103 protein-coding genes, 1 riboswitch and 2 other annotated features (2 of these 106 running past the window's edge) are annotated in these 115343 nt (G+C 34.2%); of the genes, 20 read left to right on the top strand and 83 right to left on the bottom strand.

All coding sequences use genetic code 11. The features are described from left to right. The 8 genes from MHI00_RS03920 to MHI00_RS03885 all read right to left on the bottom strand — a co-directional run. A protein-coding gene (locus MHI00_RS03920; RefSeq protein ID WP_015077255.1) for a class A sortase crosses the window boundary here: on the bottom strand, window positions 1–241 show its 5' end (the start). It extends 626 nt beyond the left edge of the window; 241 of the gene's 867 nt are visible here — the first part of the coding sequence; its start codon is at window positions 239–241; the stop codon falls past the left edge of the window. A gap of 18 nt (window positions 242–259) precedes the next feature. After that, the gene (locus tag MHI00_RS03915; protein ID WP_341111249.1) at window positions 260–1348 is read right to left on the bottom strand and encodes a DUF916 and DUF3324 domain-containing protein; all 1089 of its coding nucleotides are present in this window, start codon (window positions 1346–1348) and stop codon (window positions 260–262) included. A gap of 136 nt (window positions 1349–1484) precedes the next feature. Further along, window positions 1485–2222 carry a WxL domain-containing protein gene (locus MHI00_RS03910; protein ID WP_010051459.1) on the bottom strand — a complete coding sequence of 246 codons (738 nt, stop codon included), beginning with the start codon at window positions 2220–2222 and terminating at the stop codon, window positions 1485–1487. Between the two features lie 58 nt (window positions 2223–2280). Continuing rightward, window positions 2281–3033 (bottom strand): WxL domain-containing protein, encoded by a 753-nt coding sequence (locus MHI00_RS03905; RefSeq protein ID WP_341111243.1) that lies wholly within the window; start codon window positions 3031–3033, stop codon window positions 2281–2283. Next, complete coding sequence (locus tag MHI00_RS03900) at window positions 3030–3389, bottom strand: hypothetical protein (protein WP_016356592.1); 360 nt, start codon at window positions 3387–3389, stop codon at window positions 3030–3032. Before MHI00_RS03900 ends, MHI00_RS03905 begins: the two co-directional genes overlap by 4 nt. 11 nt (window positions 3390–3400) lie before the next feature. Beyond that, window positions 3401–7504, bottom strand: a complete 4104-nt coding sequence (locus MHI00_RS03895; RefSeq protein WP_341111242.1) for a pectate lyase-like adhesive domain-containing protein — start codon at window positions 7502–7504, stop codon at window positions 3401–3403. Window positions 7505–7895: 391 nt separating this feature from the next. Next, window positions 7896–11828 carry an isopeptide-forming domain-containing fimbrial protein gene (locus MHI00_RS03890; protein WP_341111240.1) on the bottom strand — a complete coding sequence of 1311 codons (3933 nt, stop codon included), beginning with the start codon at window positions 11826–11828 and terminating at the stop codon, window positions 7896–7898. A gap of 431 nt (window positions 11829–12259) precedes the next feature. Next, complete coding sequence (locus tag MHI00_RS03885; protein WP_056999325.1) at window positions 12260–12586, bottom strand: PTS lactose/cellobiose transporter subunit IIA; 327 nt, start codon at window positions 12584–12586, stop codon at window positions 12260–12262. A 407-nt stretch (window positions 12587–12993) separates the two neighbouring features. On the opposite strand from MHI00_RS03885, the gene MHI00_RS03880 reads away from it, so the two are divergent. Then, window positions 12994–13365: a helix-turn-helix domain-containing protein gene (locus MHI00_RS03880; RefSeq protein WP_015077262.1), complete on the top strand. Its 372-nt coding sequence runs from the start codon at window positions 12994–12996 to the stop codon at window positions 13363–13365. Window positions 13366–13599: 234 nt separating this feature from the next. On the opposite strand, the gene MHI00_RS03875 is transcribed toward MHI00_RS03880, so the two are convergent. The 3 genes from MHI00_RS03875 to nox form a co-directional block, all read right to left on the bottom strand. Continuing rightward, the gene (locus tag MHI00_RS03875; protein WP_341111236.1) at window positions 13600–16539 is read right to left on the bottom strand and encodes a DEAD/DEAH box helicase; all 2940 of its coding nucleotides are present in this window, start codon (window positions 16537–16539) and stop codon (window positions 13600–13602) included. 11 nt (window positions 16540–16550) lie between these two features. After that, a complete protein-coding gene (locus MHI00_RS03870) occupies window positions 16551–16943 on the bottom strand; it encodes a (deoxy)nucleoside triphosphate pyrophosphohydrolase (protein WP_015077265.1) in 393 nt (130 codons plus the stop codon). A gap of 273 nt (window positions 16944–17216) precedes the next feature. Next, a complete protein-coding gene (gene nox / locus MHI00_RS03865) occupies window positions 17217–18548 on the bottom strand; it encodes a H2O-forming NADH oxidase (protein WP_341111233.1) in 1332 nt (443 codons plus the stop codon). 328 nt (window positions 18549–18876) lie between these two features. Between nox and MHI00_RS03860 the strand changes: the two genes are divergently transcribed. Then, on the top strand, window positions 18877–19257 hold the full coding sequence (locus MHI00_RS03860) for a DUF1761 domain-containing protein (RefSeq protein WP_056999331.1): 381 nt from the start codon (window positions 18877–18879) through the stop codon (window positions 19255–19257). Window positions 19258–19277: 20 nt separating this feature from the next. Here the strand turns inward: MHI00_RS03860 and MHI00_RS03855 are convergent, their stop codons facing one another. Then, window positions 19278–20171 carry an Rgg/GadR/MutR family transcriptional regulator gene (locus MHI00_RS03855; protein ID WP_015077269.1) on the bottom strand — a complete coding sequence of 298 codons (894 nt, stop codon included), beginning with the start codon at window positions 20169–20171 and terminating at the stop codon, window positions 19278–19280. Between the two features lie 223 nt (window positions 20172–20394). On the opposite strand from MHI00_RS03855, the gene MHI00_RS03850 reads away from it, so the two are divergent. Further along, window positions 20395–21120, top strand: a complete 726-nt coding sequence (locus MHI00_RS03850) for a CPBP family intramembrane glutamic endopeptidase (RefSeq protein ID WP_341111228.1) — start codon at window positions 20395–20397, stop codon at window positions 21118–21120. A 69-nt stretch (window positions 21121–21189) separates the two neighbouring features. Here MHI00_RS03850 and MHI00_RS03845 read toward each other — a convergent pair whose 3' ends face one another. The 3 genes from MHI00_RS03845 to MHI00_RS03835 all read right to left on the bottom strand — a co-directional run bounded on the left by MHI00_RS03845 (window position 21190) and on the right by MHI00_RS03835 (window position 23914). Beyond that, window positions 21190–22116 carry an osmoprotectant ABC transporter substrate-binding protein gene (locus tag MHI00_RS03845; RefSeq protein ID WP_341111226.1) on the bottom strand — a complete coding sequence of 309 codons (927 nt, stop codon included), beginning with the start codon at window positions 22114–22116 and terminating at the stop codon, window positions 21190–21192. 199 nt (window positions 22117–22315) lie between these two features. After that, the gene (locus MHI00_RS03840) at window positions 22316–22780 is read right to left on the bottom strand and encodes a GNAT family N-acetyltransferase (RefSeq protein ID WP_341111224.1); all 465 of its coding nucleotides are present in this window, start codon (window positions 22778–22780) and stop codon (window positions 22316–22318) included. Between the two features lie 252 nt (window positions 22781–23032). Continuing rightward, window positions 23033–23914: a helix-turn-helix transcriptional regulator gene (locus MHI00_RS03835; RefSeq protein ID WP_015077273.1), complete on the bottom strand. Its 882-nt coding sequence runs from the start codon at window positions 23912–23914 to the stop codon at window positions 23033–23035. 348 nt (window positions 23915–24262) lie between these two features. Between MHI00_RS03835 and MHI00_RS03830 the strand changes: the two genes are divergently transcribed. Next, window positions 24263–24664 carry a hypothetical protein gene (locus MHI00_RS03830; protein ID WP_015077274.1) on the top strand — a complete coding sequence of 134 codons (402 nt, stop codon included), beginning with the start codon at window positions 24263–24265 and terminating at the stop codon, window positions 24662–24664. Between the two features lie 111 nt (window positions 24665–24775). Here MHI00_RS03830 and MHI00_RS03825 read toward each other — a convergent pair whose 3' ends face one another. Both MHI00_RS03825 and MHI00_RS03820 read right to left on the bottom strand, forming a co-directional pair. Then, window positions 24776–25612, bottom strand: coding sequence for a YwqG family protein (locus tag MHI00_RS03825; protein ID WP_341111218.1), 837 nt, complete (start codon window positions 25610–25612; stop codon window positions 24776–24778). Window positions 25613–26064: 452 nt separating this feature from the next. After that, window positions 26065–26547 (bottom strand): hypothetical protein, encoded by a 483-nt coding sequence (locus MHI00_RS03820; protein WP_341111215.1) that lies wholly within the window; start codon window positions 26545–26547, stop codon window positions 26065–26067. A gap of 435 nt (window positions 26548–26982) precedes the next feature. Between MHI00_RS03820 and MHI00_RS03815 the strand changes: the two genes are divergently transcribed. After that, window positions 26983–27600, top strand: a complete 618-nt coding sequence (locus tag MHI00_RS03815) for an MBL fold metallo-hydrolase (RefSeq protein ID WP_010051454.1) — start codon at window positions 26983–26985, stop codon at window positions 27598–27600. A gap of 127 nt (window positions 27601–27727) precedes the next feature. On the opposite strand, the gene MHI00_RS03810 is transcribed toward MHI00_RS03815, so the two are convergent. The 16 genes from MHI00_RS03810 to MHI00_RS03735 all read right to left on the bottom strand — a co-directional run bounded on the left by MHI00_RS03810 (window position 27728) and on the right by MHI00_RS03735 (window position 44667). Further along, window positions 27728–28621, bottom strand: coding sequence for a helix-turn-helix domain-containing protein (locus MHI00_RS03810; RefSeq protein ID WP_015077278.1), 894 nt, complete (start codon window positions 28619–28621; stop codon window positions 27728–27730). Window positions 28622–29096: 475 nt separating this feature from the next. Beyond that, window positions 29097–29915 carry a purine-nucleoside phosphorylase gene (locus MHI00_RS03805; protein ID WP_015077279.1) on the bottom strand — a complete coding sequence of 273 codons (819 nt, stop codon included), beginning with the start codon at window positions 29913–29915 and terminating at the stop codon, window positions 29097–29099. A 24-nt stretch (window positions 29916–29939) separates the two neighbouring features. Beyond that, window positions 29940–31103: a phosphopentomutase gene (deoB, locus tag MHI00_RS03800; protein ID WP_010051448.1), complete on the bottom strand. Its 1164-nt coding sequence runs from the start codon at window positions 31101–31103 to the stop codon at window positions 29940–29942. An 18-nt stretch (window positions 31104–31121) separates the two neighbouring features. Continuing rightward, window positions 31122–32084, bottom strand: coding sequence for an ABC transporter permease (locus MHI00_RS03795; protein WP_010051446.1), 963 nt, complete (start codon window positions 32082–32084; stop codon window positions 31122–31124). A gap of 1 nt (window position 32085) precedes the next feature. Beyond that, window positions 32086–33180 (bottom strand): ABC transporter permease, encoded by a 1095-nt coding sequence (locus MHI00_RS03790; protein WP_201731775.1) that lies wholly within the window; start codon window positions 33178–33180, stop codon window positions 32086–32088. Further along, entirely contained in the window at window positions 33170–34753 is a 1584-nt protein-coding gene (locus MHI00_RS03785; RefSeq protein ID WP_010051443.1) for an ABC transporter ATP-binding protein, read from the bottom strand. Before MHI00_RS03785 ends, MHI00_RS03790 begins: the two co-directional genes overlap by 11 nt. A gap of 15 nt (window positions 34754–34768) precedes the next feature. Next, entirely contained in the window at window positions 34769–35833 is a 1065-nt protein-coding gene (locus MHI00_RS03780) for a BMP family lipoprotein (RefSeq protein ID WP_015077281.1), read from the bottom strand. A gap of 270 nt (window positions 35834–36103) precedes the next feature. Continuing rightward, complete coding sequence (locus MHI00_RS03775) at window positions 36104–36496, bottom strand: cytidine deaminase (RefSeq protein WP_010051438.1); 393 nt, start codon at window positions 36494–36496, stop codon at window positions 36104–36106. Window positions 36497–36514: 18 nt separating this feature from the next. Continuing rightward, window positions 36515–37798, bottom strand: coding sequence for an NCS2 family permease (locus tag MHI00_RS03770; RefSeq protein ID WP_015077282.1), 1284 nt, complete (start codon window positions 37796–37798; stop codon window positions 36515–36517). Window positions 37799–37825: 27 nt separating this feature from the next. Further along, window positions 37826–38476 (bottom strand): deoxyribose-phosphate aldolase, encoded by a 651-nt coding sequence (gene deoC, locus MHI00_RS03765; protein WP_317914292.1) that lies wholly within the window; start codon window positions 38474–38476, stop codon window positions 37826–37828. Window positions 38477–38511: 35 nt separating this feature from the next. Continuing rightward, a complete protein-coding gene (locus MHI00_RS03760) occupies window positions 38512–39813 on the bottom strand; it encodes a pyrimidine-nucleoside phosphorylase (RefSeq protein ID WP_010051433.1) in 1302 nt (433 codons plus the stop codon). 262 nt (window positions 39814–40075) lie between these two features. Further along, window positions 40076–41083: a LacI family DNA-binding transcriptional regulator gene (locus MHI00_RS03755; protein ID WP_010051432.1), complete on the bottom strand. Its 1008-nt coding sequence runs from the start codon at window positions 41081–41083 to the stop codon at window positions 40076–40078. Window positions 41084–41739: 656 nt separating this feature from the next. Next, window positions 41740–42108 carry a DUF1304 domain-containing protein gene (locus MHI00_RS03750; RefSeq protein ID WP_010051431.1) on the bottom strand — a complete coding sequence of 123 codons (369 nt, stop codon included), beginning with the start codon at window positions 42106–42108 and terminating at the stop codon, window positions 41740–41742. Between the two features lie 18 nt (window positions 42109–42126). Next, a complete protein-coding gene (locus MHI00_RS03745; protein ID WP_010051429.1) occupies window positions 42127–43065 on the bottom strand; it encodes an NADP-dependent oxidoreductase in 939 nt (312 codons plus the stop codon). Between the two features lie 39 nt (window positions 43066–43104). Further along, on the bottom strand, window positions 43105–43536 hold the full coding sequence (locus MHI00_RS03740; RefSeq protein WP_010051427.1) for a MarR family winged helix-turn-helix transcriptional regulator: 432 nt from the start codon (window positions 43534–43536) through the stop codon (window positions 43105–43107). Between the two features lie 159 nt (window positions 43537–43695). Continuing rightward, the gene (locus MHI00_RS03735; RefSeq protein ID WP_015077288.1) at window positions 43696–44667 is read right to left on the bottom strand and encodes an NAD-dependent epimerase/dehydratase family protein; all 972 of its coding nucleotides are present in this window, start codon (window positions 44665–44667) and stop codon (window positions 43696–43698) included. A 128-nt stretch (window positions 44668–44795) separates the two neighbouring features. Here MHI00_RS03735 and MHI00_RS03730 point away from each other — a divergent pair, with 128 nt between their 5' ends. Both MHI00_RS03730 and MHI00_RS03725 read left to right on the top strand, forming a co-directional pair. Continuing rightward, window positions 44796–45968: an AraC family transcriptional regulator gene (locus MHI00_RS03730; RefSeq protein ID WP_341111188.1), complete on the top strand. Its 1173-nt coding sequence runs from the start codon at window positions 44796–44798 to the stop codon at window positions 45966–45968. Window positions 45969–46321: 353 nt separating this feature from the next. Then, window positions 46322–46885 (top strand): LOG family protein, encoded by a 564-nt coding sequence (locus tag MHI00_RS03725; protein ID WP_010051421.1) that lies wholly within the window; start codon window positions 46322–46324, stop codon window positions 46883–46885. A gap of 65 nt (window positions 46886–46950) precedes the next feature. Here MHI00_RS03725 and gorA read toward each other — a convergent pair whose 3' ends face one another. The 5 genes from gorA to MHI00_RS03700 all read right to left on the bottom strand — a co-directional run bounded on the left by gorA (window position 46951) and on the right by MHI00_RS03700 (window position 50923). After that, window positions 46951–48303, bottom strand: coding sequence for a glutathione-disulfide reductase (gorA, locus tag MHI00_RS03720; protein WP_010051419.1), 1353 nt, complete (start codon window positions 48301–48303; stop codon window positions 46951–46953). Between the two features lie 154 nt (window positions 48304–48457). Continuing rightward, window positions 48458–48838 carry a VOC family protein gene (locus MHI00_RS03715; protein WP_010051418.1) on the bottom strand — a complete coding sequence of 127 codons (381 nt, stop codon included), beginning with the start codon at window positions 48836–48838 and terminating at the stop codon, window positions 48458–48460. Between the two features lie 140 nt (window positions 48839–48978). Further along, window positions 48979–49350 (bottom strand): MmcQ/YjbR family DNA-binding protein, encoded by a 372-nt coding sequence (locus MHI00_RS03710; RefSeq protein WP_015077292.1) that lies wholly within the window; start codon window positions 49348–49350, stop codon window positions 48979–48981. A gap of 217 nt (window positions 49351–49567) precedes the next feature. Next, window positions 49568–49954, bottom strand: a complete 387-nt coding sequence (locus MHI00_RS03705) for a GyrI-like domain-containing protein (RefSeq protein WP_119906820.1) — start codon at window positions 49952–49954, stop codon at window positions 49568–49570. A 57-nt stretch (window positions 49955–50011) separates the two neighbouring features. After that, window positions 50012–50923: a helix-turn-helix transcriptional regulator gene (locus MHI00_RS03700; protein ID WP_341111177.1), complete on the bottom strand. Its 912-nt coding sequence runs from the start codon at window positions 50921–50923 to the stop codon at window positions 50012–50014. A gap of 194 nt (window positions 50924–51117) precedes the next feature. On the opposite strand from MHI00_RS03700, the gene MHI00_RS03695 reads away from it, so the two are divergent. Next, on the top strand, window positions 51118–51600 hold the full coding sequence (locus MHI00_RS03695; protein ID WP_010051414.1) for a siphovirus Gp157 family protein: 483 nt from the start codon (window positions 51118–51120) through the stop codon (window positions 51598–51600). A gap of 91 nt (window positions 51601–51691) precedes the next feature. Here MHI00_RS03695 and MHI00_RS03690 read toward each other — a convergent pair whose 3' ends face one another. Next, on the bottom strand, window positions 51692–52174 hold the full coding sequence (locus MHI00_RS03690) for a tetratricopeptide repeat protein (RefSeq protein ID WP_015077295.1): 483 nt from the start codon (window positions 52172–52174) through the stop codon (window positions 51692–51694). Next, window positions 52175–53266: a D-alanine--D-alanine ligase family protein gene (locus tag MHI00_RS03685; RefSeq protein WP_135056535.1), complete on the bottom strand. Its 1092-nt coding sequence runs from the start codon at window positions 53264–53266 to the stop codon at window positions 52175–52177. A gap of 175 nt (window positions 53267–53441) precedes the next feature. Between MHI00_RS03685 and MHI00_RS03680 the strand changes: the two genes are divergently transcribed. Continuing rightward, window positions 53442–54848: a polysaccharide deacetylase family protein gene (locus MHI00_RS03680; protein WP_332489791.1), complete on the top strand. Its 1407-nt coding sequence runs from the start codon at window positions 53442–53444 to the stop codon at window positions 54846–54848. A gap of 120 nt (window positions 54849–54968) precedes the next feature. Beyond that, window positions 54969–55286: a hypothetical protein gene (locus MHI00_RS03675; RefSeq protein ID WP_010051406.1), complete on the top strand. Its 318-nt coding sequence runs from the start codon at window positions 54969–54971 to the stop codon at window positions 55284–55286. A gap of 163 nt (window positions 55287–55449) precedes the next feature. Here MHI00_RS03675 and MHI00_RS03670 read toward each other — a convergent pair whose 3' ends face one another. After that, window positions 55450–55719, bottom strand: coding sequence for a hypothetical protein (locus MHI00_RS03670; protein WP_010051405.1), 270 nt, complete (start codon window positions 55717–55719; stop codon window positions 55450–55452). Between the two features lie 185 nt (window positions 55720–55904). On the opposite strand from MHI00_RS03670, the gene MHI00_RS03665 reads away from it, so the two are divergent. Beyond that, window positions 55905–56867 (top strand): exonuclease domain-containing protein, encoded by a 963-nt coding sequence (locus MHI00_RS03665; RefSeq protein WP_341111164.1) that lies wholly within the window; start codon window positions 55905–55907, stop codon window positions 56865–56867. Between the two features lie 104 nt (window positions 56868–56971). On the opposite strand, the gene MHI00_RS03660 is transcribed toward MHI00_RS03665, so the two are convergent. From MHI00_RS03660 to MHI00_RS03620, 9 genes are all read right to left on the bottom strand, one after another. Further along, window positions 56972–57235, bottom strand: a complete 264-nt coding sequence (locus MHI00_RS03660) for a type B 50S ribosomal protein L31 (protein ID WP_010051403.1) — start codon at window positions 57233–57235, stop codon at window positions 56972–56974. A gap of 138 nt (window positions 57236–57373) precedes the next feature. Further along, on the bottom strand, window positions 57374–58669 hold the full coding sequence (gene rho, locus MHI00_RS03655; protein WP_010051402.1) for a transcription termination factor Rho: 1296 nt from the start codon (window positions 58667–58669) through the stop codon (window positions 57374–57376). A 15-nt stretch (window positions 58670–58684) separates the two neighbouring features. Next, the gene (locus MHI00_RS03650) at window positions 58685–59953 is read right to left on the bottom strand and encodes a UDP-N-acetylglucosamine 1-carboxyvinyltransferase (RefSeq protein ID WP_015077303.1); all 1269 of its coding nucleotides are present in this window, start codon (window positions 59951–59953) and stop codon (window positions 58685–58687) included. 258 nt (window positions 59954–60211) lie between these two features. Further along, window positions 60212–61807, bottom strand: a complete 1596-nt coding sequence (locus tag MHI00_RS03645; RefSeq protein ID WP_010051399.1) for a CTP synthase — start codon at window positions 61805–61807, stop codon at window positions 60212–60214. A gap of 347 nt (window positions 61808–62154) precedes the next feature. Beyond that, window positions 62155–62769, bottom strand: coding sequence for a DNA-directed RNA polymerase subunit delta (gene rpoE, locus MHI00_RS03640; RefSeq protein WP_010051396.1), 615 nt, complete (start codon window positions 62767–62769; stop codon window positions 62155–62157). Window positions 62770–62813: 44 nt separating this feature from the next. Next, window positions 62814–63245, bottom strand: coding sequence for a DUF1934 domain-containing protein (locus MHI00_RS03635; RefSeq protein ID WP_010051394.1), 432 nt, complete (start codon window positions 63243–63245; stop codon window positions 62814–62816). Next, window positions 63246–64220, bottom strand: a complete 975-nt coding sequence (locus MHI00_RS03630; RefSeq protein ID WP_332489795.1) for a sugar-binding transcriptional regulator — start codon at window positions 64218–64220, stop codon at window positions 63246–63248. A 480-nt stretch (window positions 64221–64700) separates the two neighbouring features. After that, window positions 64701–65699 carry an alpha-ketoacid dehydrogenase subunit beta gene (locus MHI00_RS03625; protein WP_229252228.1) on the bottom strand — a complete coding sequence of 333 codons (999 nt, stop codon included), beginning with the start codon at window positions 65697–65699 and terminating at the stop codon, window positions 64701–64703. A gap of 12 nt (window positions 65700–65711) precedes the next feature. Next, on the bottom strand, window positions 65712–66701 hold the full coding sequence (locus tag MHI00_RS03620; RefSeq protein ID WP_057001289.1) for a thiamine pyrophosphate-dependent dehydrogenase E1 component subunit alpha: 990 nt from the start codon (window positions 66699–66701) through the stop codon (window positions 65712–65714). 264 nt (window positions 66702–66965) lie between these two features. On the opposite strand from MHI00_RS03620, the gene MHI00_RS03615 reads away from it, so the two are divergent. Genes MHI00_RS03615 through yidA form a run of 3 tightly spaced genes read left to right on the top strand, consistent with a single transcriptional unit; the run spans window position 66966 to window position 70037 of the window. Next, window positions 66966–67838, top strand: a complete 873-nt coding sequence (locus tag MHI00_RS03615) for a lipoate--protein ligase family protein (protein ID WP_187958575.1) — start codon at window positions 66966–66968, stop codon at window positions 67836–67838. Continuing rightward, window positions 67835–69220 carry an HD domain-containing protein gene (locus MHI00_RS03610; RefSeq protein ID WP_015077311.1) on the top strand — a complete coding sequence of 462 codons (1386 nt, stop codon included), beginning with the start codon at window positions 67835–67837 and terminating at the stop codon, window positions 69218–69220. The genes MHI00_RS03615 and MHI00_RS03610 overlap by 4 nt, the downstream gene beginning before the upstream one ends. 7 nt (window positions 69221–69227) lie before the next feature. Beyond that, on the top strand, window positions 69228–70037 hold the full coding sequence (yidA, locus tag MHI00_RS03605) for a sugar-phosphatase (protein WP_341111151.1): 810 nt from the start codon (window positions 69228–69230) through the stop codon (window positions 70035–70037). A gap of 114 nt (window positions 70038–70151) precedes the next feature. Here the strand turns inward: yidA and MHI00_RS03600 are convergent, their stop codons facing one another. Next, complete coding sequence (locus tag MHI00_RS03600; RefSeq protein ID WP_010051384.1) at window positions 70152–70331, bottom strand: 2-hydroxymuconate tautomerase; 180 nt, start codon at window positions 70329–70331, stop codon at window positions 70152–70154. Between the two features lie 253 nt (window positions 70332–70584). Here MHI00_RS03600 and MHI00_RS03595 point away from each other — a divergent pair, with 253 nt between their 5' ends. Then, on the top strand, window positions 70585–71022 hold the full coding sequence (locus MHI00_RS03595) for an organic hydroperoxide resistance protein (protein WP_010051383.1): 438 nt from the start codon (window positions 70585–70587) through the stop codon (window positions 71020–71022). A 38-nt stretch (window positions 71023–71060) separates the two neighbouring features. Here MHI00_RS03595 and MHI00_RS03590 read toward each other — a convergent pair whose 3' ends face one another. Beyond that, window positions 71061–71507: an NUDIX hydrolase gene (locus tag MHI00_RS03590; RefSeq protein WP_015077312.1), complete on the bottom strand. Its 447-nt coding sequence runs from the start codon at window positions 71505–71507 to the stop codon at window positions 71061–71063. Between the two features lie 157 nt (window positions 71508–71664). Between MHI00_RS03590 and MHI00_RS03585 the strand changes: the two genes are divergently transcribed. After that, a complete protein-coding gene (locus MHI00_RS03585; RefSeq protein ID WP_341111147.1) occupies window positions 71665–72708 on the top strand; it encodes a YdcF family protein in 1044 nt (347 codons plus the stop codon). 50 nt (window positions 72709–72758) lie between these two features. On the opposite strand, the gene MHI00_RS03580 is transcribed toward MHI00_RS03585, so the two are convergent. The 15 genes from MHI00_RS03580 to MHI00_RS03510 all read right to left on the bottom strand — a co-directional run bounded on the left by MHI00_RS03580 (window position 72759) and on the right by MHI00_RS03510 (window position 88567). Next, a complete protein-coding gene (locus MHI00_RS03580; protein WP_341111145.1) occupies window positions 72759–74066 on the bottom strand; it encodes a Sapep family Mn(2+)-dependent dipeptidase in 1308 nt (435 codons plus the stop codon). Between the two features lie 27 nt (window positions 74067–74093). Continuing rightward, window positions 74094–74612 carry a GrdB-related putative oxidoreductase gene (locus MHI00_RS03575; protein WP_010051379.1) on the bottom strand — a complete coding sequence of 173 codons (519 nt, stop codon included), beginning with the start codon at window positions 74610–74612 and terminating at the stop codon, window positions 74094–74096. Between the two features lie 12 nt (window positions 74613–74624). Continuing rightward, window positions 74625–75983 carry a PTS cellobiose transporter subunit IIC gene (celB, locus tag MHI00_RS03570; protein WP_010051377.1) on the bottom strand — a complete coding sequence of 453 codons (1359 nt, stop codon included), beginning with the start codon at window positions 75981–75983 and terminating at the stop codon, window positions 74625–74627. Between the two features lie 22 nt (window positions 75984–76005). Then, entirely contained in the window at window positions 76006–76335 is a 330-nt protein-coding gene (locus tag MHI00_RS03565; RefSeq protein WP_010051373.1) for a PTS sugar transporter subunit IIB, read from the bottom strand. Between the two features lie 84 nt (window positions 76336–76419). Then, the gene (locus MHI00_RS03560) at window positions 76420–77145 is read right to left on the bottom strand and encodes a GntR family transcriptional regulator, LSA1692 subfamily (protein ID WP_287429326.1); all 726 of its coding nucleotides are present in this window, start codon (window positions 77143–77145) and stop codon (window positions 76420–76422) included. A 38-nt stretch (window positions 77146–77183) separates the two neighbouring features. After that, entirely contained in the window at window positions 77184–78137 is a 954-nt protein-coding gene (locus MHI00_RS03555) for a N(4)-(beta-N-acetylglucosaminyl)-L-asparaginase (protein ID WP_229252226.1), read from the bottom strand. Between the two features lie 189 nt (window positions 78138–78326). Continuing rightward, window positions 78327–78515, bottom strand: coding sequence for a hypothetical protein (locus MHI00_RS03550; RefSeq protein ID WP_010051370.1), 189 nt, complete (start codon window positions 78513–78515; stop codon window positions 78327–78329). A 132-nt stretch (window positions 78516–78647) separates the two neighbouring features. Then, a complete protein-coding gene (locus tag MHI00_RS03545) occupies window positions 78648–79226 on the bottom strand; it encodes a YdeI/OmpD-associated family protein (RefSeq protein ID WP_010051367.1) in 579 nt (192 codons plus the stop codon). A 130-nt stretch (window positions 79227–79356) separates the two neighbouring features. Next, on the bottom strand, window positions 79357–80460 hold the full coding sequence (locus MHI00_RS03540; protein ID WP_010051364.1) for a TcaA second domain-containing protein: 1104 nt from the start codon (window positions 80458–80460) through the stop codon (window positions 79357–79359). A 74-nt stretch (window positions 80461–80534) separates the two neighbouring features. Continuing rightward, window positions 80535–81599 carry a DUF5105 domain-containing protein gene (locus MHI00_RS03535; RefSeq protein WP_010051363.1) on the bottom strand — a complete coding sequence of 355 codons (1065 nt, stop codon included), beginning with the start codon at window positions 81597–81599 and terminating at the stop codon, window positions 80535–80537. 265 nt (window positions 81600–81864) lie between these two features. Then, complete coding sequence (gene nhaC / locus MHI00_RS03530; RefSeq protein ID WP_341111137.1) at window positions 81865–83262, bottom strand: Na+/H+ antiporter NhaC; 1398 nt, start codon at window positions 83260–83262, stop codon at window positions 81865–81867. Between the two features lie 87 nt (window positions 83263–83349). After that, on the bottom strand, window positions 83350–85206 hold the full coding sequence (gene tdc, locus MHI00_RS03525; protein ID WP_057001283.1) for a tyrosine decarboxylase: 1857 nt from the start codon (window positions 85204–85206) through the stop codon (window positions 83350–83352). 67 nt (window positions 85207–85273) lie between these two features. Next, the gene (gene tyrP / locus MHI00_RS03520; protein WP_015077320.1) at window positions 85274–86695 is read right to left on the bottom strand and encodes a tyrosine-tyramine antiporter; all 1422 of its coding nucleotides are present in this window, start codon (window positions 86693–86695) and stop codon (window positions 85274–85276) included. Window positions 86696–87523: 828 nt separating this feature from the next. Beyond that, complete coding sequence (locus MHI00_RS03515; RefSeq protein WP_010051357.1) at window positions 87524–87844, bottom strand: YerC/YecD family TrpR-related protein; 321 nt, start codon at window positions 87842–87844, stop codon at window positions 87524–87526. 204 nt (window positions 87845–88048) lie between these two features. Then, the gene (locus tag MHI00_RS03510) at window positions 88049–88567 is read right to left on the bottom strand and encodes a folate family ECF transporter S component (RefSeq protein ID WP_010051355.1); all 519 of its coding nucleotides are present in this window, start codon (window positions 88565–88567) and stop codon (window positions 88049–88051) included. 43 nt (window positions 88568–88610) lie between these two features. Next, window positions 88611–88716, bottom strand: a riboswitch (THF riboswitch). 193 nt (window positions 88717–88909) lie between these two features. Beyond that, window positions 88910–89173, top strand: a binding site (T-box leader). 78 nt (window positions 89174–89251) lie between these two features. Continuing rightward, window positions 89252–89513, top strand: a binding site (T-box leader). A gap of 68 nt (window positions 89514–89581) precedes the next feature. On the opposite strand from MHI00_RS03510, the gene MHI00_RS03505 reads away from it, so the two are divergent. The 3 genes from MHI00_RS03505 to MHI00_RS03495 all read left to right on the top strand — a co-directional run bounded on the left by MHI00_RS03505 (window position 89582) and on the right by MHI00_RS03495 (window position 92265). Then, a complete protein-coding gene (locus MHI00_RS03505; protein WP_010051353.1) occupies window positions 89582–90658 on the top strand; it encodes a methionine ABC transporter ATP-binding protein in 1077 nt (358 codons plus the stop codon). A gap of 22 nt (window positions 90659–90680) precedes the next feature. Then, complete coding sequence (locus MHI00_RS03500) at window positions 90681–91361, top strand: methionine ABC transporter permease (RefSeq protein WP_010051351.1); 681 nt, start codon at window positions 90681–90683, stop codon at window positions 91359–91361. Window positions 91362–91422: 61 nt separating this feature from the next. Then, on the top strand, window positions 91423–92265 hold the full coding sequence (locus tag MHI00_RS03495; RefSeq protein WP_187958511.1) for a MetQ/NlpA family ABC transporter substrate-binding protein: 843 nt from the start codon (window positions 91423–91425) through the stop codon (window positions 92263–92265). A 438-nt stretch (window positions 92266–92703) separates the two neighbouring features. Here MHI00_RS03495 and MHI00_RS03490 read toward each other — a convergent pair whose 3' ends face one another. The 16 genes from MHI00_RS03490 to MHI00_RS03415 all read right to left on the bottom strand — a co-directional run bounded on the left by MHI00_RS03490 (window position 92704) and on the right by MHI00_RS03415 (window position 113840). Beyond that, window positions 92704–93585, bottom strand: a complete 882-nt coding sequence (locus MHI00_RS03490) for an ABC transporter ATP-binding protein (RefSeq protein ID WP_341111126.1) — start codon at window positions 93583–93585, stop codon at window positions 92704–92706. A 12-nt stretch (window positions 93586–93597) separates the two neighbouring features. Then, a complete protein-coding gene (locus MHI00_RS03485) occupies window positions 93598–94407 on the bottom strand; it encodes an ABC transporter permease (RefSeq protein WP_341111125.1) in 810 nt (269 codons plus the stop codon). Then, window positions 94391–95470 (bottom strand): hypothetical protein, encoded by a 1080-nt coding sequence (locus tag MHI00_RS03480; RefSeq protein ID WP_341111124.1) that lies wholly within the window; start codon window positions 95468–95470, stop codon window positions 94391–94393. Before MHI00_RS03480 ends, MHI00_RS03485 begins: the two co-directional genes overlap by 17 nt. A 48-nt stretch (window positions 95471–95518) precedes the next feature. Beyond that, window positions 95519–97666, bottom strand: a complete 2148-nt coding sequence (locus MHI00_RS03475; protein WP_341111122.1) for a glycosyltransferase — start codon at window positions 97664–97666, stop codon at window positions 95519–95521. A gap of 14 nt (window positions 97667–97680) precedes the next feature. Beyond that, window positions 97681–99834, bottom strand: a complete 2154-nt coding sequence (locus MHI00_RS03470; protein WP_341111119.1) for a CgeB family protein — start codon at window positions 99832–99834, stop codon at window positions 97681–97683. Window positions 99835–99854: 20 nt separating this feature from the next. Continuing rightward, window positions 99855–100247, bottom strand: a complete 393-nt coding sequence (locus MHI00_RS03465) for a hypothetical protein (protein WP_341111117.1) — start codon at window positions 100245–100247, stop codon at window positions 99855–99857. Between the two features lie 13 nt (window positions 100248–100260). Further along, window positions 100261–101499, bottom strand: coding sequence for a glycosyltransferase (locus tag MHI00_RS03460; RefSeq protein ID WP_341111115.1), 1239 nt, complete (start codon window positions 101497–101499; stop codon window positions 100261–100263). Continuing rightward, window positions 101496–102674: a glycosyltransferase family 4 protein gene (locus MHI00_RS03455; protein ID WP_341111113.1), complete on the bottom strand. Its 1179-nt coding sequence runs from the start codon at window positions 102672–102674 to the stop codon at window positions 101496–101498. The genes MHI00_RS03460 and MHI00_RS03455 overlap by 4 nt, the downstream gene beginning before the upstream one ends. 32 nt (window positions 102675–102706) lie before the next feature. Further along, window positions 102707–103966, bottom strand: a complete 1260-nt coding sequence (locus tag MHI00_RS03450; RefSeq protein WP_341111111.1) for a nucleotide sugar dehydrogenase — start codon at window positions 103964–103966, stop codon at window positions 102707–102709. Window positions 103967–104003: 37 nt separating this feature from the next. Beyond that, entirely contained in the window at window positions 104004–104468 is a 465-nt protein-coding gene (locus MHI00_RS03445; protein WP_341111109.1) for a DUF4352 domain-containing protein, read from the bottom strand. Window positions 104469–105104: 636 nt separating this feature from the next. Next, window positions 105105–108056 carry a toxin Cry1Ac domain D-VI-related protein gene (locus MHI00_RS03440; protein WP_341111107.1) on the bottom strand — a complete coding sequence of 984 codons (2952 nt, stop codon included), beginning with the start codon at window positions 108054–108056 and terminating at the stop codon, window positions 105105–105107. A 410-nt stretch (window positions 108057–108466) separates the two neighbouring features. Next, window positions 108467–108763: a hypothetical protein gene (locus tag MHI00_RS03435; RefSeq protein ID WP_341111105.1), complete on the bottom strand. Its 297-nt coding sequence runs from the start codon at window positions 108761–108763 to the stop codon at window positions 108467–108469. A gap of 808 nt (window positions 108764–109571) precedes the next feature. Continuing rightward, window positions 109572–110390 carry a sensor histidine kinase gene (locus tag MHI00_RS03430; protein WP_341111104.1) on the bottom strand — a complete coding sequence of 273 codons (819 nt, stop codon included), beginning with the start codon at window positions 110388–110390 and terminating at the stop codon, window positions 109572–109574. Between the two features lie 441 nt (window positions 110391–110831). Beyond that, entirely contained in the window at window positions 110832–111356 is a 525-nt protein-coding gene (locus MHI00_RS03425; RefSeq protein WP_341111102.1) for a LytR/AlgR family response regulator transcription factor, read from the bottom strand. Between the two features lie 781 nt (window positions 111357–112137). Beyond that, on the bottom strand, window positions 112138–112353 hold the full coding sequence (locus tag MHI00_RS03420) for a hypothetical protein (RefSeq protein ID WP_341111100.1): 216 nt from the start codon (window positions 112351–112353) through the stop codon (window positions 112138–112140). A 17-nt stretch (window positions 112354–112370) separates the two neighbouring features. Beyond that, complete coding sequence (locus MHI00_RS03415) at window positions 112371–113840, bottom strand: helix-turn-helix domain-containing protein (protein WP_341111098.1); 1470 nt, start codon at window positions 113838–113840, stop codon at window positions 112371–112373. 616 nt (window positions 113841–114456) lie between these two features. On the opposite strand from MHI00_RS03415, the gene MHI00_RS03410 reads away from it, so the two are divergent. Then, window positions 114457–115343, top strand: partial view of a helix-turn-helix domain-containing protein gene (locus MHI00_RS03410; RefSeq protein WP_341111096.1) — the 5' portion only. 586 nt of this gene lie beyond the right edge of the window; 887 of the gene's 1473 nt are visible here — the first part of the coding sequence; the start codon lies at window positions 114457–114459; its stop codon lies beyond the right edge, outside the window.

Below are 115343 nucleotides of genomic sequence, written 5' to 3'. Positions count from 1 at the left end.
CAGCTAGAACATCGACTAAGCTTGGTGGCACCACAGCAGCATAATCAAATTCACCTAGTGTTGACTGGTTTTCTTGTATCTTACTACTAGTGATTGTCTCTCTTGTATAATCATAAGAGTAGTTGGAAATTAAAGCACTTTTAATCCATGGTCCACTTACTAAAGTTAGACCTGCAATTAATAATAAGATACTGCTGATGACGAGAATAATTTCTTGCCATCGCGTTCTTTTCTTCTTCACTTCAATTTTCAACTCCTATTATTTCGGTTTACTTTGAGCTTTTCTTTTACGGCGTTTACGATTTGCTGCTTTTCTTCTAGCTTCAGCTTCTTTTTTCTTTTTGCGTCGGTACATAATAATGAAAATAAGCACGATTGCTAATAAGATTAGACCTACTCCAATTAAAATATAAAGCCAAGTGTTATCTTCTTCAATTGTCACATCTTGTGCATTGAATTTTTTAGCGGTATCTGCATCTATTTCAAAATCTTTTTCAAACTCCCATTTTTCACCTTTTGATTCTGCTGTTAATTTGACTGTATACTTGCCAGCTTCCATTTTCTTCCCACTTAAGGCAATTGGATAATCAAAATTAGAATTGGGTGCCATTTGCATATTTTCTTTTTTTGAAGAAAATAGAACATCTTTGCTGCCTTGACGTGTCACTTGAGCCGATACTTTTAATTTATTAATAAACATCGCTGTTGGATTTTGAAGATTAGCATTAACTACATTTCGTGCATTAACTTGTGCAGGTGCAACTTTTGTTAACAACATATCTGGTTGAATTTCAGCTGGATCAACACGTAAAACAATCCCTACAATGTATGCATATTTATTTTGGATAGCAATACCTTCGCCATCAGCCTCTTGTTTTTCACCTGTGTCTTTTTCTTTAAAGCTAATTCCACCTGCTAAAATTCCCGAAAAGCTTTCTTTTGGCATTTTTATTTTTAAAGGTAATGTCACTCCACCTTGTGCTGGAATCGTTACTTCAGAATCAACTTCTACTAAATCAGCTAAATTATATTTTAAGGTACTATCTTGCTTCACTTTTGTTTTACCATATTCGACTACACCGTTTAAGTTTGTCGTAGCTGAATTTACTTGTGTTTCAACTATTACATCCTTATCCGTATCATTTCGTAATTGGACTTCCACCGTTTGTTCCTTTTCAGGTTCCATTAATAAATCAAAAAACGTTTTGGTTTTATCGACTTGATTCTCTGGAATTGTTGGTGTAACGGCAAAGTTTAATTCTGCAGCATTTGCTGTAATTCCGCCCAGACTAAAAAAGCTCATTGTAACAACTGTCAGAATGGCTACTAGATTTAGATATTTTTTCATAATGACCTCCTATATGGTTATGCTAAAATTAAGAGACTGGGATTTTCCCCTTAGTCTCTTAATCTGAATTCTATTTTTTTAGCACAGACAGATTGAGAACGAATTCCCAATCTGTTGCTTCGTTCGTTTACTGTTTTTACTCTGCGCCTGGTACGTCAGTTAATGTCCAAGTTAGAGAAGTTGTATAAGTGTCTTGATACTTAATTGTTTTACCTGGTACAGATAAGCTGATACTACTTGCTTTAGTTGCGTCATCTCCAGCACGATAGATTTGAGTACCGGCACCTTCACCAGCTTTAGCTGCCATAACAACTTGTGCAGCACCTGTTCCATCTGGAACTAAGCTAAAACCAGTTGTTAAGATTGATGGAATTGCAGAGGCAGAACCTGTAATAGCTTCACCATTTGCAAAAGTAATTGAAGCTCCAACTAATTCGTTGTCATCAGCTGTTGCAAATTGACCATCTTGTTTGACTTGTAAAGTCCATCCTTGTTCACCACCACGTTTATCTGTTACTTGCACGTAGTTAGGACGAGTTGTTGAATCTGATAATGGTTGAGCATCTGCTGTATAAACTTTATCAACAGTTGAGATTTTTTGTTCGCCAAAGTATAACGGTGAAGCAAAATCAATACTTAATGGTCCGGCAGTACCTGGATCAACTGGTTTTTCTGGATCAACTGGGTCAACTGGAGTAACTGGTTTTTCTGGATCTAATGGATCAACTGGATTTGTGATATCTGTATCTGTAATAAATTTAACTGTTCCGTTTGTTGCTTTTGTTCCTGCAGTTGCTGCTGAAACTGTTGCACTTCCTAAAGCGATTACGCTGATTAATACTGCTCCTGATGTTACTAATTTTGTCATTTTCATTTTTAATTTCCTCTTTTCATTTTTTATGTTTTTATTTTTTTGTTGTCTTAACCCTTAATTAAACGTTACCTGGTGTATCTGATAAAGTCCAAGTTAATTCAGTTTTGTATTGGACTGCATCCTTAGGTGTGCTACCTGGTACATCTAAGGTAATAGCTTTATTTTTTTGGACAACTTCGTCTTCGGCAATCGTTTCTTCAGTTACACCACCAAAGTAGTTTAACCATGTTCCCCAACCTGAACCTGCTGTTGCGCTCATTACTGTTGATGATGCTCCTGATGGATCTAATGTAATTGTTGGCGCTGCAACTGCTGCTGGTGAAGTTGAGCTACTAGAAACCGCACCGTTAGCTAATTTAATCACTGAACCTGTTAATACTTTATTAGCAGCTGTAGCATTAGTAAATTGTCCTTCTTGTTGAACCGTTAATGTCCAACCTAAGTTACCTGAACGTGTATCTGTAACTTGAACATAGTTAGGTACAAAACGGCCATCTTTTAATTCTTGAGCATCTGCAAAGTACGTTTGGTTTGCATTTGAAATTTTATTTTTACCAAAAACAACGCTTGAAGCAAAATCAATACTTAGAGGACCAGCTGTTCCTGGGTTTGGACCTTCTGGATCTGTTGGGTCAATTGGGTCAACCGGTACTGTTGGGTCTGTTGGATCAACTGGATTTGTTGGATCAGTGTTTTCAATAAATTCAACAGATCCATTTGATTTGTATTCTGCAGCTAATGCTGCTGATGAGCTTCCTACCAATGTTGCTAAAACAATTGCTGATGTTGTTACTAATTTAGTTAATTTCATGTTATTTTTCCTCCGTGTGCTATGTTATTTTTTTTAGTTAAATAATAAACGACTTGTCCTGCTAATCCTATCAAGCAAATACCTAGAACAAGATTGAAAACTTCAAACCGATCTCCAGCTTGTGGAAGTGTCTGCTGAGGTGTTTTCCCTGTATCGGGTAGATTGCTAGTTCCATTCCCACTAATTGGTGGTTTTTCTTTATCCGGTTCTGAAGGATAAATATATTCACCATAGAATGAAACTTCTCCATTTGACTTATATTGATTCTCACTTTCAGCTCCAAACACCTGTGTAACAGGTACGAGGGTTAAGAGAAAAACAAGTATCATCCCGAAAGTCATTACTCTTTTTTTCATTTTTTCCCCTCCTACTCGTTTTCTGGTGTGTCTTGTAAAGCCCATTCGATTTGCCCTTGATAATTTTCTGGGTAAACTTTACCAACTTGAGTTCGTAAACTTAGCCCTTCTTGTGTATTCCAACTATCTGAAATTGTTAAGGGGTCTTCGTTTGTACTTGTGTGCTGATAAACTAGAATTGAATCTGTTCCTAAAACATTATCCGTTCCTTTATAAGTGTAATAAACCGCATTTGGTAATGTTTTTCCAGATGGACTTTCTAATACAGCAGACATTCTAGCTGTAACTGTCCAACTTGATTTCACTGCCCGTGAGTCTTGAACGGTTAGTCCACCACTCATATCCGCAACTGGATAAATTTCATTTTTTGCTGATACCTTCAAATTTTCTCCAAAAGAAATATCGGTTGGAGCTGAAACTAGTTCTAATACTCCAAAGACGTTTCCGCCTGGATTAGGAATTTCATTTGAAACTGCTTGATACGTTTGTTTTTCAGCTGTTGGATTTTCTGGTCCTAGTTCAAATGGTTCTACTTCTCTTGGTGAATTTCCAATCGCTGTAGCTTTATTTAAAATAGTTCGGTCAATCCCAGCAGAGTTTACTCGTGCATCAAAAGTAAGTCGAGCATCTTCTTGTGTCGTTAAATTTCCAACTTTCACTTTCAATCGTCTTGTTGCTTCATCAAATTGAATATCACTTGCTGGAATCGACGTGCCATTTAAAGTAAATGAATTTAAATCTGGATCTAATCCTTCATCAAGCTGATCTTCAATCGTAACAGCTGCCCAATTTGTTGAAATTGCTGCAGCTTTATTATTTGCGACATCAATTGTATACGTTAAGATGGAACCAACTTGTGTAACGTTTTTATCATTGTCAACAACGACCGATTTAACGGCAGTATTGGTATCTGGTAAAATATCTGCCACCGTCACACTAGGTGCTGCCAAGAAAATAGTGTCGTGGAAAGGTAAATCAGTCGTTGGATTGATATTTCCCACTTCATTATTGGTACTAGGCGGATTATCTACACCCGCTGCGCTCGCTGAACCTGCATGATCACGTAACTTAACTTGAACAACATCTCCTTTTTCAAGGTAATGAGGCAAGTTGAAAGTAAAGGTTCCATCAGCTGCTACGATTGCTGTTACGTTTAATGCTACACCGTTGACAGAGATTTCAACTTCACTACCAGGTTCATCTGAGGTTCCCATAATTTGTTTTGTGGCATTATCTACCACTCGACTATTGGTAATCACAGCTGGAGTTGGTGGTGTAATCTTAAAGGTTGTTCGATTTGGTGCAATCAAATCTTCTGGTAAACTGACATGAACTCGATTCGAGTTAGGATCTGCGCTACCACGCCAAGCTTTGACGACTTCTAGCTTATCGCCAGTCTCTAGGAAAACATTATTCGGTACTGGAATTTTGAACATTCCGGCACGAGATTCTTCTCCATAGACACTTAAACCTGGACTATTGTTGTTTTTACCAACTGTACTTCCGGTTAATTCTTGCGAACTTCCATCTGCTTTTGTTAATTTAACGACAACATAAGCTTCATCTGTCCAAGCGTCACGACCATCTTCTCCACCAACTGGAATCGTCACATGGCCAAAGATTGATTTATCCGCATTCGTTGGAACACGAAGTTCATCAACAACGGCACGCGCATTATTCCCACTCATACGAGCATAGGCAGATGCACCTGTTGTACCGTACGAATCAGCACCAGTATTAAACTCTGCTGGTACGTTAGTTGAATCAATACGAACGAAATTGGCTCCACTTAGTTGATAATCAAATAGTGACCAGTTTTTAACAGGATCTCCATCTAAATTATCTCCACGAGCCCAAACACTTAAATCAGATTGAATCGATTTAAAGGTTGATCCATTATTTACATTAAAGACGTATCCACCAGCTGGTCGATCATTTCTAAAATCAAAGAATAATGGACGATCTACGGTAATTGTCGTTACAGCAGTATTAAAAATACCACCAGTTTGACCATTGGTATTGCCGCGCATTTTGAAGATAGTTCCTTCGCCAGCGGTAATTTCTGAGCTACCTGTTGAGCGTAAAGCCGGACCAAAATCGGCACGTACATCCACGCTACTGCCAGCATCTTCTAAATTAAAGACCGCACGATTTCCGTTAGTATAAAGTAAGCCTTGGTTTCCGGCATCTCCACCGCCGTCATTTCGCGTTCCATTTCCATAATTGCGAACATTGACTTTTCCACCAGTATTTACATTAATAACATTATCGTCTCCATACATCCGAACGGCTGGAGTAGGACCGGCAAATTTCGTAATATTTACCTCTGAATCACCAGTAACATTAAAGGTTTGAATGCCACGAATTCTAAAACGTAACGTCGCTCCTAATGTATACCGATTATCATTGTCTTGCGTTAAAATCAATTTAGCTTTGTTTTTCACATTAAATTGCGAACCTTGGGATTGAATTTGTAAAGCTGAACCGTTTTTAGCGTGACCGTTAAATTCTGCTCCATCTGAAATATTAAAAATACTTCCATCACCTTGGACACGCATTGCTGCACCGTAGTTGGCTGTTTGGGTACTATTCGTCGATACTTTAAAACTCGTTCCGGCTCCACTAATATTAATTGTCGCTGGAACTCCGACTCCGTCACCGAAATCTTGCGCTAAAACAACCGTTGAAGTCGTATTCCCAATGGCTTCAAATTTGGCTCCACCAGTCATAGTGAAATTATTTTGAATCGTTGTCCGGTAACCATAAATATTAGCAGTCGTTAAAACTTCTGATTTAGGTTCCATTGTGAAATCTGAAATACTTCCGGCAATCGCACTTGAACTTGAAATTGACTGCGCAGCATTCCCAGCTGTATTTCCAGAAGTTCCAACATTGTTAATTGTGACTTTCGCATTCTCTTTGACTAAAACTGTTCCGTTTGTAATGCCAATGGCACTGGACGAATTCGTCGCTTTCGACTCACTCTTAAAAATTGAATTTTCTTCAAAAATGACATGTCGAACATTTAAGTGAGAAGCTGATGCGTTTAAGCTTAAATTATTGGTTCCTTGTAGATTAACCGTTGCATTAACTGCTCCAACAAGCCCCGATGCATTGGCATCAGTTGTCGTTGTGTTAGAAACATTAATAACCCAATTGGTACCTAAACCTGTTGCCCCAGTAACCGCATTAAAAATCGGTGTTGTTGGCGTCTGGGTTTTAACAAGCTGAACATTATCTAAAGTTAATTGCGTCCCTACCGGAGCAATTCCTAATAGAATTCCGTTGCTTGTTGTTCCACCACTTCCAAAATTAATTGTGAAATTATTTCCGTGAATGGTTAAGCTTCGGGTTAATGTTCCTGGATTATTCGCCGCAGTAGTTGCTGTCCGAGTAATATCACTGGTTAAGTTAATCTCACTAACACTAGTATCTGCGATAGCTGCGATAAACTCTGCCCAAGTTCCGACATCAGTGCCAGCTGCTCTTGCACTCATTTTTGGAAGAACTGGTTCAACTACATCTGCTTCAGAAGCTGCTGCAATTGGTTTTTCTAGTTCAGCACTCGTTTCTACAACTGGTTTTTCGGACGTTTCTGCTACGTCAAAGCTCAATTGATTAGAAGATAATGGATCTTCTTGATAAACTGTTTTAGCTTCTAATAAAAACTCTCCAGCTTTTTCCACCTGTAGCGCGATCGGAATTGTTAATTGTTCCGTTTCATCGGTTACTTCAGGTTCTATAGCTGAATCACTTTCTGCTAATTTTGCTTCAATTAGAGTCGGCTGAATGGTAATTATGCTACTAGCTGAGTCATAGCTGATTTGATAATCTGGACTCTCAATCTGTTCTGGATTGAATGTAAGGCCAGCAGGCAATGGTAACTCAATTGCTTTAGTCACATTTGGACTAACAAAAACATTCAAGTTAAATTCACTGCCGACTTCTAAATTTTCTGAATCAGTAGCTAATTCAATTAAGCTGTTTTTACTGTTGCTTTCTAAGGCTTTCAATTTTTGATTTGTTGAAATCCCTGATAGTTGCAAAGCAAACACAAACATCCCAATACAAATTAGTGCAAAACTAGTTAACCAAATCCCTTTCTTTTTCTTCACATTTTCATCTCCTTTCTCTCGTACTGTACCTAAATATTATCACGCGAAATTTTTCGATTTATTTTTTTTTTTTATTCTGAAGCACAAAAAAAAAATAGAAACCCCTTTATTCCTTATAACACAAAGAATTGGCGCCTATTTTTTTATTTTAAAAATTACTTAATTATCACAATCATTGGATTAAATCCTCTTCTGTATCCTCAGTTTTTACTGCGAATAAAAAAGGTTTTCCTAAATGGTATGGAATTGCATACCTAGGAAAACCTTTTATTTAGATGATAATCTGACTATTTTCTTTTTTAATGAAGCAATTAGTTCATTTGCAAATAAATCGTAGTCATTCTCAGCACCAGTTAACACTTTCCACATCAACTAAGACTGCCTTGGCTCCTTACTTAGTTTCTGGAGTATCCTGTAAAGTCCATTCAATGGTTCCTCGATAACGTCCTGGATAGACTCTTCCAGCTGGGATTTGTAAATTCAATCCTTCTTGCACATTCCAACTATCTGAAATTGATAAAGGGTCCTCATTTGTACTTGTATGCTGATAAACTACTATTGAATCTGTTCCTAAAATTTGATCTATGCCATTGTAAGTATAGTGCATTGCATTAGGTAATTTTTTGCCTTCCGCACTTTCTAATATGCTTGTCATTCTAGCTGTAATACTCCAACTGGCCTTAACCGCTCGTGAATCTTGAACTGTTAACCCACCGCTCATTTCCGTAACTGGATAGCGTTGCTTCGTTGGAGCGATTTTCAAATCCTCTCCAAAAGAAATAGTCGTCGGTGTTGAAACTAATTCTAGAACGCCAAAAACCGGGCCACCTGGATTGGCAATTTTATTTGAGCTGGTTTGAATTTTCTGTTTGGCCGCTGTTGGATTTTCTGGACCAACTTTAAAAGGCTCGACTTCTCTTGGTGAATTTCCTATGATAGTTGCTTTATTGAAAATAGTACGATTAATCCCCGTTTTATTTACTCGAGTATTAAATGTTAATTTTGCTTTCTTGTTTGAGCCTAAATCTCCGACTTTAACCCTCAACAGTCTGGTTTCTTCATTAAATTCAACCTTAGTTGCTGGAATGAGGATACCATTTAAAGCAAATGAGTTTAAATCTGGATCTAAAGCTTTATCAAGCTGATCTTCAATTGTAACAGCTTTCCAATTTGTTGCAATGGCTGCAGGTTTATTATTTTCTACATCAATAGTATAAGTTAAGATTGAACCAATTTGTGTGGCATTTTTACTATTGTCAACCACCACTGATTTTACTGCCTTGTTTGTATCTGGTAAAACATCCTTTACTATTATGCTTGGAGCGGCCATAAAAACCTGATCATGGAAAGTTAAATTTGTTGTTGGATTACCATTACCAACAGCGTTATTTGTACTAGGTGGGTGATCCACACCAACGGTACTAGCTAATCCCGCATGGTCACGTAGCTTCACTTGAACCAGATCGTCTTTTTCAAGGTAATGAGGCAAGTTAAAAACAAAAGTTCCATTTGGTTGAACCGTTGTAGTTGTTGCTAAGTCGACACCATTTACGCTAATTTCCACTTCACTACCAGGTTCATTGGCTTTTCCGCTAATTTGTTTCGTCGCGTTGTCTACTACTCTACTATTAGTAATAACCGCTGGATTAGGTGGTGTAATATCAAAAGTTGTTCGATTTGGTGCGACTAAATCCTCTGGTAAACTATGATGAACTCTATTTGAGTTTGAATCAGCTCCACCACGCCAAGCCCTGACTACTTCAATTTTATCACCTGTCTCTAAAAAGACATCATTCGGGACTGGAATTTTGAACATTCCACCCCGACTAGCTTCGCCATAGACACTTAATCCTAGATTATTATTATTTTTCCCAATCGTCCGACCTGTTAGCTCTTGTGATTTGCCGTTGGCTTTCGTTAACTTCACCACAACAAAAGCTTCATCGGTAAAAGCATCCCGACCATTTTCACCATCTAGCGGAATTGTCACATGACCAAAAATGGATTTATCCGCATTTGTTGGAACACGAAGCTCATCTACAACCGCACGCACCTTACCTCCAGTCATTCGACTATAAGCTGATGCACCTGTTGAACCAAAAGAATTGGCACCTGTATTAAATTCATTCGGTACGTTGGTTGAATCAATTTTAGTAAAATTAGCTCCACTTAATTTGTAATCAAATAATGACCAGTTTTTAGCTGGACTTGCATTTAAATTAGTCTCATGTGGCCAAACACTTAAGTCCGATTGAATTGAGGTGAACGTTGATCCAGCCGTTGCATTAAAAATAGATCCTTTTGCACCGTCATATTGATCATTTCTAAAGTCAAAAAATAATGGACGATCAACAGTAATTTCAGATGTAGTGGTATTAAAAAGAGCACCAGCTTTACTCTTTGTCCTACCGCGCATTTTAAAAATAGTCCCTTCTCCAGCTGTAATTTTAGAACTCCCAGTTGAAACTAGTGCTGGACCATAATTAGCTCGTATCTCAGCACTGCTACCAGCATCTTTTAAATTAAAGACCGCTCCATTTCCACCAGTAAAAAGCAATCCTTGATTTCCAGAACTACCAAGACCATCATTTGGTCCATCACTCCCAGTATTATGTAGAATAAATTTTCCACCAGTATTTATATTGATATGATTATCCTTTCCATCCATCCTGACTACTGGAGCACTTCCTTTTAATTTTGAGTAACTTATTCTTTTAGTAACATTTACTTCTGCATCATCTGTGACATTAAAGACACTTCCATCACCTTGTATACGTATCACTGCCCCATCCTCCGAAGAGCCTATTCTATGTGACGATAGTATAAAACTCGTTCTGGCTCCACTAATATTAATCGTAGCTGGAACTCCGGCTCCCTTGCCAACGTTTTCAGCTGAGACAAATATTGAATTAGCAGTTCCGATCGCTTCAAATTTAGCTCCACCAGTCATAGTGAAATTATTTTTAATTGTTGTGCGATAGCTATAAATATTAGCTTCCGTTAAAACTTCTGAATCAGATTCCATTGTAAAATTTGAAATACTACCAGCAATAGCACTTGAGCTTGACTGAACTGGCTTTCCAGCCTTCTCTTTCGACTTTCCATCGTTGATAATCGAGACTTTAGCATTTTTTTTGACTAAAATTGTGCCATTTGTAATTGCAATTGCACTTAAAGTAGTAGGCTGGATTCCATTAGCTAATCTTGAACGACTTTTGAAAATTGAATTTTCTTCAAAAATAAGCTTTTGAACATTTAATTGGGATGTTGCTGCCCTTAAATGCAAGTTATTTGTTTCTCTTAAAATAACAGTTGCATTAACTGCTCCAATAAGCCCCGATTCATTTTCCTCATCTGTCAGTACATTTGAGATATTAATGACCCAATTAGTACCTGAACCTGATGCTCCAGTAACTGCATTAAAAATTGGAATATGCGCACTTACAGTTTTATTAATCTTAACATTATCTACAGTTAATTGCGTCTCTACAGGAACAATGCCTAACTGAATTCCTTTAGATTCCAAGTCAAGCCTAAAATTATTCCCGTTAATTGTTAGGCTACGAGTTAAAATATTCAACTTAGTCAAGTTCCAGGATTGCTGATAAATATTAGCAGTTAAGTTGATTTCACTAACACTAGGATCATTAATTGCTGCACCAAATTCATCCCATGTCCCAACGTTTGCAACAGCTGACTTTGGACTTCTTAAAAGTGTCGGTGCATTCTCATCAACTGTTGGTGCGTCTATAATTGGTTCTTCTAATTCCTCATCGGTTTCCAACTCTAACTTTTCTTGGGTCTCTGTTACAGAAAAAGTTACTTGGTTAGAGGATAAAGAATTTTCTTGGTAAACGGTTTTCGCTTCTAATGTATATTCCCCGGTATTTTCAACCTTAAATGCTAAAGGAATCACTAATGGTTTCCTTTCAGCTTTATTTTGCACAAGAGCTTCTGTAGCAGAATTATTTTCTGATTCTACCTCTTCAATAGGACTAAGTTCAATCGTCATTAACCGACTAGTAGAGTCATAAGTCACTTGGTAATCTTCGCTTTCCATTTGTTCCGTCATAAAAGTAAGATCTTCAGGTATGGGCAATACAATGTCTTTAGTTACATCTGGACTAACCAAAACAGTCAAATTAAACTCATTATCTTTTAGCAACTCTTCTGAATCCATCACTAACTCAATTAAGGGATTTTTATCCTCGTTGGTTTCAAGCGCTTTAAGCCTTTGATTCGCTGAAAATTGTACTGCTAGAACGAACAATCCTATACAAATAAGTACAAAACTACTAAACCCAATTTTTTTCTTTTTGCTCACGTTATCCTCTCCTTCTTTGGTACTTTCACAAAGCTATCTAGCCGGAAAGCTTCAATTTCACATACCTCTTAATAAGTATATTTTTGGTTTTATTTCTATGTTACTAGCATAAAAGGGCATATGAATGAATAGCCTGATTCTTTATAACAATTACGTTCATTTTCTTCCTGATCGCCTAATTTTCACGAAATAATTCCCTTTACCCTTAATAAGAGTAACATACGTTTTAAAAATATGTCAATATTCCATAAAATCAAATTACATATAATAATATTGATTAAAACTAGAGAAATTCATTTGATTAACAACCGATTGCTACGAACCTTACTATTTATTTACAACTAACGAATTCAACTCTTCTCTTTAAAAGCCAACAAAAAAAGCTTCAAAAGATTAATAACCTCTTGAATTCTCAAATTTAATCCCATATCCTATGTATCCTCTTTATTAACTAGAACAGCTATGTGGGTTGCCATAGTCCATTCACTAGTTGCCGTCATTAGAATATCTTGGGCATGGGCAAATAAATGTAGATGAGGTACTTTTTGACCGTTAGTTTCCATTTGAATGACATCCATCTGAGTCCCTCTAGCAATTCTCAAACTTTCCTGGGCTTGATCCAACTTTTTTTCGGCCTGCATACTTTCACCATTTTCTAGATGTTTTAATGCTTCTTTGGTTAATAGTTTGCCATCACCTGCGTGTAAAATGATCTTTAATGCTTGTTCTGTTAAATTTAAGGTTCGTTCATCTCTCATCTTATTTTCCACCTTTCAACACTGACTTTTAGTGACTCCTTTCCAAACTAAATTAACTCCATCATAAACAAATTCAAGCGCTACCAATTAGCCCTAGCAAAGCCAATAGCGCTTGAACTATCTAGTAAAAACAAAGCAAGCTTTAGTAATCCGCCGATACTAATCCTTCACTTGTCTATGTTTCCAGCCAAAACTGTCCTTTAATCCGACATCATCAGTTTAAATGATTTACCTAAACGATTAATCGTTTTAAATGATACTAAAGACAATATATCATATTTACCTATTTTACACAACAAACAATCGCAGTTAATGCTATTATTTATTTGAATAGTATTAGATAGACTTAAGGTAGCCCTATTCTGAGGTTACCCTGTAATAGGATAAATTGAAGGAGTGACCAAACCATGACTCTTGGAGAAAAAATTAAGATGTTACGCCAAAAGAAAGGCTTAACTCAAGCACAGTTGGCAGATTTATTATTTTTAAAGCAGAATGCAATTAGTGCTTATGAAAAAGATGTCAATCAACCGTCCTTAGAGATGATTAAGAAAATGGCTACAATCTTTAACGTTTCTGCAGATTACCTACTTGGTATTGATGAAGCCAATAAAAACTCTTCGTTGGAAAAGACTTTCCAACATATTTTAGAGGAAGTTATCTATGAAGAAAGTTACGCGTATATTAAAGATGGCGATGTGACAGACGAAACCGCTGAAATCTTGAAATTGATGATAAAAAAAGATTTTAAATTACTGGACGATATTTATAAAAATTAGACCCTTTGGGGAAATAAGTGCCTCGCTGATTTTGCGAGGTACTTTTTTGGTTTGGGATTAGGCTGACTAAAATAAAAATAGAAATTAACTAAGAATAAACTAACTATAATTTTGTTATTGAACAAACTACTGTCATTTCATATGGAAATGATTTAGGTATCATAGAAGACATTTTGAGGACGTAAAAAAGAAAGCCTCTCAAACTAAATACTTTGAAAGGCTTTCTCTTAATTCTTATTCTGTCTTTAAATAACTATATATTTTGGCATCTAACGTATTTTCCATAACCATATCCATATGGACTACGCTTAATAATTCGCCTTCTTTTCCCTTCATTTGACCTTCTTCAACCGAGTCATTATTAACTTTAGCTTCACCTAAATAATAGAAGTCAGTTCCTTCATCATTATCTTTTTTCACAAAAATATGAATTTTAACTCTATTTTTTTCTGCATTAATAATTTTTTTAACATCTTTTGACTCTAATGTTCTTCTACTTTTAGTAAACCACCTTAATACATCCGGATTTAAAAATTCATCCCCATAATTAATGCTTGATTCAACCTCATCTGATTTATGATAGGTAATAAAAATAGGGCAAGTATCATGTTTAACGAGATAGCCATACATTGTTGACTGTTCATCTTTCTCCCAATTTAATAATCTACATACATCTTTTCGAGTATATTTTTTATACAATGTCAGAGGACTATTAGCTACATAATCTTCATTTTTCTTAAAACCTACCGATAATATATCTTTGAAAAGATTTCTAAAATAGTTATTATTTTCAAGTGATTTTTCCACTTGATCTGTAAATACTAATGTATTTCCATCAGTTAACCTAATTAGCGGTTGGCTGCCATACTTAGATTTTGTTCCATCTTTAAAAAATGAAAGATTCAAAATATTAACTGCTGACTGAATTGTTGCTTCATCAGAGATATACTCTTTATTATCTAGTAATTCTTTATATTCGAGCATAGAAATTTTCTTATTTTGCTCCAACTTATTTAATAATATGAGTTCATGCACTCTTTTTCCATTTAATATTTCTATTGAAAGCATTGTTAAAACTTGATTCTCATATTCTGTAAGAGTTGACGGATTTTCTTTTAATTTACTTAGAAATAAATGATAATTAGTATGACTGCTATTTATTAATACTAATGGATCAACGGAAAAATTCTTTATATAATCAATTAAATATGGAACTCTACCAATTCTTTTTTTTAAAGCTTCATAAGAATCCTTCAATTTTTTTAAATTAGTTAAATTACTATCACTAATAGAATCAAATATGCGTTTTTTAGCAACTGTTTCAAAGTTGATTGTTGAAATTCCTTTAATGTAGTTCATATCAAGCATATCACGTCTAATATTATCTTTATTAAATGAATTATCACCAGATAAAGCAATTGGAATTAAGTAGTTAGTTTTATAATTTCCAATAAAATCTATAATTGTTACAAATTCTTTACTTTCATCTTTACGTAATCCCCGACCAAGCTGTTGAATAAATATAATACTAGATTTAGTTTGTCGCAACATTATAACTTGATTAACGCTTGGTATGTCAATGCCTTCGTTAAAAATATCTACAGTAATAATATAGTCTAATTGACCACTCTCTAATTCTGTAATTTTTTCTTCCCTATGTTCTGGCAAGTCAGCCCCAATTAATGATGTTGTCCTAAAACCACGCTCATTCAACAAACTAGAAAGCTCTACAGCTTCACTTGTCCTACTACAAAAAATTAGTCCGCGAACTTTATCTCCGGAGAAACCATAATAAGCTATTTTTTCAATAATGTGATTTACATGTTCTTCCGGTGCAATTTTAGACAATACACTAGTATCATCATCCTTTTTCCCTTCGTAAACATAATCTGTTACTCCAAAATAATGAAAAGGGCACAGCATATCCTCTTCTAATGCTTCTTGTAATCTAATCTCATAAGCAATATTATAGTTAAACAGATCATAAATATTAAAATTATCTGTTCTTTCTGGCGTTGCGGTCATACCCAATAAAAAATTTGGTGTAAAATAGTCTAAAACTTTCAAATAAGAGTTAGCACCAGATTTATGCACTTCATCAATCAATATATAATCAAATGTTTCCGCAGAAAATTCTTTTAATGTAGAATCTTTTGAAATAGTATGAATTGTTGCAAATAAATACTTTGCACTGGTATTTTTAGAGTTCCCAGACAATATCCCGAAATCTTCTTCCGATCCACCAATAATTTTCTGAAAGTCTGACTTGGCTTTTCTTAAAATTTGCTCTCTATGAACTATAAAAAGCATGCGCTTTGGCTTAAAATCACGAACATCAAAAGCCGACAAATAAGTTTTTCCAGTACCAGTTGCTGAAATAACTAAGGCTTTATTTTCACCATTATTCCGAACCTCTTCTATTGATTTTAAAGCTTTTTTTTGCATTTTATTTGGTTTTATAAAGTATTCTTTATCTGAAATCGAATATTCACTACACTCTTCTTCTTCCAATTCAGCTAATTCTTTATAAGTTATTTTCTTTGGTTGATAATTTAATTGGTCAACTTTTTTAGTATTTACAATTGGTGTATACATTAATTCATACTTGCTTATCCACTCTTCTGTTAGCTCAATAGACTCTTCCCATAATGTACTTATTTGTTGATTCAAACTTTTTACAATCTCTCCATTTTCATGAGAAGTTAACTTTATATTCCATTCGTAATTTACTTTTAGTGCATTCATGGTCAAATTTGAACTTCCTATGATAACTGAAGAGTACTCTCCATTATCAAAAAGATAACCTTTTGCGTGGAATCCTGGAGAATCTGTCAGCCGTACTTCGACATTATCAAGTTTCATCAGTTCTTTAAATACTTTAGGATTATTGAAACTTAAATAATAAGAGGTTAAAATGCGTCCTGATATACCTTTACTTTTAAGATTTAATAAATGGGCCTTTAAAGATGCTAATCCACTTTCTGTAATAAAAGCCACAGAAAATATAAATGTGTTACAGTTTTCTAATTCATCTAACAATGTTGCTAAAACCGTTTCATTTTTTTCTCTATTATTTATAAGTAATTCAGGTTTGTATGTTTCTAACATAGTAGCACTACTATCTATAAAACCTTTGTGGAGTGATTCTTTTAACTGTCCAATAAAATTATCCATTATTTTTCTCCTTAAAAGTCCTTCATAATTTTATTTACTGCTGGAATATCAGCAGGTGCCCATTCTAACTTTTCTAACTCATTAGGCTTTAGCCACTCGATAGCAATATGTTCAGTTAAAGTTGGTCGTCCTTTTAACAACTTACAATAAAATGTAGTTAAGTGGACAACTCCAAAATCATACTCATAAACAGTTTCTTCTATCAAGTCACCAATTTCAACTGTACAAAGCATTTCCTCTTCAATTTCTCGCCTTAATGCCCCTTGTGGAGTTTCACCTTCTTCAATTTTCCCGCCTGGAAACTCCCACATATTACCAAGTGATTTAGTCATTCCTCTTTGAGCACAAAGTATTTTTCCATTTTCTAGTATAACTGCACCAACTACATAAATATCTTTCTTCATAAATCCTCCAAGTACTGTATTTTCTTCTTCCTATTATACCCTAAATTGGTGTTTAATAATAAGGAAAAATAAATAGCTTAATTCAACCGTTGTTAAATTAAGCCAATAAGATTCAGATTCTATTCATAAAAAGTAATCCTTTTATAAAGGTGGATTACATGCTATTTCTTATTCATAATTCTTAAACGTAGTCTATTAAATTCTTTTCCTATATATTTTTATATTCAGTTCAATGGCAGTTATTTTTTGATTTTATTTCTTTATCAATTTCAGTTATTTCGCTCCCAAAGCTGCCATCGTAATATAGTTATACGGTTGGTTGAAGTGCGGTAAAAAGAATATATCGGTGAGTTTCAATTTATCAATCGTCACTTTTTCTTCAATTGCTAAGGAAAAGAAATGAATCCCCATGGAAATATCGTGATACGAAGCCAATTGAGCACCTAAAATACGTCTTGTGTTTTTGTCATAAACAATCCGAACCTTAACGGAATGATTTTCCTCCATAAAAACAGGTTTCTGTAAGTCTTCAAATTCCGTATATAAAACGTCAAACCGCGCTTTTTTTGCTTCGCTTAAATTTAAACCAGTCGCAACCATATTATAACCAAAAATCGAAATCCCTGTTGTTCCTTGAGTACCTGTTGACTCCAAATCGATACCTGAAATATTTGAACCGGCGATCATTCCACTTCGAACCGCATTTGTTGCTCGTGGAATATAAGTATCTTTTTCTAGTGCATTGCTATAAATGGTCGCGCAATCCCCAATTGCATATACGCTTGGTAGATTGGTTTCCTGTTTCAAATTGACTTTAAATGCACCCTGTTCAGATAGTCGAATTTTATTCTTTCCTAATCCAGTATTTGGTTGAAATCCTATCGCAATTAAAACTAAATCGGCTTGATAAACAGCTTTATTCGTGACAACTTGTTCAACAAACTCTTTCCCTTGAAATGCTAAAACCTCTTCCGAATAATGTAAATGAATGTCATTATCCATTAAGCAAGCGTCCATATCTTCACTAAACCAGGGATCAAAATAATTACTCATGCAAGTCGCTTTTTTCTCAATTAAATCAACGCTTTTCCCTCTGCGCTTAACAGCTTCTGCCATCTCAATTCCAGTTGCTCCAGCCCCAATAACCACAATATTTTGAATGGCTTCGTCTTCTAAAAGTTGATCTACAACTTGGCAATCTTGAAATATTTTTACAGTGTGAATATTTTTCAAGTCTCTACCTTCAAGATTTAATTCAATCGGGTTCGCCCCAGTTGCTAAAATTAATTCATCGTATTCAGTTTTAATTTCAACCTTTTCTTGATTTTCAGCGTAAACGACTTTCTCTATAAAATCTATTTTATTTATTTCAGTATTTATGTGAATTTTTGAACTTTTAGTTTCATACGCATCCTTTGAGGTATAGAATAGATTATTAACGGATTTTACTTGTTTTCCAACAAATAATGACGTTCCACAACCTAAATAACTTAAATTTGAGTTTTTATCAAAAACGACTAACTCCGCTTCTATGCCCGAATTCACAATAACATTGATTGCTGCCAGGCCAGCGTGGTTAGACCCTATGATAACTATTTTTTTCATTTATTATTTCCCTCCTAATTTTACCTTTCTTTTATTATATACTAATTACCTCAAAAACTAAATCTAATTTATTCAAATAATTACCAAATAAAATGACCAAACAAGACTTTTAATCATTGAAAAAACAGCATTAACAAGAATAACCAAAATAATACAAATATATACAATTTGATTATATATACAATTAAATAAAATGAAATGATAGTTGTACATTTTATTTTCTTTTCAAATTTAGCTGTTTAAGTGAGCTTTTTTCATAAAAATAACATATACTATCAACACGGGTCGCTAATTTTTTGACTCATAAAAAATAAAGGAGAAAAATGTAATGAATTTACTACTAACACTTGGTGCCGGTATTCTTGCCTTTTTTATTGGAGCACTTTGGTACACTGTCTTTTTTGGAAAAAGCTGGATAGTTGAATCTGGTATGACCGAGGAAAAAATTAAGGAGCAAGGCGGAGCTGGAATTTCAATGGTTTCTACTTTAGTTATGGAAATTCTAGTTGCTTTCTTAGTAACCTATTTAATTAGACAAACAAATCTGCCAATTATGACCAGTGGACTTTTAATTACGGGTATCGCTATTTTATCTTCTTTAAAGAATTATGTTTTTGAAAAGAAATCGATTAAACTTATTTTGATTAATGAAAGTTATAAGGCTGTTTGCATCTTAATCATGTCTGCTAGCGTCTTCTTTTTTAATTAAAAATAGAATAAAAGCACTCACTAACATTCGTGAGCTGCTTTTATTTTTTCGCTAAAATCCGTTGCGATTACTTCAAATAATTTGGCTTGATGATTTTGATCCAGCGCTAAGAGAATTCCAATAGCTTCTTGAGTCATAGCTTGGCCTTTTTCCTTATTTAATTGTCCGATAAAAATTAATCCTTGATAAAATTTAGCTACTATCTTAAAGAAAATTTCAGTAAGTTGTGTACTAAGGGAATGAAGTTCGTTTACTAAATGTTCAGCTAATAAAAGTTCATTGTCTTGGATTAGTTCATAAATGACGTTTGTTAAGAATCCGCATAAAATCTGTTTTCCACGATCATAGTTCCGGTATTTCTCAAATGATGGAGTTAACGCTTTAAAATAGGCGGCTTTTTGTTGATAGTCAATAAAATCTAGGGTATTAGCAAAGAGCTGAATTTCATGCAGTGTCCATGATTCTAAATTTGATAAATACTGCTGAATTATCAACTGATCTTCAGCTAAAATCGCACTTTTTTTATAATGTCTCTCTTGGTTGAATTCATTTAATTGCCTAATACGAGAGCGAATTTCTGCGGATCGTATCTCACTTAACGAATCTTTTCGATGTTCGTATTCTTTAAGTAAAGAGTATAGACCAGTTAGATTATTGGAGTTGCCATACTCTGCATATCGTGCACTAAACCATTCCTTTTCGGACAAAGAGTACCCTCGATAAATAAATAAAAATTCATCTAATGGGACGATTAATTGGTCTAAAATCTGTTCAATCCGTTTTAAAGAAATTTCATGCTTCCCTTTTTCAAATTCAATTGCATATGATTTAGATAAAATTCCAGTATAAAGTGCTTTCTGACTAATCCCTTTATCTAAACGAATCTTACGAATTGTTTCCCCATATGATGACATCCCTTCACTTCCTATCTATGATGATAAACTGTTTTCCGAGACCAATCTAGCTTTAATATTGGTCTTAAATATCAGACTTTCTGAACTATTTTTATCTTTTTATACTATACTAACAAATGAAAAAAGACAATAATTTAGTTATTTAATTCGTATTTCTACCTTATTTCTTTATTTTATTGTATACTTTTTTTAAATAGATTTTTTTATTGGAAGGATGTTAATTATGACAACGAAAAAAAACTTTCTGGAACGAGGAAATGATGATTTCCCCTTTTACCAAGATGCTTCATCTCCGCTAAATTTTAAAGGTATGTTGATTATTATTCTGTCATCATTAATTGGTTTTATGCTTTTCACAACAGCTAATATCCCTTTTATTGCACCATTTTTAAATGTTATTTTTCCGCTAGGTGCATTCATTTTTGTTACTAAAAATCAATGGACGAAAATTTTCCGAAAACTAGTTCCAAATGATGGTTTAGTTATCATTGGAACACTAGTTGCAAACATCGTCATTACTTTTATGATTGGCCTACTTGTGACAACTATAACGGGAACTGGTGATGCTAATCCAGCATCTACACAATTTGATGGGAATTTCTCTCATGCTGTACCTTTTTTCTTGAAAACAATCCCGATGCTCTTCGGTGAAGAATTACTGACAATCCTGCCATTTTTAATTATCTTAAAGTTAGGTGTTCAACAATTTAATCTTAGTCGAAAATCTAGTCTACTTTTAGCTTGGTTATTAACCTCTCTAATATTTGCATCTTTACATTTTCCAACTTATAATTGGAACATTCTTCAAACTGTATTGACTATTGGAACAGCTCGCTTAATTTTAACTTTCTCTTATATCAAAACAAAAAATATTTGGGTTTCGTTTATTGTTCATCTTTTAAATGATTGGGTTCTATTTGGGTTAGCTTTTCTAGCCAGCACTCGTTAATGATTATCGTTTAATTCTAAAAAAGCAAGCCCCACAATTAACTAATAGTTGTGGGGCTTGCTTTTTTTATTACTCTTCAAAATAATTTTGCTCTTCTAAATATTTTTTTGCTACAATGCTTGGTTCTAACAAATTGTTATCGACTTGATAATTTAATTTCTGCATCGTTTCAGTAGTAATTTTGCCATCTAATCTTTCTAATACGGGTGTTAATTTTGGATATTTTTCTAGTATTTCTTTGGTTGCAACTAAGCTCGCATCATAGGGCGGGAAAAATTGGCGATTATCTTCTAAGATTTGCAGATTGTAACTTCCAATCCGACCATCTGTTGAATAACCTAGAACTACATCCATTTTCCCAGCAGCTAAGGCATCATATACAAGTCCAATCTGCATTGGATAAACTCGTTTGAAATCAAATCCATAGGCTTTAACAAAGTCTGGATACCCATCGCCTTCTCTTTTGGCCCAAGTTGTATCGACACCAGCTTCAAGTTTATTGGCAACAGCAGCTAAATCACTAATGGTTTTCAACTTGTATTTTTCAGCAGTTTCCTTGGTCACCATGAAAGCAAACGTATTTGCAAAACCGTAAGAGGGAAAATACACATGATTGTAGCGCTTTGCGAACTCTTTTTTGACGATATCATAAGCTTTTTTAGGATCTTTTTCAGCAGGGAGTTGCAGTAATGTTGTCAGATCTGTACCACTATAGCGAGCAGCAGCTATATCTGCATCGCCTCCTAATAAAGCTTGGTGATTAATGTTTGCGGAAGCAAGGTTATTAATAATCTCAACAGGTTGATTTAAATCATGTTCGATCATTCCACCAACTAGACTGGCTAAAATTTGCGATTCTGAAGTTACTCCACCTGTGACGCGAATCACTTCCTCACTGCTTTTTCCGTTGCCAAGCCCTGGTAATGTACAGGAACTTGTAAGTAACAAAACAAAAAATAGTGACAAAATTAATTTCAATTTTTTATTTACCTTCACTTGTTTATCTACTCCTTTCTTTACGACTTTTTCTATTTTTTCTAACAAAAAATAATCCTTTATCAACTTTTTTCAGCAAGATAAACGATTATAAAATTGCTATTTAATTGTTGCCTCAATCTATTTATTTCTACGACATGAGGATTGCCCTACTTAGTGTACATCATCTGCCACGATTAATCTAGCAAACAGCTAAATACTAACGGCTAAACTCTTTTTTCATGCAGACACACACTTCATCATTGACAAATTCGCCATAATTAGGAATTAAACAGTACCCTTGTTTTTCATAAAATTTAATCGTACCTAGCATATCTGCGCCTGTCTCTAAAACAGCTTCATGATATCCTTCAGCCGCAATTGATTCTTCCAATTTTTGTAATAACTTAGCCGCTATGCCTAAACCACGATATTCTTCTTTGACATACATCCGTTTAATTTCACCAGTTAAAGAATCTTCTGTTAATAATTTCCAACAGCCGCATCCAACTGGTTTTCCATCAACATATGCCACAATCGCTTGCTTCATTTTAGCTAAATTATGATGCTCTTGATAGTTTGCTGCAATGTCTCCCCATTGTTGATCAAAAAAAGCATTTAATTCAGTCACTAATTCTTCAAAATCAGGATTTGTTACTTCCACAATCTTTAATTCTATTTTCATAAAATCCCCCTCTTACACACAATGCCTTTCAGTTAACGAACTAAAACTGGCCCTGTTGCTCTACATTTAGTCTAACACATTTTTGCTTTTTCAGTAAAATAAAATGTATTGTAGACAAAATTAACGCAACAAGAATTTAGTCTACAGAAACTATTCTTGTTGCGCTCTGGCGAATACAATGACTTTTTTGTTCACCTTATGGATATGAGCTTGCCTGAGTTAGATTAACCCTAACTATAGAAATTTTTTAAGTTAAAAGAATTGAGTTGCCTGAATCCCATAATTCTTTGCATCTTGTTCAATTGTTTCAAGTAAGAGAGCATTAGAATTAATTAAACTGAATGAATAAGCAAGTGTATAAAGTTTTCTGACTTCTTCTGAGACTTTATTTTCTAGTAGATACAAATTAACGCCTTTTTCATATAAAATGAATTCCAGTAAATAATAGTTTGAATAGGTTCTAGATAGTTGAATTCCTTTTTCTAAAAACTCAATAGCTGTTGAGTAACGTTGATAATTTTTATAAAATTTAGCCGTATTAAAATATAAAGAAATCAGCTCCACTAAAATCGTATCTACTGGAACTTTAAGTTTGGAAATATCCAGTATCGATTTATCAAAGTAAATACGAGCTTTTTCATATTCTTTTTTGATTTCATAGACCCTTCCAATTCCATTTGTTAGTAATAAATCGATCACCGTTAACTCCTTCGACTGCAATGTCAAACCTAAATTAAAATAAAAAAGAGCCTCATCATCGTTGGCTAAACCAAAAAGATACGTAAGGCCTAAAAAGTAATAATATTTCTTTTTGTTACTATTACTTTTTAATTCGTGAATCTTTATTGATTTAGTTAAACGCTCATGGGCTTCAATAAATTTATATTGTTTACATAGCAGAGAAACTTCTAAAAAAATAGTGTGATTTATTTCAGAATCATCATCAGAAGTAATTTCTGCTTGCGAAATTTCTAATCGTTTACAAATATCAACAAAAATACTCATTGTTGGTACCTTATTATGATTTTCCATCTGACTAATTGTTGCTTGTGTACATATACCTTCAGCTAGTTCTTTTTGTGACAATCCTTTGGCTATCCTTGCATTTTTCAGCTTAGCACCTAAAATTATCATTTTGCAACCACTCCTTGATCTCTTATTCAACTAAATTTTTCAAATGTTAAACACTGTTATCTGTTACGCTTAACTAATTTTCATTAAAAAAATAAAAACAATTTAATCATTGAGAAAATAATCGTCCTAATCGCCAGTAGTTAAAATTAATCTATCATCAGTACTAATATCACAAGGGTCAAGCTACTGAGTAAAACGTCTCAGTTCTATTATTATATACTCTTTAATAGTAAAAATACATCTATTTCGGGGTAATAGTTGTTTCCTATTCTCCATATTAGTGATATAATGGATTTGCATTACAAATAAAATATATCATATTACGAAAATTGTATAGGAGTGAGTAATTTGCAACTATCCGCTAAAAAAATTGCAAATCTATTGTATGACAATTGTTCAACATTTTTGATTAATACCATTGACTCTGCCGGATTCCCTTACACTGAAATTATCGATAAGCCAATCTATCGAGATGAAACTATGAATTTCTATCTCTTCACAAAAGCAAACTCCCTAACCCTAGAGAATTTATCCACTAGCTCTAATTCAAATTTTAGTTTTTTTAGTACAAATCTTTATAAAAAAGTTGTCCTGAAAGGTCATTTAAAGACAATTCCTGATAATTTAATTTCTTTGGCATCTGGTGAAACGATCTGTATTCCTAACGAACATCAAGTCCTCTATTTTTCTGGAGTTGAAGGGATTCTATATTCTGACTATCAAACACATTTATTTTATAACTTAGATTAATTTCAACTAGCATAAAATAAAGCTTCATTATGCCAGTAATACATTGCTTTACTTTAACTTATTAAAACAAAAAAAGAACTTGAAAATTTTCAAGTTCTTTTTGTTTAGCGCTTAATAGCAATCCCAATTGTACCAAGTTTTTGAAAAATCTTGATTTACTAAATCAATAGGATGGATAAAGAAATTGCCAATCCCCGAGTCTCCCCAAATTACTTGAACATCATTCCCGTAATCTGTACTACTTAATTGAAATAAGAGCTGATCATCTTTAAATTCTGGCATTCTAATTCGGGGATCCGTTTGTGTAAAACTCGGATAACCTCCAATTGAGTTAGGAGAACTGATATCGATATCAAAAAGTTCCTCCATTTTCGATTCCGCTTCATCTGGGTCTGGGTAAGCTTTTTCAAAAAAGTTATAAAACTCTGATTTATAAGTCGATTCAAACTCAACAGAGTCACCTGTTACATATTGGTTTTCCAGTGTGCCTATTAGTTGATATTCCTCATTGACAACTGGGTAACGTTCTATTTCCGAAAAACGTCTAAATAAATCTTCCAACTCACCTTTAGAATAAGCGAGTTCTTCATCACATTCAGGAAAATAAAGCACCTTATACCCCACTCGATTTAGCGGGTTTTCAAAATCACATCCAAGCAAGTCATCAAACTCATCTATATAAAAAGCGAGTAATCCTTTGGTTGGATAATCCTTTAATGGTGGCAATTCAGAAAAATTTAATTGAGCTAACAAACGTAGCGGCTGACCATCACTATTCACAGGATAGATTTCATCCTTTGGAAAATAGCCAAACCCACCAACTTTTGAAATTAGTAATCCCAGCTCACCATTATTTTCTAAACTTAATGCGATAGCCTCTTTTCGACTATTTTCTAACGCTTGATGCTGAGAATTCGGAAAAATAGTTAACAATTCAGAATGAAACATCTAACTCCCTCCTTATATAAAAAGCTCGTTGAGTCGGGTAGCTCCGGCAAGAAAATAGGAAAAATTGATAGGACGTTTTTTGTCCTCTCGAATTTTTATCTTTTTCTCGAGGAGTTGACTCATAAGAGCTAGCCTTATTAAAAAGCTCGTTGAGTCGGGTAGCTCATTAAAAAGTTTGTTGAGCCGGTTTAGCTCTGGCAGAAAAATAGGAAATTTCAAGAAAAGTGGTTCTTTACTTTTATAGAAATTTATCTTTTTTCCGAAGAGTTGGCTCATAAGAACTAGCCTCGGTAAGAAAATAGGAAAAATTGATAGGACGTTTTTTGTCCTCTCGAATTTTTATCTTTTTCTCGAGGAGTTGACTCCATAAGAGCTAGCCTTATAAAAAGCTCGATTCACACCTACATATTAGGGCAAGTATAGCATACATAACTTATTTTTCCTCTTTTACACTACTTAAAAATTTCACTTCTCTTAAGTTTTTCAACTGCTTCTTGAGAATACATTTTTGCACATTTTACACATTTATAATAGTTTCCTTTTTGACCTAAATTATATTTCCCATCATTATAAAGTCGGGTCAATTTACCATCACAATTTTTGCAAAATTGAATTTCTTCTAGTTTAAATAAATATCCCAGGTTTTCTTTGGACCACGTTCCACAACTATAGAATATGTCTCTTTCTTGCAACGTAAAAGTATCCCCAGTTAAAATAAAGTCTTGATTCATACTATGTAGTGCTCTTAGCTGTCTCAAAACCTGACTTAGCAACTCTTTAAATAGAGAGGCATAATGTTCACTAAAATTGACTGCCTTTCTTTTTACAATTAAAGGTTTTACCTGAATACCTTTAATTATTCCAATCAAGTTTGCTAGTTTTTGCTTAATTTTAAAATAGACCAACTCAGTTTTTTTATTTTCCATTCTATCCATCAGCTTCCCCCTTTTCCAACACTGATTTTTAGCTCCTTAACAAGAGAAAACATTCTCTCTTATAATTAATGTTATACTTTATTGGGTAAAAATACAAAATATTTCAGATATTTTTTTTATCAAAAACGAGAATAAAAAAATTTAATCTACAAAAACGAGTTATAAATTAGAACATTGTAAATTATTTGTTTATTTAATTTACAGCATATCCCTATTTTATCAGCATTTATCCTTCATTAAATTCATTTTTTTATTGACTTAAATAAGGGCTAATTTAGTTTAACTACTTGAGATATTTGTTCACATTTAGTTCGAATTTAAAAAAAGAGATCTCTTAATGAATTACTTTTATTTCACTTTCTTCTTTTCCATTCACAATTTATTGAAAATCGGGTATACTTTAGCTATCTTAAATAAAGAAGGTGCTACTATTTTATGCTAGAAATTAAACGTATTTTAACTGGAGCCATTCAAGAAAACTGTTACCTTATCTATAATGAAAAAGAGTGCTTAATTGTTGATCCTGGAGCAGATGCTGATAAAATTATTGCTGCCATCCAAGACTTAGATATCAAACCTATCGCTATTCTGTTGACTCATTGTCATTATGATCATATTGGTGCTTTAGAAGAAGTTCGAAATTATTTTACGATTCCAGTCTATGTTGACCCTCTTGAGCAATCTTGGTTGACCGACCCTGAGCTAAACTTATCAAGTGCACTAGGACAACCTCCTGTTAGTGCACAACCAGCTGAATTTGAATTTTCATACCAAAACTATACTTTGGGTGATTTCAATTTCAAGGTGGTGCCAACACCTGGTCATTCTGTTGGAAGCGTCAGCTTTATCTTTGATGATTTTGTCGTTTCTGGTGATGCTTTATTTAAAGGTAGCATTGGTCGGACAGATTTACCTAATGGGAATTTTGAACAACTCATTGCCAGTATCACTACACAGCTTTTCACATTACCTGATTCCTTAGCTGTGTATGCTGGTCACGGAGAGGTCACTACGATTGGAAATGAAAAAGCCACGAATCCTTTCTTTAATTAAAAAAATCCTGTCAGAATTGTCTCCAATTCCGACAGGGTTTTTCTTTATTTTTTCAACTAAATTACTTAAGAAAAAGAAGCTAAGACATTTATTGTCTTTAGCTTCTTTTGTAAGTTACCCGTTTAATTTAAACCCAATAATTGTAGCCTTCGATTTTAAATTCTGCCATATCTTTTTTTATGGTACCGTATAACTCTGTATTCTTACTTATTTTAGCTAGTGCTGCTGCATAAAAATAATTTTCAGTTGCTTTTTCTTGTTGGCCTAACTTAGATAAATTCAAGCTTTTTTCATAAAATAGATGATCTAAATAAAATACAGCTTTTTCTTCTTCGAGTAAACGAATGCCTAAATCACTTAAATCAATCGCTTGCTGATAGTCTTCAATGCTTGAATAAAATTTGGCTATATTAAAATAAATTTTAACAATCTCAAAACGATTTTGACTAGATTTTACAGTAAATAAAACTTCATCTAGTAATACAAGCGTTTTCTCAAAATAAGTTTGAGCTTTTTCTTTATCTGATATCAGATCATAAGCGATTCCAATTCCATTTGTTGCCATGACATCAAAAAAATCTAAATTTCGACCTGAATCTGAAGATAAGGCTAAATTAAGGTTGTAATGAGCATCAGAAAAACGCTGGTACCCTAGTAAACTTGTGATTCCTACGTAATAATAGTATTGCTTTAATTCATAGACGCTCTCTAATTTGCTGAAATCAATTTGCTCCTTAAGGATTTTATAGGCTTCTTTATAGTCTTCTGTTTCACAATATTTTTGAACTTGTTTAAAGATATCACTATAACTTGTACTATTTGCAGAGACAAATTCATAAATGTCACTAAAATCTATATTTAAGCGATCTCCGACTGCTAATAAAATTGAGAGCGAAGGCAAACTTGTTTCATTTTCTAAATTGCTAATAGTGGCTTGCGTACAAATATCTTCTGCTAGTTCAATTTGCGTAAGCCCTTTTTTAAGTCTTTGCTCTTTAACTCTTTTACCTAAATGCGACATATTATGTCTCCCCCTTATTTCTATTCACCTTAAAAACCGAAATAATTAAATAGATTCGTTTGAAATCCACTTCTAGCTACGCGTTAATTTCTCGCAAAAAGGCAGTATCAGTTGATACTGCCTTTTTGCAAGAAATTAAACTATTCTAGCTTTTATTTAAGCGTATTAGTTTTTTAACAGTTATATTGTTGTTATTTTTAATACCTATAATTAAATTATGATTAAAGTTTATCTGTAACGAACTAAAGAGTCAAGCTTTGATTCCCTTGAATTTACTAATTTTATAAATTAATGTCACATTTTTTTCATATTTACATTAATTTATTGTGTGTGTATCCGAAAGAAAATGATATTATTTTAATCATTTCCCTACATTTTTATTACTTTTAATAAAAATGCGACAAAAACAGTTAAATTAAGTATCTAACTTACTTAATTTAACTGTTTCTTATTTGGTAGCAATTTACTCTTATTTTTAAATAGAGGCTAAAATATTTTTAACTAATGTTTTAAATGATTCTTTTACTCGTTCAGTTGTTTCTACAACCTCAGCGTGATTTAAGCTCGCTTGCATGCCAGCTGCTAGGTTTGTAATACAAGAGACTCCAATGACTCTTAAACCACTGTGACGCGCTACGATTACCTCTGGGACTGTTGACATCCCAACCGCATCAGCTCCAATGACACGAGCCATTTTAATTTCAGCTGGTGTTTCGTAAGTTGGACCAGTAAAGCCCATATAAACGCCCTCTTTTAAATCTAAATTCATCTCTTTAGCTACGTTACGAACGATTTCTTGATACTCTTTATCGTAGGCTTGACTCATATCTGTGAAACGCACACCCATCTCATTGTCATTCGGTCCAATTAATGGATTCACGCCTGTAAAGTTAATTTGATCAGTAATCAACATCAATTCACCTGGAGTAAAATCAAGATTTAAGCCACCAGCAGCATTGGTTACAATGACTGAGTGGATGCCTAAAGCTTTCATGACTCTAACTGGAAATGTCACCATTTCAAGAGAGTAGCCTTCGTAATAGTGGAAGCGTCCTTGCATCGCCAACACTTTTTTACCACCTAATGTTCCATAAACAAGTTGACCAGCATGTCCCTCAACTGTTGATGTTGGGAAATTAGGGATTGTTTCATAAGGAATTTGAATCGCATTTTCAACTTCATCGCCTAATTCACCTAGACCTGAGCCTAAAATCAAGCCAATTTCAATTTCGCCAACACCTTTTTCTCTGATAAAACTTGCTGCTTGTTTAATTTTTTCTTGCAATTTTTCCATTTTTTATGAACTCCTCCAATTAATTTACTTTAATTCAGCTAAAAAGCTTGTGCCATTTTCAGTTGCAGGAACAGCAAAGTTTTCAGCAATTGTCGCTGAAATATCTGCGTAATACCCTTGTTTTAGGTTACCATGGTTTTTCATACTTGGTGAATAAGCCAATAATGGAACATATTCTCTCGTATGGTCTGTACCTGGGAAACTTGGATCATTTCCGTGATCTGCAGTAATGAGCAACAAATCATCCTCTTTTAGGTTTGCTAAAATTTCTGGTAAACGTGCATCAAATTCTTCAATTGCTTGCGCATATCCTGGAACATCACGACGATGACCAAATAGTGCATCAAAATCAACTAGATTTAAAAAGCTAATTCCAGTGAATTCTTGCTTCATGACAGTTAGTAGTTGATCAACTCCATCCATATTACTTTTCGTACGGATTGAGTCAGTTACGCCTGCTCCATTAAAAATATCATTGATTTTCCCAATTGCAATCACATCTTTGCCATTTTCTTTTAAGGAATCTAAGACAGTTTTTCCAAATGGACTGAGTGCATAGTCATGACGATTACTTGTGCGTTTAAAGTTCCCTGGTGTACCTAAATAGGGACGAGCAATAATACGCCCAATCATATAAGGATCGTCTAAAGTAATATCACGGACATACTGACAAATTTTATATAGCTCTTCTAACGGAATAATTTCTTCGTGAGCCGCAATTTGTAACACAGGATCTGCTGAAGTATAAACAATTAACGCGCCTGTTTCCATTTGCTCTGGACCAAAGTCATCAATGACAGCCGTACCGCTGTAAGGTTGATTACAAATCACTTTACGACCTGAGAAGGCCTCAATTTTTTCTAATAATTCAGCTGGAAAACCGTTTGGAAAAACACGGAATGGCGTTTTAATATCCAATCCCATAATTTCCCAATGGCCAGTCATCGTATCTTTACCAACCGAAACTTCTTCTAATTTTGTAGCATAGCCACTTGTTGCTTGATCTGAAACACCTTTTAAAGGGCGAATCGTGCCTAAACCTAATTTTTCTAAATTAGGAATAGTTAAGCCGGCTATTTCAGCAATATGTCCCAGTGTATCACTGCCAACATCTCCAAAAGCTGCCGCATCTGGTGCTTCACCGATTCCAACTGAATCCATTACAATTAAATGTACACGTTTAAACATATTTTTTCATCCTTCCTCTTATTTTGATTTGATATACGTTTCACCATTGGCTGCAGGGCCTTGTGATTTTCCAATAAAGGCAACTAACACAATAATCGTTAAGATATAAGGTGAAATCTGTAACGCAACTGGTGGAACGTCTTTAATAATTGGAATATAACTACCAATTACACTTAAACTTTGGGCAAATCCGAAGAAAATGGCTGCGCCCATTGCGCCTAGTGGATTCCATTTACCGAAAATCATTGCTGCTAAGGCGATAAATCCTTGTCCAGCAATCGTTGAGACTGAAAAGTTTAATGAAATCGATTGAGCTGCAACAGCACCACCAATCCCACCTAAAAATCCTGAAATCATAACACCAGCATAACGCATCAAGTAAACATTAATTCCTAATGTATCTGCTGCTTGTGGATGCTCTCCTACAGAACGTAAGCGTAAACCAAAGCGTGATTTAAATAATATATACCAAGCTAAAACAGCAATTAAAATAGCCACAAAAGCTGCTGCTGAGGTACCTTTGAAGAAGATATCTCCTAAGATTGGAATATGCTCTAGTAAAGGAATATTGCTTTTACCAAAATTGAATTTGATGAAATCTGTTTGACCGCGTCCTTCATATAATACGCGCGTTAAAAAGATTGCCAAAGCTGGCGCTAGCATATTAATTACTGTACCACTAACAATATGATTCGCTCGAAGATTAACGGTTGCAACAGCATGAATTAGGGAGAATATCAGCCCAATTCCGCCACCAACAAGTAATCCTACCCAAGGTGTCCAATTCCCAAACACATCACCCATCGATAAGTTGAAGACAATTGAACTAAAGGCACCCATTACCATGATTCCTTCTAGCCCTACGTTAACAATACCACTTCGCTCTGAAAATGTCCCACCCAATGCTGTAAAAATTAACGGAGCTGCATAAATTAACGCTGAAGAGACAACAATTGATAAAGTTGAGATAAAGTTTTCCACGTTAATTCACCTCTTTCTTAGCTGTAACAGCCTGCGTAATTTTTATTTTAGGTTGATTAAATTTATTCATAAAATAACGAATCAAGTAGTTTGCTCCAACGAAGAAAATAATCGCTGCAATCACAATATCCACTACTTCTGTTGGCACATCTGATCCCATTGGCATGCTGATTCCACCAATTTTCAAAGCACCAAATAATAACGCTGAAACGAGAATTCCAAATGGATTTCCTGCTCCTAATAAGGATACGGCCATACCATCAAAACCGATACTTGGCATACTACTCATAACAAAGATATTTTGGAAATTTCCAATTCCTTCCATACTTCCACCTAAACCGGCTAATGCTCCAGAAATAACCATCGCCATCACGATATTTTTCTTGGCACTCATACCTGCGTATTCTGCAGCAAAAGAATTTAAGCCAACTGCTCGTAATTCATACCCAGCAGTTGTTTTATTCATAAAGATCCACATGACAATACACATAATAATCGCAATAAATAATCCGTAATGAAGCGTGGAATTATCTGTTATATTCGCCAAAAATCCTGAACGTAACGTTGCATTATCTGAAATACGTGGCGTTGCATCATCTGCATTCGTTAAGACATTGCGCACCATATGGTTACTAATATACAAAGCTGTATAATTCAGCATAATTGTCACAATAACTTCACTAGTTCCAAAATAAGCTCTTAGATAGCCAGCAATTCCTGCCCAGATAGCACCTGCTACTGCTCCGCCAATTAAACAAAGAGGAATTAAAAGCATACGTGGCAAGTCTGGGAACATAATAGCTAAAGTAACTGAGCCTAACCAACCAAAGAGCGCTTGACCAGCAACCCCAATATTGAAGAAACCTGCTGTATTGGCTACCGCAAAACCTAACGCTGTTAAAATCAAAGGTGTTGCTTGACGTAAGGTTTCACCAATGTAAAAAGAAGAACCTACCGAACCTTCAATCAATGATTTATAACCTAAAATCGGATCATAGCCGAAAATTAACATAATAATGGCACCTAAGATTAATCCTAGTAGAACGGATAAGACAGGTACACTAATATTTCTAAGGGTTTCATTCTTATGATTCAATGAGTTCAGCCTCCTTTTTTTCCTCTTCTTCCGCTTGTAGCGCTGCTCGTGCTTTTTCTAATGATGAACCTGCCATCAAGAGACCTAATTCTTGCTCGGTTGTTTGTTTAGGATCAACAATTGCCGCAATTTTCCCATCGTACATAACTGCAATTCGATCTGAACAGTTTAAGATTTCATCTAATTCAAAACTCATTAACAATACGGCTTTTTTATGATCTCGTTGTTCAATTAAACGTTTATGAATGTATTCAATCGCCCCTACATCTAGCCCACGCGTTGGTTGAGCTGCAATCAATAATGATGGATTTCGATCTAATTCACGGGCAATAATCGCCTTTTGTTGATTCCCACCAGATAAAGCACTAGCTGGAACTAGCTCATTTGGTGTACGAACATCAAACTCTTCAATTAGCTTACGCGCATATTCTTTAATCGCTGGGTAATCAAGAAAACCATGATTGCTTAAAGGTTTTTGATAGTACGTTTGTAAGGCAATATTTTCTGCTAAACTCATTTTTAAGACAAGCCCATATTTATGACGATCTTCTGGGATATGTCCTAATCCAGTTTCGGTAATTTTTCTAGGAGGCAGATTGCCAATCGCTTTACCTTCTAGTTCGATTGATCCACTTTCAATTTTACGTAAGCCTGTGATGGCTTGAATCAATTCACTTTGTCCATTGCCATCGATCCCAGCAATTCCTAAAATTTCCCCTGCTCTGACTTCTAGACTTAAATTCTTAACAGCCTCTAAACCACGGCTTTCTTTTACAACTAAGTTTTCAACTTTTAAGACCACATTTTCTGGATGCGATGGACCTTTCTTCGTTTTAAAAGAGACAGAGCGCCCAACCATTAAATCGGCTAATTCTTGTTGTGAAGTTGATTTAACATCCACAGTTTCAATACTTTTACCACGACGAATTACGGTACAACGATCTGCAACAGCTTTAATTTCGTCTAATTTATGAGTAATTAAGATAATTGATTTTCCTTCTTTAACTAGTTCGCGCATAATTAAAATCAGCTCATCAATTTCTTGCGGAGTTAGAACGGCTGTTGGCTCATCAAATATTAAAATATCAGCTCCACGGTACAAGGTTTTTAAAATCTCAACCCGCTGTTCCATTCCGACAGAAATATCTTCGACAACTTTTGATGGATTTACTTTTAGTCCATAGCGTTCAGAAAGATCTTTAATTGTTTTTATGGCAACTTTTTTATCAATAAAACCAGCTTTACTAGGTTCATTTCCTAAAATAATATTTTCAGTCACCGTAAACTTTTTAACAAGCATAAAATGCTGATGAACCATTCCAATTCCTAATTTATTGGCCACAGTTGGTCCATTAATGACAACCGGTTTGCCGTGGATTTTAATTTCACCAGAAGTTGGTTCTAGCAATCCTGATAAAATATTCATCAACGTTGACTTTCCTGCACCATTTTCACCTAAAAGAGCATGAATCTCACCTTTTTTAACTTTTAAGTTAATGTTATCATTTGCTTTAAATGTTCCAAATGCTTTTGTGATGTTTAACATCTCAATGACATAATTTTCATCAACCATACTATGCTCACACTCCTATTTTAATTGACTTGGTTTTTCAACAACAACGATTTCTTCTTTAATGATTTTGTCTTTGTAATCTTTAATAGCTGTTTTCACTTCAGGAGTTAGGTTTCCATCGGTTAAATCAATTGCGCCATCTTTTAAACCATAAGCTAACGTTTCTCCACCAGGAAATTTCCCTTCAATCGATAAATTCGCTATATCTTGCACTGCGGCTCCAACACCTTTTAGAGTCGATGTTAAGGTTAAATTGCCACCTGAATATTCGCCTTCTTCTGTTTGGTCACGATCGACACCAATTACCCAAACTTTACGTTTATCTTCTTCTTTCATGATGTCTTTTGCTTCTGAGAAAACACCGTTACCAGAATCGCCACCAGCGACGTAAATAATATCTGCCTCATTATTATACATAGCTGCAGCTTGTGATTTGGCTTTAGCTGGATCGCCAAATGAACCGACATATTGAACATCGACTTTAATTTCTGGATCAACTTCGGCAACCCCTTGACGGAAACCAGCTTCAAATCGACCAATAACTTCCCCTTCTTGACCACCGATAAAACCGACATGTTTTGTTTCAGTTGTCATAGCGGCAGCAACACCGGCTAGAAAAGCAGCTTCGTGATCTTTAAATACAACAGAAACAACGTTGTCTTGTCCTTCGATAACTGTATCAATAATTCCAAATTGTGTGTCTGGGTTTTGTTTAGCTACATCTTCTAAAGCTGGTTGGAGCTTATACCCAATGCCAAAAATAGTTTTAAATTTATTGTTAACAGCTGTATTTAAGTTGGTCACGTAATCAGAATCTGAATTCGATTGTAAATAATTATAGCCATCTTTGCCTTTTTTAACCTTGTGTTCTTTGCCCCAAGCTTGCAATCCTTCCCAAGCCGATTGGTTAAAAGATTTATCGTCAATTCCACCAACATCCGTTACTAAAGCAACAGTATTCCCTTTAATATCACCTGCTCCATCTGCGGAACTAGCCTTGTCTTTCCCACCACAAGCAGCTAAAGTTAACGTTAGACCTAAACCCACTGTTAAAGTTGCTAATAATTTACGTTTTCTCATCAGATATTCCTCCATACTTTCGTTTTGTTTGCTTACGCTTACATTTTTTTCTAAAGGTTACTTGCTTCTCACTATAAGCAAGTCCTTTCAATAGAATTGATTCAATTTCCCTCCAGTATAAACGGAGCAGAACAGCCTTTTTCGCACTTTATTTAATCTGGCTCAATAGGCTTGCTCCTCGTATACTTCAAAGAATTCCCTCAATCGAAAGTTCACGATTGATTCAATTCTCTTCCAGTATAAACGGAGCAGAGCAGCCTTTTTCGCACTTTATAAATCTTTATTTGTAAAGGCATAGGGTAATAGTTCAGCGACTGTAGTGATTTTGATGTCCCCTTTTAAATTACAAAGAGTGACTGGCATTTCTGGGGAGCAAAATTCAGCAATGACTTGGCGACAGGCTCCACATGGGGCAATAGGTCCGTCTGTGTCTCCTGTGATAACTAAATGTTTAAATGTTCTTTCTCCTGTTGAGACTGCCTTGAAAATCGCTGTTCTCTCAGCGCAATTGGATAATCCATAGGAAGCATTTTCAATATTACAACCTGTATACATTTGATCGTCTGTCGTCACTAAACATGCTCCAACTTTAAATTTGGAATATGGTACGTAGGCTGTGTCACGAGCTAGTATTGCTTGCTGAATCCATTTTTCATTTTCCATTTCACACAACGTCCTTTCTTATCCCATCACAGTATTCATAATTAGATAGGCTAAAAATAAACCTGAAATTAGATACATCGCGGGGTGCACTGCTTGACGTTTGCCAGCAACTATTTTAACAAGTGGATAAAATACGAAACCGACGGCTAATCCATCTGCAATGCTTGATGTTAAGGGGATAATGACAAAAATCAAGAAAGCTGGAAACCATTCAGTAAAGTCTTCAAATTGAATATGTTGTAAGTTTTTCATCATTAAAGCGCCCGTAATCAAAATGACAGGGGCTATGGCTGCTTGTGGAACATAGGATAGCAAGGGAATAAAGAACAAGCTGACAGCAAATAATGCTCCTGCAACTACAGCTGTTAAGCCAGTTTTCCCGCCTTCTTCAATACCTGATGCACTTTCAGCTGCCGCAATAGTTGGGCTTGTTCCAAAAAATCCTGAGATAAAAGTCGTCACTGCACTAGCCTTAAAGGCTTTCTTGAAGTCTTTTTCTTTAGCATCTGGTAATAATCCTTGCAATAGACCCATGGATTCAAAAACTAAAATCATGGTTAAGGAAAATACTGCCATTAAAAATTTTGCTGAAAAGAGACTTGAAAAATCACCTTGAGCAAAAATACTTGGATAGTCAGCTAAATGACTTAAAGCAAAGCTGGCTTCACTAGCATCTCTAATTTGAAGAATATTTCCAAGAATGGTCGTTACAAGAATTCCAATGAAGAGTCCTCCTTGAACATTCCGAATGAGTAAAATGACCGTTAGAACTAAACCAAATATGGCTAACAATGCATGAGGGCTGGCTAAATCACCTAAAACGATAAACGTATCTTTGCCTGCTTCAATTAAATGTCCTTTCTCTAAGCCAATCACAACTAAAAATAAACCAATCCCGCAAGTAATCCCATGTTTTAATGTTTCAGGTACCGCTCGACTTAACAGTTCGCTTAGTTTTGAAAAAGCAACAAGGCAATACACACCACTTGAAATGATGACGACAGCAACCGCTGCCTGCCAACTCAAACCTAATGTTCCAACTAATGTATAGGTGAAAAAAGCATTCACTCCCATACCTGGTGTTAAGACAATTGGAGCATTAGCGAAAAATCCCATTAGTAAACAGCCGATGATTGAAACAAATATGGTTGCAAAAACACTTAATTCAGGCGGTATACCGGCATCTTTTAAAATGATTGAGTTGACAATAATAATGTAAGATATTGCAAAGAAGGAGGTTAGCCCCGCGATAATTTCGGTTTTAACAGAAGTCCCCTTCTCATTTAATTTAAACACGTCCATGAAACACTCCTTTGCTAGCTTAAATTTTTAGATTGTTTCAGCTAAAATGGCAACACTTGCGCTAGTCCCAATTCTGGATGCGCCACTTTCAATTAAAAGGCGAACTTCTTTAGCAGTTTTGATACCGCCAGAAGCTTTAACACCCATTGTTTCACCGACAACCTTGCGCATTAATCGAACGTCGCTTGGCGTCGCTCCTGTTGCAGCGAAGCCAGTTGAAGTTTTAACAAAGTTGGCGCCAGCTTCTTTTGCTAACTGGCAAGCGACTATCTTTTCTTCCTCGGTTAGTAAAGCTGCTTCAATAATAACTTTAACTAACGCACGATTCTTAGCGACTAAAATAACTGCTTTAAGATCCTCTAGTACAGCTTCATGCTCACCGGTTTTTAGAGCACCAATATTTAAAACAACATCTAATTCATCTGCACCATTTTGGAGTGCATTTTGAGCTTCAAAAACCTTTGTTTCCGTTGTATTGGCACCTAATGGAAAACCAATTACGGTACAAATAGATACTGGATCTTCTTTCAAAGATTGGCTGGCTAATTCCACCCAAACTGGTTGAACACAAACTGAATAAAAACGTGCTTTTTTAGCTTCAGCAATCAGTTGTAAAATATCTGCTTTTGTCGCCTCTGGTTTTAAGCAAGTGTGATCGATACGACGATTTAACTCCATACTAGATGAAACCTCCATTTCTAACAGAAATTAGTTTATTCAGTAATAATTTGATGAATCAAGACAGGTTCGTCTGCGGTTTCAGCTATCGTAATGCTTTCGTAAATCTTCGCTTTAACGTCTTCAACATCAGGACTATTTGCATAAATAGTTACTAATGTTTCTCCTTCAACAACTGAATCAGCTACTTTTTTTCGTAACATTAAACCAACTGAAAAATCAATTTGATCTTCTTTTGTGCGACGGCCTGCACCTAAAATCATAGCTGCTATGCCTAATTGATCCGCAACCATCTCTGAAACAACGCCAGATTTTTTCGCTGGCAAATCAATAACATATTTAGCTTGTGGTAATTTTTCTGGATGATCGATGACAGAAGCATCGCCACCTTGATTGCGAACCATCACTTTAAATTTCTCAATCGCTGCTCCAGATTGAATCGCTTCTTCTAACATTTTACGTGCTTCCTCTAAGGTTTCAGCTTTCTTAGCTAAAACAACCATTTGGCTCCCTAACACATAAACCATTTCCATTAAATCCTCTGGTCCTTGACCATTTAAGGCATCAATTGCTTCTTTAATTTCTAATGAATTTCCAATAGCTAAGCCTAATGGTTGCGACATATCAGAAATGATTGCCATTGTTTGACGATTAGCTAATTTGCCAATTTGAACCATCGTGCGTGCCAAACGTTCTGCATCTTTTTCATTTTTCATAAAGGCACCATCACCTGTAGTCACATCAAGTACAATCGCATCAGCACCTGCGGCAATTTTTTTACTCATAATCGAGCTAGCAATTAAAGGAATCGAATCAACTGTACCTGTTACATCTCGAAGTGCATATAGTTTTTTATCTGCTGGAGCTAAATCACCCGATTGTCCAATAACGGCAACTTGATCGCGGTTGACAAATTCAATGAAATCTTCATTTGATATTTCAACATTGAAACCTGGAATGGCTTCTAATTTATCAATTGTTCCACCTGTATGACCTAAGCCACGTCCAGACATCTTAGCAACTGGAACTCCCACTGCTGCAACTAAAGGCGCTAAAACGATTGTTGTTGTATCACCAACACCTCCGGTTGAATGTTTATCAACCTTAATGCCTTTAATTGCCGACAAATCAATCATTTCGCCAGATTCAGCCATTGCCAAGGTTAAGTTTGCTATCTCTTCATTGGTCATGTCGTTAAAGAAAATCGACATTGCTAAAGCACTGACTTGATAATCAGGTATTTCATCCTTTGTATACCCAGTAACAACAAAGTTAATTTCAGCTTTTGTAAGTTCTTTTCCGTCACGTTTTTTCTCAATAATGTCAACCATTCTCATTTTATATTCTCTCCTTTTTCCTATTTATCTTGCTCTTCTATAGTATACTAGTAAAACGTTTTACTTAAAAATAAAAAGACCTTTTTTACTAGATAATTCCCTTATCTTACAATTTAAGACTTAGTAAAACGCTTTACTAGCTGTGTAAAAAAAATGAATCTTGGGATTTGATTCATCTCTGTTGGGAATTTCTTTACCAGAAGTAAAACGTTTTACATTTATGGAAAACGCTAACAAAGTGATATTAGCATTATTTAGAAAATTAATCAAGCTTTTTGGTACTATTTTTTTTCATCAATTTTGTATCAAAATATTTGTTGGGAATTTTCTCTTTTGGATTATTAATGTTATCTACTAAGAACTTTGCAGCAAAGTAGCCAATTTCAAATATCGGCTGTCTTACTGTTGTTAAGGCAGGTACCATATAATCGGTTAATTCTAGACCATCATAGCCAATCACTGAAATATCCTCAGGAATTTTTTTTCCAACTTCATTAATTGCTCGATAAGCACCAACTGCCATCTGATCATTTCCACAAAATAGTGCTGTTACATCTTGTTTTAAGATTTTTTGTGCACCTTCATAGCCACCTTTAATGGTTAAAGGCTCATTTGTCACAAATCTTTCTTGATAGTCTATCCCATGGTTCATTAAGCATTTTTGGTACCCTAGGAAACGATCTGTAATTTCATAAAAACTCGTTTCATTTCCCAACATACCAATTTTAGTGTGACCTTGGTTGATTAACAATTCAACTGCCTCATAGGCTCCTTGAAATTCATTCGTGATTAATTTCCCCTCATCACGTTCATTTAACCCACGGTCAATTAAAATATAAGGAATTTTTTTCCGTCCACGATCATCAATTAACTTAGGAACATGAATCGGATTAGGACTGGCTAAAATAATCCCTTCCACAGAACGGTGCAACAACTCATCAATATAGATATTTTCTTTTTCTGAACTATGATTTGAGTTGCACAATAATATCATAAAACCTAGCTCGTTTAAGTAGTTTTCCACACCTTCAATGACCTTAGAAAAAAATAGATCTGTTACATCTGGCACAACCATGCCAATCGTTTTTGTTCGTTTACTAATCATATTTTGGGCAAAATAATCGGCTTTATAATCATATTCGGCGACAACGTCTAAGACTTTTTTTTTCGTTTCTGCACTAAAACGTTCGCCTTTATGATTTAAGATTTGCGAAACTGTTGTAATCGAAACACCTGATAATCTCGCTACATCCTTAATCGTTATTTTCATTAAACTAATTCTCCATTCATCTACTAATTTAACTATGTTAATCAGAAACAATTTCACCGTAATTATAGCACACTCTTTTTAGATTGACTTTAAATTCTATTTAGACCTTCTAAAAGAATTTAAAGTCAATCAAAAAAGTTTGTTGAGCCGTTTAACCCTGGCAAGAAAATAGGGAAATTTGATAGGACGCTTCCTATCCTCTCGAAATTTCAACTTTTTCTCGAAGGACTGGCTCATAAAAACTAACATAAAAAAAAGTTTACGAATTAAATTCGTAAACTTTTACAACTGATATTACTTACCTGAAAAATGACGAATTTCCCCTTAAAAAATACGTAATTTATTGAAATAGGTAAGAGCATGTTAGTTAAGTCATTCTTTGACTAACTAGTATAATTCTATTATACTCTTATTTTCATTTTTTTCTTTTCTATTTTTCTATTAATAAAAGAGAAAATTGAAAAATTAGAAACTATTCAGCGATTAGAGATGTTATTTATAGTACAAAAGGCTTAGTAACAACAACCTTTTAACCAGATCATTCACTAGTTAGATTTAGCTTCAATCATCAGTTTATTTTTTCCTAATTTAATGCAATTTTTAATTCAAACTATTAAGCATAATAATTGACAAGTAAAAAGGATGACACTCGCCTATTAACTAATTAAAACGAAAATAAAAGCTAGAATCGCTGGTAGCCCCTGTTTAATTAAGATTCCTTTATTTGCTGTTAATGAACCGTATACGGCTGCAACAATAACACAGCCTAAGAAAAATAACTGAACACTTAAAGCAAATTCAGCAGGTACAAAGAAAAGTCCCCAAAATAATCCTGCTGCTAAAAAGCCATTATATAACCCTTGATTAGCCATTAAGGTTTTGACATTTTTTTGTTGTAAAAATTCTTTTTTTAAGCCAAATGTTTTTTGGGCATTTTCACTTGTCGAAAAAAACATTTCTAAAGCCATGATATAGACATGCTCTAAAGCGACAATGAGTACCAAGATAAACGCTACAGTTTCCATATTTTTCTCCACACTCTCTTATTTAAATTCAATGACAATTTTACCAACAGCATGATGTGTTTCACTTAGTGCATGTGCATCATATAGGCCTTCTTGTGAGAACGGGAAGGTTGCTCCAATAATGGATTTGACTTTACCAGCTTCCATTAATTCCGCAATTTTACTTAGCTGTTCGCCATTCGGTTTTAACCAAATGCTATCAAAATAAACATCATATTTTTCAGCTAAACCTTCTTCAGCAGCTCCAACAATTGAAATCATCCGGCCTGTTTTAGGTTTCAAGACTTTAAAACTGTCGATTTGACTAGCACCACCCATTGTATCAAATACAACATCTACATCTTTTAATAGCTCAACAAAGTTTTCAGTTCGATAATCAATCACTTGATCAGCACCTAAAGATTTAACTAAGTCATGATTTTTTTGACTAGCTGTTGTAATTACTTTAGCACCTGCTTGTTTAGCTAATTGAATAGCGTACGTTCCAACACCACCAGCTCCAGCATGAATTAAGACAGTTTCTCCAGCTTTAAGTTTGCCGTGGTCAAATAATGCTTGCCATGCTGTCAAACCAGCCAATGGAACTGCTGCTGCTTCTGAGGAAGTAACATTCTCAGGAATTTTGGCAAGTAAATTTTCGTCAACTGCTGTGTATTCTGCGTATGTTCCAAAACGAGTTGTTTCAGGACGTGCAAAGACACGATCGCCAACTTTCCAGTCCGTTATATTTGCTCCAACTTCACTAATTGTTCCGGCAACATCCCATCCTAAAATAATTGGAAACTCCCAAGGCATCATTTGTTTTAAATACCCTTCACGTAATTTCCAATCAATTGGATTAATCGAGGTTGCTTCTTCTTTTATAATTACCTGGTTTGCTTCAGCTTTTGGTGTTGGCACCTCTGCTAATTTCAACTCTTCTTTTCCACCATAATTTTCAATAATAACTGCTTTCATATACTCTCTTCCTTTCGTCTTTAAGTGTTTTTTTATTCTTTAGTTTTTATTCGTTATATTACGAGATATTTGATGAAACGTACCTTCTAAGACTTCGATTTGTTCTAGCGATAGATTTGCAAAAATCTGTTCTTCATATTGATTTTTTTCAGCAATTAACTTTTTTAGTTGATTTTGGCCATCTTGTGTTAAAGCAATTCGTAAAAAGCGTTTATTTTCTTGATCTTTAATGCGCGTAATCAATTTTTCTTCTTCAAGTTTTTTTAAATGTCTAGTAATACTAGCTGCATCAATGCCGAGTTTTTGTTGAATATCTTGTTGACACATATTAGCTGTTTGAGAAATCTGATAAAGAATTTCTAACTTCGTATAACTAATACCTGTTTCTTCTTCAAAGGCACCATTCATTTCTTTATAAAGCAAATTCATTTTATAAAAAAGACGCGAATAGCGACCACATTCAATCGTCATATGCTACTTCCTTTCATCTTGTATAGTTGACCCATCAACTATACTACTCTCATTTATCTTTTTTGGCAAGATAGGTGCTCAAAATAATTTTTTTATTCGTTTAATCAAAAAAATTTTAACAAAAAGAACTCGTTCTCTTTGTTAAAATTTTGGATTTATTTAGTCTTCAACACAGCGTTTTAAAGTTTCTTGAATTGAAGCAATGACATCATAGCGTTTAACATTTAAAATTGGAAACGTATCTTCTGGATTTAAATATAAATCGTATTCTTGCATTTTAGCTGATTTTGTTGAATGAATACCGTGTTCAAGTCCAGCTTTATCAGCTTCTAGATCAATGCCTTCATAAATTGCTTTTACGTCTTCATATGACACAACTGGTACTTGAGTATCTTGTCCTAAAGCATCCACCATCATTTGATAAAATTCTTGATACTTCATGTTTGTATCACCGATTGCATAAGTTGTTCTGTGAACACCATTTTCTAGCGCACCAACGGCTGCTTCTGCAACTTGTTCAACTGTTACCATGGCTGTTCCACCTTTTAGTGCTGGGAAAACGGCTTGACCTTTAATTTGATCAGTAAACATTTTCCAAAGTGGCATTCTACCAGGCATAGTTCCGAAAATATAAGGCAATCGTAACGAGGTGACAACCATACTTCCATCTCCTTCAGCGAAAGCAATTTGTTCTTGAAGCAGACGTGTATTTGGATAAGCTTCAGCTTTTAACTTTTCTTCAGGTAATCGTTCAGCGAATTCAGCAAAATATGAACCAAAAACGACAAACTTTTTGACGCCAGCTTTTTTTGCTAGATTGGCTAATCGTTGTGTTGGTAAGACATTTGCTTCGTAAAAGAATTTTGAAGCTGGTTTTTTTGGAACCATTCTTTCATCTGCTCCGGCACCATATATAAATCCTTCACAACCTTTTAATAATGCTAGAACTTCATCATCTGACATCTCATTTATATTTCCTAATGTGATTTCCACTTCAGCAGGCAATAAGCCTTCTTCTGGTAATGGAGGTAATGCTGCTGTTACAACCTGATAGCCTCTTTTTAATAATTCTTTTGTTGTATAATACCCTAAAAATCCAGTCCCACCTAATACAAAAACTTTTTTACTCATACTACTGACCTCCCATTTATGTTTGAACAAACATTCACAATATATTTATAGTATAATCTATTTAGAACTAATTTATCGGACAGATATTCCTTATTACTTATCCTAAATCAACAAAAGGAGTTAGAACCATGAATCAACTACCAGAATTTTCTATGAGCGATTTTATTGTTACTAAAGAGATTTATCGACAACCTACGACTAAAGCGAGCCAAATGTATATCCAATTTATTTTTGTTACCCAAGGTCAAGGTTCTATGCAAGTAAATGACCAGGAATACCCTTTAAAAAAAGGCAGTTTATTGTGGCTCTTTTCTTATCATGTTTACCACTTACAGGAAGTTGAGGAGGAGTTGCATTTTATTACCTTTCAGCTGTCCTTAAATTTAATTTTATTTTCAACATTTACAACTCAAACAACTGAAAAGCACCTGCGTTTTTTTGAATATTGGGATACACCTGCTCTTACTAGCCACGGAGAAGATTTTCTGTACTTAAATCAAGTTTTTTCCCATGCTTTTACTGAATATCAACAGCAACAAAATTTTTATGAGCTCTCCCTTGTTTCTGATTTGTATCAAGTAATTGTTTGGTTTGAGCGAAGCGTTCGTCAACAAAGAGAAGCCGAAAAAGAATTACGCAAGACAAGTTCTGATATTCTTCTATATTTAAGTCTTCATTTTAGTGAGGAACTGACTTTAACCAAAATTACCAATCAATTTAAAACAACACCTCAAACAATTAATCGAAGGCTTAAGCTACTGACTGGAAAAACCTTTACTGAAAATCTAGCGAGCATTCGTATGAATAACGCGGTTGCTTTACTAAAATTCGATGAGTTAACGATTGCGTATGTTGCAAACTATGTTGGATACAGCTCGATTCCTAGTTTTAATAAACAATTTAAAGCCTTGATTGGTTGCTCACCTAGTAAGTTAAAACAAAGGGCCTTTACTCATGAATCAAATTCTTTTCGCTTTCAAAATACAATGTCGTATGAGATTTATACATATATTACGACAAATTATATGAAAGATATTTCAGTTAAAAGTGCGGCTAAATATTTTTATGCAAGCCCAACATCTATTAATCAAATCTTATTGAATGAGTTTTCGATGACTTTTAACTCCTTATTAGAATTTACCAGAATGTTATTTGCCCGCTCTCTCTTACTTTGTTCAACGAAAAAAATAGAAGCTATTTCAGAAGCTTGTGGGTATCTTTCAATCCGAACTTTTAATCGCAGTTTTTTAGCTTTTTGGGGCAACTCACCTAAAAAATATAAAGAATCTCTGACTAAATAATTCTACCAAAAAGTACCTATTTTTTTTAAGTGGTATTTGATATACTGGATAGAATGAATTGAGAGTATTGGCTGGTGGCTCAACAAACTTTTTATCAGGCCAGTTCTTTTGAACCAGTCCTTCGGAAAAAAGATGAATTCCCAAAAAAGTAAAAAGACACTTTTATTGGAATTCCCTATTTTTCTGACAGGCCTTAACGGCTCAACAAACTTTTTATCAAGGCCAGTTCTTATGAGCCAACTCCTCGAGAAAAAGATAAAAATTCGAGAGGACAAAAAACGTCCTATCAATTTTTCCTATTTTCTTGCCGGAGCTAAACGGCTCAACAAACTTTTTAGTTAGGAAGTGTTTTAATGAAGCGTATTGCTGTGTATTGTGGGTCCAAGCTTGGGAATCAAGCTGTTATTGCTGAGGATGCTAAAAAATTAGGGGCATTGCTTGCAGAAGAAAATATTGAACTCATCTATGGTGGATCAAATGTTGGGTTAATGGGTATTGTTGCCGATGCTGTTTTGGAAAATGGCGGCTCTGTTATTGGCGTATTGCCGACCTTTCTTAAGGATAGAGAAATTGCTCATGAACATTTAAGCCAATTAATTATTGTCGATAATATGCACCAACGGAAGGAAAAAATGTTGGAATTAGCCGATGGTTTTATTGCTTTGCCTGGTGGTCCTGGAACTTTGGAAGAACTTTTTGAAGCTTTTACTTGGGGACAAATTGGCTTACATCAAAAACCTTGTGGTATTCTAAATAGTGCCGGTTTTTATACGCATTTGGAAGGACATTTTAAACAAATGGTGGAAACTGGTTTTATGACTGCTGAAAGTCGAAAAGGTATCTCAATTGCTACATCACCTGCCGAATTATTAAAACATTTTACCGCTTATCAAGCTCCTCCTGTTAAAACTTATTAACTAAAATACCCGCTAGCTTAGAGAAATTTCTTTCCAAGCTAGCGGGTATTTTTCATTTTCATGGATTAACGCATTGTTACAAATTCTTCTGCTCCGGTTGGATGAATGGCAACAGTATCATCAAAATCAGCTTTTGTTGCGCCCATTTTAATTGCTACTGCAAAGCCTTGAATCATTTCGTCCACTCCGTACCCAATTCCATGGAGACCGACAACTTTCTCATTCGGTCCAGCGCAAACTAATTTCATACGACATAATTGGCGATGTTCAGTCACAGCTGTATACATCGAAGTAAAGCTTGATTCGTAGACTTTCACTTGGTTTTCACCATATTTTTCAATTGCTGCCGGTTCGGTTAAACCAACTGTTCCAATTGGAGGATGGCTAAACACGACTGTGGCAACATTGCGGTAATCTAGGTGTTCATTAGGTTTATTATTAAATAAACGTTCGGATAATCGACGTCCTGCTGCTACAGCGACAGGGGTTAATTCTAAATGCCCTGTAATATCACCGACTGCATATATTCCTGCAACAGAGGTATTTTGAAATTTATCAACTTTAATGTGACCTTTTTCAGTTAAGGTCACAGCTGTATTTTCTAATTTCAAGGTTTCTGTTACTGGAGTCCGCCCAATTGCCCATATGACTTGGTCAACAACGTAACTTTCACCATTTTTCAAGTGTAACGTCAGGCTTTTATCCTTATTCTTAGTAACTTCTTTAATTAATGAATGAGGATGCAATGTTGGTCCTTCTTTAGCCATGGATTCAACTAAGCCATCCACAACATAGGGATCAAAACTACGCAATGGTTTGTCATGTCTAATAAATAAATGTGTGTCGCTACCTAAACCATGTAACACACCAGCTACTTCAACGGCTATATAACCTGCTCCTACAACAGCTACTCGTTTTGGCAACTCTTCTAAAGCGAAAAATCCATCTGAATCAATTCCCAGTTCAGCACCTGGAATCGTTGGCCAAGTTGGTTTGCCTCCTGTTGCAATTAAAATATGCTCTGCTGTCAATAATTCACCATTGACTTCGATTGTGTGTTCGTCAACAAAGGTCGCATAACCTTTAATGACATCAACTTTATTATTAGCTAAACCACGATCGTAAGATTGATGAATACGGTCAATATAAGCTTCACGACTAGCAATTAATTTTTTAAAATCAAAATTGTCCACAGTAACATCGTAACCGTAGTCTGGTGCATAAAGTTTCATAGCCTCGGCGATTTGTGAGCCATACCACATCACTTTTTTAGGTACACACCCCACATTGACACAGGTGCCGCCTAATTCTTTCGCTTCAATTAATGCACATTTCATTCCGTAACTAGCAGCTCTATTGATTGAAGCGATCCCGCCGCTTCCTCCGCCAATTGCAATATAATCATATTTTTTTGTCATTTGTGACCCTCCAACTTTTATTCTCTTACTTAGTATAAAGAACTTTTTTGAAAAAGTAAATTTTCCAGATTTATCTCTGTCTAAAATCATAAAAAAGCTTCTCTGATAAATTTTAACGCGTAAAATTTATACAGAAAGCTTTTTTAAAGTTTGATTAACTTAATGGGAAAAATAAACTAATTAAATTTCCATCACAATCTTCCAGGATGCAGTAACGTTGTCCCCAAAAGGCATCCCAAGGTGCTTTTACACTTTTATAGCCTTTAGCAATAGCTTTTTCATGGAGTTGATTGAGTTCGTCGCTACTTTCGCATAAAAAGGCCAATTCAACCCGTTGTCCTTTAGGCTCTTCTTGTTCGCCAAAAATTGGTGTCACCATTTTTTCCGTGTTAAAAGAAAGGCGGATGCCTCCTTGATTAATCTCGACGTAGTCTTCTTGATTCGCCGTAACTGGGAATTCAAATCCTAATGTTCGATAAAAATCCAATGATTTCTCCATATCTTTCACAATAATACCAATCATATCTAATTTCATTTTTAGTTCCTCCTTGTTAGTATGTTGAACTCGCAGTTTTAGCCACGCCTGAAAAATAGGAAATTCCAAGAAAAGTGTCTCTTTACTTTTTTGGGAATTTATCTTTTTTCTCTAGTGGCTTGCGAGTGAAACTACCCTCGTTAGTCTTTTTCAGTTTCAAATTGCGCTCTGACTTTCTTTGGTAACTTACCTAAAACTAAAAAATAAGCGGCTTCTAAACTATTCTCTAGCAAAGCTTGGGGTATTTCTGGACTAGCTAACTTCGCTGAAATCCAATGGGTTTTATTGACATGGTAACCTGGAATAATATCTGAATACAGTTCTTTCAATTCTTCATTTCTGGCAGGATCGCCCTTAATTGTTAAAAGATTTTCTCCGGTACTCGTTCCTAAAATAGCAAATATTTTTCCGCCAATAAGGAAGGTAAAGGCTTGCCATGCATCTTTATAAACGATTTCTGCTCCTGGTAATGTTGCTATAAGTTTCTCGATCCATTGATATTCAGGTTTCATCTTTTGACCTCCAAATCACTTATTTAGTGTAGTATAACAAATTCATAAGCAAAAGGATTGTAAAAAGGCGACATTTTTTTAAATAGTTGTTGGCGAATAATTTTTTAACTTTACTAGAATGGTTCTTTTGTTGAAAAATAAAAAAGCACTAAAAGTAAATAATAACAAACACATTATTCATTCCTTTCAGTGCTTTAATTCGATAAATGTCTCTCAGCTACATTTTTAACGCAATATAAATTTTAACTTTTCCATCATTTTGATAATGTTCAAAATCAGTTGTATAGGCGCGGTTTATATCCATGCTCCAGATTTTCTCCCACATTTTGGCTACACCTGCTTGGCCTTCTAACACTTCAAATTCCAAGTAGTCTCCTGCAACTAAAACAACTGGTTCTGCTGTTTCAAATTGAACTGGACTAGCTAGGATAAAATCGTAATCGCCTCGGTAGTCACTTGCATAATTCGTATAAATTCCATAACATTCGCCTGCTGGTTTTATTTTCACAAATTTTTGCCACGCGATACCAATTGGCGCTGGATTACTATTATTCGCACGACCCGTAATTCCATATACTTTTTTTTCTGTTAATTTTCTTTGCATAGTAACAACCTCCTTGTTGTTCCTTAACTATAACAGCCTTACCTTGACAGCAGTCTGTCAGCTTTCAAGCATAGCTTTAATTTCAACTTGGCGTTGCTCTCTGAGCCATTCTGGTTGGATAATTTGAAGATGTTTGCCAAATGTAAGCAGAAAAGGAATATAATTTTGGCTAGGGCTGATTAGGGTCGTGACTTGAATCCGACCGTCAGGTAATTCGGTCAATTCTTCTTCAACATAAAAATCTACTAATTTACCTAGTTGATTCCCATCAAATATAAATATAGCCTGCTCCTTGGCCGTTTCTTCTTGCCTATTAGTTTCGCGACTTTTAGGCTGAAAACGATCTACTCCACTGACTTCTTCTAATTCCATTATGCGCGTTAATTTAAATTGACGTTCGCCCTCACGTAAGTAACAGTAGGCATCTAAATACCAACTTCCATTAATAAAACGAATTTCTAATGGTTGAATCTTACGTTTTGAGGTCTCGGCTGTTCCTGAAATATAATCAATCATAAGCTCTTTTTCCTCTGTCAAGGCGCGCAATATTTGCTCTAAACGCTCTTTAACAAAAGCATCAATTTCAGGTCGGTGCTGTGTCGCGCTGGCTAATGAAATTGGCGAAGAATCTGCAGCTTTTTCGGTTGTCAATAAAGCTACTTTTTGAATTAAATCTCCTAAGTGCGGGACTTGTAGCAGCTCTTCTTGCATTTTCAAGCCAGCTAGTAGACTTAATTTTTCTGTCTCAGCAAATGTAAAATGTGAAATCTGATAATTCTCCATTAATGTAAAGCCACCATTTTTACCGGGTAATGAAACGACTGGGATTCCTGCAAATGATAAGGAATCCATATCTCGATAGATGGTGCGTTTACTGACGTTAAATTCTAGGGCTAATTCTTCAGCTGGGATTATTTTTTTATGTAATAATCGGATTAAAATAGCAAACATCCGCTCAATTTTTAACATACTCCACCTAACTTTCATATATTCTAAAGGCCTGACTGACGCAATTTTCTAATCGTTATTTTATTATAACAGATTTAAATTAAATTCACATAATCAAATCGATGACTCATTTTCCAACCTACTTATTTCGATTTTTCTGCTCGCATTATGCCTAAAATAAGCTATACTAAGAAGAAGAAAAGGAGGTGAACATTTTGCGCCTTTATGAATTAACAAGACAGTATGAGCAGCTATTGGGTTTGGCTGAGGAGGAAGAGATTGCTACACAAGTACTGGAGGATACTTTAGAAGCATTAGAGGAAACCATTTATTTAAAAGTTGAAAACACAGCCAAAGTCATCAAAAATTTAGAAGCTGAATTAATTGGTTTTCAAACTGAAATTAGACGGTTAACAAAACGAAAGCAAACACTGGAAAAAATGATTAAACGCTTAAAACTTTATTTACAAGAGGAAATGGAGCGTATGACACTAGATAAAGTCAATGGTGAATTATTTAACGTTCGAATTCAAAACAATCCCCCTAGCGTCGTTGTCATGGATATTGACAAACTATCGGCTTATTATTTACCACAAGAACCAAAGTTAGACAAAGAAACACTTTTAAAAGACTTATCTGCTGGTAAAGAAATTTTAGGTGCTAAGCGCCAACAAACAAGATCCATCCGTATCACTTAATTTGAAAACAACCAATTTGGTTTATATAAAATAGAAAAAGACGGCCCTAGCTATCAGAAAGCTAGTGGTACGTCTTTTTTCACTATCTACTCTACCAGATTTGATCTAACTTATCCGCATAAAAAGCAATTGCTTTTTGGTAGGTTTTAATTTCAGAATCTGTTTCTATCTCACTAATAGTTCGCAATAAAAGCTCCATTGCTTGGCTGTATTCTGCTAAATTGTAATAAGTCATCGCTAGAAAAATTGGATAAACTTTATTTTCTGGAAATTTTTTTAAGGCTTCGAGATAGAGTTGTTTTGATTTTTGGTATGCACCAATTGTCCGATAGGTACTGCCTAATCCTAAATAGGCTTCGCTTAAATCAGACTCTTCTAAGCCCAACTGGATAGCCTTTTCATAATACGGAACAGCCTCGACTTCTAAGCCCGCCGTATCATGACTCCAAGCACATTGATATAAAAGTTCAGCATTATCTGGATTTTGAGCAATTAATTCTTTTAATAGTTGACAAGACGCAGCATAGTCTCCATTTTGTCTAAATTCAATTGCTTGTAGACGTTTTATTTTCATTTAGTTCACCTGATTTAAGTCAATTTTTCGTTGGATTTTTGCTTCTTTAGCAAATTCTTCCAGCGCCAATTGAATTAATCTTTCCACTAAGCCACCATATGAGATGCCGGAAGCTTGCCATAATTGAGGATACATACTAATATTTGTAAATCCTGGTAATGTGTTCACCTCGTTTATATAAATTTCTTCTTGATTCGTCAAAAAGAAATCAATGCGAGCCAAGCCTTTACATTCTAATAATTTATAAGCAGCAAGGGCTAATTTTTTTATTTTAAGTGTACTTTCTTCAGATATTTTAGCTGGGATTTCTAACACAGCTCCACTTTCATCTAAATATTTCTCTTCATAAGAATAGAAATTGGATTCATCAGTTGAAATACTGCCTAGATTAGAAGCTAGTGGATTTCCATTGCCTAGCACGGCACATTCAACTTCCTTACCAATTAACTCTTCTTCAATGATAATTTTAGAATCATATTTAAAGGCTTCTATCAGCCCATTCTTGAAACTAATTTGATCGACTGCACGGCTAACACCAACTGATGAACCTTGGTTAGCAGGCTTAATAAAAACTGGAAAACCTAGTTCATTTTCTACTTGAGAGACTAGATCTGGAGCTATTTCACCAGTTTTGACAGTGATACTTTTAGCTGTTTTAAAGCCATTATAGTTTAAAACTTGTTTACTAAAATCTTTATCCATACACAGAGCAGAGCTTAGTACACTACTCCCAACAAACGGTTTGTTTAATAATCTAAAAAAGCCTTGAATGCTTCCATCCTCACCTAAGTTACCATGTACTATAGGGAAATAAACATCAATTTCATTGGCTTGATTGTCAAAAGGTTGACTAATTAAATGGCTTAGAGTCGTTTCATTTCCATGATTGTTGACCGTTTCGCCGTCTCCAATCAATAATTGCTCTGATTCGTCAAAGTTTAGTAATTTCCCCTCATTTGAAAAAGCAAAAAGATGTACAGAATATTTATCACGGTCCAGCGATTCTAAAATATTTTTAGCAGATTGTAAAGAAACATGATACTCTGTTGACTTTCCACCAAAAACAACACCGACATTTATTTTCTTATTCATTTATCATTCACTCCTCAGCTCTTTATCTGTTTCTATTTTAGCCCAAACTCTAGTTTTTAGCTATTTAAGAAAGAGTTAAAATCTGCCACCAGAATAAATTATCTTGCATAATAGTGTCTACATTGAGATAATAAAACCATAAGAATTACGTTATTTTATATCGGAGGGTTTAATATTGATTAAAGGCCGTACAAAGATTATATCTATTAGCATTTTAGGATTAGTGTTATTTTTAGGAGCTAGCTTGCTTTTTAAAAATCATTTAACTACTAAAAAAATACACGCAGAAAAAATAAAAACCTTCAAACAAATAAAACAAGCTGAAAGCAAAACCGGTAACCCCTTCACCTATCAAAAGAAACAAGTAAAAGAAGGCACACTCCATTTCTTTATTCCAACTGATGAAAAACAGCAACCTAATGAATTGATTGAAAAAGAAATGATTAAGCTTAGTCATCAATTGCTAAAAGAAAGCCGTAAAAAAAATGAGCTTACTGATTCAGAAGTTTATTTAACGTTTCAAACAAAAAAAACACAAGAGCCTACGCAAAATTTTACCGTTTCAGGATGTTTATTTGCAAAAAAAGAGGGCTCTTTTCGTAAAATGAACCAGAAAAAAAATGCACCGATTGTGTTAACGAATAAAACCGGTAAACAATTCGTTTTAGGCGATATTTTCAAATCAAATGACTCCTTAGCAGATGAATTGAAACAACGTGGTGAGGAAATAATTATGTCTAATCAGACTATTTCACTTGAAAAAATAGAAGAGATTGGCAACTTAGACTACCCAAATGATTGGACAGATTCCAATTTTACTTACGATGCTGATAATCTAACTATCCCACTTAAAAAAAATTCATTGGGGCTTGAAAAAATTAGTTACCCAATTGAAGCTATTGCCAATTTAGTGAATCCTGAATTTCTACCACTAAACAAAACGTTACCACCCACTACTAATTCACACTTTAGACCCGGTAAAAAAATTGCATTAACTTTTGATGATGGTCCAAAAACTGAGGTGACACCAGCTATTTTAAATAGTCTAAAAAAATATAATGCTCATGCAACTTTTTTTGTCTTAGGACAAGAAGCTGCTAACCATCCGGATTTATTAAATCAAATTTTAGCTGACGGACATGAACTTGGCAATCATTCTTGGAATCACTCTCTGCTAACTGGACTCAATCCAAACAACCTTGATGAGGAACTATTAAAAACGCAATTTGCTGTTTATCAAGCAACTAAACAATTTCCAAAATACTTTCGTCCCCCGTATGGAGGAATTAACTCATCTGTTGCTAAATCTCTTTATAAACCGATTATTCAATGGTCTGTAGATACGGAGGATTGGAAAATAAAAAATCCAAAACGAATTACGAATCGGGCATTAAGTGGAGCCTATGATGGAGCAATTATTTTGATGCATGATATTTATCCGACTACTCAACAAAGTCTAGATAATACGCTCAAAGGACTGCAACAGCAAGGCTATCAGTTTGTTACAATTAGTGAGTTACTAGAAAATCCTGCTAAGCCTTTGCATCAATATTTTGGATCAGAAGACGAGCGGAAAATTTAACTATTTTAGTTTTCCGCTTATTTGACTACTAAGCCAAACCATAGTAAGATTTAATGAGATGTATAAACCGCTTTCTTATTGATTTATACACTAGTTTAGTCATGGAGGAGAAGATAAACTATGTTTGAAGTACACAACTCAACGGATTTATTAACAGCTTTTGATAACAAGGAAGAAGAGTTTGTTATTAAGGGTGACTATTGTAAGGATATTCGCGAGTATGCAAAAAGCCAGTTAAGTGAAACTGAGTTATTGGGGATAGAACTTGGTGGTGCTGGTATTCCTTCTCTTTTTGGATATCTTATTGAAGCAGTCATGGACTTATTTAGTCATGAATCTAAAGAAAAATTAAAAATCGAAAAAAAATTAAGATTGTATAAAATAGAATCCATTGATAAAACAGCCATAAAATTGCGTTTAAGACAATTAGATTATTGAGAATAGTGAAGAGACCGAGAATAGTTTTCTCAGTCTCTTTTTGAATTCAACTATACCTGACACCTATTATTTCCTGGGAAATAATAGGTGTCAGGTATAGTGTATCGCCAAAGTAATCTAAACTTCTAATTACTCTTTAATTATTTATTTTATCTATTTTTTACTAAAAGCCCATATTTGATAATGCATCAATTGCCGTCATTGTCGTTTCACTAGTTTTCCTTGCCGCCGCCGTTTTATCTTTCGTTTCAATGCTTACTAAATGTTGCTTATACACTTTGTAGGTTGTTTCTTTACTCGCAACGTAAATAATAAAGCTTTCTCGATCTTGTTCGCAGGCTTCTTGCCAAGCTTCATTTTGATTTTCAGCTTCCACATCATCTACAACAATTGCTTTCCCATCAATGGTATGAAATGTCACTTTGTAAGTCATTTTCATTCCTTCTTTCTTTTTCTTAATCATACCAAATTCTTAAATTGATTCCTACTAATATGGGTTCCACCAGCTATTTTTTAATTTTGTAAACTATGTTATCATAAAAGTAATATGTTCATCAAAAAAATAATTGGTTGAGTTGGCTAGTGCTAAAAACTCATCTAAATTGAAGGAGCGATACAATGTCTGATTTTATGACTAAAAAATATGATGTGTTAGCAATTGATTTTGAAACTGCCACTAATAATAACTACTCTGCTTGTTCTGTAGCTGTGGCTCTAATTAAAGATCTTGAAATTATTGACTCTCATTATTGGTTAATCCAACCGCCTCATAACCGTTATTCCACAGCTAATACTGCTGTTCATGGGCTAAGCAGCTCTGATACGCGTGACGCCTTGCAATTTCCAGATATTTGGCCTGAATTGCAAACCTTAATTCGTTCGAGTGCTTTTGTCAGTGCTCATAATGCTCAGTTTGATATGTCCGTTCTTCATGAAGTCTTACACTATTATCAACTTCCAATTGAAGATTTTTCTTATTTTGATTCCATTAATTATAGTACTAAAGCTTGCGCTGGCGAAAGAATTCCAAGTGGTTTAAAAGAACGTTGTCAACGATTTAATATCATTATTGAGGAACATCACAATGCACTTTCTGATGCGCTTGCTTGTGGAAAATTAATTATTGCTGCAACTAAAGAAAAAAACAAAGCTTCTAGCCTTGAGTATCTTAATGCTTATTCTACTGTTACATCAAAAAAATTCTCTGAATTGAAAGCAAGTAAATTTTTTAAGAAACCTAGTACATCGACTGCTAACTTTAATCGTGTCGATTTAAATCAAATCAATGCTATTCAAGAAAATAGTCAATTAAGCCATCCGGATTTTTCAGAAAAATCCTTTGTTTTTACTGGTGAATTTAAGAAAGCCAAAGATGAATTGATGCAAGCTGTCGTTGAAAGAGGTGGTATCATTAAATCCGCAGTTTCTGGTAAGACTGATTATGTAGTTGAAGGAGTCCAAGACTTATCGATTGTAGGTGCAGATGGCTTTAGTAGCAAACAGCGCAAGGCTAGAGAACTGATTGCTAAAGGTTCTAGTTTAACCCTTCTAACTGAAAAACAGCTAGAGGAGCTTTTGTAATTCCCTAGGCTTTCTAATTTATTTTAGAAAGCCTTTTTCAATAAAAAAAAGCCCTTAAATCGTTGTCGAAACAACGTTTTAAGAACTTCTCTAAGCTATCAGAATTACTCTGCAGCGTTTTTGTCTTTGATACCGTATTTTTTGTTGAAACGATCGACACGACCATCTGCTTGGGTGAATTTTTGACGCCCAGTGTAGAATGGATGTGAATCAGATGTAATTTCGACACGGATTAATGGGTATGTTTGACCATCTTCCCATTCAACAGTTTCTTGTGAGTGCTTAGTAGAACCCGACTTGAATTTAAAACCTGTTGTTGTATCCATGAAAACTACTTGATGGTAATCTGGATGAATTCCTTGTTTCATAGTTTGTACGCTCCCTTTGCCCTGATTCATTTGCTGGATCAGAGTTATTTTTGTCTCTACGACAACATTAAAATAATACCACGCTTTGGTGATGATTGCAATGCAATTTCCACATTATCGTTATTTTTATTTCAAGCTTTATTTTCGGATTGTTCGATTGGTTCGCCCTTTACCGAAGGCTTCTTCGCTAAAACTAGCAAAAAAATCAGCATTCGTTTTGGTTTTACGTAAAATCTTAATAAATTTGTCTGTAAACTCTAATGAATCGCCTGTCATTAAACGACGTAACTTCCAAATCTCTTCTAATCGTTCACCTGGCATTAGCAATTCTTCTTTACGTGTACTTGATTTTTTAATATCAATAGCAGGGAAAATACGGCGCTCAGAAAGTTCTCGTGAAAGATGCAACTCGGAGTTCCCAGTCCCTTTAAATTCTTCATAAATAATGTCATCCATACGGCTACCTGTATCGACTAAGGCTGTTGCTAAAATGGTTAAACTACCGCCTTCTTCAATATTACGTGCTGCACCGAAAAAGCGTTTTGGTCGATAAAAGGCTGCTGGATCAATCCCACCGCTTAACGTTCGTCCACTTGGCGGAACTACTAAATTATAGGCCCGAGCTAAGCGGGTGATACTGTCCATTAAAATAATAACATCCCGTTTGTCTTCGACTAAGCGCATAGCACGCTCTAAAACAAGTTCTGTTACACGAACATGGTTTTCGGGTTGCTGATCAAAAGTCGATGAAACTACATCGCCTTTGACACTTCGCTCAATATCCGTTACTTCTTCTGGGCGTTCATCAATTAATAAAATAATTAATTCTGCATCTGGATAGTTTTTTGTGATGCCATTCGCAATTTCTTTTAATAAAATTGTTTTCCCAGCTTTTGGTGGAGCCACAATTAAACCACGTTGTCCAAAACCAACTGGTGCTAAAATATCAATCATTCGATTCGAAATTTTAACCTGTTCTGTTTCTAATTTCATTTGACGTTCTGGGTAAAGTGCCGTTAAGGCTGGAAAATGTGAGCGCTCTTTGGCTTCTTCAGGATTTTTCCCGTTGACCGCATTGACATGCATCAACCCGTAATAACGTTCGGAAGGCTTAGGTGGTCTAGCTTTACCGGTAATTTTATCCCCATTTCTTAGACCAAAACGTCTAATTTGTGACACTGAGATATAAATATCTTCCTGACTCGGAGTATAATTAATTGGGCGTAAAAAGCCAAACCCTTCTTGAGAAACAATATCTAATACACCTTCAGCAACAAAGAAACCTTGTTTCTCTTCTTGGGCACGGAGAACGGCTAAAGACAATTCTTTTTTATTCATTTGGCTATAATAAGGAATTTTAAAGTCTTTAGCAAATGTATAAAGTTCTTTTAGTGTCTTTTTTTCTAGTTCTGCTAGCGTTAGTAAATCACCCATTCGTGCAACTCCTTCTTATTTGTCTTCTACTTCTATCATTTTAATATCTGCGCCAAGGGCAGTTAATTTTTCTACAATATGGTCATAGCCACGTAAAATATTTTCAACACCTGTAATGGTTGTCGTACCTTCTGCCATCAAACCAGCTGTCACTAAACAAGCTCCGGCACGTAAATCACTCGCTTCAACCTCGACGCCTTTTAGCTTAGTTGGACCTTCTAATAGAATCATATCCGTTTCCACTCTGGCTTTAGCACCCATTCTAACAAGTTCTGGGATGTGTTTCACTCGTTTTGGATAGATGGTATCAACAATCATCCCTTCGCCATGAGCCTTTAATAATAGTGGCGTTAATGGTTGTTGTAAATCTGTGGCAAATCCAGGGTAAGGTAAGGTCTTAATGCTAACCATCTTCAGATTTTTCGCTTCTAATACTCGAATACTGTCTTCCCCAATTTCCATGGGTACACCCATTTCTTCCATCTTTGCAATTAAACCTTCTAGATGCTCAAATATAACATTTTTCACAACAACATCGGTTCCCATTGCAGCTGCCATTGATAAATAAGTACCCGCTTCAATTCTATCTGGGATAATGGTATGACGACAGCCTTTTAATTCCGTTACGCCTTCAATACGGATAATATCCGTTCCAGCCCCACGAACTTTAGCTCCCATATTATTCAATAGTGTGGCAACATCAATAATTTCTGGTTCGCGAGCTGCATTTTCAATAATAGTTTTGCCTTTTGCTCGAACTGCTGCCAGCATTAAATTAATTGTTGCACCAATTGAAACAACATCCAAATAAACTCGAGCTCCAGTTAATCCCTCGTCTCCAGAACGTAAGTACATCGCGCCTAGTTCATTGTCTACTGTAGCGCCTAAAGCTTCAAACCCTTTTAAATGTTGGTCAATAGGACGAGGGCCTAAAAAACAGCCACCAGGTAGTCCAACGACACCTTGACCAAATTTACTTAATAAAGCACCCATAAAATAATAGGAAGCTCTCAAACTTTTTATTTTGCCACTAGGCATCGGGATTGAGACTATTTTTGTAGGATCAATCACAAGTGTTGAGCCATCAAAGTCAACTTTAACATTCATTATTTCCAATATCTCAATTAATGAATGGACATCTTGAATATCTGGTACGCCTTCCAATGTTACTGGGGAATCGGCTAGAATCGCTGCTGGAATTAAAGCTACCGTGCTATTTTTAGCACCACTAATAGTTATTTCGCCTGACAATGGACGTCCGCCATTGACGATTAGTTTTTTCATTTAGTTGCCCTCACTTTTAGTTATCGTCTATTTTTTATTCGTTTTATTTTTAATTTAGGTAAATGATTGAACACCTATTACCATAATAGAAAATAAAATCTAAAAATACAATAGGACATCTCTAATCTTATAGAATCTTTCTGGGATTTATGGCAAAATAAGGAACAATTTTGCTGCTACTTTTTTAGCTTTAAACTTATTTAACCATTTAAAAATCCTCCTTAAACCTACAATTGTCAGTTTAAGGAGGAGAAATTTTTATTTTACAGAAGCACCAATGAACGCTTTAAATAGTTTTTGCGGACGAGTTGGTCTAGAAATCAATTCTGGATGGAACTGACACGCAACATAAAATGGGTGATCTGACAATTCAACAATTTCAACTAAACGTCCATCAGGTGATAAACCTGAAAAGACTAATCCGGCTTCTTCCAAAGTTTCACGATAGTCATTATTAAATTCATAGCGATGACGATGGCGCTCTTCAACTACAGCTACATTGTCGTAAGCTTTAGCAGCAACTGTCCCTGGTTCCAACGTACAAGGATACAACCCTAAACGCAATGTTCCGCCAAGATTTTCAACATTTTCTTGATCACTCATTAAATCAATAATATTGTTTTCGCAAGTTGGATTAGTTTCTGCTGAATCAGCATCTTTCAAACCAACTACATTCCGAGCAAACTCAACACAGGCTAGTTGCATACCTAAACAAATACCTAAAAATGGCACTTTATTTTCACGCGCATATTGAATTGCCGCAATTTTACCTTCTAAGCCACGGTCACCAAATCCACCAGGAACAAGAATTCCATCAGCATCAGCCAAGAGACTTGCAACATTTTCAGTCGTAACTTGCTCTGCATAAACCCAATCAATCTCGATATCTGTATCATAATCAAAGCCAGCATGTTTCAAAGCTTCAACAACAGATAAATAAGCATCTGGTAGTTCAACATATTTCCCAACTAACGCAATTTTTGTTTTTTTCTTTAAGTTTAACACTTTTTCTTCTAACTGAATCCATTCTGTCATATCTGCAACAGGAGCATCTATTTTTAAATGGTCACAGACAATTTGATCCATCCCTTGCGCTTGTAACGCTAATGGAATCGAATAAAGAGTTTCAACATCGCGAGACTCAATCACAGCTTCTGGTTCAACATCACAAAATGAAGCTAATTTATCTTTCAAATTTTGTGGAACAGGTTTTTCAGTTCTGACAACTAAAATATTAGGTTGGATGCCTAAACTACGTAATTCTTTGACACTATGTTGCGTTGGTTTTGTTTTCATTTCACCTGCAGCATTTAAATAAGGAATCAAAGTTGTATGAATGTACATGACATTTTCTGATCCAACATCAGCTTTCATTTGACGCAAAGCTTCTAGGAAAGGCAAAGACTCGATATCTCCAACGGTTCCCCCAACTTCTGTAATCACAATATCCGCTTCTGTTGTTTGAGCAGCACGCATAATTTTTTCTTTAATTTCATTGGTAATATGAGGAATAACTTGTACTGTAGCACCTAAGTACTCACCCTTGCGCTCTTTTCTTAGCACTTCTGAATAGACTTTACCTGTTGTTACATTTGAATATTGATTAAGATTAATATCGATAAAACGTTCATAATGACCTAAATCTAAATCCGTTTCTGCTCCATCATCAGTTACAAAAACTTCTCCATGTTGGTAAGGACTCATGGTTCCTGGATCAACGTTGATGTACGGATCGAATTTTTGAATCGTCACTTCTAAGCCACGATTTTTTAGCAATCGGCCTAACGAAGCCGCTACAATCCCTTTTCCTATTGAAGATACAACGCCACCTGTTACAAAAATATACTTGGTCATTAAATCGAACTCCTTCTTTTTTTATTTGAAATTTTGAATTCTTCGTTACTTTAACGAACTAAACTCAATTTTTCTGAATGCACCTATCTAGATGACTAACTTTTTAAAATCAAATAAACGAAAATCGTTATTTAATTTTACTTATTCTAGGGTTCGTTTATAAAAAATAAAAGAAAGCCCCCCATTCATAATGAACAGGGAGCTTGATTATCATTTTATCTCATTGGTCCTGCAAGATTTCTCTTTAGGGAGCCCAATAAAGATAATACAATCTAAAGAGCCAATCGTCAAGGAAATTATGCTTTTTCTCATAATTTTATTCAATAACGTATCGTTCTTTATTATTCTTATATTTTATCTTCTTCTTCGTCAGCAAATTCATCTTCATCTTCATCATCTTCTTCAATTAAAGTCAATGAACCTTCAATACCATCTGGCAACTCGTCTTCTTCGTCTTCATCCGCACCAATCTCAGTTAAATCTGATTTGTAAGCGACTAAATCGTTTTCTGACTCTTCTTCATCATCAATAACGACACCTTCTTCGTCAACTAAAACAACGTCTTCGTCTTCTGGATCATCATCGTTATAATCAATTACATCATCATCATCTGTATTTGGAACAAAAGCACTGACTTTCTTACGTTTTTTACGACGTGGAACTTCATCTTCTTCCTCATTCGAATGAGACACTTCTTCATCAATTGAATCAATCGGGAACCATGAACGTAAGCCCCAACGATTTTCACCTAAAGAAATAAAACTTCCATCAATGTTTAAATCTGTATAAAATTGAGGGGTATTTTTCTTCATTTTACCAACAGTAATGCCTAAATATTTCTGAATAGCCGTTACTAATTCAGAGAATTCTAAGACATCTCCTTTTTCATCTAAAATGGCATGAGCTACTTCAATCATCGACAATTCTTCTTTTTTCATACCGTCAAATTGTTTTAATTCCACATTCGCCACGTCCTTTCAACAGTCTACTCTTTATCATACAATAATTAGGCAGTAAAAAGCAATTGTAATTTGTATTCTCCTAATTTTTCTTCACCTAAATACAAATCATAGTGGATTTCTATTTCACCAGAAAAGGGTTGATCTCTTAAGCTGACTTGCATTTTATTTGTCATAGTCTCTAAAGCTACGACTCCTTGAGGGGTATTATAATTTGTAACATAACGTTCACCTTTACCAAAACGCAATCGTGTTCGCGTCTCACCAGCACGAATTAATGTAATTGTGCCATCGGCTTCAACTTTAATAGTAACTGGAATTTCGATGTCACCTTCTACTTCTATATAACGTAAATAAAGACCAGAACCCATTTGTACCATTTGTCCCATTACATCGAAAACATGTTTTTCTGGTTCTGCATATTGTGTAACTTGTGTCTCCAGATGAATTTTTACATCTGTACCTGCTTTTAAATCCATTTATTCTACTCCTTTATTTTCTATTTCAGTTGACTGACTTAATTCTTCTGCCATTCTTTGATCAATTACTATAGTATCTAATATACCAGCCATTAGCAAAGCTTTAATACTTAAAATTTTATCCAAGCCTGATGCAACAGCGATGACATTCTTAACTTTGCGTAAATCTTCAATTGTCACGCCCATCAAACGCTGAGTTAAATCTGTGCTTAATTCTTTTCCTGTAGCATCAAAAAATGAAGCCACTGCATCACCTACTACACCTAGTTCTTTTAATTTTTTTAATTCAGCACTATGAATATAAGCAAGTTCTTCCCAGGTACTTGATGTAACTGGATTTCCAACGCCAATAATTGCCATGTCGACTTGCTTGGCTTTTTTCAAGGCCTCCAATGCAAGACTTGATGTTTCTAATATCTGCTTCAATTCTTTACTTTCAGCCAAAGCTGGTGCATAAAAATAGGTACATTTAGCTGAACATTTTTGCGAAAATAAAAAAGCTAAATGATTGGCATCTAAAAACAAATGATGACTAGCAACCCCTCCTACCAAAGGATGAATCGTTACATTTGGATAGCTAAGAAAAGGCATTTCATCAATAACTTCAGCCACAGTTGTTCCCCAACTAACGCCAACACTGCTAACTTGATCTAATTTATTTGCAACATATAAGGCTGCCGCTCTAGCAACATTTTTCTTTAAAGTTGCTGGAGAATTATCTTGTCCATCTGGCACGACAATAACATCCTTAAGTTGAAATTTCTTTTCGATTTCTAAGGCTAAAGATATTGAATAAGCATTTTCATCCTTGATATAAATTTCCACAATACCAAGATCACGCGCTTCTCGTAACAACTTTGAAATAACTGGACGAGAAATTCCAATTTTGCGGGCAATTTCAGCTTGGGTTAAACCTTCTGAATAATACATCGTGGCTACTTTTAAAATTTTCCGTCGATCCTCAGTGTATTTCATTGTCTGTCTGTTCTCCTTAATAAAAAGTTTGTTGAGCCGGTTAGGCCTGGCAGAAAAATAGGAAATTCCAAGAAAAGTGTCTCTTTACTTTTTTGGGAATTTATCTTTTTTCCGAAGGGCTGGCTCAAAAGAACTAGCCTTGAATAAAAAGCTCGTTGAGTCGGGTAGCTCCGGCAAGAAAATAGGAAAAATTGATAGGACGCTTTTTGTCCTCTCGAATTTTTATCTTTTTCTCGAGGAGTTGACTCAAAAGAGCTAGCCTTGATAAAAAGTTCGTTGAGCCGATTAGGCCTGGCAGAAAAATAGGAAATTCCAAGAAAAGTGGCTCTTTACTTTTTTTGGGAATTTATCTTTTTTCCGAAGGACTGGCTCAAAAGAACTGGCCTTGATAAAAAGTTCGTTGAGCCGATCAGCTCCGGCAGAAAAATAGGAATTGGAAGAATGGCTATTTTCACCATTTCGCTTTTTTAGTCAAACACTCTACTTCTCTTTAACGAAGCTTGCTTCCATCAATTCTAAGGCTGCTTGATAAATATCCTCGACTTGAGGAATCGCATTTTTTTCTAAGTCTTTCTGATAAGGCATAGGTACTGCAGCTCCACCTAGTCGCTTAATTGGGGCTTTTAGTTGGTAAAAAGCCGAGCTTTCTGCCACGACACTAGCTACCTCTCCACCAAAACCACTGCGTTTAACCGCTTCATGAACCACTAATAAACGTCCAGTCTTTTTCACAGAATTAATAATCGTTTCAGTATCTAATGGTACCAATGTTCTTGGGTCAATAACTTCCAAAGAAAGGCCTTTTTTAGCCAATTCTTCTGCAACGTCTAATGTTTTGTGTACCATAATTCCTGTTGCAACTACGGTAATATCACTCCCTGCTCGTTTGATATCAGCCACGCCTAAGGGAATAATGTATTTTTCATTTGGAACATCTGAAACTGTTTTGTAGCAAAGTTTATGTTCATAAAACATCACGGGATTATTGTCAGCAATCGCTGCATGCAGCAAACCTTTTGCATCATATGCAGTCGCTGGTTGTACAACTTTTAAGCCAGGGATGTGAGCCGTCCAATTTTCTAGACTTTGGGAATGCTGAGCAGCCGCACCTGTTCCCGAACCGCCTGCTGTGCGCATCACTAAGGGAACTTGAGCTTTTCCCCCATACATATAATGGATTTTTGCCGCCTGATTTACAAGTTGATCCATTGCAATCGTAATAAAGTCGGAGAATTGCAATTCAATAATTGGGCGTAAGCCAGTAATCGCTGCGCCAACTGCTGCTCCAGCAATCGCACTTTCTGATATTGGCGTACAACGAATCCGTTGACTCCCGTATTTTTCGATTAAGCCTTTCGTTGCTCCAAAGCCACCACCATATACACCAATATCTTCGCCTAATAAAAAGACTGTTTGATCTTCAGCCAGCGCTTCATCTAGCGCTTCGTTAATGGCTTCAATATAAGTTAATTCTCTCAAAACTAGTCCCTCCTATTCTGCGTACACATCCGTATATAAATCAGCTAGCGTTGGATTTTCACCCAGTCGAGCTTCTGCTACGGCTTCTGCCACTTTTACTTGCGCTTTGTGCTTAATTTCAGCTAGTTCTATTTCACTAGCAACTCCTTCTTGTTCAAAGAGTGTCGCCGTCAATTTTAGGGGATCTCGTTCGATCTGCCATTGCTCTTCTTCTTCTTTCGTTCGATAGACACGCTTATCTGACTTAGAATGCCCCTTGAAACGATAAGTTAGAGCTTCTATCAAAGTCGGTCCATGCCCGTCCTGCGCCCTTTTAATAGCTGTTTGAGTCGCATCCAAAACAGCAATGATGTCATTTCCATCAATTGTGACTCCTGGGAAACCATAACTATCTGCGCGCATAGCCAGCCTAGGAATGTTAACCATCTGATCAATCTTACTGCTCATACCATACTGATTATTTTCAATGAAGAAAATCACTGGTAAATTCCAAATGGAAGCCATATTTAAGGCTTCATGAAAACTACCTTCGTTTGTTGAACCATCTCCAGCGTAACAAATAGTCACAGCTCCTGTTCCTTGCATTTGAGCACTCAAAGCGGCTCCAACTGCAATTGGATAACCAGCTCCAACAATTCCATTGGATCCGATGTTTCCAGTTGCCAATTCAGCAATATGCATGCTGCCGCCTTTGCCGTGATTCGTGCCATTTTTCTTACCAAATAGTTCCGCCATCATAGCTGTCATACTGGTTCCTTTTGCGATTGTATGTCCGTGACCGCGATGGGTTGAGGTAATCCAATCGCTTGTCTTTAATAAATATCCTGAAGCTGCTGCTGTTGCTTCTTGCCCAATCGATAAATGCGTTGTTCCATGAATTTCTCCAGCACGAAATAGAGCTTCAACTTGTTCGTCAAAAAAACGGATTTCCCACATGACTTGATAGATTTCTTTTAACTGATTATCTGTTAGACCTGCCAAATTTTGAATGTGGCTCGTCATCCTCTCACCTACCTTTACAAATGTTCTCACTTTGATCAATTGTAAACAGTATAGCCTTTTTAGCAAATTCAGGTCAAGAAATCTGCCAAACTCTTAGCATTTTTTTAAAATTCGGCAGAATATCGGCTATCTTGTCTTATTTTTGTTATAATAGCTAGGTAGAAGGAGTTCAGAGCAAAAATAAGTTCGTTTGCTTTGATATCCGATTAGATTAATGAATAAAGAATCCATGCTAATTTTTAGCTTATAAGGGAAGAGGATTACATGTCTGAAGTAAAACAGATTGATTATTTAAAAGAACAAAGCTATACCTTGTACGACTCTGATACTATGCCTTTTTCTAATCGTTTTTTATCTCATTTCGCATTAGGCGATAGTTTAATTAAACGTGTTGGAGAAGCCCAAAAAGAACCAGTTTTGCATTTTTGGACGGCGGACGAGCTTGTTATTTTAGGTATGATGGATACAAAATTGCCCCACTTTTCAACTGGATTAGACAGTTTAGCCCGTTACAATAAAAATTATATCGTTCGCAACGCTGGCGGTTTAGCTGTTGTAGCAGATGCTGGTGTGTTAAATCTTTCAATGATTTTTCCTGACAATCCAACTCATAAAATCAGTATTGATGAAGGCTACCATTATATGTTTCGCTTGATTCACAACACCTTCAAAGCTTATGGGAAATCAATTGAAGCATACGAAATTACGGAATCTTATTGTCCGGGCGATTTTGATTTAAGTATTGATGGCAAGAAATTTGCTGGGATTGCCCAACGTCGCTTACGGAATGGAATTGGTGTTATGATTTATTTGAGTGTCAACGGCAATCAAGAAAAACGTGCTGAAATGTTACATGATTTTTACCATGAAGGGCTGCAAGGTGAAGAAACTAAATGGAAATTTCCACATGTAAACCCTGCGGTTATGGCTACACTAGAAGAACTATTAGATACGTCATTTTCAGTTTCCGATGTCAAAAAAATGATTTTAAAAACCTTGTCTGATAATAATAATACCTTAATTAAAGGACAGTATGATTCTGATTTAGTTGCTGATTACCAAGTAGCATTCGGAAAAATGGTGCAACGCAATGAACAAATGTTGCAAGAAAATTTGAATAAGGAGTTGTTGTTATGAATTTTGTCCCGTATAAAGATCAACTACTGCCTGTTGAAAAAGTTTTTCGTGATCCAGTCCATGACTACATCCATGTCCAATATCAAGTCATTTTAGATTTAATTGATAGCCGTGAGTTTCAAAGATTACGCAGAATCAAGCAACTAGGTACATCTTCTTATACGTTTCATGGTGCAGAACATACGCGTTTTACTCATTCACTAGGTGTCTATGAAATTGCTAGACGAATCTGTGATAAGTTTTCTAGAAACTTTCCAATGGTTGTCCCTGGCGACGGAGGTTGGGATGATTCAGAACGCTTAGTGGTCCTTTGTGCCGCTTTGTTACATGATATTGGTCACGGCCCTTATTCTCATACTTTTGAACGGATTTTTGAGACGGATCATGAAGCTATTACGGTGGCAATCATTACTTCGGAAGAAACGGAAGTCAATCGAATTTTGAAACAAGTTAGTTTTGATTTTCCTGAAAAAGTTGCGAGTGTCATTCAAAAAACGTATCCAAATCCGCAAGTTGTTCAATTAATTTCTAGTCAAATTGATGCCGATCGTATGGACTATTTATTGCGTGATGCCTATTATACTGGGGTTAATTATGGTACATTTGATTTAACTCGAATTTTGAGAGTCATCCGCCCTTATAACGAGGGAATTTCTTTCCAAATTTCGGGGATGCATGCGGTTGAAGATTACATTGTTAGTCGCTATCAAATGTATATGCAAGTTTATTTCCACCCTGTTTCAAGAAGTATGGAGGTCATCTTAAACCATCTATTGAAACGAGCAAAAGAACTTTATTTGAGCCCTGATTATGAATTCCAATCGCCGGTTCAGTTACTTGCTCCTTTTTTTGAAAAGAACTTTTCACTAACGGATTATCTTAATCTTGACGACGGCGTTCTAAACACTTATTTTACCCAATGGCGGACTGAAAAGGATTCGGTTTTAAGTGATTTGGCACATCGTTTTCTTGATCGACATGTATTTAAATCTGTTTCATTTGATTTAGCAACTGATTTAGATATCATCGAAAAAATGAAGATGTTGATTACCGAAGCTGGCTATGATACTGATTACTACACGGCATTAAATAATAGTTTTGATTTGCCGTATGATTTTTATCGTCCTGAAACTGTGAATACACGAACCCAAATTGAGTTAGTCCAAGCAGATGGCAGTTTTATTGAGTTGTCGAAAGCTAGTGATATTGTTGCGGCAATCACAGGAAAAACTCGTGGAGATGAGCGCTTTTATTTTCCAAAAGAACTTTTAACACCTAAAGTGACGACTGAAATCAATCTTTTCGAAGCTATTTTTGAAGAATTTACACACTATATAAAAAATGGTGCTATTGTGCACCCTAAAAATGAATTGGAGGAATGAATAAAAAATGAGTATTGAATTAATTGCAATTGATTTAGATGGAACGTTATTAACCCCAGAGCGTGTTGTCAGTCCTAGAGTAAAAGCAACGATTGCTGAAGCGAAGGAAAAAGGTATTAAAGTGGTTATCTGTACAGGGCGCCCATTACCTGGCGTGACTCATTTATTAAAAGAGCTTAATTTAGAAGAAGAAGGCGATTATGTCATTACTTACAATGGTGCCTTGGTTCAAACAGCCCATGATGGTGAAGCGATTGCTCATCATACTTTGGACTTTGATAACTTTTTAGAAATCGAGGGATTAAGCCAAGAACTTGGTGTTCATTGTCATGCCATTGACCGTGATAGTATTTATACAACAAATAAAGATATTGGCTACTACAGTGTTTATGAAGCGATGTTGACGAATATGTCTTTAAAATATCGTAGGGTTGAAGAGATGGATCCTAACATTGAAATTAGCAAAATGATGATGATTGATCCACCTGAAATTTTAGATCCGGCTATTGCTAAGTTTCCAGCTGGTTTTACAGAAAAATATACGACTTTAAAAAGTGAACCTTTCTATTTAGAAGTGTTGAATAAAGATGCTAGCAAAGGTCAAGCAGTTCGTGATTTAGCAGGAATTTTAAATATTCCTCGTGAAAACATCATGGCTATTGGAGACAACGAAAACGACAGTGACATGCTAGTTTACGCAGGAATAGGCGTAGCGATGGGCAATGCTGTTCCAACTGTTAAAGCGATTAGTGATTATGTAACTGAAACAAACGTAAACGATGGCGTGGCAGTAGCTATTGAAAAATTTGCCTTTTAATACCAAGGTTCCAAATGACTAACAAATAGCAGTATTTAGATAGTAACAAAACTCCCAGCAGATTAGATTTTTTCAATCTAATCTGCTGGGAGTTTATTTGTATTTTCTATCCTACTACCCTTTTAATTGACCATTTTGAGCATAATCAGAAGGTTCCATGTCACGTAAAATAACATGGATATTTTCTCCTGGAGCTCCAGTATTTTTCATTACTGCTTCGGTTACATCTTTAACAAGTTGTGCTTTTTGTTCAGCTGTTCTGCCAGCTAACATTTCAATATGGACAAATGGCATTCCAATCACTCCTATTTTTTCATTTATATTTGATTTAAGAATAGCATTACACTCTACAGTCGTCAATCCAAAAGCTGTCTGCCTCAACTCCTAAAAACCCTGTCTAACTACTTTAACTTTTTTAAGTATGAGTAACTAAAATAAGACCTATACTTGATAGGCAAATAGTCTTTGAGCAGATGATTCGATTTATTTATTTTTAAAGAGTAAAATAAGTAAGTAAGATTAAAAAGATACGAGGGGAGTTTTTATTATGCCAGATTCTAAACAGTTGTACCAAACAAAAGCGATTAATACAGGTGGTCGTAATGGTGAAAGTCATTTACCAGATGGTTCTTTCTCAGTTAAAATTTCTACACCTAAAGATATGGGTGGCAAAGGACAAGGTAGCAATCCTGAGCAATTATTTGCTTTAGGATACAGCGCATGCTTTAATTCTGCCTTAGAGCTTGTTATGGGCCAAGAAAAAGTTAGCGGAAAATCTCAAGTTACAGCTACAGTTGAGCTACTTTCTGATCCAAGTGATAATGGTTTTAAATTAGCTGTTGAATTGGATGTTGCTATTGAAGGTAAAGAGTTAGATCAAGTTCAAGAACTTGCTGATAAAGCACACCACGTTTGTCCATATTCTAAAGCAACTAGCGGTAATATTGATGTGACTGTCAAAGCTGTTGCTTTCCAAGAAATTTAATACTAAAAAAGAGGCTGGAAAAATTCCAGCCTCTTTTTTTATTTTTCTAATGCTAGATATTGTTCAACTGCCCATTTATGGCTACCGCGTTTTAATTTTTCTATTGCTGTGGGAATATCCATCCACTCTAACCCATTAAAATCTTCTAAAGGCGCACATTTTTTGTGCCAACTTTTGGCTACATAAAAATAGCCGGGATTATGATAATACTTTTTTCTGAATGTAGAATAGTAGAAGTCTTCAGCTTCACCTAGATATGTTCCAATTTCAATTTCACAGCCTAATTCTTCCATAACTTCTCGATGAAGCGTTTCTTCATTTGTCTCGTTTCCTTCTATTTCGCCCCCTGGCAATAGATAGGCCCCATTTGGTGGTGAAACTAACAATAGTTGATCTTTCGCTTGATTCAAGATCAATATATAGACCCCAATTCGGATATGATAGTCTTGTTCGTCAATTTTAGTTCCAAAACGTTTTACGTCCATAGTCTTTCTCCTAATCTCTTTTTATTTATTTTACCAGATTTTTTCTCATTTTACTCTAATATTTCACTTAATTTATTAAAAACAACCTCATTTATTCTATCATTGCTCTTTTTTTGTTATACTGTCCTTAAGTATTATGATTATTTAGGAGGAAATTATGGTTTTATATTATCTAACGTTGTTTTTCTTTATTATTTTTGCTGTCTCTTACATTCAAGATCGACGTAAAATTATCAATGGTTTTTTATTAAATCTATTCTTATTTTCAGGCTGTATGTTACTTGCCTTTCAAGCTTATGAGACACAAAACCCCATTTTAATGACTATTTTTATTATTCTTGTTGCAATTTTTTCTTTCTTTGCTCTATTTGGAGCGGTCTTATTAATGGGTTTCTCATTTTGGAATGCACGAACTGTAATAAAAAAAGAAGGACGTAACTTTTCGAATCTACTCACACTCTTCTTGGGCTTTGGTATTTTGTTTATGATTATACTTTCTTTTTTCGATTTAAATGCCCTGTTTCCTAGTTACGTTGTATCGATTATCAGCTTTATTTATCTAGTTATCTTTTATTTCTTTTTTATCTTCGTCAATTTCTTAGTTGCTTCGCTCGTTTATCAACTTTATCGTCCTCGCTTAAATAAACATTTTGTCATTGTTTTAGGAAGTGGCTTAATTGATGGACATATCGTCCCACCTTTGTTAGCAAATCGTATCAAAAAAGCCCTGGCATTTTACGATCGGCAAGCAGCTAAAACCTCACCACCAAAAATTATTTTTTCAGGTGGGCGTGGGGATGACGAAAAACTAGCCGAGTCTGTTGCTATGCGAGCCTACGCTATTGAACATGGTTTGCCGGCAGACGATGCTTTAATTGAGGACCGTTCTGTAAATACTTTACAAAATATGCTCTATTCGAAAGAGATTATGGATACTAGAATGAAGGGAAAAAAATACAAAGTTATCTTTTCAACAAATAATTTTCATTTGTTCCGTGCTGGAATTTATGCGAAAAAAGCTGGCCTAAATGCTCAAGGTATTGGCGCAAAAACAGCCTTTTACTTTTGGCCAAATGCAATGATTCGTGAGTTTATCGCTATTATCGTGATGCATAAAAAATTCCATCTTTTATTGATTGGCTCGATGGCTTTAGTTGGCATTTTGCTACAATTAGCCCTCTGGTATTCTAATACCCATTAATCCCAAATAGGGAAGAACACATCTCAATATGAGCGTGTTCTTCCCTATTTTTATTTAGCTAATTCAGCCATAGTCACTGCGTAAATCTCCATATTCTTCATTAAATCAGCCAAATCCATATATTCATCCTTATTATGAGCAATCCCTTTTTGACCTGGGAAAGACGGACCAAAAGCAACAATATTTGGCATAGTTCTCGCGTACGTTGCACCTGTTGTAGTCACTGGTGTACCATCCATTCCTGTACATTCTTCATAGACTTCCTGCATTATTTTTAACATAGGATGGTCTAACGGAAACGAAGTTGCAGGCATTTTCCGAATAATTTGAAGTTGACTATCCATTGGTAAATGCTGTTTCAATTCCACTAGAATGTTTTCTTCAGTGACAGAGACCGGATAGCGAATTGAAAGTGTTAAATGAACTTTGTTTTTCTCTATTTTAAACGCATAGGGTGTTAGCATTAATTTTCCTGAAGCATGATCTGAGAAATCAATACCTAAACCAGACCCATCATGTTTAAGGTGGAGTGCTGTTGCCAACCAGCTAAAATAATCAGCTAATTCCCCTGTAAAAAAGTGTTCATTCGTTGCTATTTCAGCAAATTTAGTCAGAACATTCTCTCCCATTTCAGGTGCATTGCTTGGAGCTCGTTTGCCCTCAATCAGAATTTCTTCCCCGTTTTTCAAGGTAACTTCTAAATGATCGGGTACGGAACTACGAGTAAAAGTCCCTTTAAAGTTAGAGATCTGTTTTACCTCTTTTTCAGGCATTACTGTTACGATTTCAATCCCAACTAAGCCACGCTCCCCATATACAGCTGGATACTTACAATCTGGCGTAAATCCATAGATTGGCGGTTTTTCGGTGGTTAAATAAAGAGGGATATCGGCTGAACCACTTTCCTCATCTGTACCAAATAAAATCCGAATCGTTTTACTCAAAGGGATATTTAACTCCTTTAACACAGCTAAAGCATATAAGGTACTGATGGCTGGTCCTTTATTATCTAAGACACCACGGCCATATAAAACTCCGGCTTCTAGGGTTAAATCAAACGGCGGATAAGACCAACCACTACCGGCCTCAACAACATCCAAATGCCCAACAACGCCAATATACTCGTCATTATTCGTTCCATATTGAGCATACCCCACAGCATCACTAACTATCTTTGTTTCAAAACCCAGTGCGCTAGCTAAATCTAAGGCTGTTTCTAAAGCCTTTTTCGGACCTTTCCCGAAAGGAGCTCCAGTTTCAGCAAGACCTTTAACACTATCCACTTTCATGACTTTTTTCAATCCAGCCAAAAATTCGGCTTCTTTTCCCTTAACAGCTGCTTTTATTTGTTCATGCATCCGTTTTTCACCTCGCCCTGTTCTTTCTTAAAAACAAAATTCCGCTTCTAAACGCGCTGTATCTTCCAACTTTCCTTTTGCCACAACTAACTGCGCCATATGTTTAAAGGAATCATTTAAACCGATTCCGCCTTTTTTAGGCATTTTTACAATAGGAATATCATGTTGATAGTTTGCAGTAGCTGGATTTTCAGCTGACATCGCAGCAATGGCTGGGATCCCATTTTCATTCATAGCTTTGGCTAGCGAACCACACATTTCTCCAAAGTTTGGATAGTGCATGGCAGGACCACATAAAACAGCATCTGCTTCAAATTTTTTAGAAAAACCAATGAATTTCTTTTTAACCTCAGCTTCATTTTCTAAAAAATAACGATCGCCACAATACAGAGTTGCTACGATAGTACCACCAAAAGATTCAATTAATGGTTCTAAAGTCATCCCAGGTCCAATCGGGCTTTTCTTTCCACCTGGAGCTAATAGTGCATTTTCATCACTCCCCATGCCGGCTTGGACATGATTTAAAATTAAAACTACTTTAATCATTTTTTTCACCTCTTATAAATCTTCAAAATCAAAATCGTCAAAGGAAATATCATCCTCTTCTTCAGCAACCGTAGCTACTTGCTCATCAATTAAATATTGGTCATCTAGCACTTTAATAAATGGATAATAAATAAACATTCCCAAAATAAAGAGCAGGCCTTGTAATACAGCCCCTTGCCAACCACTAACTAAAAACCCAGAAATAATAATTGGCATCGTCCAAGGCAACTGAATTCCATTTGTAAAAGGTACCCAGCCCCAAGACATAGCAAAGTAAGCAATCACGATATTAATCGTTGGAACTAATGCAAACGGAATCAATAAAATTGGATTTAAAACAATGGGTAAGCCAAAAATAATTGGTTCATTAATTCCAAAAATTCCAGGAACAAGGGACAGTTGTGATAATTTTTTAATTCGTTGGCTTTTACAAACAAAAATCATGACGACAATTAAAGAAAGAGTTGAACCTGCCCCACCAAACGTCGCAAACATATCTTGAAATTGACCTGTGATAATATTCGGAATTGGCAAGCCATTTTTATAGGCATCTAGATTTTCAACTGATAAAGCTCTCAGCACTGGATTAAAAACAGCTCCAACAACACTTGAACCATTGATTCCAAAAAACCAGAAGAAATGTAAGAATAAATAGGCAATCACCATTGCACCTAGTGTATTTCCTAAGCTTAATAACGGTGTTTGTAAAAATTGGAAAATAAATAATTGCAAGCTACCATAGGATGTTAACGTAAATACCCAACTGATAACAAAGAAAATAAAGATAACAATAAATCCTGGAATTAGCGCTTCAAATGATTTCACAACTGTTGGTGGAACACCCGGTGGCATTTTAATCACCCACCCTTTTTTAATCACAGCCGCAAAGATTCTGGTCCCCAATAAGGCAACAATAATGCCTAGGAATAAACCTTTTGAACCCATCCACTCTAACGGTAAACTCGTAACTTGAACAACCTCTTCGGTCCCTTCAAGGGTATAATTTGTAAAAAATGGGGTTACCATAAAAAAAGTGACCAGTGATAAAACTGCTGCTGCAATGGCATCAATATCAAATTGCTTCCCTAAACTGTACCCAATACCTACGACTGCTAAAATCGCCATGACATCAAAGCTAGCTGAAGCTGGAACAGACATTTTAGAAGCCCAATCGGCTCCTAAAAAACTAGCCATAAAATCACCAAATGGCGTCCAAGGAAAGTTGGCAATTAAAAGAAATAATGAACCAATAATTAGCATCGGTGTCGAAATCAAAAAGCCATCTCGAATCGCAATCAAATACTTATTCTCTCCAATAATCTTCGCAAGTGGCATCAATACACGTTCCATACCGTCTAAAACTTTTTTCATTTCTTATGCTCCTCTCCAATTTTTATTTTTTCTGACTTTTAATCAACTTCAAGGCTTCCTTTAACGCTTTTTCGCCATCCATCATGCCATAAATTTCGGGATCAATCCCTCCAACAGGAATCCCTAATGGTTCAAATTTATCTTTTGTTTTTTGTAATAAAAAGCGAACTTGTGGACCTAGCAGAATACAAATCGGTTTTTCAGTTTCTACAACTTCAGCAGCCCTAGCAACTGGATAGGCTGAAATTTCTAAAGGCATCCCATGTTCATTTGCTACCGCTTGCATTTTATTAACCATAATACTTGTTGACATCCCTGCATCACAAAATAAATAAATCTTTTTCTTACTCATCATTTTTCCTCCTATCTAATCTAATACTATTTTTTACTCGCAGTTCCAATGAATGTAAAACTGCGAGGAAATACTTTGACTAACTTACTTAAAACGATGCAATGTATTTTTAAATGTGTATTTATCCGCTCGGTAATAGGATGTATCATGTAATAATGGTTTACCTGTTACGGAATAGGTCACAGAATGAACTAGCAGCATCGGATCTCCAATTGAAACATCTAACAGCTGACTCATGTCTTCATTAACTAAAACGGCTTCTACTTCTTGATGAGAATAGGCAATATCGGCTTCTTTTTCAATTAGGCCAAATAAAGACTGACTAGCTAACTCCTGATTAATAGTTGGCAAATATTTTTCATCAATATACATATCTTCCACTGTCATTGGCTCATCATTGGCTAATCTTAAACGTTTGACATGGTACAATTTATCTCCTTCTGATAATTCTAACGCTTTTAAAATGGAATCTGGTGCTGATTCAACCAACTCAAATTCAATGACATGAGTCTTCGAACTTAACCCATAAGCTTCTGCCGCTTCAGTAAATCCTTGCAACCCACCACGACCACTTTGAATTTTTTGCTGTTGGGTCATAATGTAGGTGCCCTTGCCTTTATACTTAATTAAAATATCCTTTTTAATTAACTCATCTACTGCTTTACGGATTGTTAACCGACTAACCTTAAATTCCTTGGCTAGTTCATATTCGGAAGGCAATTTTTGCGCTGCACTGTACGTTTCATTTTGAATTCGTTCATGTAATTGTTCTGCTACCTCTATATAAATACCTTGCTTGTTGGTTTCCATTTTGTTGCACCATTCCTTTGCTTAATCCTTACTTTACTTTAGTCTACAGGCTTTTTAATTCGCGCTTCATAGGCATCTAACCAGGCTTTATCTGCAACTTCGATTCTCGTCGTTTTATTTTCGGCAGGATATGCTAAATAAATTTCTGCAGCTTCCTTTTCAGTTGCGACTGCAAAAGAAAATTCAACATTCGTTGCGACTCCCCATTCACCGTTCTTATTCATACAGACTAATGAAAATGCTCCGGCTTTCCCTTTCCGCTTTTCTAGTAAATCAGAAAAACCATAAACCACTTGATCTGCAGCAGCTTGAGGATGCATACCAGTTCCCATTAAGCGGACAATTTCGTAGCTTAAACACCCTTTCATTAAATCTTCTCCTAAACCTGTAGCCGTTGCACCACCAATTTCACTATCGACATAAAAGCCAGAACCAGATAATGGTGAATCCCCAACACGTCCACTTTTTTTCATAAATAGACCACTACTAGAAGTTCCTGCTACCATTTTTTTATTTAAATCTAAGGCAACTGCACCAACTGTATCGTGACCATCATAAGGACTTAAATTATGCTTTTGGATTTCTTCCAAACGCAATTCCCATAAACGCTTAGCACGTGCTGTTACCATATTTCGACAATCGAAACCTGCTTGCTTAGCAAATTTTGTTGCCCCTGCACCTACTAAAAAGGAATTGAATCGTTCATGACTCAAAGCTTCAGCTACTGCAATTGGATTCTTCACATCTTGAATACCAGCAACTGCTCCAATATCAAATGTATCTCCATCCATATAAGCAGCATCCATCTCAAGAATACATTCTTCATTAGGTAAGCCTCCATACCCCACCGATTTATAAAACGGGTAATCTTCAACTTTTTTAATCGCCTCAACCAAAGCAGTGCCTGCGCCTTCACCGTTTTTTAACGCTTCTGTCATTGATGCAACACCATCATAAGCCATACGCCATGTAGCAATCATTCCATATGTCATTTTATTGTCACTCCTTAAGATAAGTTTTTCTATCTATTCTCCATTGGATAAAACGCTTTCTTTTCTTTTTATTATATACTAGTATATACCATTTTGTATATACTGTTTTTTATTTTTATTGAAATAATAAAAAAGCAACTAGAAGACTTCTCCCAGTTGCTACAATTTTACCCGTATTTAATTTATTCTTTATCTAGCTTTTAAAATTTCTGCTTCGTTACTGCCTTTATCCATTTGTAAAATATCTAGCCCACAATCCTCATATGGACACTCGCGATACTCCAATTCAGCTGCGGTTCGATCTGGAATAAAGACAACCTCTACTGGTCTTTCACAGTAAGGACATTCTTGTTTACCTTGGATATTTTTAGTTAACATACATCAACTTCCTTTCTTGCGTACTTTTAGTATCAAGCCGTTTAATAGTGGAAGTTTTATTTTAACATAATCTAATTGAGCAAGGGGTATCTAGTTGATAAATTTGAAATTTCTTAATGATTTCACGTATTATTATTCAATAGAATCTTCAATCAATCGGCCATTATCATGCCATGCCCCGTATTGTTTGTTGGCTTTTGTCTGTTCAATTAATTTGGCTAAGCGGCTTTCAAATAATACAGCATCTTTCTTATTCGTTTGTATTGTATCGATACGAATTCTTCTATACAAGTCTGGAAACGCCATAAAATTCTCATAAATTTGCTGATCTTCTTTTAACTTTTCTTCTATGACTGAATCAATTTTAAAAGGTTGATAAATATCGCTTGGTAGAATTTTCCGACCTTCGTCTGTCATTAAACCTAACTTCTCCAAACGACGAACACGCTCCTTATTTAGCTCTGTCCAAGGACTTTTTTTAGCTCTTGGGGATAAACGTTGCGCTGTTTGTGTTTCAGATAATTTCTTTTTCACGCCATCAATCCAACCAAAACATAAGGCTTCTTCAACTACATCCAGATAGAGCAATGTATCTAATTTTGGCTTAATAGTCACAATGACCCAGCAATATTTTTCAGTTGTACTATTAGCTAGTAGCCACTCTCGTAACTCTTCTCTTTTTTTAAAAGTGAGTAACTTGTCTATTTCCATTTTTAGCGGCCTCTTTTCATAGGAATTCTTATTCTTAAAATTTAACTTCCTCTATTTTAGCATTAGTTTATTCTCCTAGTAAAGTTGGCCAATTGAAGCAACATATTCATTAAACACATTTCATTTTTTCTTAAAGCGAATTCAGCTGTTCTCCTTCACCTTTCCAGGTATAGACTTTAGGTTTTGGTGATGCTATTTCGGTACTATTTTTCCATTCTGTACTCTTTCCAAAACCTTCATCACGGCTATCAACTTCCCATTTTCTACCTTTTTTATTATAAATTAAGTGGTATTCGTAGACTTTACTCTCTTCTAATTCCATTTTATTTCCTGGGAGTAAAGATGACTCAATGTATGAATTTGAATCTAAAAATACCATTACGTTTAACGTCCATTGATTATTTTTCTGACTCAGTTTAATTGAGTCATTATTTACTGTTATGCCCTTATATTCATAGTAAAGTGATTCAATCAAAGGGCGTATCTCCATTAGATCCGCTGATAAATCTTTTAAGGCCTTATTCTCAGCATCTACGAAACCACCACCCATAAAAGCTGCATATTCGTCTGAAAATAGATCAATCACCGTTGCTAAGTTTTCAGTAAACTGTTTATCCTTTTCAGCTGATTTTGCTAAATAAGTTTCTAAATTTTTATTTTTATCCCAAACAACCACTTTGTCGTAATTCGTTTCTATTTTTGGCATATCCGATAGCAACTCTATTTTAAAGTCATACATTCCTGGAAAAATCGGACCGTATTGTTTTTTTTGTTTATTGTATGGAATTGTTTTATTTTCTTGATTCTTAATTATAACATTAGTCGCATCCGTACTTACAGTAAGATAGTTAGGTCTGACTTTTAATCGGTAGTTGGGGAAAATTAACCATTTTCTTCCCTTAGAAATAATCTCAAAAGTTTTCGCTGTCTGTTCTTCCTGTTGCTTTTCTACAGCTTGTTCTTTTAAATCGGCAAAAAAAGACTCTTTAATTTTATTATCTGATTTCAAATAGCTATTTAATGACTTTATTTCATCTTTGCTAACTTTTACTTCCTCTGTTCCGACTACTATTGATTTTTGTAAACTTGAGATATTTTTTTCATGAACCATTTTTTCTAAATTTGTAACAAATTTTTCCTTATTCGTTAAAGAAAACCCAATTCCAATGCTTATACCAATAATTACGACACCAACAAATGCAGCAATTCTTTTATTTCTAACTGTTAATTTCATTTGGTTAAACTCCTTTTAATTCTTAATACTCAAAAATAGCTCCCTACTTTAGCAGTAAGGAGCTATCATTATTTCTATTCTACTCCCCCAATGAAGGCTCTTAACAGGTATTCGTTTGATCCATCCATATTGGATTTCAAATTCACGTCCCACTTGTCATCTTTTTTAGTTAAAACGACTTTCAACTCATTTCTTGGCTCGCCAAGATCTGCCTTTTCAAGAACTTCAGTGTATTTTGTCAAAGCATATTGTTCTGCTTTTTCAGAATCATACTCATCTGATTGATCAAGGTATTCTTCTTTATACTCACTGAAAATGTCGCTAATTTCTTCATTAGATAAACCTTTCATTGTTACTTCTACCATTGCTTTCTTACCAACATTTCCGATAACTTTCGTTTCATAGGTTGCTCTTTTTGCTTCTATTTCTTGGAAATTTTTAAAGAAAGTTGTTAATTCTTCATCAGTTGGTTTGTAATTATAGACAAGGTAGTCTTTAAAGTTTTTCGTAAAAGCTTTTTTCACAGCTTCTTTAGCTACTTCACTATCTGTAGAAATATACTTATCATAATCAGGATTTTCTTTACTCAACAAAACAACATCAATATAAGCGTCTAATGCTTTCTTTGGTTCATCAAGATTTTTCTTTGTTTTTTCATATTTACTTAAATCAACTGCTACTTCAACATCGTTTTTACTATCTTCAGAAATTGAAGACGGTGCATAGCTTAACGTATATTCTTTGTCTGAGTCAATATTAAATAAAACTGTTCCAGTTAAACTTTTTCCGGAAGAAAGTTTTCCACCTTCAAAATCTTCGATCCCTGTTCGATAACTTGTATCAGGAGATATTTTTCCATCTTCACCTTTTTCAAATAATGAAAAACTATCAGGTGTTACATACATTTGCTCTTTTCCGGTATTTTTAACTTTTACATCAAACGCAATATAAGTATCTGATCCACCTTCCCCATCTTCAGAAAAAGGGATAACATATTCTCCATTTTCAATACTCATTTCTGCAATTTTACTTTTAGAAACTTCTGCTTTTTTCTCTTTATTACTAGATGTATCTCCACCGCATCCAGCAACAACGATTGCTAACAACGCTACCAAAACTAATAACACATTTTTTTTCATTTGACATCTCCTAAAAATTATTTATTAAATTGCTTACATAATTACTTTAGCATACGACAGTTATCATATCAAGCGTTTTATAACTTGTTATATATTAAAAAACTAAAATTTGATTTTTTAAAATTCAAAAAAATAAGTAAAAAAATAATTTTAATTAAGAATTTTTGAATTCTATCCAAACTTCCCCAACTAATTATTAACTAAAAAAAGCTTGTCTGTAGCTACTTTTTGAAACTAGTAGCTACAGACAAGCATATAAACATTATTAATGCTCTTTCGTTTTCATAAATCCTGCACCAATCGTAATCAACGGAACTAAATAACAAAAGAAGGCAAATGGCAAATAACTGAGTGTTGATATACCCAATGTTCCAGCAATAAAGACACCACTAACACCCCAAGGTATTAAGGGGTTAAATGTTGCACCTGCATCTGATAATGTTCTAGATAAATATTTATCAGGTAAAGAAATTTTACGATAGTTTTCTTTGTAGGCTTTACCAGGTAATATAATTGAGAGATACTGCTCTCCAATCAATAAATTTATTCCAATAGAACTTAAGGCTGTCATTAAAATCAAACGACTTTTAGTCTTCATTAGCTCTTCAACTTGGGCTAAAATAGTTTCAATAATGTTTAGTTTCACTAATAAACCACCTAGAGATAAGGCTAATAGAATTAAAGAAACGGACCACATCATGCTTTGCATGCCACCACGAGTCAATAATAAATCAACGTTAGCAACACCTGTTTTAGAAATATACCCATCTTGAATCCAACTTCCAATAGATGCTAAAGATGTCGTTGGATGGTAAAGATAACGAACTAGAATTGAAAGTACAATACTCGTCAAAAGTGTAGGTATAGCTGGGATTTTGCGCCAGGCAGCAAAAAATAATACGACTACCGGTAATAGTGTCACAGGTGAAATCGTATAAAATTCATGAAGTGTTTGGCTGATTGTTTCTATGCCATCCCCCGCTACAGTTTGTGTGGCGCGAAAACTCAGAAATGTATAGCCCAGCAAGGAAAGAAATGCCGCTGGTATGACTGTCCAAAATTCATGTTTAATGTGCTGAAATAAATCAACTTCGGCAATTGCGGCTGAAAGATTGGCCGTATCAGAAAGTGGTGAAATACTATTTCCTAAAAATGCTCCTGATACAATCGCACCTGTTGTAATGGCTGGATTGAGGCCCATGATTTGCCCCATTCCCAAAAAAGCAATTCCAACAGTAGAGATGGTTGTAAAGGAACTACCAACTGTTGCTCCAACGATTCCACAAATTAAAAATACTGTAGGCAAAAAAAACTGGACTGATAGCACACTGAATCCATAAACCATAATGGTTGGGATCGTTCCGGCAGCAATCCACACACTAATCAAAGCACCAATTAAAATGAAAATAATAATTGGCACTAAACCTGGTGTGATTCCTTCCTGGATACCTTCTTGAATCGTTTTCCAAGAAACTTTTTTATAGCCAGCAAATAAAAATACAACAGCTAAGGCAAATAACAATGCTACATGGGCTGGTAATTTGAATCCAATAATCAAAGTCCCAATCATAGCTAATAATACAACTAAAAGAAATAAAGCCTCTTTTATCGTTACATCTTTCTTCATTTTTGCGCGCCCTTTCTGCACTTCTCGTTTTAGCATTTTTTAACTCTTAAAAACCAGAAACTGGCTAAATTTTAGTTAAAAATTTAGCCAGCAATAGTTATTCTTCAATTCAATTAACTTTTATTACTCAGCATAAATTGCTTCTAATTTTTTTTGAATAGCTGATTCAATTTTAACTGCATAGTCATCAAAAACTTCTTTATCATTCATATATGGTGACATGCCTGATGCACGTAAAATAGTCACTTTAGTCGCACGATCCCATTCAGATTTTGAGAAACCTAAATTATTTACAAATTCAAATGGGCTATGGCCATATTCTTCAATGGCAAAATCAGTATGTGAAGTGATAAATTCATTGTTGTATAGACCACCTTTTGCGTAAGAAGCATAATCATAAAAGTCATGATTTAGTTTATTCATTTTCACTAAATCAGTATTGCCTTTTTCATTAAATACATAATCAACCATATTGAAATCAGGTTTTGTTAATGCATGTATTTCAATCGTTTTGTCGCCTACTTTAAATTCTTTTCCATCAATAAAGTGATAGAAATGGTACGCTCCTTCAATACTTGCTCCCATTAATTTTCCGTAGCCAGTCACATTTAATGGTAAGACTTTATGAGCAGTCCAGACAGCAGCCGCTGTTGCACCCGCTTTAGAGCCTTCTAGGATATAAGCACCTAATAATGCTGGGATATCCGCACCTTTTTCAAATACATAGGTTGCAAAATAAGAGATAACATCACGCATGCGAATATCTTTAATCACAACTCCACCTGCTGAATAAGGGATATAGCCCATTTTATGTGGGTCAATTGTAACAGATTCAGCAAAACTAATGGCTTTGAAAGATTCGTATACTTCTCGTGTTAACCAATCATTTTTTTCCATAAAGATATTATTTTTAGCATAGACAGCTTCAATTTGATCCCATTCAATAAATTCATTATTTTCGTCCAAGAAAATTGAACGTCCGTATCCTCCATAGGCAGCATCAACGTGAACATAGAAGTAAATACCTTCTTTAGCTAATTTTTCACGCAAGGCAATCATTTGATCAATACGATCTATTTGTCCTTCTTCTGTTGAACCAACAACACCTACAACACCTAAAATAGGAATTTCTTGTGCTGCTAAATCACGAATTTGTGCTTCTAGTTTATCAATATCCATTCGATATTCACTGTTTACTTCACCAGCAATGACTTGATCCAAGCCAATCCCAATAATATCAGCCGCTTTTAACCATGAGTAATGTTTGGTTTGCGGTACAATCCATTTTCCTAATTTTTCTAAGTTTTTCCCACTGCGAGCTGAGCGAGCTTTTATTTCATCAAATTGATCTTGAAGTTGATCTAAAATGTTTAAAACTTCTTCGGTAGACATATTTAATAGTTCCCAATCAGATTTACCAGCAACCATTTCTGGTGCTACTTCTTGGATAGCGAATGGCAATGATTTCATATTACGGGCATACCAAAGGCCTTCTAAATTGGCAATTGATCCATCTGCCGCAATATGTCCCCATCCGTTTTTATAACTCATTAATGTTGCAAATTCCATTCCTACTTCTTCTTCCATTTGTGAAGTGGCTGGCGAAGATTCGTATGCTACGTTATTCCCATTCCAAAGCATAGCAGTTGAATATGCAATAATGGCAGGCATTAATGTTTCAGAATTCATGTGGCCCCAGAAACGTCCTGCAGAGTGCCATGGCAATGATTCTGTCCGTAAGCGTGATGATAAAACGTTAAAAACACTTCTCATATTATCTGCTGTTGCTTGAAATTCTTTTGAACTGCGATCTTGCGGAGTAATTACTGGTAAATCTTGCGGCATATAGTTTTGTCTCCAACCAACATGTTCATCCACCATTTTATTTAAGATTTCTTTGAATAAATCAACATTTTCACCTTTATCACCAAGAAATAAAGCTTTTAAATTTGTATCGTCTGTATTGAATGTATTTTTCATCATATGTTCCTCCTATATAAAAACTGGCTTTGATAAAACTAGTTTAATTTGCTACTTATTTTTATAACTAATCGTCTAATGTATCTTGTTTTTTCCATTCTGGTTTTTTAAATTTGAAAATCAAGAGTGCAATCCCAATCATAATAACTGTTGCTCCAACTTGATAAATAATGTATCCGACATGACCGCTTTGAGAAATTGAAGATGGCGGAATCAAACTAACTAAGATAGTCACAATTACACTTAAAATAGATAGACCGGAAATAAACCACATCAAACCATTGCCTTTACTGCCTAATCTAAATGGACGTTCTACTTCAGGCATTTTATAACGCAATTTAATTGCTGAAATTGCAATTAATAGATACACAACACAATAAAGAATTGTTGTTGTAATGGTAATGATTAAGAAAGCTGCACTGATATCGGGAATAACTACATAGAGAAATGAAACAAGTGAGATAACTACTGCTTGGATAATCACGAAGCTAATTGGAATCCCTTTTGCAGTACGTTTTTGGAAAAATGGAGGTAAATTGCCTTCATCTGCCACTTTAATCATTGATTTACTTGGTCCTAAAACCCAAGCACTTAATTGAACCAAAACTCCAATCAATATCATTAATGAAATAATGTTATTGAATATTGCTGGAATCCCTAAATCTTGCGTCATAATCACAAAAGGTTGCGTAATGTTTGCTAATTCCATTTTTCCTGCTGGGACACTATCTGCTACACTTAAACCTGCGACTAAATTAAAGACAACCAATAAAAGGACAGAGGCAATCACTGCGATTGGATAGTTCCGTTTTGGATTATCAATATTATTTGCGTGAACAGAAGATATTTCAACACCTGCAAAGATGAAAATAATTCCGGTTAAAGTTGGCAAGCTACCTAAATCGCTTAAATCAGGTAATAACTTACTTGCTTCAAAATGACCTAAATAACTATCTGCATTAATACCATGTTTGGCCATATAAAGAACACCTAAAATAACCAAGGCTAAGAATGGAATATAAACTCCGATAATTGCGCCCCAATCACCTGCGATTTTAACCATATCAAATTTCAAATTTAAGAATGTAATTCCCCAATAAGAAATTAAAATCATCGCAAAGATAAAGATATTATTTGTGCCAAGTTCCGGTTTATTGATCACATACCCAATTAAGACACCGACTGTTGAAGCGACCATAACCATTCCAAAGAACATTTGCACCCAAAGTAACCATGAAGTAACAAATCCCCATTTTTCACCAAGTGCATTGCGAACCCAAACTTGTGGGCCACCTTCTTCAGGCCAACCTGTAGATAACTCAGCTGACATTAAAGCAATTGGTAAAGCAAAGACACACGCTGCTAGTACCATATAGAAGATTTGTGCCCATCCGGTTGAGGCTAATGTTGGAACACTACGAACGGTTCCAAAGAAAGCCATCGTAATTCCAATTAAACCAAATAATGATAATTTTTTAGATTGTTTCATACTATTTTTCTCACTCCTTTTTATTGTTAGGAGTTTTCTGAGGTAATGGACTAATCGATAGCGCTAATGAAAATTCAATTAATCTCTTAATTCAAAGAACTTCTATAGAAAACTTTTCTTTTTTATTCACAAATAAAAAATAATGAAAACTACTTATTTATATATATTTAAATAGGTTTTTTATGCAAAATTACAGCTATTTAAATTCATGAATAAAATGGCTTTTAAAAACTTGAATCGTGAATACATGCGTTAGTTTAGTCCTCTAACCAAAAATTGTCAACAGCGTTAAAAGCCTTTAAATTAGAACTAAATTAGTTTTTACAGCTTTCTTTATCAAGGAGTTCCGTTAAAGCTTTAACTCGTTAACGCGAGAAAGCGTAGACGCGTAAAACAAAAATATTCAACTTATTTTTTTGTATTTTCCGAATTTTTATACATTATATTTTCGTATATTATCCATCATCACTCTCTATAATAGTTACCTAATTCACAATAAAAAAGCTTCATTAAAGACTTGTTAAGTCTTTAATGAAGCTTGGTAGCTACTCTACTAGTTCCTATATCACTATAAGAATTGCCTGACTAACAATTTTTATACATTTTTGTTCTTGTTAGTATTGATAAAGATTATGTAAAAAAAAAGAGTAGTCTTCTTTAATCTTTTTTTTAATGAGTTTTTAGACTAATAAAAATGAGAATTCACGTCTATTTTCTCATCTGAAATCTCATCATTTTTTTATTCTTTTTAATTAAAAAACACGCTTCATTGTTAAATAAAATAACAAAAAGCTGTAACTAGCTTACTCACCAGTTACAGCTTACTATTTATTCTTCTTCATTTTCTGTCAATTTATTAGCTTGTTCAATTCGTTTAAACAACATATCATAAGAATTATTTCCATCAAATAAGGAGCGCTTTACACGAGCAATCGTAGCAGTGCTAGCATGAGTTTCCTTTTCGATTGTTTGATATGTTTTCTTTTCATAAAGCATTTTGGCGACTTGGTAACGTTGGATGATGGTCTTATTTTCATTTAAGGTGAGTAAATCATCAAAAAAAGCAAAACATTCTTCCTTTGATTCCAATGCTAAGATCCCATCAAAAAATTCATCAATCATTTTAGCCTCTATTTTATCTATTTGCAAAATCAAAGCTCCTTCCAAAAACCTATCTAGACTTCTTTCTACTAGCTAACGTCTTGGATGATTATATCAAATTAAGCTCTAAAAGTCATGGTTTTGAGTGAATGAAGATAAAGTTAATTTATTAAAAAAAGCTAAAACAAGTTCGAAATCAACTCATTTTAGCTTTATTTTGGATGTTTATTTTAGTTTGATTTTTCTTTTATATTAAAGTACAGGTTGTAAGAAACGCTCTAATACACGACTTTTTACAACTAGATAAATTAAAGCAACACGTAATGGAACTCCGATAATGTTGGAAATTACTCGCCCAGGGAAAATAGCAATAAAGGCTTTATCGTACATCATTGATAACCAGAGGCTATTTAAACCTAAATTGACAATAATTGAAACCAGTAACACAGCTACAATAATGCGCGTCAATGTTTTTGGTTTTTTATAAAGTACAAAACCGTAAATTAAAGCTGTTAAAAAAGTTGATAAAGTAAAGCCTGGGAAAAACATCGCTTTAGGTAATAAAACCATGCCAATAATGTCTGTTGAAACAGCTGTGACTCCAGCAATCCACGGACCGTACATCATTGCAATCATTACACCTGGTAAGAACCCTATTCCGATTCTAAAAAATGGGACTTCAAATGAAAAGACCCTCGTTAAAATAATTTCTAGTGCCATTAATAGCCCTATGATGGTGATTGCACGTGCGTCTAGCTTTGTTTTGTTCATTTTGAAAATCTCCCTTTAAGAGCTTCCAACATAAATAATATTATGCAGCGAATGCAAGAATAAAACCGCAAACTATCCAAAGATAGCTTTTCGTCCAAAAGGCAACATCCCATCCTTCTAGCACTTAACGCTTTATTCCCTACTCTGTTTATTTTTAGATCGCCTTAACGACCTAAAGCCTACTATAGCATATCTTATTTGCTTTTGACTAGCACTATGTTTGCAAGACAAGAAGAAACTGCTTACATTTTTTCTTCTGATTTTTTTATTTTTTTTTGTGTTGACAAACAAGCTAAACCCCTGTATATTTAGTGATAAGTTAGAAACACATGAGAATACAATTAAAACACATTGAAGAGAAGAGTACGTTTTTATAAAACTTATAGAGAGCCCTGTCTGGTGGAAATGGGTAGTCACATGAAAGCGGAAGATGGTCTTGGAGTGGAATAATCGAACGGCTTCGGCTTTTAAATTATTACGGTTGCGCCCGATACAGCGCCACAGTTTAATGGAAGCAATTTTCCACGAACTGTTTAAGGTAGAATTAGTGATGATTCTATAAAAAAAGGTGGTAACACGAAGCATTTAACAGCTCTCGTCCTTTTATCAAATCAAGCATTTGATAGTGGGAGGGCTTTTTATTTTACCTTTAAATCCCCTCTCAATTGAAAATAAAATGAAGACTGAAACGCTATGAAGAGAAAAGTATTGCTAGTAAACGTAATAACAGAGAGCCTGATTGCTGAAAACAGGTTTACGACTACTAACAAGAAAATGGCCTCTGAGCGGGGTACCGAATTGGATTTTTCCATTAGGCTACCATGGGTGCACCCATTAACGTGCTAGGGTATCAGAACTTGGCGGTTCTTGTACTTAATGAGGGATTTCTTGCAAGGGAAATCTAAACAAAGGTGGTAACACGTACGTTCAAACGTTCGTCCTTCTAGTCAAAAGACTAGTTGGCGGACGTTTTTTTGTTACCTAAAAACAAACTTTTTATATAGGAGGAAAAATATGATTACTTTAAAAGACATTGAGGTTACATTTGAAAATAAAGGCCAGAAAGTCGTTGCTGTTGATCAAGTTGATTTACAAGTTGAAAAAGGCGATGTTTTTGGAATTGTTGGTTATAGTGGAGCGGGGAAAAGTACTTTGGTTCGAACCATTAACTTATTGCAACGTCCGACTGCTGGTTCTGTCACTGTTGCGGGACAACATTTGTTGAACTTGAAACCGAAAGAATTAAGAGCTGCCCGCAAAAAAATAGGGATGATTTTCCAACATTTTAACTTAATGGCTTCCCGTACAATTGCCGAAAATGTAGCTTATCCTTTAAAAAATTCTGGGTTATCTAAGAAAGCCATTCGAGATAAGGTTAATCAATTGCTTGAACTAGTTGGTTTAACCGATAAACATCAGGCTTATCCTTCCCAATTATCTGGTGGGCAAAAACAGCGTGTCGCAATTGCCCGTTCATTGGCAAATGACCCTGAAGTTTTATTATGTGATGAAGCTACGAGTGCCTTAGATCCCAAAACAACTCTTTCCATTTTGAAATTACTTAAAGACTTGAATAAAAAATTGGATTTGACGATTGTAATCATCACTCATGAAATGCAAGTCGTTAAAGAAATTTGCAATAAGGTTGCCGTAATGGAAGATGGAAAAGTCATTGAAGCTGGCAGTATCGTTTCTATTTTCACTCAACCTAAAAAAGTATTAACAAAAGATTTTATTAATACTGCAACTCACGTGGATCAAGGCTTAGAAACTATTTTGTCTCACCCAACGATTCTTGATTTGAAAAAGAATGATATCCTAGCAAAAATTTCGTATGTGGGCGCTACAACTAGTGAACCATTAATTGCTCACTTATACAGCCAATTTAGTGTTTCTACGAATATACTTTTCGGAAATGTTGAAATTCTACAAGAAGTACCGATTGGTAATCTAATCGTTGTTTTATCTGGTGAACCTGCCAAGCGCGAGAAAGCCCTAGCTTACTTGGCGTCAAAAGATGTTAAGGTTGATTTGATTCAACACAAACAAAATGTGGTTCCCTACCAAAAAAAAGAAAGCCAAATTAGCTAGCTAAACGGAAAGGATTGATTTTATGTCAAATTTTATTGAAACCTATTTTAAAAATGTTCCACCTTTGCGGGATGAATTTATTGAAAGTACTCTTCAAACTTTATATATGGCTGGTGTTACAGCTTTGATTGCAGGTGTTCTAGGAATTATCCTCGGTGTCATTTTAGTTGTCACAGATCAAGGCGGTATTTTAGAAAACAAGTACCTCTACAGTGTACTTGATAAAATTATCAATATCTTCCGCTCTATTCCCTTTATTATTATGTTAGCAGCGATTGTGCCTTTTACACGCTGGATTGCCCATACTTCAATCGGAACAACTGCAGCGATTGTTCCACTAGTAGTTGGAACAACACCGTTTTTTGCCAGACAAATTCAAAATGCTTTAGTTGAAGTTGACGCTGGGATTATTGAAGCGGCTCAATCAATGGGTTCTAGTCCACTTGGCATCATTTTCCGCGTTTATTTAAAAGAAGGCTTAAACGGCATTATTCGTGCCTCATCCTTAACAATTATCAATTTAATTGGTTTAACTGCCATGGCAGGAGCTGTTGGTGGCGGTGGATTAGGTAACTTAGCTATTTCTAGAGGATATAATCGTTTTAATGATGATGTCACTTTTGTGGCAACATTGATTATCTTAGCAATTGTTTTTATTACACAGGCTATTGGAAATTATTTAATTCGCAAAACCAGTCATTAACATTTATCCAAAGTTACTAAATGATTTGATTAAAAACTAACAAACAAAAGGAGCAATAAAAATGAAAAAAACAAAAAAGGTAATTTTTAGTATTCTATTCGTTCTAAGTATTTTCATTCTGACAGCTTGTGGCGGTAATGCAGCAAAATCTGATGAGAAAAAAGTGGAAGTTGTTAAATTAGGTGTGGTTGGAGATGATACCCGTGTCTGGGATTCAGTTAAAGATCGTCTTAAAAAGGACAATATTGATTTACAAATTGTGAAATTTACTGATTATACTCAACCTAATTCAGCGTTAAATGAAGGCGAGCTTGATTTAAATTCTTTCCAACATCAAATTTTCTTAGATTCTTACAATAAAGATAGTGGGACTGATTTGGTTTCGATTGGTGAGACTGTGATTGCGCCACTAGGCATTTATTCTGAAAAAATTAAGGATGTCAAAGAATTAAAAGAAAATGATATCGTGGCAATTCCAAATGATGTCACTAATGGTGGTCGGGCACTCTTGCTTTTACAAACAGCTGGTTTAATTAAAGTTGATCCTGCTGCTAAACAAACACCCACTGTTAAAGACATTACAGAGAACAAATTAAAGTTAGAAATTAAAGAATTGGATGCAGCCCAAACTGCACGAGCTCTTGCTGACACTACTATTTCCTTAATCAATAGCGGTATGGCTGTGGATGCGGGTCTTATTCCAAATAAAGATGCTATCTTTTTAGAGCCGATTGATGGCACTTCTAAGCCTTATATCAATATTATTGTGGCTAATGCAAAAGATAAAGACAATAAAACGTACAAAAAAATTGTCGAAGCGTATCAATCACCTGAGACCATTAAAGTGATTGAAGAAACATCGAAAGGTTCGTCAATTCCTGTTTGGGAGACGGATTCAAAATAATAAGCTTTGCTGAATTATCTGAAAAGAAACTCTAGTTTATTAAAAAAGGATTATTTAATTTTTGGTGTGGATGAAGAACTTCTTCATTCACATCTATTTTTGTATAAAAGAATAAAAACATATGAATTGTCCTGACAGAATCAAGTCGATTAAAACTACCCTGAAAGGAAAATTCACACGTCTCTTACACTTAGACTTTGTATCCAAACTCTAATCGATTTAAAAGATAAAATACCACGTTTTCAGAAAATCATTTTAAGGAACATGTAATTAAAAGAAGAATAAAATTCATTTAAGTCACATTCACCTATAAACCCTTTTATTTCATACGTTGTGGTTGCTTAATACTCCATCTTCCATTGTTAAAAATGGTTTTCTCATGTCTAAAGTAAATCTGATTGTATAGCAAAAATGGTTTTTACTTTTAATTTTTTATTTCTATTTCAACATCAGATATATACTAGTAATAAACAGTAGCAAAATTATGAACATATACGCACGGGAATACCATTTAAAGGTTGCCTTTTTCTTTAGAAGTAAATCGCTACGTGTAAATCGATTCTTTTCAGATTTTTTTCTAAACATTTCTTTCTCAACGGCATTTAGCTGATTTATCTGACAAATAAAATGTTGAAATTCATCGCAAACTTCCCTTGCTTTTCCCACCCGCATAATTCTTCCTTGATTGATCCAGATAGCTTTATGACATAATTCTCTAACTTGGGATAAGGAATGGCTAACAAATATAATTGTCACACCTTCACTATTCTTCTCTAAAATCTTAGATAAACACTTCTTGTAAAAGGTTTGATCCCCAACAGATAGTGCTTCATCAACAATCAAAATATCAGCGTTTAAATGGATTGCTATACTAAAGCCTAGCTTTGCCTTCATTCCACTAGAATAGGTCTTAATGGGTTGTTTAATAAAATTATCCAACTCTGAAAAACGTATGATTTTAGGAAGTATTTTCTGAATATTTTTCATATCTAATCCATGATACAAACATTTGAGCTTAATATTATCAATGCCAGATAAATTAGGTTTTAATCCCGCATTGATTGCCAATAACGAAGTAGTCCCTTTTCTAGTAATCCTACCATAGCTCGGCCGGGTCACTTCTGCCATTAAATCTGTCAATGTGGATTTTCCAGACCCGTTCAATCCAACTATTCCAACAATTTCACCTTGAGCAATAGAAAAAGAAGCTTGGTCAACTGCCTTTAGGATATTGAATTGTTTTTTTCCAAATAATTGGTGTTTATTTTTTTTTTTTATTATAAAGTGCTTCGTTACTTGTCTAAATTCAATTGCTTTCAAAAGTTTCCTCCACTAAATATAATTACTATAATTGCGTCTATATTTTGTATGAATAAACGCTCCTATTGAGTACAAAACTATAATAAAATTCCAGAAATAAAAATGATTTACCCAATTAATTTCTGCTTTTTGAATGCCGAACATACCTTGTCTAAAGCCTTGTATTATATACATAATTGGGTTAAGTTGCAAAAGCTTATAGAGCAATCTATCTGGACTCAAGTTAAATTGTACAATCACACCTGAAACAAAAATCAATAACCGCGTGGATGAATTTAAAATCAATTGGAAATCTCTGAATAAAATCGTAATCGTTGAGGTTAGTAAATTTAAAGCAAAGATAAATATAAGCATGGAAAACGTGTAATATAGTAGCAGATAAAAATTCATATATAACAAATGATTCGTTAAGAAAGCTACTAAGAATAAGATACTTCCCATAACAATAAAGTTATTCAGATTATTGACTAAAACAACCGTTGGTAATATTGTTGCTGGCATATTGGTTTTAGAAATAATCGATAACTGGCTATAGATGGCATTCGCACCTTGGATGATATTACTACTAATATAAAACCATGGAATTATGCCTGCTAGAAGCCACAAAATATACGGAATATTATTTTCAGATACAGCACCTCTACTTGTCGCAACACCAAAAATCAAATAATAAACAGCAATTTGAATCAACGGATTCAAAAATACCCATAAATTTCCCAATCTATAAGAGCCGAAAATTGCTTTTCGTTCAAATTTAGACAATCTTAAGATGAGCTTCCAGTTAACAAATTGTAAATAGATAACATTAATAGCTGATCTCATCGCTAGCCCTCTTTTTGTTAATCAATTTAACCATTGTATTTCGTAAAAACGGTGAGAAAAAAGTCCCAGTTTGTGAATGATCTGAATAACTTTGAATATCTAAGTTGTAAGGTATCCTTAAAGAGTCACAGTAGTTTAAAAAAGGAACTAGATGCTCTTGATAATGATAGTCTTCATCTCCAATGTGAAAAAACATTTCTGGCTTTTTTCGATTTTCAACCATTCTCGTGTACAGTAGATTGTTATAATAGTCTGCCAATAATGCTTCATTTTCACCATGTAAAAAGTAAAAGACTTCTTGCATATAAACATTTTTTGAAAGACCTTTTAGAAAATCACTAATTCTAATCTGTGGGGCTCCCACAATCGTATGTCCATAATTATATGTTAATGAATAATACAAAGCTGCTGTGCCGCCTTTACTAGACCCTACAGAAACAATATTTTGGCTAGGAACTTCCAACTCATTTGCCTTTGTTGTTATCAAGGCATTTACAGATCGCTCAAACTCCCTATTTCCTTGCTTTCCTAAGTAATAACAGAATTTATTTTGAAATTCATCTAAAATATACAAACGATGTACAGGCAAACCTTCCAAGGTTTTGATATAATTATAAACTGGCTTGCCTCCTTGAAATTCCATTGATGAAATTCCGGAAAAACATACGACTAAAATATCCGATTTAATTGGACTTTCATGAAAAACATAACGAATCGGTAAGTCGTTAAAATAAATATGTTCATTATAAAACCTGGTTTCTAACAGTTCCTTATTTTTCTTATCTACGGCACAAATTTCGGTATTTTTATTAATTAATAAAGTAGTCCTTTTTTTAATAAATACCTGGCATTTATACACACCACTTTCAACAATAGAGTAATCAATTATAAATTTACTTGTTGTAAGCTCCTGGTATGGAAAACGTTGAATAATGCCTTGTTCTTTCCAAATATAATAGGCATAATTATAGCTATGTTCTCTATCCATCTTCTGCAATTCAAAGGACCAAATGATGCTGTCATTCTTGAATTGTTGTGTAACACAAATTAATTCTTCTTTCATTTCATCCCTTCTTTTCTTATGAGATAATTTCGGTTTTGCTTTTTCTTTCTAGGTTGCACTTATCTCAAAAATAAGTTGATTTATTTGTTCAATAATGATGCTCGTATCAAAGTATTCCTTTGGATATGCCGCCAGCACATGCTTTTCCCAAGAATTAGCTTTGTCTAAAATCATTTCTACCATTTCTTCAGTGTTTTCTTTGATAAACCTTTGAGGATAGATCGTTTCCGCACCATCCCAATGAATGATACATGGCGTCGCTCCCGAAGCCATTCCTTCCATCGGTGCTAAGTGAAAACTTTCATTTTCGCTAGTAGAAAGCATTACGCCGATTTTTTGAAACCATTGAGCCATATTTGAACCATGTTTTTCAAAAATAACATGATCTTTTAACTTACTTATTTTTATCCGTTTAAACTGTTCTTCATAGTAGGCTAATTCTTCTGGCCGGTTTTTCATCCAAGGTAAATCCTGTGGTAACTTCCCTTTAATAAATAGTTTATAACGTCTATCCTCTTCTATTAATCTCTCGATGATATCAATCGCTCGATCCAAACGCTTAATTTGCGGTAGAATTCCCACTAAACCTAGATTAAAATCAGCAGTCGTATCTTTTTTCAATTCATACTTTTGGGTATTGACCATATTATAAATAACAGTCATTTTCTCCTTAGGAATCTGAACTTCATTAGAAAATTTTTCATAAATCAAGGGCGAAATAACAATAAATTGATCAATTGCTGCTAATTGATATTGACTTGGATAAACTGTTTTCAGCTCTTGTGCATGTAAGCGCACAATTAATTTTTGATGGGCCTTTTTTTGTCTTGAATACCAGACTGCATTCCCTAAACCCCATTCACAAAAAATAATATCCGCCCAATTCAAAAGTTTTTGGCTAGCTGCTTCATTGTGTTTATTGTGACCTTGCCATAAATCTACTTTGATTTCGTAGGATGGGTTTTGTTTCCAATCCTTTAGTGCATCATTCAAGAATTTTAAATCATGTCCAGCCACCAGCATTTTTATCGGTTCTTTATAAAAAGACCACAGTAATCGTCTTATCCTTTTGTAACTATTATTAAATGTAAACATTTGAACAGCTTCAAAGCACTGCTTGCTAGCCTGTTGGTATAGTTCAACATTTGTAAACAAGTGATTGATTTTTTCAATACATTCTTTTTCGCTATTGACAAATAAAGGATAATTTTCTCCTAAAAGTTGTTTATGCATGGTCGTTTCTCTACAAAGAATTGGCTTTCCCATGCTACCATATTCAAGCAATTTGGTTGATAATTCTACACTCTCATTGTTATCCACACTTAATGCTCGATAGCTAAACCCAACATCTGATGCCTTAATAATTTCATGGCTTTTCTTTCTTGACACCCCACCATACCAATTTAATTGCGGTATTGTTTTAAATCGTTCTATAATTAAATCCTTACGTTTGGTCAACGTTCCTTGAAATTTATCTCCTGCGATAGCCAATCGGTAATTACTGTCTTTTGCATTTAGCGTTTCAAACATAGTTAATAGTTCTTCTATACACCATTCCTCTGCAAATTTCCCTGTGTAAACAATTTGATTCCCATTATTTTTAAAGGTTGGCTTCTCACTAATATTAGGTAGCATCGGATACAGAATTTCAATTTTTTCTTCCTTGCTTACTTTATTTTTTCCAATAATAGCCCCAAAAGCTTCTTTCATTTCTGGTGTTTGCATAAAAAATTTGGGAAATATTTTATAAATGTCCCTCAGCATTCTTATTTCTTTTGCCGAAATTTTTTCTTTATCATGTTCAAAATTGGTAATATAAGGCATTGTCTTTTTGCTTAAATTTGCTTTATTTTTCAACTCATGTACCAAGTCCAGACCTCTTACAATAATCAGATGATACGAATTTTTTTGATCCAACTGCTCAATTATTTGAACAGCTTCTTGAGCATTCATTCTATTGCGATTAACAAATGGAAAGTTTGTAAAGCAACGAACAGCTTCAATCAACTTTGTGTTCATTAAATCCGACAACTCATTAATCAATAAGTTGTGTTTGATTTTTGCTTTTAGCAACACATCGGTTTCAATGTTGCTTCCCTCCGATAACATTTTTGCGATTGAAGTTAACCAAACAGATGAGCCATCAATAAAATTCAGATCAACATCACCATATACTAATACTCTCAACTTTCTCAATATACTTTTCTCCTCTATATTTCTATCATAACTTTCAGGTTCTTGGAGGCATCCGCACCATTCTTGATAAAATTACAATTATCAATACTAAAAATCTTTTTTCCGCTACTAAATTCATCTTTTAATGGATTATCCTGCTTCATTTTATGAAAAAAAGTATCAAAGCTGTCCATAGTTGCGTAATTGGTTCTAACCAAGGAAAAATTAAGATGCCCTTGATTGTCATATCTATATTCCTTTTCTTTTCCTATTTCCAAAAGCCTATGATTCTTGTATTCATAATACTCATTTTTAGTAATTACATCGGCTTGACTATAAATCGCCCCTGCAACTAAATCTTTGATAAAATATTTTCCGTAAAAATGGTTAGTGTCCATATAAGCAAAATATTTCGTGGGAATCAAGTCATGGAAATGATCGTATTTTCTTAAATTATTCTTCATTACAACTTGAATATTTTCTTGCTTATTGAGCTCTAAAAATCCAACATTTTTAGGGGTGATATTTGATACGATAAGCAGTTGTTTGTCTGAATAGACTTGCTGATTAAACATTGAAAAAACAGTCTCTAAATCTTCCTCTGTATCTGCTTCAGCAATGATTGTCACATCTTCTGTCAAGTTGATTTCAAAGCCCATATTTTTAAGTATAAATTGAAGGCGAATCGCATACGTATGATTCAAAAAGACCTCTCTAATTCCTTGCATTTTTTTCTTTTTGAATAGCATTTTATCTTTTAATACTTTTTCAAACTTCTCTTTTAAACCCTCATCAGCGTCTTCAATCAATACAATATCACCAAAAATCTTTTTGATTCCTTCCGAGTAGCTACTAATAATCGGGGTACCACTAGCCAGCCCCTCAAAAACTCTACGTGAAAACATGGTCGGCGAGTATTTAATACTATTCACATTCACCATGTACTCATAACCTTTATAGGCAAGCGGAATTTTATTATATGGCAAGCTGCCTTTTACACTGCTACGGAATCTTTCAGGGAAAGAAAAATCAGTTACTGCATGCTGATTCTTTTCGAAGTTTCTGTCATAAATATCTAATCCTTTTATCATTGCGACTTCCAAAACGCTATCCATATCATTTTTTCGTTCTATATGTCGATTGGCGTAATAAGAGCCAGCAAATGAAACTTTCGCTTTTCTTCCTATCGGCAACTCGATAGGATTATGGAATTTAGGCTGCGCCGAAAAAGGTAAAGAATATACATTGGTATGCTTACAACACTTCTGATACTTTTCGATCATATTAGCGTCTGTTGTGTAAATATAATCAAATCTTTCTGCCGCATCAATAAACTTATCAAAATGAATTGGGTCTTCTTTATTCCAGAAAACCGTTGGAATATCTCGTTGTTTACACCAGGCAAGCAGTTTAAATAGTTCAGATTTATCTTGGTTCGCGTATTTACCAATTTTAAATTCCCATGCCCCTTTATTTCCTTTCCAAGCACTTTCAACAAACAAAAAGTCTGGTTCATTTTCAGTCAGAACCTGCTCAAAATTAGTCGGTGTAAACTTAATCAAGTTCACTTCTTCTTGGTAACAAGTTGTAGTAAACTCATCTAATATAGCCGCAACATTTAATTGATTTAACTTAGTTATTTTTTTCTTAGTACGTTTTACAGCCATCTCTTCTACGCCACAAGGTACATATTCTTCGAGAATTTCTTCTTGCAAACGTTCAATTTTACCACTTGTTAAAGTAACAATTCCTTTTCCACTTATTTTTATCGCAATTCGAAGTGAATTGGTTTGATGGGAAATCGTATGTTTGAATGGCTCTTTGTATGAATACATGGTTGATTTTATTTTTTCTAGATGACTGTATTCAATAATTGCCAAATGAACCGAAGCCTTACCGATGATATCAAAATTCATCTCACCAGCGATCGTTTCATTGGGAAACACTTCAATAACCGTTTTAGGCAAACTATTGAAATATGTATTTTTTTCAATCAATGAAATATAGTGTGGCTGATCTGAGGTATTAATAAAAATGATTTCATCTTCTTGTTTTTGAATATTTATTGCTGGATGCGAGCAAAACCAACTATCAAAAGCCAACATGTCTTGATTTTTTAAAATGACTGGATCAATCAAGTGAAATAACTCTTCTCGCATTTTTTTTATATCGGATAAAATATCATTCATACTATTAAGATCCTCTCTTTCTATATCTTATTCAGTAATTTCCAGTACTTTCTAGTCGCCTTAATTACTTTTGTATTGTTAAGCTTAACATTCTCGTTTTCGAAATACTTCTTTTCTTCCTTCAACTTTTCAAACTCGATTTTCAATTGATTAAACTCATTTCTTTTCGTGTCTAATTCTTCAATAATCTGTTTTTTTTGGTTATTACTTATGGCAAGTTCTTTTCCAACTCTGTCTAATAGCTGAATATTTTTATGAATAAATTCCCTTAATTTTTTTTCCACTTCCCTTTGTTTGTCTTGCTCTTGAAAAAATTTACTCTGTGCTATCTTATAGTTCTCTAAATCATGAATCGCTCGATTTTTTTCCACTGTTAACTTTGCTATCCTCGCTTCTGCATTTTTTAAATCCATACATATTCACCTTTCATTTCAATAACTCTTTATATAAATCAAGAAGAATTTTCTGTTCGTTTTCCCAATTAAAATGTTCTTTTGCAACACGACAATTTTCTTTTAGCTGTTGGTACGTTTCTCTGTTGCAAATCAATTCATTAACTGCCATGGAAATAGACTGACTAGAATGAGAATCGACTAGCATTCCGACTTGCCATTTCTTGATAACCTTTTGCATTTCTGGAAAATCACAAGCAATCACTGGAACTTCTGCCATAATGTATTCAAACAACTTATTTGAAGCAGCCGAATAATGATTAAAGCAAACATTATTTAACACTTGAAACCCTATAAACGCTTGCTGTGTATATTGATGCAACATGTTTAGCGGAACTTTATTTACAAAATATACTCGCTCTCCAAGACCATGGGTTGCAACCATTTCTTTTAACGCTGGCTTAATTTTCCCATCTCCAATCAACACTAGAACGCCCTTTTGAACTTCTATCATTGCTAGGATTAACTGCTCTAATCCTCTACCTTCTTGGATTCCTCCCTGATAAAGAAGAATTAATTCTTCTTTGGGCAGATTCAACATTTTCTTCAAATCCTGTTGAATCATTACGATGTCTTTTTTCGTTGTGTAATTGTGCATCACCTTCACATCTATTTGATACAAATCATGAATATATTGTGCACGTGTGTCATTTTCATGAATCACTACATCCGCATATTTTATGAGACGGCGCTCAATTTTTTCATAGATTTTGCTATTGTAGCCTGTTCGGCTACTATGAATCTCATGGGAATCATAGACTAACGGGACTCTTTTCACTATTTTTATGATGACTCCCTGAAGCAATGTATTTAGGTCATTGCTATGTACGATCGTACAACTGGTAAACAAACCAGTTTTAACCATCCCTATAAACGTCCAAACAATACGAAACATTCTTTTTTTCCAATGCCACAAAAAAGAAATAAAAAGAAACAAACCAACAAGGAGATAATATTGTTGATACAAAAGAATGGGAGAAATAAAAGCAACCATGCTTAAGATTAAAATGAAAGGCGAAATACTACTAGCTGTTCGAAGGAGAAGAAAATCCGGAGTAACCTGTTCTTGCTTCACAAACTTTTTTTGTTTATCCTGGATAGCAACTAGCTTAACAAAATACCCATTATCAGCTAAAGATGTACAACTGCGCATCACGCGAGCATCATTTGTAAAATGGTTCCAAACAAACATCAGTACCTGTCTTTTCTTCATTTACAGAGCTCCTTTAATTTTTTTTTGTTTACTTCCCAATTAAAATGCTCTTTGGCATATAAATACCCAGCATTTCCCATCTCTTCTCGCAATGTATCTGCCCTCATTAGACCTTTGATGTAAGTAACAATTCCTTCTATATCTTTATTCTTAAAAGCTTTTCCTGCTTGAGATTCTTCCAATACTGACTGGCTATAGCCTGAAATAGCACCAACTATCGGTGTTCCACATCCTAGGTAATCAACTAGCTTACCAGGAAGCACGGTTTCAAAAATTTCATGTTGTTCTAAGCTAAGAAAAGCCAAATCAGCTTGCTTAATTTTCTCTAGTACATTTATTCTAGAATCCGGCGGAAGTAAAATAACTTTATCTGATAAATTATTTTCTTCTATTTGTTTGCGCAATTTTTCGATATGAAAACCATATCCAATCACTAAAAATTGGACTTTAGGGATATCTTGAAACTTTTGGGATACCTTTAACAGTACCTCAAAGTCTTGCGCTAAACCAATATTCCCGGTGTAAATAATAATAAAATTGTCAACCTTTTTTTTCTTTTTTTCCGGTGAAAATTCTGTCTTTGTTAAACTATTTGGAATAAATGTCAGCTTGGTTTTTGGGACTGCCTTGTCCATAATATTCTTTTCAAAAGCCGGACTGTTTATAATAATTTTGTCAGCTATATTATATAATCTTTTTTCAATAGCGTAAGCACATGTAAGAAATAGAGGATGGGTAAATTTTTTTACCCCTAACAATGAATCGGGCCACAAGTCTCTTACATCAACAATTAACTCTGAGTGCCATTTTTTCTGTGCAACAACTCCTGCTAAAAGAATGAAAATAGGTGGAGAAGAAACAATCACAGTATCATAAGTTTTTTTTCTCTTCAAAATAATAAAAACTGTCTTACATAAAACTTCTAGATAAAGAAGTAGCCTCCAAATTAAATTTTGCTCGTATCTTTTTACCTTTACATCAATTTTAGTAATATTTTCCGATTCAATAGTCGTATCATTTGAATATAACCGTTTATCTGGATAGATAGGAACTGTAGAAATAATATCTACTTCTCCTTCCTCAGAAAGAGTGTCATAAAAATTTTTCATTCGATTCGCAGCACTACCTAATTCAGGAAAATAATTTTGAGTTATTAAGAGTGTTTTCTTTACCAAATTTAGTTTCCTTTCCTTTTTCAATTTGTATATTAAGAGGCTACTTCAAAAAGATTTCCTAAATTATAATAGTATTTCGCTGTTGCATCAATAGAAAGAATATTTTTTGTATCTAAGATATTCATATTGTTCATCAATTGGAAATCAATCTTCTTCAATTGCTTAAATTCACTATGATCCGATAAAATAAGAACCAAGTCGGCTCCTTCAAGAGCTTTATCTATGTCTTTTTCAACAAATTCTTTTTCAACGTGAGGATCAAATGCTGACACTTCAAAATTTGTTTCTTTTTTCAAGCGACTATAAATTTCCATTGCGGGACTTTCTCGAATATCATCAATATCACCTTTATAGGTAAGTCCTAATACAGCAATTTTCGTTCCCTTAACTTTTTCCATAATAGCTAATGATGTATCGATTACATAATCTGGCATTGAGGTATTAATTTGTCTCGCTAACTGAATCAGCGGAGAATACTTTGGTGACGCAGCTGTAATAAAATAGGGATCGACAGCTAAACAATGTCCTCCTACCCCTGGTCCTGGTTGATGTAAATTCACTCGTGGATGTTTGTTTGCCATTTCAATGACATCTAATGCATTAATTGAAAGATCCGATGAAATTTTAACCAATTCATTAGCTAAAGCAATATTCACGTCTCGATACGTATTCTCCATTAGTTTCGATAACTCGGCAGTTTTTGCTTCAGTTAAAATAAGATCACCTTGCACAAAAATTTCATATACTTTCTTACCTGCTAATGTGCATTTCTCAGTCACACCACCTATAATACGATTGTTGTATACTAACTCTTCCAAAACTTTCCCGGGTAAGACACGCTCAGGACAATGGACGACAAAAATATCTTCGCCTACAGTAAAGCCTTGTGCTTCAATCAAAGGTACTACATAATCTTCTGTTGATCTGGGAGCAATTGTTGATTCAACAATTACTGTGTTGCCTTTTTTCACATAGGGTAGTATCGTTTTCAAAGCATTTAATAAATACGTTAGATCACATGATTTATAGGTGTCTTCATTGTTTGGCGTTGGAACGGCAAGAATAAATACATCTGCAGTTTCAGGAGTTAGTTTTGGCTTAAAGTTTCCACTAGCCAGTGCATTTTCCAATGCCTCTTGCAAGCCAGGCTCTTCAATGTGTATTTTCCCGTCCTTTAACATCTCTACTGCATTCTTATTAATATCTACTCCGATAACTTCTTGCCCATGATTGGCAAACATAACAGATGTAGGTAATCCAATATATCCTAAACCCATAGTTACAATTTTCATCTTTTTTAATCACCTTTACTTCATTATTTTTTTACGATTATTTTGATTTAGGAAGCTCTATTTTCCACTTAGCAAGTACTTCGTTGCCAGGTGTATAAATTAATTCCGCATTTTTTTCTTCTTCTGGGACTTCAAAATAAAGCATTCCTGTGGTTCCTTTGCCAACTTCAATTTCTTGACCTATATTATTCGCATCACTAATTACATCATAGTTTTTATTTTTTGTCTTAAGTTTAAAATCGCCACCACCAATACCGACTGCCTGGGCATCTTCATTTGTTAAATCCATTGAAATGGCAACAATTTTTTTCTGCTCATCCATACCTGATTGATTCGCCTCAATCTTTGTCAGCTTCATTTTAATATTCTGGATCAATTTTGTTTTAAATTCTTGGTTTGTTTTGGATTGATTTTCTGAATTATTTTTTGTTTCAGTTGGCAATGCTCCACAACCACCTAATAGTAATAGTGCAATAATCGCAGATAGACTCATTTTTCTCATAGAAACTCCTCGTTTTCTTATTTATTGGTTTACTCTTTACAAAACTCCAAAAGATAAATATATATAATATTATTTTATTCTCTGATATTCCTTACCTTCCTGTCTCTTTTCCATATCTATATAATATAGAAAAAGAAACAACTTATTGGCGAACTGAAAGCGCATAATACACTTTTAACGAATATTTTTGCTTTTTCTATTCTAAATATAATAGTAACTGACGCATTTAATTGAAAAAAGAACACATTTCAAATTAGCTCTTATGAACAAGACTAAGGAAATAGTTACGGGCTCTCTGAAAAACTAACCTATTTATTCACTTCAGTAACCCTATTCCTATTTTTATACAACAGATTTTGAGCAACCCTTTTATTTTATTATTCTTGCGACAATATCTTGCTGGATTCCTTAATAGTTTAATCAGGAAGCTCATACTCATTGAAATAACATAAATCTTGAAAGAGCTTAAAAAATTTGAGCAATTTAATCAGTGCTAAAGAAATCTTGCTTTTGTCTTCAAATTTCAAAATATCACTCTACCATCGAGTAATATTAGGTTTATATCTATTAAAAAGACAAACCTAATCTTTCAGACTAGGTTTGTCTCCAGTTTTGCTTAAAAAGCTCAACAAGACGTTATTTTGTAATAGTAACTACTTTAGTATCTAGTACATTATTAGCACTGTCTAAAGCTTCAACAACCACATTGTCTGTGTTTGAATGAATAATATTACGTGCATAGTATTTAAATAGTTCTTGTGAAACAGGAATAGTTTGTTTTGTCTCCCCATTGACACTAACACGGATTCTGACAACATCCCCGGTATAAGAACCTTCAAGATAGGCTGTATTGAGTTTGTAGTCGTTTAATTGTAAGCTACCCAATGTTGTTGCAATTAACAATGAAGCTCTTTGAACTTCAGTCTTATTGCCATCTAATAAAGCAACTTCTACTTTATCCGCAGCTGAAAGAATCTTATCTTTAGCATAATATTTAATCTGTCCATTAGAAATTCCAATCGTTTGTTTAGCAACTCCATTGATGATTAATGTCATGAATTTTGCATCACCTGTGTACGTACCGGTGACATATCCTTCGCCTATACGGTAGTTGTTAAGACTCATTGTTGCTAAAGTGTCTGTCACTTTAACTGTTTTGAAAGAAACGATTTGATCTGCGGCGTTAAAAGCAACTAACTCTACGTTTAAGTTTGCATTAGTGACTTTGTCTTTTGCATAATATTTAATTTCACCATTTTTAACTGAAATTTTCTGAGTTAATTTTCCATCAATACGCAAAGCAACTTTCGTAACATCTCCTGTGTAACTTCCATAGACATAATTGTCTTTTCCAATAGTAAAGAGGTTTGTATCCAAACCAATCTCTTCACTTGCTGCAACTACTTCAACTTGTTCTTTACTTATTTGTACGCCTTTGCTATCATAGCCGACAACAAATACTTTATCTTTAGCATCAATGATTTGATCTAATGCCCAATATTTGTAGTTTCCTTTGCTAGCCAAAATCTGTTTCTTCAATACGCCATTAATTTCTAATGCAATTTTAGTAATCTTATTACCAGAAATCGTTCCTTCAACGTACTTACTTTTGCCAATAACAAAGCTGTTGGTAGTAATTACTGTTTCACCATTCAATAATTTATCAGCAAGGGCAAGGTCTTTTAGCAATTGTTCTTTCAATTCACCTTCAGCTAACTTATTTACTAAATTTGCTGCATTATCAATATTTTTTTGAGCAATACCGTCTTCTAAAATAGTATGATCTTTGTCTTTAAAGAGTGCATCCACTGCATTTTTTGCCTTTTCAATAGCTGCTTCTTCTTCTTGTAATTTTTCATCCAACAATTTTTGTGCAGTAGCAATATCTGCTAACCATTGAGTTTTTTGCTCGCTCTCTGGTAAAGCATTTACTAAAGCAGAGGCTTGGTCAATCATCTCTTGTGTGACGTTTTCACCTAGTTTTGTATGACTAGCATCTGCAAACAAAGCATCTACTGCTACCTTTGCTTTATCTAATGCTGCTTGATTTTGACTATCTAGTAATTCTTGTGCTTTTTGTACATCGTTTAGTAATTGTGCCTTATCATCACTTTCACCTAACGCATCAATCATATTTTTCGCATTATCAATGGTCTCTTGAGTGACACCCTCCGCTAATGTTGTATGCGTATCATCCCCAAATAAAGCATTTGTTGTAACTTTTGCTTTTTCAAGGGCTGCTGCTTCTTCTTGTAATTTTTCATCCAATAATTTTTGTGCAGTAGCAATATCTGCTAACCATTGAGTTTTTCCTTCGCTCTCTGGTAAAGCATTTACCAAAGCAGAGGCTTGATCAATCATCTCTTGCGTGACGTTTTCACCTAGTTTTGTATGGGTATCATCTTCAAACAATGCATCCACTGTTGCTTTGGCTTTATCCAATGCTGCTTGGTTTTGACTGTCTAACAATTCTTGTGCTTTTTGAATTTCATTTAACAATTCTTCTTTTTTAGCCGTATCTATCACTTGGTTAACAACGTCTTTAGCTGCATTAATATCAGCTTGTGTCACACCTTCTGCTAATGTTGTGTGCATATCATCACTGAATAAATTATCAACATTTGTTTCAGCCTGTTCTACAATTGACTGATTATTTAATAAATTTTGTACCTTTTCTAAGAGCACTAATAAAGCATTTTTTTCAGGTGTATCAGGTAATGCAATTACTTGATCTAAAACGGAATCAATACTATTTTGATCCACTTGTTCATTTATTTCTGAATGTGAGTTATCTTTAAACAAATTATTGACATTTTGCGTTGCTTTATCTAATTGTGTCCTAACAACAGTAACCGTCACCGGAGCAGTAAGATTAAAAATTACTCCTGTGGAAGGAGCATTTTTATATCTTAAAACACCATAATATGTCCCAGATTTCACTCCATCTTTATAACTTCCTTCGTATGTTCTAATAGATCCATAAACATAATCTCCTTTGTGGACATAACCACCAAATTCTTTTACTGGGTCAAATTTAGTTCCATATTCAATGGTTTTTTGGTTACTAGATATTTTTATCTGAAACTCTTCTTCTGGATCAGGTTTTGGATTAGGTTTATAATCAGTGTTATCAAAACTAATACCTCTATATCCAGAGTAGGTTTGCCCTTCGAAAGTATAGCTGTAGTTTACATTAATAAAACCACCTTTTGACCAAGTTATAAAAGTTGATCCTAAACTTGTTGTAAAAGGATAGCTCTTACCATTATAGGTTAAATATATCCCTTTAGTAACAGCAGTATTTTGAAGACTTGCAATGCTATCACTGTTATTGTAACTAAATGAATGTTGCCCCATATATGGCTTTTCACCTGCCTTAGTTGCTTTTGTATCTAGCTGTGGCATATCTAATCTATTAGCTTCTACTTGACTTTCTTGAATGTCCTCATTTTGACCTGTTTGATTTGCTTCCGTATTTTCTGCCAAAACACTGATCGGTCCTAAAATAGATGAACAAAGCAGTAACACCGTTGCAGAAGTTGAAATCATTTTAATCGTTAAACCTTTTTTTCTTGTCTTTTTTTTCAATTTTATGTCTCTCCATCTTCTAATATTTTTTTAATAGCATTAATCAATTAGTTTTACGTAAAACCACCTCCTTAAATTGAAACCTGATACCGTCGAATTCATTAATAATTTACAAATGCATGGTCCTTCTTTTTTTATTTATTACCATAATGAACTTCTAATTTTTTTGATACTCGATATATTAACCCGGACCCCACGTACTATTTTATGTCTTGACCTAATCAAATGCAGAAATTCATCACTATATAATATAGAAAAAATAACTTGTTGGAGAGCTGAAAGCACATAATACACTTTTAGCGAATATTTTTCTTTTTTTATTCTAGATATAATAGCAATGGCCGCGTATAGTTGGAAGAAAGAACATAAAACTTATACCGACCTAATTATCCTCAGAGCAAACATCCTAACTACCAAGGATGGGTCATAATTAGATAATAAGCATAGTCATTAAATTCTTGCAATTGATTTTCAGTCGTCATTGTTACAATAGCAAAAATATTTCGATTAAATTCCTTTAAAGAAATTAATTTTTTATTTGCTAAAAAAGTATTCATTTGTATTGCATCTTGCTGTCTTTCTTTGAAAGAATTTTTCTTTACTTTACTAGATTCCTCAGTAGTTCTTGCCAACCCTTCAATGCTGCTCACGTTAAGCGAAACAATACCAATAGTTAGTACAAGTAATGATATAATCAATTTTCTCATTTTTATTCCCCCTTTTTTACTTTAGTTTGTTTGGTACACTTTATATTCTATACATAATTCGTTTGTTTTCCTTGGATTTGAAAACGCTTTACATTCATTTTGTGAACATATTTATTCTTTTTAATCTTTTATACTACTAGTTTTTTCAAAAAAAGCTTTCCCTCAAAGAAGTTGGGCTAAATTAGGCAGATTTTAGTTTTTTGTTTTGATAACTCAGATTCAATAAAAATCGAAGATTTTTTGTATAATTTTTTATCATTTACTTTTTCCTTTTTAATTGGTGAATTTCATTATATTTTTTCAATTGGATTTTCGCTTCATTCACGGTTTTACTAGGATGAGTTTTGAATAATTAGGGTCCTTCAAAATGCTATTTTTAAAAATTTACTGGTTGATTTATGGCGAGTTATATCTGTTGTTCTATTTTTTAAACAAGGTATTTAAGTATTTGTTGGTAATATTGTATAGAGCACAGTATAAATTATGAATTTTTTCAATACCAAATAATGTACTTGTGCTTTTTTTAAATGGGTAAATAATAATTAATAGTTTATTGTCTTTCTTCAGTTGCTACTTTGTGGAACAGGTAATATAGCTATTCTGAATCACTTTTTATTTCATTTGAGTATCGTTTGACGGTAACTTCTTAATGGGCTAACAGATTCTTGGAACAAATCTCTAAATGGCGAGTAATTATGTATTTAGCCATGATTTTATCACTTTAGAAGTCCACACTAAGTGTAGTATTCTCTTTATCCATTATGAATTAATAGTTGCCCTATTAAATTAGCATAAATAAAAAGAGGTATCACTCAATATAAAATGAAAATGTGATCCATTCCTTCGTTGTATCTACCTTATAATGTGTATTATTATAGGAAGAAATAATTTTTTGAAAAATAGAAAGCCCGATACCAGGATGATCCTTTTTAGTAGAGTAATTTTTACGAAAAATAGTCGAAAGATTAATTTGTTCTTTATAAGTATTTTTCACAGTTACCTCTAGTTGATTATGTTTACCAATGAAGCTAACATATATTTTTTGTGTCGAGTGTTCGAGGGCATTATTGATTAAAATTGAGAAACACCGAATAAAATCAATTAAATTCATACTTAATTCTTTGGGAAAGGATTGGACAGTTAAAATGACATCTAATCCGTGCTCTTCACAATGCTTTATCATTGAGATCAACACACCTTGGACAGCTGGAATCGGAACTTCTTTGATTAAAAAATAGTAATCCGGAGTCAATAGTTTTGAAGAATAAGAAATCACAGAATTTAAATAGGTTGTAGCACCCTCTATATCACCATTTGTTAAATATTCTTTGATGCCACAAAGTATATTTTTGTAATCATGCTTGAATTCTTGTGAAAGCAAGTTTTTATTTTCTAGAATTTGAGAAAACTCCGAGAGTGTTTTGATTGTTAGTGAATTTTTGTAATTTGTATTGATATAATAGGCAACCAATATACATATAAACGTAAACAGTAGTAAAAAAACAGTCCAATACAAATAATCAACTAATTTATTGTTAAATAATAAATACTGGCGTACGAAAATAGTGACGACATGTACTACAAGCATAACCAATGAGTAGAAATTGTATTTTTTGTTAATTGCCAAAAAAGCCTCTAGAAAAGAAAATCGCTTATTAAGCAAATGTAAAATAAACAATATGAATAGCAAAAATACAATTTGAATGAACATAAAATCAATGAAAATTAGTCTTCGTGTTTCATTGATTAATGGAATGTCATAAGTTACAGTCCAAATAAATATAAGTATGCTATTCTGCAGAACAATAAATATCGAGGCTAAAAGTAAACTGTTTTTCTTTCGATAAATGAAGAAAATTTCCATAATATTAATACACAGAAAAAAAAGTAAGTCCATAAAATTAACTGTAAATGTAGTAAAATATTCTGTCTGAAAGGTTGCGATAATAAACACCCCAGTTAATGTTCCTAATATTCCTAATTGTTTGTTGGTAAAAAAATGATTTCTTCCTATTAGAGCCGCAATTAAAAACATTTCAATTATAATCATAAAGTAATTAGTCATTGTTTATTTTCCTTTCTGAAAATCTTCGATTTTTCGTATTCCATGTTTTCCGATATAAAGCTCAGTATTTCCTTTAAAGACGATTGTGCCATCAGATTTGTTAAAACTTTCAATCAAGTTAATGTTGATAATGTATGATTTCAAGTTCAACAAAAAGGGTGGTGAGGATATTTGCTCTTTTATTTTTGATAGCTTTCCATTAAATACGATTTGTTGTGTCGTACTTTGAAGCAACAGACTATTGCGCATTCCTGGCATAATAAAAATATAGAGGATTTCTTTATAAGGAATTAAAAATTTTTGACTTCCATTACTAACAAGCAATTGATTATCTGTTGCTGTATAGTCAGCATTTATTTTTTTGAGAAAGCTCATTATTTGAAAAATCACATCTTCAATATTAGCAGATTTAAGAATATAGCCTTCAGGAAAAATATTGGCATTAATAATCTCAATCCCTTTATTCTCATACGAGGTTAAGTAAATAATCTTGCATTCACTACTTTTTTCTCTAATTTTCTTCCCCAAAATCACACCATCAAAGTAGGTGTTCAAGTCAATATCAATGATAAAAATATCACTTGTGGAAAATTTTTCATTTTCTAAATTTTTGTAGAACTTGAGTACATTTGTGATTTGAATAATAGAAGATTTAAAAAAAACAGAAGCTTGCTCGATTTCTTGGGATAAGATGGTACTAATAGTTCTTTGATAGCTGATACTGTCTTCAATAAGATGAATTGTTAAGTTAAATATTGTGCACCCTCATTTCTAAATTAATAACGACGAAATACAAAAACGATATAAATACATATGTAATCAGGCTTTAAATGTAACCTAATGAGATTTGATTTACTGTAAAATAAATGTTCTATCATAAAAACAGCTGAATCATTTGCTTAACTGTAAAAGTAAACAATTTATATAATGACTATATTCTCACTCCGTATAGTAGTACGCTGTGTATTGCTTCAATAAAAATAAATCATAGTCATTCACTTTTTAATACTCTGATATATTTTCTAAATCTATTCTTATTTTTTTGATAATAATCCATATTTCCGACTAATTTTTCTGCACTCGTAAATTTATTATACGAGTGCAGAAGCTTCTAGAATAATAACTACTTCATAGCCTCTTTCAAAGTACACAAAGTTGGAAATACAGCACATCCACCTAAAAACCCTATTTTTAACTTCATTTGGAAGAATGGCTATTATAAGATATTCGATTTTCCCATCAATTACTTCTCTATGGATTCAAATTTTAATTAAATATAGAAATGGGTATCCTCATCACCTCATATATTTTAATTTTTAATTAATAAAACATCTTCATAAAATTCAACAAATTTTACATGGATGACATCTTTGAATCTCTTTTCAACAATCTTTATAATTTCACAATTTTCCATTTCTTCATACACAACAATATGCTTTCTAATTACCTTAAGCAAATTGTCTTGTTTGACTAAAAATTCTATATAATATAAAAACCCATCGTTCCAATGTTCTTCTATTCGCATAATTGAATCCTCCTTTTTTACAATTGTTTATAAATTTTTTCTTGAATTCTGTTGGTAATTTTATAAAAAACTTTCTCATCCTGATAAGAATAAATAATAAACACATCAATTCCATTTTTATGATATGCTTCAGATGTTACGATTAATTCTACTTGGTTGTCTATTTTATTTCGCATTACAATATTATCTCCAAATATAATTTTCAACTGTTTTTCTATAATTATTTTAGTTATTTTTCCTACTGAATCCGAAATAAATATTGGAATTTTAGTTATTTTTTTCAAACTATAAAAAAAACAATATAAGTAATGATAATACTCTTCAATTATAGAACTTTGCGAAATATGCGCTAATTGAGTTTGCCTATATTCTTTGTAATGTTTATTTTTCATTAATTCAAAAAAAAATTCATGCGTTTTCTTTAATAATTCAGGATTATATTTCTCAATGTTGTTTTCAAATAATTCATACTTAGAAAATAATTTTTTAGGGTAATAGAGATATTTATAGCTTATATGCAACAGATCTAATCTATTTTCCCAAAATTTTTCTTCCTCATTCGTTATGAGTTGATTGAATTGCTTTTTCAATTCATCAAGCCATAAATTGACAATCACCTTTTCAAATTTATTTTTTGAAAATGAACTTGATAAATTAAACTCAACAATTTCTTGGGTATAAATTGCACAAATAAAAAAATTAGTCTCATTTTTGATTATTGCTGCGTCAGTTATCTTATAAATACCCAAATATTCTCTCATGAAATTGTAGTACTTCTCATAATTTTCTACTTCTTCAAAGGAAATCATTTTTTCGTGAATAAGCTCACCTTTGATTACTCTTTTTTTTATTATATAGATGAGGTAATAAAACTTATTTTTTTCTTTAGGGTTAATTGAGGTGAAAAGTTCCCCTAATTTTAATTCAAAGAAACGTTCAAAATTATTTTTTATATTTTCCTCAAATGGCCACTCCACCGAACCATAAAAACTGAAAAAAAAATTTAAATAAAAGATACGAATCTTATTTTCATTTCCAATAATTCCACCATTTAAATAAGTTGGTAACTTCAAATCACAGATTGCTAATAATTCAATTATTTTCTTTTTTCCTCTTGAAAAAGTTGCTTGACTGATATACCTTTTATTACAAAATTCAACTGTATTTATTTTTTCTTTATGAAATAACTCTTCTATAATAGAAAATACTAAAGATCTTTTTCCACAAAATAAAATGTACTCATCTAAACAAATTTGTCTATCCTTTATTTCTGACTTCAAATAATATTTACGATCCTTCGTTTTTTTTAAATTAAAATTAAGCATAGATATATCATTCTTAATAACAGGTAGTATAGCTAAAACAGTTTTCGTGCTACTACCTATATGATCAGCAATCTCATCCGTAGTAACTGGACTAAAGGAATTTTTAATAAAATACAAAACTTGTATTTGCCTACTATAATCACGATCTATAAAACTTAACATGTTTCAATCTCATTCCTTTTTTTATTTGAGTTAACTTAATCATAATAACACCTATTTCTTGATCTGATTTTCAGTTACTGGATAAGAAAAAAGAAACATTTGAAAAACTATCACCATTAAGTTAACTCATTTAATTTATCTATTGGTTATTTATTCCAACAAGATTTAATTACTACTAACATGACTTAATCATACTCTTAATTTAATTATTTATATGTCCATTTTTGTTCCTATACCCGGGAATAAATGAGTCAGACTTATTAGTTGGACATTAAAAAAATTTAGGATATACTAATGTTTAAGAACATAATTATTGGTGTACACTAATAGCCGAATTACTTTCAACACAAGTGAAAATCAGTGAAATTCTATTTAATTTATTGAAACTATTCTATGTAAAATTTGGGATTATTTAACAAGAACTCTCTATTTTGATTATTGTTATCTATTTATTAAGTAACACCTTATTAATATAGATTACTAACACTATTCTATTCATTAATACACTCATAATTTGAAGCTTAATACGTTCATTTTCCCAGTAATAAACCAGCTTGGCTTTATTACTAAAATACTTTAACAATTAAAATAGAGCATTAATTAAAGGAGGAATTATGTGCGTGAACTACTATCAACATCAGATTTAAGACAATTAGAAATAATTGAATTCTTATATGCAACTCACTCATCAACTTTAAACAAACTTAGCTTATCTATTGGAACTTCTGAAAAAACACTGCGTCAAGATATCGAAAAAATCAATATCCTGATTGCTCCTAGCAAAATTAAAGTTTCACCTAAACTTGGGCTAATGTTACAATTTAGCCCTCAAATGTCAATTGAATCTATTTACTCGTTATTTCTTTTTTCAAGTACAGAATTTCTCATCATTGAATCTATTTTTTTTCATAAATCAAGAACCTTAGATTCCTTATCCGAGTCTTTATTTATAAGTAAATCAACCTTAAGAAGAACCATTACTACGCTTAACAAAAATTTGCTATCGCTAAACTTTAAAATTGATTCACAAAAACTAGATTTAGTTGGAAATGAATCACAAATCTGTAATTTTATGATTCATTATTTCCAAGAAAAATATAAAAATTCAGCAGCCATTTTCCCAAAGATGCAGCTAAAAGTCTTAGATCAATTGTTTTTACTAGCCATGAAAATCCAAGAAGCAGAGCCTAACTATCCTGACATGGAAAAACTTAGAATTGGGACTATAGTTATTCTCACTCGTATTAAAACAGGCCATAAAAAGGTTTATTCAAAAAAAGAATTAAATAAGATTCCACCACATATGCTTAATAACGTCTTAGTACAACGTTTATTCAAAGCAACTTTCTCTATTCCTTTAACAACAGAAACTGTTTATCAATTATTTTATTTTTTCTTCAATAATAACTACTGCTATGATACAGATAGTCTAACTAGACTTTCAAAAAAAGATTCTGAAACAGCTGAATTTGTTGCAGCTCTTTATTTATTTTTAGAAAATAT

Source organism: Carnobacterium sp. FSL E2-0243, assembly GCF_038003605.1.
GTDB classification, from domain to species: Bacteria; Bacillota; Bacilli; order Lactobacillales; family Carnobacteriaceae; genus Carnobacterium; species Carnobacterium maltaromaticum.
The sequence above is the reverse complement of the archived record's forward strand: the minus strand, read 5'-3'. Positions and strand labels throughout refer to the sequence as shown.

Excerpts from the sequence above, each read along its gene's own strand:
- MHI00_RS03915 (WP_341111249.1), bottom strand. The coding sequence starts at position 1,348 with ATGAAAAAATATCTAAATCTAGTAGCCATTCTGACAGTTGTTACAATG.
- MHI00_RS03910 (WP_010051459.1), bottom strand. The coding sequence starts at position 2,222 with ATGAAAATGACAAAATTAGTAACATCAGGAGCAGTATTAATCAGCGTA.
- MHI00_RS03905 (WP_341111243.1), bottom strand. The coding sequence starts at position 3,033 with ATGAAATTAACTAAATTAGTAACAACATCAGCAATTGTTTTAGCAACA.
- MHI00_RS03900 (WP_016356592.1), bottom strand. The coding sequence starts at position 3,389 with ATGAAAAAAAGAGTAATGACTTTCGGGATGATACTTGTTTTTCTCTTA.
- MHI00_RS03885 (WP_056999325.1), bottom strand. The coding sequence starts at position 12,586 with ATGAGAGATGAACGAACCTTAAATTTAACAGAACAAGCATTAAAGATC.
- MHI00_RS03880 (WP_015077262.1), top strand. The coding sequence starts at position 12,994 with ATGACTCTTGGAGAAAAAATTAAGATGTTACGCCAAAAGAAAGGCTTA.
- MHI00_RS03875 (WP_341111236.1), bottom strand. The coding sequence starts at position 16,539 with ATGGATAATTTTATTGGACAGTTAAAAGAATCACTCCACAAAGGTTTT.
- MHI00_RS03870 (WP_015077265.1), bottom strand. The coding sequence starts at position 16,943 with ATGAAGAAAGATATTTATGTAGTTGGTGCAGTTATACTAGAAAATGGA.
- nox (WP_341111233.1), bottom strand. The coding sequence starts at position 18,548 with ATGAAAAAAATAGTTATCATAGGGTCTAACCACGCTGGCCTGGCAGCA.
- MHI00_RS03860 (WP_056999331.1), top strand. The coding sequence starts at position 18,877 with ATGAATTTACTACTAACACTTGGTGCCGGTATTCTTGCCTTTTTTATT.
- MHI00_RS03855 (WP_015077269.1), bottom strand. The coding sequence starts at position 20,171 with ATGTCATCATATGGGGAAACAATTCGTAAGATTCGTTTAGATAAAGGG.
- MHI00_RS03850 (WP_341111228.1), top strand. The coding sequence starts at position 20,395 with ATGACAACGAAAAAAAACTTTCTGGAACGAGGAAATGATGATTTCCCC.
- MHI00_RS03840 (WP_341111224.1), bottom strand. The coding sequence starts at position 22,780 with ATGAAAATAGAATTAAAGATTGTGGAAGTAACAAATCCTGATTTTGAA.
- MHI00_RS03835 (WP_015077273.1), bottom strand. The coding sequence starts at position 23,914 with ATGATAATTTTAGGTGCTAAGCTGAAAAATGCAAGGATAGCCAAAGGA.
- MHI00_RS03825 (WP_341111218.1), bottom strand. The coding sequence starts at position 25,612 with ATGTTTCATTCTGAATTGTTAACTATTTTTCCGAATTCTCAGCATCAA.
- MHI00_RS03820 (WP_341111215.1), bottom strand. The coding sequence starts at position 26,547 with ATGGATAGAATGGAAAATAAAAAAACTGAGTTGGTCTATTTTAAAATT.
- MHI00_RS03815 (WP_010051454.1), top strand. The coding sequence starts at position 26,983 with ATGCTAGAAATTAAACGTATTTTAACTGGAGCCATTCAAGAAAACTGT.
- MHI00_RS03810 (WP_015077278.1), bottom strand. The coding sequence starts at position 28,621 with ATGTCGCATTTAGGTAAAAGAGTTAAAGAGCAAAGACTTAAAAAAGGG.
- MHI00_RS03805 (WP_015077279.1), bottom strand. The coding sequence starts at position 29,915 with ATGGAAAAATTGCAAGAAAAAATTAAACAAGCAGCAAGTTTTATCAGA.
- deoB (WP_010051448.1), bottom strand. The coding sequence starts at position 31,103 with ATGTTTAAACGTGTACATTTAATTGTAATGGATTCAGTTGGAATCGGT.
- MHI00_RS03785 (WP_010051443.1), bottom strand. The coding sequence starts at position 34,753 with ATGGTTGATGAAAATTATGTCATTGAGATGTTAAACATCACAAAAGCA.
- MHI00_RS03780 (WP_015077281.1), bottom strand. The coding sequence starts at position 35,833 with ATGAGAAAACGTAAATTATTAGCAACTTTAACAGTGGGTTTAGGTCTA.
- MHI00_RS03775 (WP_010051438.1), bottom strand. The coding sequence starts at position 36,496 with ATGGAAAATGAAAAATGGATTCAGCAAGCAATACTAGCTCGTGACACA.
- MHI00_RS03770 (WP_015077282.1), bottom strand. The coding sequence starts at position 37,798 with ATGGACGTGTTTAAATTAAATGAGAAGGGGACTTCTGTTAAAACCGAA.
- deoC (WP_317914292.1), bottom strand. The coding sequence starts at position 38,476 with ATGGAGTTAAATCGTCGTATCGATCACACTTGCTTAAAACCAGAGGCG.
- MHI00_RS03760 (WP_010051433.1), bottom strand. The coding sequence starts at position 39,813 with ATGAGAATGGTTGACATTATTGAGAAAAAACGTGACGGAAAAGAACTT.
- MHI00_RS03755 (WP_010051432.1), bottom strand. The coding sequence starts at position 41,083 with ATGAAAATAACGATTAAGGATGTAGCGAGATTATCAGGTGTTTCGATT.
- MHI00_RS03750 (WP_010051431.1), bottom strand. The coding sequence starts at position 42,108 with ATGGAAACTGTAGCGTTTATCTTGGTACTCATTGTCGCTTTAGAGCAT.
- MHI00_RS03745 (WP_010051429.1), bottom strand. The coding sequence starts at position 43,065 with ATGAAAGCAGTTATTATTGAAAATTATGGTGGAAAAGAAGAGTTGAAA.
- MHI00_RS03740 (WP_010051427.1), bottom strand. The coding sequence starts at position 43,536 with ATGACGATTGAATGTGGTCGCTATTCGCGTCTTTTTTATAAAATGAAT.
- MHI00_RS03735 (WP_015077288.1), bottom strand. The coding sequence starts at position 44,667 with ATGAGTAAAAAAGTTTTTGTATTAGGTGGGACTGGATTTTTAGGGTAT.
- MHI00_RS03730 (WP_341111188.1), top strand. The coding sequence starts at position 44,796 with ATGAATCAACTACCAGAATTTTCTATGAGCGATTTTATTGTTACTAAA.
- MHI00_RS03725 (WP_010051421.1), top strand. The coding sequence starts at position 46,322 with ATGAAGCGTATTGCTGTGTATTGTGGGTCCAAGCTTGGGAATCAAGCT.
- gorA (WP_010051419.1), bottom strand. The coding sequence starts at position 48,303 with ATGACAAAAAAATATGATTATATTGCAATTGGCGGAGGAAGCGGCGGG.
- MHI00_RS03715 (WP_010051418.1), bottom strand. The coding sequence starts at position 48,838 with ATGAAATTAGATATGATTGGTATTATTGTGAAAGATATGGAGAAATCA.
- MHI00_RS03710 (WP_015077292.1), bottom strand. The coding sequence starts at position 49,350 with ATGAAACCTGAATATCAATGGATCGAGAAACTTATAGCAACATTACCA.
- MHI00_RS03705 (WP_119906820.1), bottom strand. The coding sequence starts at position 49,954 with ATGCAAAGAAAATTAACAGAAAAAAAAGTATATGGAATTACGGGTCGT.
- MHI00_RS03700 (WP_341111177.1), bottom strand. The coding sequence starts at position 50,923 with ATGTTAAAAATTGAGCGGATGTTTGCTATTTTAATCCGATTATTACAT.
- MHI00_RS03690 (WP_015077295.1), bottom strand. The coding sequence starts at position 52,174 with ATGAAAATAAAACGTCTACAAGCAATTGAATTTAGACAAAATGGAGAC.
- MHI00_RS03685 (WP_135056535.1), bottom strand. The coding sequence starts at position 53,266 with ATGAATAAGAAAATAAATGTCGGTGTTGTTTTTGGTGGAAAGTCAACA.
- MHI00_RS03675 (WP_010051406.1), top strand. The coding sequence starts at position 54,969 with ATGTTTGAAGTACACAACTCAACGGATTTATTAACAGCTTTTGATAAC.
- MHI00_RS03670 (WP_010051405.1), bottom strand. The coding sequence starts at position 55,719 with ATGACTTACAAAGTGACATTTCATACCATTGATGGGAAAGCAATTGTT.
- MHI00_RS03665 (WP_341111164.1), top strand. The coding sequence starts at position 55,905 with ATGTCTGATTTTATGACTAAAAAATATGATGTGTTAGCAATTGATTTT.
- MHI00_RS03660 (WP_010051403.1), bottom strand. The coding sequence starts at position 57,235 with ATGAAACAAGGAATTCATCCAGATTACCATCAAGTAGTTTTCATGGAT.
- rho (WP_010051402.1), bottom strand. The coding sequence starts at position 58,669 with ATGGGTGATTTACTAACGCTAGCAGAACTAGAAAAAAAGACACTAAAA.
- MHI00_RS03650 (WP_015077303.1), bottom strand. The coding sequence starts at position 59,953 with ATGAAAAAACTAATCGTCAATGGCGGACGTCCATTGTCAGGCGAAATA.
- MHI00_RS03645 (WP_010051399.1), bottom strand. The coding sequence starts at position 61,807 with ATGACCAAGTATATTTTTGTAACAGGTGGCGTTGTATCTTCAATAGGA.
- MHI00_RS03635 (WP_010051394.1), bottom strand. The coding sequence starts at position 63,245 with ATGGATTTAAAAGCAGGTACAGATGTAAAAATTCATCTGGAGACACAA.
- MHI00_RS03630 (WP_332489795.1), bottom strand. The coding sequence starts at position 64,220 with ATGAAATACACTGAGGATCGACGGAAAATTTTAAAAGTAGCCACGATG.
- MHI00_RS03620 (WP_057001289.1), bottom strand. The coding sequence starts at position 66,701 with ATGACGAGCCACATTCAAAATTTGGCAGGTCTAACAGATAATCAGTTA.
- MHI00_RS03615 (WP_187958575.1), top strand. The coding sequence starts at position 66,966 with ATGTCTGAAGTAAAACAGATTGATTATTTAAAAGAACAAAGCTATACC.
- MHI00_RS03610 (WP_015077311.1), top strand. The coding sequence starts at position 67,835 with ATGAATTTTGTCCCGTATAAAGATCAACTACTGCCTGTTGAAAAAGTT.
- yidA (WP_341111151.1), top strand. The coding sequence starts at position 69,228 with ATGAGTATTGAATTAATTGCAATTGATTTAGATGGAACGTTATTAACC.
- MHI00_RS03600 (WP_010051384.1), bottom strand. The coding sequence starts at position 70,331 with ATGCCATTTGTCCATATTGAAATGTTAGCTGGCAGAACAGCTGAACAA.
- MHI00_RS03595 (WP_010051383.1), top strand. The coding sequence starts at position 70,585 with ATGCCAGATTCTAAACAGTTGTACCAAACAAAAGCGATTAATACAGGT.
- MHI00_RS03590 (WP_015077312.1), bottom strand. The coding sequence starts at position 71,507 with ATGGACGTAAAACGTTTTGGAACTAAAATTGACGAACAAGACTATCAT.
- MHI00_RS03585 (WP_341111147.1), top strand. The coding sequence starts at position 71,665 with ATGGTTTTATATTATCTAACGTTGTTTTTCTTTATTATTTTTGCTGTC.
- MHI00_RS03580 (WP_341111145.1), bottom strand. The coding sequence starts at position 74,066 with ATGCATGAACAAATAAAAGCAGCTGTTAAGGGAAAAGAAGCCGAATTT.
- MHI00_RS03575 (WP_010051379.1), bottom strand. The coding sequence starts at position 74,612 with ATGATTAAAGTAGTTTTAATTTTAAATCATGTCCAAGCCGGCATGGGG.
- celB (WP_010051377.1), bottom strand. The coding sequence starts at position 75,983 with ATGAAAAAAGTTTTAGACGGTATGGAACGTGTATTGATGCCACTTGCG.
- MHI00_RS03565 (WP_010051373.1), bottom strand. The coding sequence starts at position 76,335 with ATGAGTAAGAAAAAGATTTATTTATTTTGTGATGCAGGGATGTCAACA.
- MHI00_RS03560 (WP_287429326.1), bottom strand. The coding sequence starts at position 77,145 with ATGGAAACCAACAAGCAAGGTATTTATATAGAGGTAGCAGAACAATTA.
- MHI00_RS03555 (WP_229252226.1), bottom strand. The coding sequence starts at position 78,137 with ATGACATATGGAATGATTGCTACATGGCGTATGGCTTATGATGGTGTT.
- MHI00_RS03550 (WP_010051370.1), bottom strand. The coding sequence starts at position 78,515 with ATGTTAACTAAAAATATCCAAGGTAAACAAGAATGTCCTTACTGTGAA.
- MHI00_RS03545 (WP_010051367.1), bottom strand. The coding sequence starts at position 79,226 with ATGGAAATAGACAAGTTACTCACTTTTAAAAAAAGAGAAGAGTTACGA.
- MHI00_RS03540 (WP_010051364.1), bottom strand. The coding sequence starts at position 80,460 with ATGAAATTAACAGTTAGAAATAAAAGAATTGCTGCATTTGTTGGTGTC.
- MHI00_RS03535 (WP_010051363.1), bottom strand. The coding sequence starts at position 81,599 with ATGAAAAAAAATGTGTTATTAGTTTTGGTAGCGTTGTTAGCAATCGTT.
- nhaC (WP_341111137.1), bottom strand. The coding sequence starts at position 83,262 with ATGCTAAAACGAGAAGTGCAGAAAGGGCGCGCAAAAATGAAGAAAGAT.
- tdc (WP_057001283.1), bottom strand. The coding sequence starts at position 85,206 with ATGAAAAATACATTCAATACAGACGATACAAATTTAAAAGCTTTATTT.
- tyrP (WP_015077320.1), bottom strand. The coding sequence starts at position 86,695 with ATGAAACAATCTAAAAAATTATCATTATTTGGTTTAATTGGAATTACG.
- MHI00_RS03510 (WP_010051355.1), bottom strand. The coding sequence starts at position 88,567 with ATGAACAAAACAAAGCTAGACGCACGTGCAATCACCATCATAGGGCTA.
- MHI00_RS03505 (WP_010051353.1), top strand. The coding sequence starts at position 89,582 with ATGATTACTTTAAAAGACATTGAGGTTACATTTGAAAATAAAGGCCAG.
- MHI00_RS03500 (WP_010051351.1), top strand. The coding sequence starts at position 90,681 with ATGTCAAATTTTATTGAAACCTATTTTAAAAATGTTCCACCTTTGCGG.
- MHI00_RS03495 (WP_187958511.1), top strand. The coding sequence starts at position 91,423 with ATGAAAAAAACAAAAAAGGTAATTTTTAGTATTCTATTCGTTCTAAGT.
- MHI00_RS03485 (WP_341111125.1), bottom strand. The coding sequence starts at position 94,407 with ATGAGATCAGCTATTAATGTTATCTATTTACAATTTGTTAACTGGAAG.
- MHI00_RS03480 (WP_341111124.1), bottom strand. The coding sequence starts at position 95,470 with ATGAAAGAAGAATTAATTTGTGTTACACAACAATTCAAGAATGACAGC.
- MHI00_RS03470 (WP_341111119.1), bottom strand. The coding sequence starts at position 99,834 with ATGAATGATATTTTATCCGATATAAAAAAAATGCGAGAAGAGTTATTT.
- MHI00_RS03465 (WP_341111117.1), bottom strand. The coding sequence starts at position 100,247 with ATGGATTTAAAAAATGCAGAAGCGAGGATAGCAAAGTTAACAGTGGAA.
- MHI00_RS03460 (WP_341111115.1), bottom strand. The coding sequence starts at position 101,499 with ATGAAGAAAAGACAGGTACTGATGTTTGTTTGGAACCATTTTACAAAT.
- MHI00_RS03450 (WP_341111111.1), bottom strand. The coding sequence starts at position 103,966 with ATGAAAATTGTAACTATGGGTTTAGGATATATTGGATTACCTACATCT.
- MHI00_RS03445 (WP_341111109.1), bottom strand. The coding sequence starts at position 104,468 with ATGAGAAAAATGAGTCTATCTGCGATTATTGCACTATTACTATTAGGT.
- MHI00_RS03435 (WP_341111105.1), bottom strand. The coding sequence starts at position 108,763 with ATGAGAAAATTGATTATATCATTACTTGTACTAACTATTGGTATTGTT.
- MHI00_RS03420 (WP_341111100.1), bottom strand. The coding sequence starts at position 112,353 with ATGCGAATAGAAGAACATTGGAACGATGGGTTTTTATATTATATAGAA.
- MHI00_RS03415 (WP_341111098.1), bottom strand. The coding sequence starts at position 113,840 with ATGTTAAGTTTTATAGATCGTGATTATAGTAGGCAAATACAAGTTTTG.